General features: G+C 45.1%; 95 protein-coding genes and 2 pseudogenes. 47 read left to right on the forward strand and 50 right to left on the reverse strand.

What is annotated here, in order from left to right; all coding sequences use genetic code 11:
• Nucleotides 1–430 precede the first annotated feature (430 nt).
• The 3 genes from fsa to D1136_RS08815 all read left to right on the forward strand — a co-directional run bounded on the left by fsa (nucleotide 431) and on the right by D1136_RS08815 (nucleotide 2,504).
• Nucleotides 431–1,087 carry a fructose-6-phosphate aldolase gene (gene fsa, locus D1136_RS08805; RefSeq protein ID WP_161877269.1) on the forward strand — a complete coding sequence of 219 codons (657 nt, stop codon included), beginning with the start codon at nucleotides 431–433 and terminating at the stop codon, nucleotides 1,085–1,087.
• A gap of 8 nt (nucleotides 1,088–1,095) precedes the next feature.
• Nucleotides 1,096–1,704, forward strand: coding sequence for an L-threonylcarbamoyladenylate synthase (locus tag D1136_RS08810; RefSeq protein ID WP_161877270.1), 609 nt, complete (start codon nucleotides 1,096–1,098; stop codon nucleotides 1,702–1,704).
• A 137-nt stretch (nucleotides 1,705–1,841) separates the two neighbouring features.
• A complete protein-coding gene (locus D1136_RS08815; protein ID WP_161877271.1) occupies nucleotides 1,842–2,504 on the forward strand; it encodes an MgtC/SapB family protein in 663 nt (220 codons plus the stop codon).
• Between the two features lie 3 nt (nucleotides 2,505–2,507).
• On the opposite strand, the gene D1136_RS08820 is transcribed toward D1136_RS08815, so the two are convergent.
• The 6 genes from D1136_RS08820 to D1136_RS08845 form a co-directional block, all read right to left on the reverse strand.
• Nucleotides 2,508–3,926: a TrkH family potassium uptake protein gene (locus D1136_RS08820; protein ID WP_237567035.1), complete on the reverse strand. Its 1,419-nt coding sequence runs from the start codon at nucleotides 3,924–3,926 to the stop codon at nucleotides 2,508–2,510.
• A 70-nt stretch (nucleotides 3,927–3,996) separates the two neighbouring features.
• Complete coding sequence (gene trkA / locus D1136_RS08825; protein ID WP_161877273.1) at nucleotides 3,997–5,337, reverse strand: Trk system potassium transporter TrkA; 1,341 nt, start codon at nucleotides 5,335–5,337, stop codon at nucleotides 3,997–3,999.
• A 65-nt stretch (nucleotides 5,338–5,402) separates the two neighbouring features.
• Nucleotides 5,403–7,238, reverse strand: a complete 1,836-nt coding sequence (locus D1136_RS08830) for a ComEC/Rec2 family competence protein (protein ID WP_161877274.1) — start codon at nucleotides 7,236–7,238, stop codon at nucleotides 5,403–5,405.
• Nucleotides 7,239–7,439: 201 nt separating this feature from the next.
• Nucleotides 7,440–7,994 carry a peptide deformylase gene (gene def, locus D1136_RS08835; protein WP_161877275.1) on the reverse strand — a complete coding sequence of 185 codons (555 nt, stop codon included), beginning with the start codon at nucleotides 7,992–7,994 and terminating at the stop codon, nucleotides 7,440–7,442.
• A gap of 19 nt (nucleotides 7,995–8,013) precedes the next feature.
• A complete protein-coding gene (gene ruvX / locus D1136_RS08840) occupies nucleotides 8,014–8,439 on the reverse strand; it encodes a Holliday junction resolvase RuvX (RefSeq protein ID WP_161877276.1) in 426 nt (141 codons plus the stop codon).
• 5 nt (nucleotides 8,440–8,444) lie between these two features.
• Nucleotides 8,445–8,759 carry a septum formation initiator family protein gene (locus tag D1136_RS08845; protein ID WP_161877277.1) on the reverse strand — a complete coding sequence of 105 codons (315 nt, stop codon included), beginning with the start codon at nucleotides 8,757–8,759 and terminating at the stop codon, nucleotides 8,445–8,447.
• A 221-nt stretch (nucleotides 8,760–8,980) separates the two neighbouring features.
• On the opposite strand from D1136_RS08845, the gene D1136_RS08850 reads away from it, so the two are divergent.
• The 6 genes from D1136_RS08850 (at nucleotide 8,981) to D1136_RS08875 (ending at nucleotide 15,950) form a co-directional block, all read left to right on the forward strand.
• A complete protein-coding gene (locus D1136_RS08850; RefSeq protein ID WP_161877278.1) occupies nucleotides 8,981–9,940 on the forward strand; it encodes a carbamate kinase in 960 nt (319 codons plus the stop codon).
• Between the two features lie 62 nt (nucleotides 9,941–10,002).
• Nucleotides 10,003–11,004, forward strand: a complete 1,002-nt coding sequence (locus tag D1136_RS08855; RefSeq protein ID WP_161877279.1) for an ornithine carbamoyltransferase — start codon at nucleotides 10,003–10,005, stop codon at nucleotides 11,002–11,004.
• Between the two features lie 274 nt (nucleotides 11,005–11,278).
• Nucleotides 11,279–12,379, forward strand: a complete 1,101-nt coding sequence (gene gcvT / locus D1136_RS08860) for a glycine cleavage system aminomethyltransferase GcvT (RefSeq protein WP_161877280.1) — start codon at nucleotides 11,279–11,281, stop codon at nucleotides 12,377–12,379.
• 191 nt (nucleotides 12,380–12,570) lie between these two features.
• Nucleotides 12,571–13,650, forward strand: a complete 1,080-nt coding sequence (gene serC / locus D1136_RS08865) for a 3-phosphoserine/phosphohydroxythreonine transaminase (protein ID WP_161877281.1) — start codon at nucleotides 12,571–12,573, stop codon at nucleotides 13,648–13,650.
• A gap of 18 nt (nucleotides 13,651–13,668) precedes the next feature.
• Nucleotides 13,669–14,589, forward strand: a complete 921-nt coding sequence (locus D1136_RS08870) for a 3-phosphoglycerate dehydrogenase (RefSeq protein ID WP_161877282.1) — start codon at nucleotides 13,669–13,671, stop codon at nucleotides 14,587–14,589.
• Nucleotides 14,590–14,699: 110 nt separating this feature from the next.
• Nucleotides 14,700–15,950, forward strand: coding sequence for a DUF1015 domain-containing protein (locus D1136_RS08875; RefSeq protein ID WP_161877283.1), 1,251 nt, complete (start codon nucleotides 14,700–14,702; stop codon nucleotides 15,948–15,950).
• A gap of 60 nt (nucleotides 15,951–16,010) precedes the next feature.
• On the opposite strand, the gene D1136_RS08880 is transcribed toward D1136_RS08875, so the two are convergent.
• From D1136_RS08880 to araJ, 11 genes are all read right to left on the reverse strand, one after another.
• Complete coding sequence (locus D1136_RS08880) at nucleotides 16,011–17,345, reverse strand: ABC transporter permease (RefSeq protein WP_161877284.1); 1,335 nt, start codon at nucleotides 17,343–17,345, stop codon at nucleotides 16,011–16,013.
• Nucleotides 17,346–17,356: 11 nt separating this feature from the next.
• On the reverse strand, nucleotides 17,357–18,274 hold the full coding sequence (locus D1136_RS08885) for an ABC transporter ATP-binding protein (RefSeq protein WP_161877285.1): 918 nt from the start codon (nucleotides 18,272–18,274) through the stop codon (nucleotides 17,357–17,359).
• Nucleotides 18,275–18,333: 59 nt separating this feature from the next.
• Nucleotides 18,334–18,660 carry an acetyl-CoA carboxylase biotin carboxyl carrier protein subunit gene (locus tag D1136_RS08890; protein ID WP_161877286.1) on the reverse strand — a complete coding sequence of 109 codons (327 nt, stop codon included), beginning with the start codon at nucleotides 18,658–18,660 and terminating at the stop codon, nucleotides 18,334–18,336.
• A gap of 31 nt (nucleotides 18,661–18,691) precedes the next feature.
• Nucleotides 18,692–20,236 carry an acyl-CoA carboxylase subunit beta gene (locus D1136_RS08895; protein WP_161877287.1) on the reverse strand — a complete coding sequence of 515 codons (1,545 nt, stop codon included), beginning with the start codon at nucleotides 20,234–20,236 and terminating at the stop codon, nucleotides 18,692–18,694.
• A gap of 240 nt (nucleotides 20,237–20,476) precedes the next feature.
• Nucleotides 20,477–21,001, reverse strand: coding sequence for a DUF4251 domain-containing protein (locus tag D1136_RS08900; protein WP_161877288.1), 525 nt, complete (start codon nucleotides 20,999–21,001; stop codon nucleotides 20,477–20,479).
• 39 nt (nucleotides 21,002–21,040) lie between these two features.
• On the reverse strand, nucleotides 21,041–21,589 hold the full coding sequence (locus D1136_RS08905; protein ID WP_161877289.1) for a DUF4251 domain-containing protein: 549 nt from the start codon (nucleotides 21,587–21,589) through the stop codon (nucleotides 21,041–21,043).
• A gap of 21 nt (nucleotides 21,590–21,610) precedes the next feature.
• Nucleotides 21,611–22,885 carry a pitrilysin family protein gene (locus tag D1136_RS08910; RefSeq protein ID WP_161877290.1) on the reverse strand — a complete coding sequence of 425 codons (1,275 nt, stop codon included), beginning with the start codon at nucleotides 22,883–22,885 and terminating at the stop codon, nucleotides 21,611–21,613.
• 5 nt (nucleotides 22,886–22,890) lie between these two features.
• Nucleotides 22,891–24,135, reverse strand: a complete 1,245-nt coding sequence (locus tag D1136_RS08915; protein ID WP_161877291.1) for a pitrilysin family protein — start codon at nucleotides 24,133–24,135, stop codon at nucleotides 22,891–22,893.
• Between the two features lie 15 nt (nucleotides 24,136–24,150).
• Nucleotides 24,151–25,107: a nitronate monooxygenase family protein gene (locus tag D1136_RS08920; protein ID WP_161877292.1), complete on the reverse strand. Its 957-nt coding sequence runs from the start codon at nucleotides 25,105–25,107 to the stop codon at nucleotides 24,151–24,153.
• 150 nt (nucleotides 25,108–25,257) lie between these two features.
• Nucleotides 25,258–26,613: an MFS transporter gene (locus tag D1136_RS08925; protein ID WP_161877293.1), complete on the reverse strand. Its 1,356-nt coding sequence runs from the start codon at nucleotides 26,611–26,613 to the stop codon at nucleotides 25,258–25,260.
• A 44-nt stretch (nucleotides 26,614–26,657) separates the two neighbouring features.
• Nucleotides 26,658–27,809, reverse strand: a complete 1,152-nt coding sequence (gene araJ, locus D1136_RS08930) for an MFS transporter AraJ (RefSeq protein WP_161877294.1) — start codon at nucleotides 27,807–27,809, stop codon at nucleotides 26,658–26,660.
• 137 nt (nucleotides 27,810–27,946) lie between these two features.
• Here araJ and D1136_RS08935 point away from each other — a divergent pair, with 137 nt between their 5' ends.
• Nucleotides 27,947–28,351, forward strand: coding sequence for an HsmA family protein (locus D1136_RS08935; RefSeq protein WP_161877295.1), 405 nt, complete (start codon nucleotides 27,947–27,949; stop codon nucleotides 28,349–28,351).
• A 68-nt stretch (nucleotides 28,352–28,419) separates the two neighbouring features.
• On the opposite strand, the gene D1136_RS08940 is transcribed toward D1136_RS08935, so the two are convergent.
• Entirely contained in the window at nucleotides 28,420–28,797 is a 378-nt protein-coding gene (locus D1136_RS08940) for a RidA family protein (RefSeq protein ID WP_161877296.1), read from the reverse strand.
• 144 nt (nucleotides 28,798–28,941) lie between these two features.
• Here D1136_RS08940 and D1136_RS08945 point away from each other — a divergent pair, with 144 nt between their 5' ends.
• Together D1136_RS08945 and D1136_RS08950 are read left to right on the forward strand one after the other, a co-directional pair.
• The gene (locus tag D1136_RS08945) at nucleotides 28,942–29,532 is read left to right on the forward strand and encodes a TetR/AcrR family transcriptional regulator (protein WP_161877297.1); all 591 of its coding nucleotides are present in this window, start codon (nucleotides 28,942–28,944) and stop codon (nucleotides 29,530–29,532) included.
• 9 nt (nucleotides 29,533–29,541) lie between these two features.
• Nucleotides 29,542–31,329, forward strand: a complete 1,788-nt coding sequence (locus D1136_RS08950; RefSeq protein ID WP_161877298.1) for a DUF255 domain-containing protein — start codon at nucleotides 29,542–29,544, stop codon at nucleotides 31,327–31,329.
• Nucleotides 31,330–31,332: 3 nt separating this feature from the next.
• Here the strand turns inward: D1136_RS08950 and uvrB are convergent, their stop codons facing one another.
• The 3 genes from uvrB to D1136_RS08965 form a co-directional block, all read right to left on the reverse strand.
• On the reverse strand, nucleotides 31,333–33,345 hold the full coding sequence (gene uvrB, locus D1136_RS08955) for an excinuclease ABC subunit UvrB (protein WP_161877299.1): 2,013 nt from the start codon (nucleotides 33,343–33,345) through the stop codon (nucleotides 31,333–31,335).
• Nucleotides 33,346–33,406: 61 nt separating this feature from the next.
• Nucleotides 33,407–33,781, reverse strand: a complete 375-nt coding sequence (locus tag D1136_RS08960; protein ID WP_161877300.1) for a thioesterase family protein — start codon at nucleotides 33,779–33,781, stop codon at nucleotides 33,407–33,409.
• Between the two features lie 24 nt (nucleotides 33,782–33,805).
• The gene (locus D1136_RS08965; RefSeq protein WP_161877301.1) at nucleotides 33,806–35,383 is read right to left on the reverse strand and encodes a peptide chain release factor 3; all 1,578 of its coding nucleotides are present in this window, start codon (nucleotides 35,381–35,383) and stop codon (nucleotides 33,806–33,808) included.
• Nucleotides 35,384–35,635: 252 nt separating this feature from the next.
• On the opposite strand from D1136_RS08965, the gene D1136_RS08970 reads away from it, so the two are divergent.
• The 4 genes from D1136_RS08970 (at nucleotide 35,636) to D1136_RS08985 (ending at nucleotide 37,755) form a co-directional block, all read left to right on the forward strand.
• Entirely contained in the window at nucleotides 35,636–36,250 is a 615-nt protein-coding gene (locus D1136_RS08970; RefSeq protein ID WP_161877302.1) for an HdeD family acid-resistance protein, read from the forward strand.
• Nucleotides 36,251–36,848: 598 nt separating this feature from the next.
• Complete coding sequence (locus tag D1136_RS11050; protein WP_161877303.1) at nucleotides 36,849–37,070, forward strand: DUF3791 domain-containing protein; 222 nt, start codon at nucleotides 36,849–36,851, stop codon at nucleotides 37,068–37,070.
• Nucleotides 37,067–37,534, forward strand: coding sequence for a DUF3990 domain-containing protein (locus D1136_RS08980; protein ID WP_161877304.1), 468 nt, complete (start codon nucleotides 37,067–37,069; stop codon nucleotides 37,532–37,534). The genes D1136_RS11050 and D1136_RS08980 overlap by 4 nt, the downstream gene beginning before the upstream one ends.
• Nucleotides 37,531–37,755: a hypothetical protein gene (locus tag D1136_RS08985; RefSeq protein WP_161877305.1), complete on the forward strand. Its 225-nt coding sequence runs from the start codon at nucleotides 37,531–37,533 to the stop codon at nucleotides 37,753–37,755. The genes D1136_RS08980 and D1136_RS08985 overlap by 4 nt, the downstream gene beginning before the upstream one ends.
• Nucleotides 37,756–38,196: 441 nt before the next feature.
• Here D1136_RS08985 and D1136_RS08990 read toward each other — a convergent pair whose 3' ends face one another.
• The 4 genes from D1136_RS08990 to D1136_RS09005 form a co-directional block, all read right to left on the reverse strand.
• Nucleotides 38,197–38,478: a hypothetical protein gene (locus tag D1136_RS08990; RefSeq protein WP_161877306.1), complete on the reverse strand. Its 282-nt coding sequence runs from the start codon at nucleotides 38,476–38,478 to the stop codon at nucleotides 38,197–38,199.
• A gap of 10 nt (nucleotides 38,479–38,488) precedes the next feature.
• On the reverse strand, nucleotides 38,489–39,130 hold the full coding sequence (locus D1136_RS08995; RefSeq protein WP_161877307.1) for a carbohydrate-binding family 9-like protein: 642 nt from the start codon (nucleotides 39,128–39,130) through the stop codon (nucleotides 38,489–38,491).
• 83 nt (nucleotides 39,131–39,213) lie between these two features.
• The gene (locus D1136_RS09000) at nucleotides 39,214–40,425 is read right to left on the reverse strand and encodes an MFS transporter (protein ID WP_161877308.1); all 1,212 of its coding nucleotides are present in this window, start codon (nucleotides 40,423–40,425) and stop codon (nucleotides 39,214–39,216) included.
• A gap of 203 nt (nucleotides 40,426–40,628) precedes the next feature.
• Entirely contained in the window at nucleotides 40,629–43,439 is a 2,811-nt protein-coding gene (locus D1136_RS09005; protein ID WP_161877309.1) for a pitrilysin family protein, read from the reverse strand.
• A gap of 99 nt (nucleotides 43,440–43,538) precedes the next feature.
• Between D1136_RS09005 and D1136_RS09010 the strand changes: the two genes are divergently transcribed.
• The 12 genes from D1136_RS09010 to nspC all read left to right on the forward strand — a co-directional run bounded on the left by D1136_RS09010 (nucleotide 43,539) and on the right by nspC (nucleotide 58,838).
• Nucleotides 43,539–44,816, forward strand: a complete 1,278-nt coding sequence (locus D1136_RS09010) for a mechanosensitive ion channel family protein (protein ID WP_237567037.1) — start codon at nucleotides 43,539–43,541, stop codon at nucleotides 44,814–44,816.
• A 59-nt stretch (nucleotides 44,817–44,875) separates the two neighbouring features.
• Nucleotides 44,876–45,736 (forward strand): M23 family metallopeptidase, encoded by an 861-nt coding sequence (locus tag D1136_RS09015; protein ID WP_161877310.1) that lies wholly within the window; start codon nucleotides 44,876–44,878, stop codon nucleotides 45,734–45,736.
• Nucleotides 45,733–46,896: a 1-deoxy-D-xylulose-5-phosphate reductoisomerase gene (locus tag D1136_RS09020; protein WP_161877311.1), complete on the forward strand. Its 1,164-nt coding sequence runs from the start codon at nucleotides 45,733–45,735 to the stop codon at nucleotides 46,894–46,896. Before D1136_RS09015 ends, D1136_RS09020 begins: the two co-directional genes overlap by 4 nt.
• A 2-nt stretch (nucleotides 46,897–46,898) precedes the next feature.
• The gene (gene rseP / locus D1136_RS09025; RefSeq protein ID WP_161877312.1) at nucleotides 46,899–48,245 is read left to right on the forward strand and encodes an RIP metalloprotease RseP; all 1,347 of its coding nucleotides are present in this window, start codon (nucleotides 46,899–46,901) and stop codon (nucleotides 48,243–48,245) included.
• An 11-nt stretch (nucleotides 48,246–48,256) separates the two neighbouring features.
• Nucleotides 48,257–48,628 (forward strand): carboxymuconolactone decarboxylase family protein, encoded by a 372-nt coding sequence (locus tag D1136_RS09030; RefSeq protein ID WP_161877313.1) that lies wholly within the window; start codon nucleotides 48,257–48,259, stop codon nucleotides 48,626–48,628.
• Nucleotides 48,629–48,640: 12 nt separating this feature from the next.
• A complete protein-coding gene (locus tag D1136_RS09035; RefSeq protein ID WP_161877314.1) occupies nucleotides 48,641–49,651 on the forward strand; it encodes a thioredoxin family protein in 1,011 nt (336 codons plus the stop codon).
• A gap of 11 nt (nucleotides 49,652–49,662) precedes the next feature.
• Complete coding sequence (locus D1136_RS09040; RefSeq protein ID WP_161877315.1) at nucleotides 49,663–50,676, forward strand: endonuclease; 1,014 nt, start codon at nucleotides 49,663–49,665, stop codon at nucleotides 50,674–50,676.
• A 163-nt stretch (nucleotides 50,677–50,839) separates the two neighbouring features.
• Entirely contained in the window at nucleotides 50,840–51,916 is a 1,077-nt protein-coding gene (locus D1136_RS09045) for an efflux RND transporter periplasmic adaptor subunit (protein WP_161877316.1), read from the forward strand.
• Nucleotides 51,917–51,961: 45 nt separating this feature from the next.
• Entirely contained in the window at nucleotides 51,962–55,015 is a 3,054-nt protein-coding gene (locus D1136_RS09050) for an efflux RND transporter permease subunit (protein WP_161877317.1), read from the forward strand.
• Nucleotides 55,016–55,082: 67 nt separating this feature from the next.
• A complete protein-coding gene (locus D1136_RS09055) occupies nucleotides 55,083–56,387 on the forward strand; it encodes a TolC family protein (RefSeq protein WP_161877318.1) in 1,305 nt (434 codons plus the stop codon).
• Between the two features lie 100 nt (nucleotides 56,388–56,487).
• Nucleotides 56,488–57,678 (forward strand): saccharopine dehydrogenase family protein, encoded by a 1,191-nt coding sequence (locus D1136_RS09060; protein ID WP_161877319.1) that lies wholly within the window; start codon nucleotides 56,488–56,490, stop codon nucleotides 57,676–57,678.
• Complete coding sequence (nspC, locus tag D1136_RS09065) at nucleotides 57,675–58,838, forward strand: carboxynorspermidine decarboxylase (protein WP_161877320.1); 1,164 nt, start codon at nucleotides 57,675–57,677, stop codon at nucleotides 58,836–58,838. The genes D1136_RS09060 and nspC overlap by 4 nt, the downstream gene beginning before the upstream one ends.
• Before the next feature lie 10 nt (nucleotides 58,839–58,848).
• Here nspC and D1136_RS09070 read toward each other — a convergent pair whose 3' ends face one another.
• Complete coding sequence (locus tag D1136_RS09070) at nucleotides 58,849–59,916, reverse strand: RluA family pseudouridine synthase (protein ID WP_161877321.1); 1,068 nt, start codon at nucleotides 59,914–59,916, stop codon at nucleotides 58,849–58,851.
• Nucleotides 59,917–59,933: 17 nt separating this feature from the next.
• Nucleotides 59,934–60,722 carry a PASTA domain-containing protein gene (locus D1136_RS09075; protein WP_161877322.1) on the reverse strand — a complete coding sequence of 263 codons (789 nt, stop codon included), beginning with the start codon at nucleotides 60,720–60,722 and terminating at the stop codon, nucleotides 59,934–59,936.
• A gap of 211 nt (nucleotides 60,723–60,933) precedes the next feature.
• Between D1136_RS09075 and D1136_RS09080 the strand changes: the two genes are divergently transcribed.
• A complete protein-coding gene (locus D1136_RS09080; RefSeq protein WP_161877323.1) occupies nucleotides 60,934–62,709 on the forward strand; it encodes a LysM peptidoglycan-binding domain-containing protein in 1,776 nt (591 codons plus the stop codon).
• Between the two features lie 90 nt (nucleotides 62,710–62,799).
• Nucleotides 62,800–63,102 (forward strand): thioredoxin, encoded by a 303-nt coding sequence (gene trxA, locus D1136_RS09085; RefSeq protein WP_161877324.1) that lies wholly within the window; start codon nucleotides 62,800–62,802, stop codon nucleotides 63,100–63,102.
• A gap of 29 nt (nucleotides 63,103–63,131) precedes the next feature.
• Here the strand turns inward: trxA and D1136_RS09090 are convergent, their stop codons facing one another.
• The 4 genes from D1136_RS09090 to D1136_RS09105 all read right to left on the reverse strand — a co-directional run bounded on the left by D1136_RS09090 (nucleotide 63,132) and on the right by D1136_RS09105 (nucleotide 67,551).
• On the reverse strand, nucleotides 63,132–63,638 hold the full coding sequence (locus tag D1136_RS09090; protein WP_161877325.1) for a C40 family peptidase: 507 nt from the start codon (nucleotides 63,636–63,638) through the stop codon (nucleotides 63,132–63,134).
• Nucleotides 63,635–65,146, reverse strand: a complete 1,512-nt coding sequence (locus D1136_RS09095; protein ID WP_161877326.1) for a potassium/proton antiporter — start codon at nucleotides 65,144–65,146, stop codon at nucleotides 63,635–63,637. Before D1136_RS09095 ends, D1136_RS09090 begins: the two co-directional genes overlap by 4 nt.
• A 21-nt stretch (nucleotides 65,147–65,167) precedes the next feature.
• Nucleotides 65,168–65,563, reverse strand: coding sequence for a hypothetical protein (locus tag D1136_RS09100; RefSeq protein ID WP_161877327.1), 396 nt, complete (start codon nucleotides 65,561–65,563; stop codon nucleotides 65,168–65,170).
• A gap of 140 nt (nucleotides 65,564–65,703) precedes the next feature.
• The gene (locus tag D1136_RS09105) at nucleotides 65,704–67,551 is read right to left on the reverse strand and encodes a biotin/lipoyl-containing protein (RefSeq protein WP_161877328.1); all 1,848 of its coding nucleotides are present in this window, start codon (nucleotides 67,549–67,551) and stop codon (nucleotides 65,704–65,706) included.
• 56 nt (nucleotides 67,552–67,607) lie between these two features.
• Between D1136_RS09105 and D1136_RS09110 the strand changes: the two genes are divergently transcribed.
• The 4 genes from D1136_RS09110 to D1136_RS09125 all read left to right on the forward strand — a co-directional run bounded on the left by D1136_RS09110 (nucleotide 67,608) and on the right by D1136_RS09125 (nucleotide 71,527).
• Nucleotides 67,608–67,838, forward strand: a complete 231-nt coding sequence (locus D1136_RS09110) for a hypothetical protein (RefSeq protein WP_161877329.1) — start codon at nucleotides 67,608–67,610, stop codon at nucleotides 67,836–67,838.
• A 2-nt stretch (nucleotides 67,839–67,840) separates the two neighbouring features.
• Nucleotides 67,841–68,329, forward strand: a complete 489-nt coding sequence (gene coaD / locus D1136_RS09115; RefSeq protein ID WP_161877330.1) for a pantetheine-phosphate adenylyltransferase — start codon at nucleotides 67,841–67,843, stop codon at nucleotides 68,327–68,329.
• Nucleotides 68,330–68,349: 20 nt separating this feature from the next.
• Complete coding sequence (locus D1136_RS09120) at nucleotides 68,350–69,546, forward strand: serine hydrolase domain-containing protein (protein ID WP_370461328.1); 1,197 nt, start codon at nucleotides 68,350–68,352, stop codon at nucleotides 69,544–69,546.
• A 97-nt stretch (nucleotides 69,547–69,643) separates the two neighbouring features.
• Entirely contained in the window at nucleotides 69,644–71,527 is a 1,884-nt protein-coding gene (locus tag D1136_RS09125) for an AAA domain-containing protein (protein WP_161877332.1), read from the forward strand.
• 66 nt (nucleotides 71,528–71,593) lie between these two features.
• On the opposite strand, the gene crcB is transcribed toward D1136_RS09125, so the two are convergent.
• The 10 genes and pseudogenes from crcB to D1136_RS09175 form a co-directional block, all read right to left on the reverse strand.
• A complete protein-coding gene (gene crcB, locus D1136_RS09130) occupies nucleotides 71,594–71,971 on the reverse strand; it encodes a fluoride efflux transporter CrcB (RefSeq protein WP_161877333.1) in 378 nt (125 codons plus the stop codon).
• Nucleotides 71,972–71,999: 28 nt separating this feature from the next.
• Nucleotides 72,000–73,367, reverse strand: coding sequence for an MFS transporter (locus D1136_RS09135; protein ID WP_161877334.1), 1,368 nt, complete (start codon nucleotides 73,365–73,367; stop codon nucleotides 72,000–72,002).
• A gap of 2 nt (nucleotides 73,368–73,369) precedes the next feature.
• A complete protein-coding gene (gene yut, locus D1136_RS09140; protein WP_161877335.1) occupies nucleotides 73,370–74,347 on the reverse strand; it encodes an urea transporter in 978 nt (325 codons plus the stop codon).
• A 19-nt stretch (nucleotides 74,348–74,366) separates the two neighbouring features.
• The gene (locus tag D1136_RS09145; RefSeq protein WP_161877336.1) at nucleotides 74,367–75,284 is read right to left on the reverse strand and encodes an urease accessory protein UreD; all 918 of its coding nucleotides are present in this window, start codon (nucleotides 75,282–75,284) and stop codon (nucleotides 74,367–74,369) included.
• Nucleotides 75,281–75,931, reverse strand: a complete 651-nt coding sequence (gene ureG, locus D1136_RS09150) for an urease accessory protein UreG (RefSeq protein WP_161877337.1) — start codon at nucleotides 75,929–75,931, stop codon at nucleotides 75,281–75,283. The genes D1136_RS09145 and ureG overlap by 4 nt, the downstream gene beginning before the upstream one ends.
• A gap of 26 nt (nucleotides 75,932–75,957) precedes the next feature.
• Nucleotides 75,958–76,650, reverse strand: a complete 693-nt coding sequence (locus D1136_RS09155; protein WP_161877338.1) for an urease accessory protein UreF — start codon at nucleotides 76,648–76,650, stop codon at nucleotides 75,958–75,960.
• Nucleotides 76,651–76,662: 12 nt separating this feature from the next.
• Complete coding sequence (gene ureE, locus D1136_RS09160; protein WP_161877339.1) at nucleotides 76,663–77,355, reverse strand: urease accessory protein UreE; 693 nt, start codon at nucleotides 77,353–77,355, stop codon at nucleotides 76,663–76,665.
• Nucleotides 77,356–77,449: 94 nt separating this feature from the next.
• A complete protein-coding gene (locus D1136_RS09165; RefSeq protein ID WP_161877340.1) occupies nucleotides 77,450–79,168 on the reverse strand; it encodes an urease subunit alpha in 1,719 nt (572 codons plus the stop codon).
• Nucleotides 79,169–79,311: 143 nt separating this feature from the next.
• A pseudogene (locus D1136_RS09170) lies at nucleotides 79,312–79,680 on the reverse strand (urease subunit beta); the annotation flags it as partial.
• 7 nt (nucleotides 79,681–79,687) lie between these two features.
• Nucleotides 79,688–79,990, reverse strand: a complete 303-nt coding sequence (locus D1136_RS09175) for an urease subunit gamma (RefSeq protein ID WP_161877342.1) — start codon at nucleotides 79,988–79,990, stop codon at nucleotides 79,688–79,690.
• 258 nt (nucleotides 79,991–80,248) lie between these two features.
• Between D1136_RS09175 and D1136_RS09180 the strand changes: the two genes are divergently transcribed.
• The 5 genes from D1136_RS09180 (at nucleotide 80,249) to tsaA (ending at nucleotide 86,226) form a co-directional block, all read left to right on the forward strand.
• The gene (locus tag D1136_RS09180) at nucleotides 80,249–82,312 is read left to right on the forward strand and encodes a TonB-dependent receptor (RefSeq protein ID WP_161877343.1); all 2,064 of its coding nucleotides are present in this window, start codon (nucleotides 80,249–80,251) and stop codon (nucleotides 82,310–82,312) included.
• A gap of 37 nt (nucleotides 82,313–82,349) precedes the next feature.
• Entirely contained in the window at nucleotides 82,350–83,441 is a 1,092-nt protein-coding gene (locus tag D1136_RS09185; RefSeq protein WP_161877344.1) for an ABC transporter substrate-binding protein, read from the forward strand.
• Between the two features lie 23 nt (nucleotides 83,442–83,464).
• Complete coding sequence (locus tag D1136_RS09190; RefSeq protein WP_161877345.1) at nucleotides 83,465–84,520, forward strand: iron ABC transporter permease; 1,056 nt, start codon at nucleotides 83,465–83,467, stop codon at nucleotides 84,518–84,520.
• Nucleotides 84,521–84,539: 19 nt separating this feature from the next.
• The gene (locus D1136_RS09195) at nucleotides 84,540–85,292 is read left to right on the forward strand and encodes an ABC transporter ATP-binding protein (protein WP_161877346.1); all 753 of its coding nucleotides are present in this window, start codon (nucleotides 84,540–84,542) and stop codon (nucleotides 85,290–85,292) included.
• A gap of 64 nt (nucleotides 85,293–85,356) precedes the next feature.
• On the forward strand, nucleotides 85,357–86,226 hold the full coding sequence (gene tsaA, locus D1136_RS09200) for a tRNA (N6-threonylcarbamoyladenosine(37)-N6)-methyltransferase TrmO (protein WP_237567038.1): 870 nt from the start codon (nucleotides 85,357–85,359) through the stop codon (nucleotides 86,224–86,226).
• Between the two features lie 37 nt (nucleotides 86,227–86,263).
• Here tsaA and nqrF read toward each other — a convergent pair whose 3' ends face one another.
• The 6 genes and pseudogenes from nqrF to D1136_RS09230 form a co-directional block, all read right to left on the reverse strand.
• Nucleotides 86,264–87,532, reverse strand: a complete 1,269-nt coding sequence (gene nqrF / locus D1136_RS09205; protein WP_161877348.1) for an NADH:ubiquinone reductase (Na(+)-transporting) subunit F — start codon at nucleotides 87,530–87,532, stop codon at nucleotides 86,264–86,266.
• A gap of 336 nt (nucleotides 87,533–87,868) precedes the next feature.
• Nucleotides 87,869–88,486, reverse strand: a pseudogene (gene nqrE, locus D1136_RS09210) (NADH:ubiquinone reductase (Na(+)-transporting) subunit E); the annotation flags it as partial.
• Between the two features lie 14 nt (nucleotides 88,487–88,500).
• Nucleotides 88,501–89,145 (reverse strand): NADH:ubiquinone reductase (Na(+)-transporting) subunit D, encoded by a 645-nt coding sequence (locus D1136_RS09215; RefSeq protein ID WP_161877349.1) that lies wholly within the window; start codon nucleotides 89,143–89,145, stop codon nucleotides 88,501–88,503.
• A gap of 1 nt (nucleotide 89,146) precedes the next feature.
• Nucleotides 89,147–89,833, reverse strand: a complete 687-nt coding sequence (gene nqrC / locus D1136_RS09220) for an NADH:ubiquinone reductase (Na(+)-transporting) subunit C (protein WP_161877350.1) — start codon at nucleotides 89,831–89,833, stop codon at nucleotides 89,147–89,149.
• A gap of 35 nt (nucleotides 89,834–89,868) precedes the next feature.
• Entirely contained in the window at nucleotides 89,869–91,002 is a 1,134-nt protein-coding gene (locus tag D1136_RS09225) for an NADH:ubiquinone reductase (Na(+)-transporting) subunit B (protein ID WP_161877351.1), read from the reverse strand.
• A gap of 14 nt (nucleotides 91,003–91,016) precedes the next feature.
• On the reverse strand, nucleotides 91,017–92,372 hold the full coding sequence (locus D1136_RS09230; RefSeq protein WP_161877352.1) for a Na(+)-translocating NADH-quinone reductase subunit A: 1,356 nt from the start codon (nucleotides 92,370–92,372) through the stop codon (nucleotides 91,017–91,019).
• Nucleotides 92,373–92,476: 104 nt separating this feature from the next.
• Between D1136_RS09230 and D1136_RS09235 the strand changes: the two genes are divergently transcribed.
• A complete protein-coding gene (locus tag D1136_RS09235; RefSeq protein ID WP_161877353.1) occupies nucleotides 92,477–93,706 on the forward strand; it encodes a DUF5103 domain-containing protein in 1,230 nt (409 codons plus the stop codon).
• An 82-nt stretch (nucleotides 93,707–93,788) separates the two neighbouring features.
• The gene (locus D1136_RS09240) at nucleotides 93,789–94,220 is read left to right on the forward strand and encodes an META domain-containing protein (RefSeq protein WP_161877354.1); all 432 of its coding nucleotides are present in this window, start codon (nucleotides 93,789–93,791) and stop codon (nucleotides 94,218–94,220) included.
• 177 nt (nucleotides 94,221–94,397) lie between these two features.
• On the opposite strand, the gene D1136_RS09245 is transcribed toward D1136_RS09240, so the two are convergent.
• Nucleotides 94,398–94,661, reverse strand: coding sequence for a hypothetical protein (locus D1136_RS09245; RefSeq protein WP_161877355.1), 264 nt, complete (start codon nucleotides 94,659–94,661; stop codon nucleotides 94,398–94,400).
• Nucleotides 94,662–94,884: 223 nt separating this feature from the next.
• On the opposite strand from D1136_RS09245, the gene D1136_RS09250 reads away from it, so the two are divergent.
• The 6 genes from D1136_RS09250 (at nucleotide 94,885) to D1136_RS09275 (ending at nucleotide 103,061) form a co-directional block, all read left to right on the forward strand.
• Complete coding sequence (locus tag D1136_RS09250; protein ID WP_161877356.1) at nucleotides 94,885–96,336, forward strand: Do family serine endopeptidase; 1,452 nt, start codon at nucleotides 94,885–94,887, stop codon at nucleotides 96,334–96,336.
• 99 nt (nucleotides 96,337–96,435) lie between these two features.
• Nucleotides 96,436–97,296, forward strand: coding sequence for an RNA polymerase sigma factor RpoD/SigA (locus D1136_RS09255; RefSeq protein ID WP_161877357.1), 861 nt, complete (start codon nucleotides 96,436–96,438; stop codon nucleotides 97,294–97,296).
• Nucleotides 97,297–97,442: 146 nt separating this feature from the next.
• Entirely contained in the window at nucleotides 97,443–98,573 is a 1,131-nt protein-coding gene (locus D1136_RS09260) for a Rid family hydrolase (RefSeq protein ID WP_161877358.1), read from the forward strand.
• 46 nt (nucleotides 98,574–98,619) lie between these two features.
• On the forward strand, nucleotides 98,620–99,477 hold the full coding sequence (locus D1136_RS09265) for a family 16 glycosylhydrolase (protein WP_370461329.1): 858 nt from the start codon (nucleotides 98,620–98,622) through the stop codon (nucleotides 99,475–99,477).
• A gap of 67 nt (nucleotides 99,478–99,544) precedes the next feature.
• The gene (locus tag D1136_RS09270) at nucleotides 99,545–101,122 is read left to right on the forward strand and encodes a sulfatase (RefSeq protein WP_161877359.1); all 1,578 of its coding nucleotides are present in this window, start codon (nucleotides 99,545–99,547) and stop codon (nucleotides 101,120–101,122) included.
• 37 nt (nucleotides 101,123–101,159) lie between these two features.
• Entirely contained in the window at nucleotides 101,160–103,061 is a 1,902-nt protein-coding gene (locus tag D1136_RS09275; protein WP_161877360.1) for an alpha-L-fucosidase, read from the forward strand.
• 18 nt (nucleotides 103,062–103,079) lie between these two features.
• Here D1136_RS09275 and dgt read toward each other — a convergent pair whose 3' ends face one another.
• A complete protein-coding gene (gene dgt, locus D1136_RS09280) occupies nucleotides 103,080–104,435 on the reverse strand; it encodes a dGTP triphosphohydrolase (protein WP_161877361.1) in 1,356 nt (451 codons plus the stop codon).
• A gap of 66 nt (nucleotides 104,436–104,501) precedes the next feature.
• Nucleotides 104,502–105,809 (reverse strand): acetyl-CoA hydrolase/transferase family protein, encoded by a 1,308-nt coding sequence (locus tag D1136_RS09285; protein WP_161877362.1) that lies wholly within the window; start codon nucleotides 105,807–105,809, stop codon nucleotides 104,502–104,504.
• Nucleotides 105,810–106,027 lie beyond the last annotated feature (218 nt).

Consider the following 106,027-nt stretch of genomic DNA (forward strand, 5'->3'; position numbering starts at 1 on the left):
ACGTAAGTGGAATGTATTTGTGTTGGCGTACCGTTAGTACGGATGCATGGAGGGGGCAGTGGAGGGGGATATTGCCGGAGAGCCGGTTTCAAGGGTGAGGTCATGGAAAAACAAAGAGTGAAAGGGAGTAGATAGGTGGGATTCATGATATGCATAGAGGCATAGCAGAATGAGCAGTAGGATCATTTGAAGGTAGTCCTTTTTTTTCTTATTTAATATTTTTGTTTGCATAGGTTTCATGTTCTGGATGGGTATACGGGTGAAAGTGTATAAATGATGTGGATATTCCGGAATAATTTGAAGAATATTTTTTGCCTCAAAGAATAGGGAAAATAATGGTGATTAAAAAAATTCGACTGGATAGATAGTTTATTGGTAAGAATATTCTAATTTTGTTTTACTCACATTTATAACTTAATAGAATAGAATTATGAAATTTTTTATTGATACGGCAAATTTAGCTCAAATTAAGGAAGCCAGTGAACTGGGAGTGTTGGATGGTGTGACTACGAATCCTTCCTTGATGGCGAAAGAAGGTATAAAAGGGGTGGAGAATTGTAAAAAGCATTACGTTGAAATTTGTAATATGGTGGACGGGGATGTCAGTGCGGAAGTGATTGCTACTGATTATGCCGGTATGCTTAAAGAAGGTGAGGAATTGGCTGCTTTGCATCCGAATATTGTGGTAAAGGTGCCTTGTATAGCAGATGGCATCCGGGCGATTAAATATTTTTCGGGGAAAGGAATCCGTACCAATTGCACTTTGGTGTTTTCGCCGGGACAGGCGCTGTTGGCAGCCAAGGCCGGAGCTACATATGTTTCTCCTTTTGTCGGACGTTTGGACGATATTTCAAGTGATGGGATTGAATTGGTAAGTAAGATTGTGGATATGTATACTTATTACGGTTATTCCACTCAAGTTCTGGCAGCTTCAATCCGGACAACTCAACATATTATCCAATGTATAGAGGTAGGTGCTGATGTTGCCACCTGTCCTTTGGCAGCTATTAAAGGTTTGCTGAACCATCCGTTGACTAATAGTGGTTTGGCAAAGTTTCTGGAGGACTATAAAAAGGTGAATGATTGATATAATTTATGTTTATCAGGTTGTTTGAAGAGCATCCGAATATGCAGGATGTTCTGAAAGTGGTTGAGGTGCTGAAGAATGGTGGGGTAATTATTTATCCTACGGATACTGTTTACGCGATTGGCTGTGATATCAATCATGTGAAGGCGGTGCAACGGGTTTGTCAGTTGAAAGGAGTAAAACCGGAGAAAGCTAATTTTTCTATGATTTGCCGTGATCTTTCAAATATTGCCGCCTATGCCAAAGTGAGTAACGATATTTTTAAAGTGATGAAGCGTTATTTGCCAGGCCCTTTTACATTTATTTTGCCGGCAACCAATAAATTGCCTCATGTGATGATGAACAGGCGCAAGACAATCGGTATTCGTGTGCCGGATAATGCCATTATTTTGTCTATTGTAGAAGAATTGGGAAATCCTTTGTTGACAACTTCGGTGAAAGCAGAGGATGATGTGGCTGAGTATATGACAGACCCGGAATTGATTTTTGAGAAATACGGGAAGTTGGTGGATTTGGTGATAGATGGGGGATATGGTCAGAATGTGGCTTCGACGGTTGTAGATTGTTCTAAGGGAACGATAGAGATCGTCCGTCAGGGGATAGGGGAACTGGAATAGAAAGGAGTTTTACGGATATATGGGGCTGTCTGAATAAGACAGCCTTTTGTTTGGCATTATTTTTGCCGGAAAATAAAGAAACGTTTGGGATGTTTGGGACGTATGGAAGGATATGGATAAAAGAAAGGAGGAAAAAAATGTACGGGGACTATATTTTACGTTTAATTGTAGCGGGAGTGTTGGGAGGTATTATCGGATGGGACCGGGAATACAGGGCTAAAGAAGCTGGACTGCGAACTCATTTTCTGGTAGCTATCGGGAGTGCTTTGCTTATGATAGTATCCCAGCATGGATTTACAGATGTCTTGGGTAAGCCGGGTATCGGTCTGGACCCCAGCCGGGTGGCGGCACAGGTGGTCAGTGGCATCGGTTTTATCGGGGCTGGTACTATTTTGATACAGAAGCAATTTGTCCGGGGGTTGACTACGGCTGCGGGATTATGGGCGACTTCCGGAATAGGTCTGGCAGTAGGAGGCGGGATGTATTGGATTGGTGTTTCTGCGATGGTGTTTACTTTGATTGGATTAGAGTTTTTGACTATTGTTTTTAAGAATGTCGGGGAACATAGTTCTTTATTGGTATTTTCTACTACAGACAAAGAAAATTTAAAAAGGGTAATCAGTGAATTGCATTTGAGAAATTACCGGGTTACCAGTTATGATGTTCAGCATGAGCCTTTGCAGCATATGGAAGTTTACCGGGTGACTATGGTGATTAAGACGAAGCGTTATTTGGATGAAAGCGAGTTGTTGCAATTCATGCATAATTTGCCTGAGCTGACAATTGAGCGTATTTCTTAGGGGCTATTTTTTCCAGAATGCTCTGGTAAAAAGTACCATTACAGTCAGGATTTCCAAACGTCCGATAAGCATTAGGAAAGCCAGGAAAATTTTAGCAAATTCATTCAGGTGGGCGAATGAATACATTGGACCGATACTTCCGAATCCCGGTCCTACGTTGCTCATGCAGGTAATGACTGCACTGCAGGCTGTGCTCAGGTCTTCGGTAAAGGGGGTCATGATGATGCTGCCAATGGTAAAAACAATCATATAAAGTATGGCAAATCCCATCATGCCGGTCATGATGTTGGGATGGACAGTTTTGTTGTTGTATTTGACATTGATGATTCCGTTGGGATGGATGATTCTTTTAAATTCAATGAATGAATTTTTAAAAAGCAGGTAAACGCGAATGATTTTCATACCTCCGGAAGTGGAACCGGCCGAGGCTCCGATAAAGAAGAGAAGGAATAAAATCAGTCCCAGGAAGGGAGGCCATTGCAGGTAGTCGACGGTAGCGAATCCGGTAGTGGTAATTAGAGTGACTACCTGAAAAGTCGCATCACGCATGCTTTTTTCGAGATTGGCCCAATCTTCTGCATATAAGATGAATCCGATGGTTATGCTTACAAGTAAAACTAAAATCAGATAAATCCGAAATTCATTATCTTTCAATAATTTGTTCCAGTTTCCCCGGATAGCGCAGTGGATTAATCCCATGTTTGTTCCTGCGATGAACATGAAAACGATGAGTATATACTGGATATAGGCAGAATCCCAGTAGGCGACACTAGTTTGTTTGGTGGAAAAACCTCCGGTGGCCATGGTGGTAAAAGCGTGACATATTCCGTCAAAGAAGTCCATACCTCCCAGCATGAGCAAAAGAGTTTGTAAAAAGGTTAGTGAGGTGTAGATTATCCACATTTGGCGGGCTGAGGAGGTAAAGGTAAAGGAGGTTTTACTATGGGTGGGACCGGGTACTTCCGCTACATAGAGGTCCCGGCCTTCAATTCCCAGGCTGGGAAGGATGGCAATAAACAGGGTGATGATACCTAATCCTCCCATCCATTGGGTCAGGGAGCGCCAGAAAAGGGTGGCGTGGGGTAGTGCTTCGATGTTGTTCAGGACAGAAGAACCAGTGGTTGTGAAGCCCGACATCGTTTCAAAAAAGGCATCCGGAAAAGAGGAAATGGAATCTGCTATCAGGTATGGCAGACAGCCGAACAGGGAGAAGACAATCCATACCATGGTGACCATGAAATAACCGTCTTTTTTGGCGAGTGTGCGGTCTTTGATTTTTATGAAATTAATCATTAGAAAACCTGCAATTCCGGTGATTAGCGTGGTGTAAAAAAAGGCCATAATATCCGTTTCCTGATAGACCAGAGCAACGATTACACATATCAGCAGGAAAGCACTCTCAACTATCAGTAACCGTCCCATGAGGTTAGATATAAAACGGAAATTTATCATTTTAGTAAGCTGAAGATTTGTTTATTGACTGGCAAATTGATTACTGAAAGTATTTGATTACCTTTTTGACGGCATTGGGTAGTGCGAAAATGACAACATTATCTCCGGCCTGTATTTGTACATCTCCTTTGGCAATGATGGTTTCATCTCCCCGGAAAACGCCCCCGACGGTCGCATCCGTGGGGAAATGCATATTCTGGAGCAGATTGCGGGTGATTTTGGAACCCGGTTTTGCTTCCAGTTCGAAAACTTCTGCCTCAGAAAAAGTCAGGAATTTCAAATGTTTCACATCTACATTCATTGTATAGCGGTAGATGTGGGAGGCAGCAATAAGTTTTGTATTGATAAGGGTTCCGATACCTATATTTTCAGCCAGGTCGATGTAGTCGATATTTTCTACCTCTGCAACACTTTTTTTGACTCCCATTTTTTTGGCCAGAAGACAGGAGAGAATATTGGTTTCGGATGAGCCGGTGAGGCTGATGAAAGCATCAATGTTTTTTATTCCTTCTTCCCTCAGCAGGGTGAGGTCTCGTCCGTCACCGTTAATGACTAATGTAGATTGCAGTTTATCTGCCAACTGGATGCATTTTTCCCGGTCTTTTTCGATGATTTTTACATTATAGTGTTTTTCCAGCAAAGAGGCGGTTTTGATGCCGATTCGGGATGCTCCGACAATTACAATATTTTTTATTTCAAATTGCTCTTTGCCGCAAAGGGTGAACACATTGGGGATAAAAGAAGGACGGGTGACCACGAATATGAGGTCTCCGTATTTCAGTTCGTCATTTCCCCGGGGAATAATGGTGTGGTTGTGCCGTTTTATGGCTACGATGCGGAATTGATCTGCTCCGTATATTTCGGCCATTTTGATCAGGGTATGGTTGAGAATGGGAGCATTTTCCCATAGTTTTATCCCCAGTAATTGGAGGCGTCCGTCGGAAAATTCATGCATCTGGCGTGAGCCGGCTTGTTTGAGGGAGGCCACAATTTCCTCTGCTGCAAGTCTTTCCGGATAGATGAGCGAATCAATTCCGATAGAACGCAGGTATTCGGCATTTTCTGTTTCCAGGTATTCGCTGTTGTTGACACGGGCAATGGTTTGCTTGGCTCCTAATTTTTTGGCCAGTATGGCGGAATTGATGTTTTGTTCTTCCAATGGGTTGACGGCTATGTAGAGATCGCATTTCCCGACTTCCGCATCTTTTAATGCACCGATGGAGGTACAGGAACCGACGATGTACAGGACGTCTATTTGGCTTTCCAGTTCCTCCAACTTTTCCTGATTGGTATCAATCAGCATAATGTTGTGTTCCTGGCGGCTTAACATACGGGCGAGGTGTGTCCCGACGGATCCTACTCCTGCGATAACAATATTCATGGTTTTTAACAAACTAATTGGGGACAAATTTACTAAAATAATGAGATTTAAAGTGGAATAAAGGTTTATTTTAAACTGAGACGGATATATCCTTCTGTGGAAGTGGTACGGAAAACAATATTGTGTTCCTGGCAAAAGACATTCCATTTCAGACGGGTGGATTTGTTGTTGGAGCCATCAAGGATAATCCGGGAAGGCAAAGAGATGGGCATGGTATCCGGAAATACCTGTTTCGGATGCAGATTTCCTGTGATGATTAAAGATTGGCAGGGGGCATAGATTTTATTTTGAGGGGTCAGAATCCCGATGGTGTCTTGTGATGTTTGCAAATGAGATTGATATAGCCAGAGGGATTCACCCAGATAATTGTTTTGGGGTGGCAGGGGCTTAAGCTTGCGGGAGAGGAGGTAAGGTTGCAATTTATTTTTAACCGAGGGAGTTTCGGTCAGGATTGTATAGAATCCTTTGTAATTCAGCAGGATTCCGGTTTTTTGATGGAGGTGGAAAATGACTACTTCTTTTTGTGAAGATAACCGGAGGTTCAGGATTGTCAGATAGGCGATGAAGATTGTCAGAGAGAGGATGTTGTATATCAGCCTTATTTTTTTCCTTTGCGACAAATAATAAAGTAGACAACATAGGCAAACGTATCCTAATAAGACACATACGGGGGTGGGGTACAGTTGGTGAAGGTTTATGCTGAACGGATGGAAGAGCCTGAGGGTGTAAAGCAATAGCCGGCAAAGGTTTTCCGGAATAATAATAAGATATTGGGCGACAGCCACCGGAAGGACCAGGCAAATGGCTGAACTGTACAGGAAAAGTGTTGCGAGAGGTATGGCGATGATGTTAATAAGAAAACTATTCAGGGGGATGGTGTGAAAGTAATATGCTGCTATGGGGAGGGTGGGAATTTGAGCAGCGATGGAAACACAGCAGCTGTTGTATAAGTGGGAAAGAACGGGAGGTAATTTCCCTGGTAACCGGTGTAATAAAGGGTAAATGGTCAGGATGCCGGTGTAGGCACTGTATGAGAGAAGAAAACTGAGGGATTGCAGCAAGTGGGGATGCAGGAGTAAGGTGAAGAAAGCCGATGCGGCCAATGCATTCAGGGGAATATAATTTTTGTTGAAGGCTTTCCCGATGCTGATAAAGGACAGGATGGTTGCTGCCCGTACAACAGATGGGGAAAGACCGGTCAGGCAGGCATACATCCAAAGCAGGGGAAGTATACAGAGTTCTTTTTTAGGACCGTAGAGTCCTATGTATCTGAAGAGGTAGAGCAGAAACAGATAGATTGCACCGGTATGCAAACCGGAAACAGCCAATAGATGGATGGTACCTGTTTCGATAAAAAGGTGTTTGGTGTCGGCATCTAAATCGTTTTTGTAGCCGAGGCACAAGGCTTGTATGAGCATATGGCAGACAGAGTCCTGGGTAAGGATTTGGCTTTTCCGGATGAGAGATTTTCTGAATTGCTTAAAACTGAAGGACGGGAGGTGTGTGGAATGCCATTGAGTAATTTCGGTGAGAGGGAATAGTCGGTGGTATACTTTTTTTTGTTTCAGATAATGGGCTGTATTGAATTCTCCCGGATTTGAAATATCCGGTATGGTTGATATGCTTGTGTAGAAAGCAAGTGAGTCGCCCGGATGGTAAGTTATTTCCGGAGTATACAGATTCAGATAGAATCTGGTGTTACCTGTCGAGAGAATATATTGGTTATAGGGAAGTTGTTCTTCGCAACGGCCTTGGAAGAAGTAGATATTTTCTTCCGGATAAAGCTTGTGTGGATGTGAAGATACGGAAATGCCGATACTGAAAATAGCCAGCAGGAGAAAAATATCGCAGTATTTCCGGACAGATCTCGGAAAATAAAAAAGCAACGCTATGGCAAACAAAAGATAGACTACTCTTCCGGGCAGTGGAAATGCGTCCTGGCAGAGAATACCTGTTATAAGGCTGGCTGTCAGGTACAGGAACGGATATTTGGGATTGAAGTTTACACCAACATATGAAATTGAAAACTTTTTGTAGAAGTTACAAAAATATTCTCAATTTCACATTTATCAGAAGTGCTTTTCTCAGGTTTCCCGGTCGTTTTATTTTGGAAGAATGACCCGGTAGGCGGCCTTGAATTTGCCAAGACTGATATTGTTGAGTTTATTTTTTAGAAGCCTTTTTTTCAAGGCGGAAAGATGGTCGGTAAAAAGAATGCCGTCCAGGTGGTCGTATTCATGCTGGATGATCCAGGCTTTTATGCCTGAGTATTCTTCTTCCAATTGTTCTCCTTTTTCGTTCATGTAGGCAATCCGGATGTGTTCTTTTCTTCTTACATCTTCATGGATGCCGGGGATGCTGAGACATCCTTCATTCCGGTTGGTTTCATCGCCCCAGCGTTCGAGGATATGTGCATTGATGAATGCTTTGCGGAAGCCTTTGCAATCGGGATCTATTTCTTCAAAGGCGTTGGCATCGACGGTGAATATGCGGATGTTGCGTCCTACTTGGGGGGCTGCCAGTCCTACACCGTCTGCTTCATCCATGGTGTAAAACATATCCTGGATAAATTTGTTTAATTCCGGATAATCCATTGTAATGTCTTCTGACACTTTGCGTAAAGTAGGATGACCGTAGACTACGATAGGTAAAAACATATGATGTCAATTTATGTGGTCAGTTTTTCAGATTCCTTTGTTGTTCCATATAGGAAGTCAGGATAATAGTAGCACTCATGGTGTCTATCAGGGATTTATCCTGTCGGGTTTTCTTTTTGGCACCTCCTTCGAGCAGGGCTTTGTGTGCTAAGACGGAAGTAAATCTCTCGTCATACATCACGATGGGGACGGCCGGAAATTTGTGTTTCAAACCTGCTAAAAAAGGTTTGATGTAGTTCATGCTTTCAGAGTCGCTGTTGTCCATTTGTTTGGGGTGGCCTACAACGAACAGGTCTACTTTTTCCTGGTTCAGATAGTGCTGGAGATATTGAAATATTTCATGAGGTCCGACAGTTCCCAGTCCTGTTGCAATAATTCCACAGGGGTCACTCACTGCGAGTCCTATTCTTTTTTTGCCGTAATCAATGGCTATGATGCGTCCCACTTCCTTTATTCCTTAACGATGACAAAAATATCCTCATTTTTATTTTTCATGAGATATTGCTCTCTGGCAAATTTTTCAAGGTTGTCTTTATTACTCAATAATTCCTGCATTTTCCGATTATCTTCCTCGATTTTATGATGGTAATATGCTTTTTCTTTCTGCAGTGTTGTGATTTTATTTTTCAACTGCATTTTATTAATGAAGTTGTTTCGGTCGAAAAAAGTAAGCCATACCAGGAATACAAGCAAAGTCATCGTGTATTTGTTCATTAATTTGCTGAACAGGGAATGCTTTTGAGTATTGTTGTCCTTTTCTTCCATGATAGGACAAAGGTAGTAAAATTGGATAAAAAGAAAAAGAGATTCCTATGGTTGGCCGTTTTTATGCCGCATAATTATAAAAACGGACAGCATAATTATACCTTTTGTTGATAATCAAACGTTTGCGGACAGTAAAAAAGAGTAAAATGCTATTTTTTGAATGTGTCGATTTTTTAAATTTGTCAAGAAAAAATAAGAAGTTTAATTTTATAGGAAGATATATGGAGGAAAAAAAATTAGCAGTGGTTGCTCTGGGGGGAAATGCTATTTTGCGAGGGAACCAAAAGGGTACGGTGGAGGAGCAGAATCAGAACATCCGGGAGACTCTGGAAAATTTGATTTATTTGGTACGGGATGGTTATAATTTAGTTATCACTCATGGAAACGGACCTCAGGTGGGGAATATTTTGATGAGCGATGATGCGGGGGTGAGGATGTACGGTTTACCTCCGATGACTTTAGATATGTGTGTGGCTTATTCGCAGGGACAGATAGGGTATATGATAGAGCGGAATTTAAGGAATGTCCTGAAGGAACAGGGGTTGAGCCGTCATGTGGTTTCTATGATTTCACAGGTCGTTGTGGATCAGCATGATCCGGCCTTGCAAAATCCGACCAAAAGGGTAGGTAAGATTTACACCCGGGAGGAAGCAGACCGTCTGGCACAGGAACACGGCTGGGTGTTTAAGGAAGAGGTGAAAGTGGAAGGAGGATGGAGGCGTGTTGTCCCTTCTCCCTGTCCCGTTGATTTCAAAAATGCTGCACTGGTGGAGCGGATGGCCCGTGCCGGCAGTATTGTGATTACCGGTGGCGGAGGTGGGATTCCGGTATATATAGATGGGGACGGAATGTTGCAGGCGATAGAAGGGGTGATAGACAAGGACCTTGCTTCGGCTATGATAGCCAGCCGGATAAAGGCGGATGAACTGTATATTTTGACGGATGTGCCTTATATTTACAAAGATTACCGGAAACCGACACAGGAAGTTCTGGAATTCCTGGATTATGCGGATACGATGAAATATCTGGAAGCCGGGATGTTTGGAGAGGGTAGTATGGCTCCCAAAATACGTGCATGTCTGTCGTTTGTGGAGAAGGGGGGACAGAAAGCGGTGATTACGGAGGCTACCAAGTTGGAAGACCGGCATTATGGGTCGAAGATTACCATGTATTATGAGTAAGATTTTTTATAAATTTGTCATTTATAGTTAAAATTAAGGTTTCATTTAAAAATAGGATTGATATGGCTTTAAACTTAAGAAACAGAAATTTTCTGAAATTACTGGACTTTACTCCGGAAGAAATTAAATATTTGTTGAATCTGGCTGCAGATTTGAAAAAAGCGAAATACGCCGGTACGGAACAACCCCGTCTGAAAGGGAAAAATATTGCTTTGATTTTTGAAAAGACTTCTACCCGTACGCGTTGTTCTTTTGAAGTGGCTGCATATGACCAGGGGGCTCACACGACTTATCTGGGACCGACCGGTTCACAGATTGGGGTAAAAGAATCCATGAAAGATACGGCCAGGGTATTGGGGCGGATGTATGATGGAATAGAGTACCGGGGATTTTCTCAGGAGATTGTAGAGGAACTGGCTCGTTATGCGGGTGTGCCGGTGTGGAACGGGTTGACAAATGAATTCCATCCGACTCAGATTCTGGCTGATTTCCTGACGATGTCTGAGCATGTGGATAAGCCTTTGCATCAGATTACTTTTGCTTATTTGGGAGATGCCCGCTATAATATGGGCAATTCTTTGATGGTAGGAGGTGCTAAGATGGGTATGGATGTCCGGATTGTTGCTCCGAAGGGGTTGCAGCCTGATGCTGCTTTGGTGGCGACCTGTCAGGAAATAGCCAGGGAAACGGGTGCTACAGTAACTGTAACGGATGACGTGGAAGCTGGCGTGAAAGGATGTGATTTTCTTTATACCGATGTCTGGGTATCTATGGGTGAGCCTGCGGAAGTATGGGAAGAGCGGATAAAGATGCTGAAGCCTTATCAGGTAAATGCCAAGGTGATGGAGATGACCGCTAATCCTAAATGTAAGTTTATGCATTGTCTTCCGGCATATCATAATCTGGAAACTCAGGTCGGCCGGGATGTACACCGCCAGTTCGGACTGGATGGTGTTGAAGTGACAGAAGAGGTTTTTGAATCGCCGAATTCTATCGTATTTGATGAGGCAGAGAACCGTATGCATACCATTAAGGCTGTGATGGTGGCTACTTTGGGATGTTAAGGATATAAACCGATAAAAGAAAGAGGGCCTGCATGGGGAAGATTTTTTCCTTGCAGGTCTTTTTTATGATTTGGTATTGGAAAGTACAAAAAGTGAGATTTACTGTAAAGTGGTATATAAATACTAAGAAAAATTAACCAAAAGAGAGAAGGTGAATGGAGATAAATTATATCTTTGTGAAGTTTTCCATTGCTAACGTTTGCAATAATAGGAGTATTTCCCGGGAATACAGAATGAAGTAAAGCTCTTTAATGTAACTTAATATAAATAAAGAATGAAAACAACTCCTTTTACTCATTTTCATGAGGCTTTGGGAGCCCGGATGGCTCCTTTTGCCGGTTATAATATGCCTATTGAATACAGTACGGGTATAAAAGAAGAACATTTAACGGTTCGGAAAAAATTAGGTGTGTTTGATGTTTCTCACATGGGTGAGTTTTGGATAAAGGGGCCGAAGGCTTTTGAGCTGGTACAGAAATTAACGACGAATGATGTAGCGGCTTTGGTGGACGGTAAGGTTCAGTACAGTTGTTTTCCGAATGAAAGGGGGGGGATTGTGGATGACCTGTTAGTTTATCGTTTCAGTCCGGAAAAATATCTTTTGGTGGTGAATGCTGCTAATATTGAAAAGGACTGGAATTGGGTTGTGAAGTATGGTGCAGAATTGGGGATGAAGCCCGGGATTGAACTGGAAAATGCTTCCGACCGTATTTGTCAGTTGGCGATACAGGGGCCTTTGGCTTTAAAGGCGATGCAAAAGCTGACTTCGGAGAATGTGACTGATATGGAGTATTATACTTTTAAGGAGATTCCTTTTGCTGGTATTGATAAAGTGATTTTTTCCACTACGGGGTATACTGGTGCCGGCGGATGTGAAGTTTATGCGTATAATGAAGATGCTGAGCGTTTGTGGAATGCTGTTTTCGAGGCAGGAAAAGAGTTTGGCATTCAGCCTATCGGTTTAGGAGCCCGGGATACCCTTCGCCTGGAAGCTGGTTTTTGTTTATACGGGCATGAGATTGACGATGAGCATGGTCCGATAGAGGCTGGTCTGGGATGGATCACTAAGTTTGTGCCGGGAAATGACTTTATTATGCGGGAATACCATGAGAAGATGAAGGCTGATAAACCAGCCCGCTACATGAAGCCGTTTGAGATTGTAGACCGGGGTATTGCCCGTCAGGGATATCCGATAGAAGATGCAGAGGGAAATGAAATCGGAGTGGTTTGTTCCGGAACGGTATCGCCGTTGACGGGAAAATCTATCGGTACGGGATATGTGAAAAGCGGATTCCATAAACTGGATTCGGAAATTTTTATCCGGGTTCGGAATAAAGCTTTGAAAGCTAAGATTGTAAAAACTCCGTTTTTTTGATGAGTGCTGTAGCGGGACTATTCAGTCCCGCTTTTTACGGGGAATTTCGGGTTTATTGAAATGGTTTTTGTAAAGAGGAATTAAATTCGAATATTTTTATTTAAATGGCAAGTATTTTGAAGGAAAATTTGCATATTTGTAACGTTTCCGAAAGGAAAAGCTAAATAGAACACTTTAAATTATTATACAAGATGAGAAAACATATTTTTAATGCTGGTCCGTGTAAATTACCGGATATGACTTTGGAAAATACGGCAAAAGCTGTTAATGAACTGGGAAATTGTGGTCAGTCCATCCTTGAAGTATCTCACCGTTCTGCTGATTTTCAGGCAGTTTATGATGAGACTGTTGCTTTGTTTAAAGAAGTTTTAAATATTCCGGATAATTATTCCGTTATTTTTCTCGGTGGTGGGGCCAGTATGCAATTTTGCATGATTCCTTACAATTTCTTGGGTAAGAAGGCTGCTTATGTGAATACAGGTGTTTGGTCGAAGAAAGCCATTGCTGAGGCTAAATTGTGGGGAGAAGTGGAAGTGATTGCTTCTTCTGAAGACCGGAATTTTACTTATTATCCGAAAGGTTTCAAGATTCCTTCTGATGTGGATTATCTGCATATTACTTCGAATAATACGATTCGCGGTACGGAAATTTTTGAAGATTTGGATAGCCCTGTGCCTGTGATTGCTGATATGTCTTCTGATATTTGCAGCCGCCCGGTGGATGTGACGAAATATATGATGATTTATGGCGGATGTCAGAAGAATTTAGGACCTGCAGGTGCTACTTTTGTTATTATCCGTAATGATTATCTGGATAAAGTGGTTGCTGACCGGAAAATTCCGACTATGTTGAAATATCAGACTCATGTGGAGAATGGTTCTATGTTCAATACGCCTCCGTGTATCAATATTTTTGCTGTAGGTCAGACTTTAAAATGGATTAAACAGATGGGTGGTGTGGAAGCAATGGAGAGAATGGCTATTGAGAGATGTGACGCGCTGTATGCTGAATTTGACCGGAATACGGTTTTCCGTGCAGTGGTGGAAGAAGGTTCCCGTTCCCGTATGAATATTCCTTTTGTTATGGCTGAAGGATATGAGGAACTGGAAAAAGAATTCCTGGATTTCTGCAAATCCAAAAATATTGTGGGCGTAAAGGGACATCGTTTGGTTGGTGGTTTCCGTGCTTCTACTTATAATGCATGTACGATGGATGATGTACGTGCGCTTATTGCTGCTATGCAGGAATTTGAAAAAAATCATAAAAAATAACTCTTTAATTCTGAATTTATGACAAAAGTTCTGATTGCGACTGATAAGCCTTTTGCTCCTGTGGCAGTAAAAGGAATCCGGGAGATTGTGGAAGCTCAGGGATACGAACTTGTATTGTTGGAAAAATATACTTCTCCGGAAGAGTTGATTGCGGCTGTGGCTGATGTGGAAGCTATGATTATCCGTTCCGATAAGGCAACGAAAGAGGTGATTGATGCTGCTAAGAAGCTGAAAGTGATCGTACGGGCAGGTGCCGGTTATGATAACATTGATTTACAGGCGTGTACGGCTCATGGTGTTGTCGCAATGAATACACCGGGACAAAATTCCAATGCTGTTGCAGAATTGGTTTTTGGTATGGCAGTTTATTTGGCCCGTAATTTTTATAACGGTAAATCCGGTCATGAATTGAAAGGTAAGAAAATCGGAATCCATGCTTATGGAAATGTAGGGCAGAATGTCGGACGTATTGCCAAAGGTTTCGGTATGGAAGTATTTGCTTTTGACCCGTTCATGACAGACGAGCAGATTCAGGCTGCTGGTGCTATTCCTTTGCACTCTGCAGAAGAGATGTACGGCATGTGTGATTATGTATCGCTGCATATTCCGGCTACAGACAAGACCAAAAAATCCATCAATTATGAATTGGTGAACCGGATGCCTAAAGGCGGGGTATTGATTAATACAGCCCGTAAGGAGGTCATTGATGAGGAAGGTTTGCTGAAGTTAATGTCAGACCGTCCGGATTTGAAGTATATTTCCGATATCGCACCGGATAATGCTGCTGATTTTGCTCCGTTTGAAGGACGTTATTTCTTTACTCCGAAAAAAATGGGAGCTCAGACTGAGGAGGCAAATATTAACGCAGGTCTTGCTGCAGCCCGTCAGATTGTAGCCTATCTGGAGCATGGAGATGCTAAATTCAAAGTAAATAAATAATAGGTTACCGGCTTATTTCTTGCCAATGTACCAATAACAGGTTGGGCACATTGGCAAGTTTTATAATAGGGTAACCGTGAAGTTTAAACTTACGATTAAAATTATAATTTATGGCAATAGTAAAACCATTTAAAGGCTTGCGTACTCCAGACCAGAAGGTATGTGAGGAATTGGCTTGTCTGCCTTATGATGTGATGAATTCGGAAGAAGCTGCACAGATGGCTTCCGGCAAACCGAAGTCTTTGTTGCATGTGACCCGTGCTGAGATTGACTGTCCGGCAGGAACGGATATTCATTCTGAGACGGTTTATCATAAGAGTGTCGAGAATTTTAAAATGTTTCAGGAAAAGGGATGGCTTGTGCAGGATGAGGAACCGAAGTTCTATATTTATGCTCAGACGATGGACGGACGCACTCAGTATGGAATTGTGGGGTGTGCGGCTTGTGAGGATTATATGAACGGGGTTATAAAAAAACATGAATTGACCCGTCCGGATAAGGAGGAAGACCGGATGGTACTGACCCGTTATGTAAATGCTAACCTGGAGCCGGTTTTCTTTGCTTACCGTGCTGTGCCTGAGATTGATGCTATTGTTGAAAATATTGTAAAGAATCAGAAAGCTGATTATGATTTTGTGGCAGAGGATGGCTTCGGACATCATTTCTGGGCAATTCATTGTCCGGAGACGAACAAGCGTCTGGAGGAATTGTTTGCGACCAAAGTACCGTATACTTATGTGGCTGACGGTCATCACCGGACGGCTGCTGCTGCCCGTATCGGTGCTGAATATAAAGCAAAGAATCCGCATCATACTGGTAATGAAGAATATAATTTCTTCATGGCAGTGCATTTCCCCGATCATCAGTTAAAGATTATTGATTATAACCGTGTGGTAAAAGACCTGAACGGTCTGACGGAAGCTCAGTTGTTGGAGAAGCTGAAAGCTCATTTTGAGGTGCAAGAGATGGGAACTGAGGTGTATCATCCTGCCAAATTACATGAATTCAGTATGTATCTGGCCGGAAAATGGTACCGTCTTACCGCTAAACCCGGCTCATACAATGATGCAGACCCTATCGGGGTTTTGGACGTGACTATTCTTTCTAAGCACGTATTGGCTGATATTCTGGATATACAGGATTTGCGTACTTCGAAACGGATTGATTTCGTCGGAGGTATCCGAGGATTAGGAGAATTGAAAAAGCGGGTTGATAGCGGTGAAATGAAAGTGGCTTTTGCTCTCTATCCGGTGTCTATGGAACAGTTGCTGAATATTGCCGATACAGGTAATATCATGCCTCCGAAGACAACATGGTTTGAACCGAAGCTCCGGTCAGGATTGGTTATCCATAAGATTTGACGGATTGCTTATTAATAAAAAAATACCATCTCTTTGATGGTATTTTTTTATGTCCGTAACTTAGTATTTTAACCATTTATAAAGTTCTTTCCAACTGGGTTTCTTGCCGTACATAAGGATACCGACACGGTATATTTTGGCGGAGAGCCAGGTGAAAAAGATGAATGCGGCAATGAGCAGGGCGGCTGATACCAGAAGTTCCCACGTAGGGACGCCGAAGGCCATGCGGACGAGCATGACTACGGGTGAGGTGAACGGTACAAATGATGCCCAGTAGACAATAGACGTTTCGGGGTTTCGCATGGCAGCAATACCGATATAGAGGGCTGCAACCAGGACAATGGTTAAAGGTGTCATGAATTGCTGGGAGTCGGTTTCGTTGTCGACAGCGGCACCGATAGCGGCGAAGATGGAAGCATATAACAGATAGCCTGCCAGGAAAAAGAAGATAAATGCCGCAAAGAAACTGATGATGTATGATGGGGCAATGGTTTGTGCAATGTTTTTTACCATTTCAAGTTGTTCGACGTCTAAGTTGTTGGTCTGTGCCATGGCAACAAGGTCTGTTGTGTTCCGCAGGCTTTCCATGTCGATATTGGGCATAAAAGCGCTTAGCAGAGCCATAACGGAGATGAGGCCGATAAAAATCCAGATGAGAAATTGTACCAATCCCACGGAGGCTACTCCGATGATTTTTCCCATGAGGAATTGAAAAGGTTTTACGGACGACACCAATACTTCAATGATGCGGTTGGTTTTTTCTTCGATGACGCCACGCATAACGACCGACGCATACAGGAAGATAAACATGTAAATGGCCATGCCTGCAATTAAGCCGATGATGGAAGCAATGGCTGACGAGCTCTCTTTGGCTTCGCCTGTGTCCGATTGTTTTAAAGTGCGGATTTTTACCGGGGTTTTTGTGGCGTTCAGTTTTTTTTCCAGGTCAGGTAAGTTTGTTTCGGTAATTACCGCAGCTTTTTTTATATTTTCGATTTTATTCTGCAGTTGGGTGTGAATGTTACTTTCCAGTTCCGGAGGAATCTGGGAGAAGGAGTTTATGGTGATGTCCGCTTCTTCCATGACATTGGCAGGAATCCATAGTATGGCGTAATATCCGTTTTTCTGGAGATAGTCTGCCGATTCTTCCTGTGTAATATTTTCATCGGTGTATATGAAATTGGTGTTGTTGATTTTTTCCAACGGGGTTTTGATGGATGAAGCGTTGATAACAGCGATTTGTCTTTCTTGTGTATCTTTTTTCAGCATCATCCACATCAGAAAGGCGTAGAATGCAACGAAGAGCAAAGGTACGGCTATGGTGGTGATCAGGAACGATTTTTTCTTTACCCGGGTAGTAAATTCACGACCAATAATGATAAATATTTTATTCATGGTATTGATTTTTATTGCTCTTTCACAAGTTTGATAAAGATGTCATGCATGCTGGGAATGATTTTGTCGTAGGACAGGATATCCGTGTGGCCGATGAAGCGGGAGAGCAGAGTATTTGTCGGGCAGTCGGTCAGTTTTTGTAGTACGATGTCCTGGCGTATGCCTTCCGTACGGTTGGAAAGTACCTCAAATTCTTTACCTGCCAGCTCTTCTACGTCGATTTCGTCGTTAGGGCGGATGCTCAGTTGATAGGAGTTGTTGGCATATTTTTCACGGATTTCATTGATGGGGCCTTCGACGATTTTATGCGATTTGTTGATGAGGGCGATGTGGCTGCATATTTCTTCTACGGAACTCATGTTGTGGGTAGAGAAAATGATTGTAGTTCCTTTTTGCCGCAGTTCCAGGATTTCTTTTTTTAATAACTCTACGTTAATCGGGTCAAATCCGCTGAACGGTTCATCAAAAATCAGCATTTCGGGTTGATGGAGGACGGTGGTAATGAATTGAACTTTCTGTGCCATACCTTTGGAAAGTTCCTCCACTTTTTTGTCCCACCATGCAGCGATTCCGAATTTTTCAAACCAGGCTTTCAGTTGACGGATAGCTTCACTCCTGCTAATTCCTTTCAGACGGGCTAAATAGACTGCTTGTTCGCCGACTTTCATTTTTTTATACAATCCCCGTTCTTCCGGCAGATAGCCGATACGGCTCATGTCAGAGATAGCCAGTGGTTTCCCTTTAAAAAAGAGTTGTCCTGAATCCGGTCCGGTGATTTGGGTAATGATGCGGATTAAAGATGTTTTTCCGGCTCCGTTGGGACCTAACAAACCGTAAATAGCCCCTTCCGGAATTTCTATCGAAACATCATCCAGAGCCCGGTGACTGGCGTAATTTTTGGTAATGTGTTCTGCAACAAAAAAACTCATGATAGTAAGTGTAGATAATAAATGTGCTGGCGTGTTTACGCCAGCACATAGAATCATATTCAGACGGCTTCGTTTTCTTCCATTTCGATCATTAACGCTCCTTTGGGAATTTTATCCCCGACATTGACGCAGATCTTTTTTATTTTGCCGGAAAAAGGGGCAGTCAATTGGTTATTCATTTTCATGGCTTGCAGGATCAATAGAGATTCTCCTTCTTCAACTGCCTGGCCTTCTTTTACCTCAATATGCATGATCGTACCTGGAATGTGGGAGGTCAACAAATAGGGATTGGGTTCCTCCCATTTTTTCCGGTTTATCCATTTCTGGGTAAGCTGGGTTTTGTATTCCACGCCGTTCAGCATAAATTTTTCAAGTTTAACACTCATTTTTCCTCCTTTTATGAAGTTATCAATTTATTTAGAACGGGGGTATACCGTGTTTTTTATCCGGTGTTACAACCGTTTTGTTTCCGGAAACTTCGATAGAATGTTTCAGTAATAAACGGGTTTCTGACGGTTCTATTACCGAATCGATATATCCCTTGGAAGCTGCAACATAGGGATTTGCAAATTTTTCCCGGTATTCAGCCACTTTCTGTTTGCGGGTTTCTTCCGGGTTAGCCGATTCTTTAATTTCCTTACGGAAAATAATGTTGGCGGCTCCTTCCGGTCCCATTACAGCAATTTCTGCGGTGGGCCATGCAAACATAAAGTCTGCTTTCAGGTGGCGGGAGTTCATGGCAATGTAACCTCCGCCGTATGCTTTACGCAGGATGACCGTCACTTTAGGCACAGTTGCTTCGCTGTAAGCATATAGTACTTTGGCTCCGTGGCGGATTACTCCCATGTATTCCTGTTCTACGCCCGGCAGATATCCCGGCATATCTTCGAATGTCACCAATGGAATATTGAAGGCATCGCAGAAGCGGATAAAGCGTCCGGCTTTGTCGGCAGAATCACAATCCAGTACTCCGGCAAGTACCAACGGTTGGTTGGCAACGAAACCGATGGTTTCTCCATCGATGCGTCCGAAACCGACTACAATATTTTGTGCAAAGTTTTCCTGGACTTCAAAGAAATCGGAATCGTCGGCAACTGCTTTGATGATGTCCCGGACATCATACGGCTGTGTCGGATCGGCTGGAAGGATTTTTTCGATATTGTATTCTGCTTTCGGTGCTTTGGCAGGGAAAGAACGGGCTTTACGCTGATTGTTCCAGGGAATGAAAGTCAGCAGTTTTTTGATTTGTTCGAAGCATTCCTGTTCCGTGGAAGCAAAGAAATGGGCATTTCCGCTCACACAGGCGTGTACGCGGGCTCCTCCTAAATCCTCCATCGTGACTTCTTCACCGAGTACGGTTTTTACTACTTCAGGACCTGTAATGAACATTTTGGAAATGTTGTCTACTACAAACACGAAGTCAGTTAATGCCGGGGAATAAACGGCACCTCCGGCACAAGGGCCCAGAATGACGGACAATTGTGGGATCACGCCGGAAGCCTGGGTGTTTCGGAAGAAAATTTCTCCATATCCTGCCAACGAATCTACCCCTTCCTGGATACGGGCACCACCGGAATCGTTGATTCCGATAATCGGCATGCGCATTTTGATGGCATGGTCCATGATTTTGGTGATTTTCCGGGCATGCATTAATCCCAGTGAGCCTCCGGCAACTGTAAAGTCTTGTGCATAAATAGCAACAGGTTCTCCGTATACCGTGCCGGTACCGATTACGACACCGTCTCCGTGGAGAACCTTTTTATCCATATCAAAATCTTTAGATTGATGCTCTACGAACATATCGTACTCATGGAAAGAACCTTTGTCCAAAATCCCCTCAATGCGCTCACGAGCCGTGAGTTTCCCCATAGCAGCCTGCTTTTTAATAGCATCTTCGCCACCACCTTGAAGTACGATCTCTTTCCTTTTTCTTAAGTCAAGAATATTCCTTTTAAGTGACATAGTAATTTATTTTGTTAATAAATTGTGTGCTTTTGATTTAGAAACTTACACACCATTCAATTTGCAAGATTACGGAAAAAAAATGATTTATGAAATAGTTTTTGGGACAGTATTCTGTATGTATAAGTGGTAGAAGAAGTTCCGGCTGATTTTTTTTTACGATTTATTTTGTTTTTTTTACAAAGGTGGAACCGGAAGGTCAGGTACTGAGAATGATTTCCGGGAAATCCGTTTTTAGGTTCAGAATACTTTTTCCACTATTTGACCGATGTAGGAAATAGGACTGCGTCTCAGGCTGTTGATGTAGAGATAGCATTGGCCGTTATACCTGATGTCGATATTGATTTTATAGGTGTCGTTTTTCCCGGCAACAGAAAATTGATAAGAAATGGACGGGTGGCGCCCTTTTCCTTTGATGCTTTTATTCAGGTCTGTCATGGTGTTGCTGAAAACAATGCCTTTGGGCCCGGTTTGAGGCATGGCATAACCGCTTCCGTAATAGGGCAGATATCCTGCAGCCCTGTTGTCCCGGATGACGATAAAGGCACTGTCTTGGGAAATCCTGATATTCTGGTCTGTATAGGGCGTCATGGGTTGAAGATAAAAAGTATGGTGGGTGGTGGCAATCGTATACTGCATCTCAAACCGGTTGCTGTCCACCAATGTCCTGATGGTTTGAAAGTCCGTAATGGGGACCGGAGTCTGGCCCTTGCTGTGGAAAAGGATGAGAGCCATTCCTACGCTGCATATGAGAAATCTGAACATGCTTCTTTTTTCAGAATGTACGTAGGATGGCTTTTTCGGTTACAAAACCGGTTGCTCGACTCGCTTTCCGGTCTGTTTTAACTCCTCTCCGGAGAGGGGGTGGATGGTGCCTGAATAGGAAATATGTGCCCGGTTGTGGCTTGTCAGGCTGACGGAACAATTTCGGTTTGCAGCTATATCTATACTGAATTGGAAAAAATCATTCTGACCCGGTACGGAGAAACGGTAAGTAATCCGTTTTTTCTTCTTTTTACCGGTTGTTTTCATGCTTTGATTTTGTATGGGGGCTTTGAATTCGATACTCCCGTTTCCATTGTAGGGCAGGGAATAGGCCCGTCCGAAAAAGGGGAGCTTGCCTTCTGCCATACTGTCGCAGAGGATAATTTCGCCTTTCGGATTGAATGGAGTAACGTCCATCCCGTTTTGCGGATAAACCCGGTCAATTTGGATCTGAAAATGCCTGCTTTCTACTAATTCCCGGGTACGTTGAAATTGTTCCTCCGGGTTTTCTGCTTTTGTCCGTTGCGATTGGGCATGCGTTGTCACGGCAGACAAAGCCAGTAAAAAAAGAAGATAAATTGCTTTCATGATTTGAGATATTAGGTGATTTTATTCTCCGGCTGTGATGACATACATCTCTTCCGGTTGCCAGTATTTTTGGGCCAGTTGTTTTAATTCTGCGGGAGTACAGGCTTTGATCTGTTCAATCATGGTTGTGTAGAACCGGTTGTCCAGCCCGTAATTCAGTTTATGTTTTAAAGCGTCTGCCTGGGCGAAAACACCGTCTATCTCCCTGAGTATATCGCCATGCAGGAAATTTTTTACCAGTTGCAGTTCTTCGCTGGGTACCGGTTCTGTCTGCAATCTACGGATTTCCTTTTCAACTTCCTGTAAAGTGGCCTGGGTGTATTCTTTGTTGACTTCCGTGGTGATACACCAGTAGCTGCTTTGTGGCATGCATACGTTGAAAGACTGGATGCCGTAGGTATAGCCTTTGTTTTCCCGGATATTAGACATCAGCCTTGAACCGAAGTATCCTCCCAGGATAGTATTCAGTAACATGAATCCCGCGTAGTCCGGGTCGGTAAGGCTTACACCGGTTTTACCGATTCTGATACTGGTCTGGACGGCCGGAGCTTTGTAAACCGGGTAATGCCCCGCTTTTTCCGGTTGGAAAATGGGGGTGTGAAAATCCTCTTCCGGTGCGGGTGCCAGGGTGTAAGAAAAGGCATTGTTTACCAATTTCAGGAGAGAATCGTTTATATTGCCGCAGAGGACGAGCCGGCATTTCCGGGTATGAATATATTTTTGGTAGAAACTCCGGATTTGTTGCAATGTGGTGGCGGTGTAATCCTGTTCCCGGATTTGATTGGCGTACGGATGGTTTGCTCCGAATAAAACAGCTGCAAACTTTTTGCGTGCGAGGTAAGAGGTTTTTTCCTGGTTTACCAGAAATTCCTGCCGTTTATTGGTCAGGAATATTTTCAGCTCTTTTTCCGGGATGGTGCTTTCTGTCAGCAATTCGGCCAGCATGCGGACGGTGGGTTCCGCATATTTATTCAGGGAAAGCAGGCTGACTTCCGATTTGTTCAATCCGCAGCAGAAATCAATGTATGCTCCGTAATAGTCGAAAATGCCGGCAATTTCTTCCGCATTATGGTGCAGGGTGCCTTCTCCGAGCATATTGATTGTGGTTGCAGCAATCAGGGGAGATGGTTGGTAATATATCCCGGCTTCGAAGATGACATCTATTTTAAAGACTTCCTGGTTTGGGTCGTGCAGGTATATGGCTTCTGTCCCGTTATCCAGTGTAAAATGCTCCGGGGTTAACAGTTTCGGAGCGGATAAAGGAACGATGGAAGGGGCTGTGTTTCGGTTGGGCATATACTTTAATTTTTCTTTTTCAGATACCACAAGGTGGAACAATTTTCTTTACGGAAGGTTCCGATGGCTGTTGTTTTGATTTTTTCCGGTGTGACAGCCAGGTAATGTGACGCTTCCGTATTGATAAGTTCCGGATTGTTCAGGAATTCAAAGAAAGCCAGGTTGGTGGCTTTGGTTTGGTAGTTGATTTCGCTGAAAGAAATACGGGATTCGGTTTTGTGGATTACTTTTTGCAGTTCCCGTTCGGATATGGTGTCCCGGATAAATTTTTCAATCTCTTCTTCTATAGCCTGGTCGGCCTGTCCGATGGTAGTTCCTTCCGACAGTTTGCCGCTGAAAATAAATAGCCCGGGGTCCTTGTCTCCGGAGACATAAGCATCTATGGCGGAGAAAAGCCGGCTGTTTCTGAGCAAGTTCACATACAAGCGGGAAGACTGGCCATTGGAAAGTATGTCTGAAATAATGTCACAGGTGTAAAAGTTTTCGCTGGTCCGGCCTCCCATGTGGTATACTTTGTAAATTGCATCGGCCGGTACATCGTTGTCCGGAATAACCAACCGCCTTTCCCGGGTTTGAAGAGGTTCGCCGGGGATTTCCGGGAGAGGGAGGTGGTGGGCTGGTATATCTCCGAACCATTTCTCTACGAGTGAGAAGGCTTTATCGGTTTCTATGTTTCCGCTTAGGCTGATAATGGCGTTGTTCGGTGCGTAATAGTGATGGAAAAAGTTTTTAACGTCCGTTAGTGTGGCTTTTTCGATGTGTTCCGGTGACATGCCGATGGTAGGCCAGCGGTAGGGATGTACCTGATAAGCCAGGGGCCGCAGTTTTAACCATACATCGCCGTAGGGATTATTCAGGTATCTTTGTTTGAATTCTTCAATCACGACCTGTTTTTGTACATCCAGGGCATGTTGGGAAAAGTTCAGGGCTGCCATCCGGTCGGATTCCAGCCATAAAGCTGTTTCTATATTATCTGCTGGGATAGTGATGTAATAGTTGGTCAGGTCGTTGGTGGTGTAAGCGTTGCTGTCCCCTCCTGCCAACTGTACATGGCGGTCATAGTCTTCCACGTGTGCGGAGCCGCCGAACATCAGATGTTCAAACAGATGGGCAAAGCCGGTCCGGGTGTCCTGCTCATTGCGTGAGCCTACTTTATATAAAATATTGACAGACACAAAAGGAGTGTTCCTGTCCGTGTTGCAGAGGACTGTCAGGCCGTTTCTCAGTAGGGTACGGTTAAAATGGATCATAGGGATGTATTGTCATCAAAAATGAGAAATATAGTCAAGGCTGCTCAATTCGTTTAATCTGTCCCGGTAGTCTCTTATCAGGTCTCGGATGATTTCCGCAACATCCTCTTCTCTGGTGAGCATAGAAGCAATCTGTCCGATTTCCAGCTCGCCTTCCGTCAGATTGCCTTCAAAGATGCCTTGTTTTGCCCTGCCTTTTCCCAGTAATTCTTTTAGGGTTTCGGCTTTGGCTCCTTCTTCTTCCAGTTTTTTTACTTTTTCGTAAAATTCGTTTTTTATCAGCCGGGTAGGAGCCAGCTTTTTAAGGGAGAGTATCGTGTCTCCTTCCCCTGTTTCAAATACGCGTTGTTTAAAATCCGGATGGGCGGAAGATTCGGAGGCAACGGCAAAACGGGTGCCGATTTGTACTCCTTCCGCCCCTAATGCGAAGGCGGCCAGCATGGCTTTTCCCGAAGCAATGCCTCCTGCTGCTATGAGAGGAAGCTGACAGTGGGCTGCCACACTGGGGATCAGGGTCAGGGTCGTGGTTTCTTCCCGTCCGTTATGTCCTCCGGCTTCAAATCCTTCGGCCACGATAGCATCGCATCCTGCTTCTTCGCATTTTTGAGCGAAAGAGGTACTGCTTATGACATGCACTACTGTTATGCCATGTGATTTCAGAAAGGAAGTCCATTTTTTCGGACTCCCGGCAGAAGTAAAAACGATTTTTACTTTCTCTTCAATTAAGAGTTCCATCACCCGTTCAATTTCGGGATACAAAAGCGGTACATTCACTCCCCAGGGATTGTTTGTTGCAGTTTGCATCTTCCGGATATGGAACAGCAAAGTATCCGGGTGCATGGAGCCTGCTCCGAGCAGCCCCAGACCTCCGTTGTTACTGACGGCTGATGCGAGGCGCCAGCCGCTGCACCAGACCATGCCTCCCTGAATGATGGGATATTTTATACCAAACAATGCTGTGATTCTGTTCATTTTTCAGTTTTCGGTTTGATTTCACAAAAATAACGTAAACGGGAGTTGCCGGGTTGATATATCTTATTACAAATGTAGGAAATTTATATAAGAAAAGAGGTTTCCCCGAAAAATTTCAGGAAAACCTCCGTATTGAAAATTAAAGTTGAATTATGCTTTTTGGATATTGGGTAACTCAAGGCCATATCCTTTTTTCTTGTCTTCGGCTTTGAGCATCAGAGCAATGATTAATGCCAGAATACCAAAGCAGGCAAAAATAGCCATCGGAATGGTATAGTCATAGGCGGGCTGGCCTTCTCCTCCCAATTTGCAATAGCGGTCCAATACCCAGCCGATCAGGGCAGGTACTCCCATCAGTCCCCAGTTTTGTACCCAGAAGATGAGGGCATAGGCCGTTCCCAGTTGTTTTTCCGGGATGATTTTGGGTACTGAGGGCCACATGGCAGACGGTACGAGGGAGAAAGCGACTCCCAGTACGATCATGATAATTGTAGCAAACCACCAGTAGTTTAGGAGAGGAAGGGCAAAAAGCACATGAACGCCAATCAGCATAAGGGCGCCAATCAGCATGATGGTGGCACCTTTCCCCTTGTGGTCGTAGAGATTGCCGAAGAAAGGAGTCAGGAACAAAGTGCCCAAAGGCAACAGACTGGGAATGATACCTGCCAGTTCCGGGTCTACGGCATATTTGTTGACCATGAGGTCAGTTGCGTATTTCAGGAAAGGGAATACGGCGGAGTAAAACAAAACGCATAATAGGGCGATTAACCAGAATCCTTTATTGGCAATGATTAACCAGATGTCTTTTACGCGGAAAGACTCCTCTTCTTCCTGCTCGTCACCGATGGAAGCTTCCAGTTTTTTGTCCATAATGGTATAGACGATAAAGGCAATTAAGCCGATGCAGAGCATAATCAGGCAAAGCAGGATAGGGGCAGAAATGCTATGGCATGCATGGGCAAAAGGTACGGTGACACTCATGGCTAACATGGTTCCTAACCGGGCTGTTGCCATTTCGAGTCCCATGGCCAAGGCCATTTCGTAGCCTTTGAACCATTTTACAATGATTTTGGAGACGGTGATTCCTGCAATTTCAACGCCAACGCCAAAAATGGCATACCCCAAGGCTGCAATGGCAACCTGGGCTTTCATTCCGAGTATTGTCCCTTCTAAGGGCAGGAATCCGGAAACGGCCCCGTATTTGATGGCACAACCGATAAGCATCAGGGAACAAGCTCCCAGGCCTGTGAGGCGTACGCCGATTTTATCCAGGATGATACCCCCGAAAATCAGCATAAGCAGGAAAACATTAAACCATCCGTAGGCACTGGTAAAAATACCGTAATCGGTGCTGGACCAGAGCAGTTGTTCTTCCAGCATGGGTTTTAGCGGTGCCATCACATCGGTCAGGAAATAACCGCATAACATCGTGAATGCAACGACTGCTAAGGCTGTCCAGCGGGCTGCCTTTGAATCGCGTAAAGTTTGACGAATTTTTTCAACCATGATTTTTTATTTAGATGAATATATTTTACACACAACCGTCAAAGTTAAAAGAAATATTCTTTGTGTTCGTACTTTTTGCAAAAAATGATTTGCAGGATGAAACCTGAAAGGACCAAGGGGAGTCCGAATAATGCCGGATATGAGTAACCGTGGTACAATACAATACCTCCGATATAGGCTCCCAGTGCATTTCCCAGGTTAAAGGCTATCTGTACTCCGCCGGCACCGAGCATTTCCCCTCCCTGGGAATAACGGATGATGGATACTTGCTGGGGGCTGGAGATAGCAAACAGACAGGCTGTACACAGGCACATCAGCAGAACCGACAACCAGGAAATATGAGCGAAGAAGAAAATGGCCGGTAGGGCGAAGCAGGTGATTCCTTGCGCCCAGGCTGCTACTTTTCCCGGTGTGTAACGGTCGGAGAGCCGGCCTCCTGCCAGGTTGCCGACCACCATACCCAAGCCTGCCAATACCATAAATCCTGTGATGCTTTCCGGTTGAAATCCGGAAACGTGAGTCAACAGGGGATTGATATAGCTGTACCAACAAAAGATACCGCCGTTTCCGAGCATAGTAGCTGCAAGGATTAGCCAGGGAGCCGGTGATTTTAAAAAACGGAATTGTCCCCGGAGACCTGTGTCTGGCAGGCTTGCTACCGGAGGAACCCAATACCGGATAGCGGAGAAAGTGACGATGCCCCATAAACAGACCAGGAAAAAAGTGGCTCTCCAGGAGAGTGTTGTACTTAGTGCCGTGCCTAAAGGGACGCCGAAGAGGTTAGCGATGGTCATGCCGGCTACCATGATGGCAACTGCTTCCGACCCTTTGCCTTTGTCGGCCAGTTTTCCGGCAGTGATGGAAGCTACTCCGAAATAGGCTCCGTGGGGTAAGCCTGAAAGAAACCGTCCTGCCAGCATAAGCAGATAATTCGGCGCAAGGGCTGTGCATAAATTACCGGCCATAATGAGGCTAACCAAGAGAAGCAATATTTTTTTCAGGGAGTATTTCCGGACAGATATCAGGGCAGGTGCACCTACGCATACACCTAAGGCATAGGCAGAAATGAAATGACCTGCCCGGGGCAGGCTGATTTTCAATTCGGAAGCGACGTCCGGTAAAATCCCCATCATTACGAACTCGGCAATCCCAAGTCCGAGGGTGCCGAAAGCCAAAGCAATGAGACTCTTTTTCATTGTTTTTTAATAATATGACTTAATTATTAAGTGCGAATATACGAAAAAGCCGGAAATTGCAGGCTGATACATGGTGCCGGAAATAAAACCAAGTTGAAAAGAATGCGTAAAAAAAGCAGAACCAAAAATTGACAGTTATGTATCTTACTGCTTATGATGACCAGTTTTTATTGGCTGCCCTTGTTATCATTTCAATGGCGTTGATTTTTTATTCGGTGGGTGTATGGAGTGAACGTATCCAGGGACGCTTGAAAGGCTGGCATGTGGTTGCTTTCGGATTGGGGGTGACTTGCAATTTTGTGGGAACAGCTTTTATGGCAGAATCAGAGCGATTGACCGGCCATGACAACCATTTGCGTGCCGTTATTGGGAGTATTGCCATTTTTGTCATGGCTGCTCATGCGGTGTGGGCTTTCCGGGTTTTTCGTAAAGGAACGACACAGGCGAAGCATCGTTTCAGTCGTTTGGGGGTTGTGGTTTGGTGTATTTGGTTAATCCTTTACTTTGTGGGGATGTATTTAGGGATGTCGGCATCATTTTGACGGTAGTGCCTATTGTTTTTTGATTTACGATTTCGTCGGGAAATCGTAAATCAAAAAAAGGTATCAGGTCATTTTGCTGCCACGACTTCGATTTCAACGAGGGCACCCAAAGGTAAATCTTTTACTGCAAAGGCAGCCCGGGCAGGACATTCCTCCGTGAAGTATCTGGCATATACTTCGTTCATCGGGGCAAAGTTGGCAATATCACTCAACAGGCAGGTCGTTTTTACTACATTGGCGTAGCTGCAACCGGCAGCTTCCAGAATATAACCAATGTTTTTCAGTGATTGTTCGGTTTGTTCCCGTATGCCTCCTTCTACGAATTTACCGGTATTAACGTCTACGGGCAACTGGCCACTAATGTAAATCATGCCGTTCACTTCGATAGCCTGACTGTACGGACCGATTGCTTTCGGGGCTTTCGGAGAGTTGATTACTTTCTTCATTTCTTTCTGTTTTTAATCGTTATTTTAGATTTGATGCAGGCAAAATTATAAAATAAAGGTGTGGTCTGTCGGGAAAAATTAATTTTAACAATAAAAAAAGGAATCAGATTAATTTTTGTATTTTTGATGAACAAATGTTCAAGGATGAAAACAAAGGATTTTATATTACAGAAAACTTTTGGATTGTTGTTGAAAAGAGGGTATAACGGGATTTCAGTCTCGGATATTCAGGAGGCGACAGGTATGGCAAGGGGGTTGTTATATCATTATTTCAGGGGCCAGGATGAATTGGTGCATGTTGCAGTTGAGACTTTTTTTGAAAGTTGGTATGTGTGGGATAAGGCGGAAACGAAGGAGCAAACTGTTTCGGGTCTGATTGTTTTTATGGCGGAACGGTATAACCGGGTGGTCCGGGAGATGAGTGATTACGGATGGAATGTGGATTTTACGGCTACACAGGTTTTATTTGGAGAAGCGGCCCGCCAGGATGCGGTTTTTGCTGAATCTTATCTGGAGGTTGCTATGCGGCGGCTGGCCATGTGGAAAACGGCTTTGCTGAACAGTTTTGGCTGTGAAGAGCTTCGTTCGGGCTTGAACCTTGAATCTGTAGCCAAACACTTTATGTATATACAAGAAGGTATTTTAACGAATAATTTGCCTCGTATGCCGCTTAACGAACTTCCTTATACTTTGCAGAAAGGTTTGGAGGATTTTTGGGAAGTCATACGGCGCTGACTGAGATTTATGAGAAGATATTTTTTTATATGGTTGATGGGCTTCTGGGGGATGATGGGCAGCTTTTCTTTTCCGGCCCGGCAATCTTTTCCTTTGTTTACGTCTTTCACCTGGGAGCAGGCCAGCCAGCTGGCCGGACGGGAGAATAAACTGGTTTTGGTAATGGCCGGAGAGATAGGGGAAGATGTGGAAAAGCAAATCCTGGAACAACCGGAGCTGGTCCGTGAACTGAACCGGCATACGGTAGCCATAAAAATGGATATGGAGTCTGTCCGGGGGAAGGCTTTTCAACATCGTTTGCTGATGTATCCCTGGCCGGCTGTTGTTTTTTTTATGCCTTATGCCGATTTGTTGGTTTCGGTTCCGGCGGAAGAAATCCGGAAGGACCCCCGGGGGCTGCAGGATGCTTTGCGGACGGCACTTGAACGGGCTGAAGTAAAGAGAAAGAACAGCCGGACTATTTTTTTCAGGGACGGAACTTTGAAAGAAGGGCTTGCAGAAGCTGAACAACAGGGCAGATTAGTATTTCTGGAAATATACCGCGATTCGTGTCAGGCTTGTCTTTTGATGGAGAAAAATGTGTTTAATCTGGATGCTGTGGCCGATTTTTATAATCATCATTTTATCAGTTTAAAAGAATCGGCGACCCATGCTATTGGTGGGTCGGAGCAACCGGCCTGGAAGGATTTTCCTGTTTATCTTTTTTTGAATGCTGCCGGTAAGGTATTGTTCCGGGCTGAGGGTTTGGCGGAGGCGGAACAATTTATGCAGTATGGAAAGAGTGCTGTGAAAAAAGCCGAAGGAATTGTTTTTGAGAAGATTTCTTTGGATGAGGGATTGGCGGAAGCCCGACGCAGGGGGAAGTTTTTGTTTGCAGATTATTATGTTGCCGGAACAGCTCACAGGAGGTTAGCGGATTCGGTTTTTACCGCTCCGGAGGTGACTGATTTTTTTACGACTCATTTTGTAAGTGTGGCTATCGGAGCGTCCCGGCCGGTTTTGGTGTTTCTGGATGCTTCCGGCCGTGAGTTGCACAGGGTGACCGGTATTGCGGATGCAGCTTCTTTGTTGCGTGAGGGACAACGTGTTTTACGGGGGGAGGGATTTGTTGGTATGGAGGAAGAATACCGGGCGGGGCGTTGTGACAGTGCTTTTCTGACGGATTACATAGAAGTTGCTTACCGGGCAGGGTATCCGGAGGAAGCTTCCGGGGGAGCCTTGAAGTATCTTTCTGCTTTTTCTCCGGATAAACTGGAAGAGGCAGAGTGCTGGAAATGGTTCAAACAATATGTACTTACACCTGATTCGGTTTGTTTTGAATATGTGCTGGCGCATAAAGAGCGGTTTTACCGCTTGTTCGGTGAAGAGGAAGTAAAAACAAAAATGGCAGAGTTGTGGTTGGCCGGAGCAGAGTGTTTTGTTGTCGGTGGTTTGTTTGATGAGCAGGGATTTAAGGTGTATACCAAACGGTTGAAAAAGGAAAAAGTGGAAGAGTGGCAGCGTATAGTGAGGGATGCCCGTATGCATGCAGCTGAAAAAACGGGGGATTGGAAAACTTTTGTTATACTGGCAGAAGAGAAATGGAATGAGGAACAGGTGCCGGATGCAGAATTGTATCAATGGGGATTGAAAATAGAACGGGAATGCAGGGATGAAGCTATCCGTTACAGAACGGCCCGATGGTTTGCCCTGGCTGCCATGGAAATAGATAAAAAAGAACGGACCAGCGGAAAGGTGAAGCTGAATTCTTATAAAGGTTTTTTCGAGAAGTTAGCAAATGACTTGCTGGAGGATTAGGGTCTATTTGCTGAATGCTTTTAGTTTTTCTTCGAGTTGGAACATCTCGTCCCGCAGGCGTGCCGCTTCCAGGAAATCCAGTTCTTTGGCTGCTTTCTGCATAGCTGTTTTGGTTTTCTGGAGCATTTTTTCAATTTCAGGTTTGCTGAGGTAGGCAATCACGGGGTCTGCGACCATGTGGAGATGTTCGTCTTCTACATAGGCTTTTGCTGTATCCTGTGTCAGGGCAGACTGGGTGGATTTGCGGATTTGCTGCGGAATAATGTGATGTTCTTCGTTGTATTTCAGTTGTTTTTCCCTTCGGTAGTTGGTCTCATCTATGGTTTCCTGCATGGAGCGGGTAATTTGGTCGGCATACATGATGACTTTGCCGTCTACGTTCCGGGCGGCACGGCCTGCCGTTTGGGTCAGGGAGCGGGTGGAGCGCAGGAATCCTTCCTTGTCTGCATCCAGTATGGCAACTAAGGAGACTTCGGGTAAATCCAGTCCCTCCCGCAGCAGGTTTACTCCTACAAGGACGTCAATAAGGCCTTTACGCAGATTTTCCAGTGTTTTTACCCTTTCGATGGTGTCTACATCGGAATGGATGTACTGGCATTTGATGCCGATCCGGTCAAGGTATTTACTTAATTCTTCCGCCATCTTTTTGGTGAGGGTGGTGACTAAAGTCCGCTCCTGTAATTGAATCCTTTTCTGGATTTCATTCACTAAATGGTCAATCTGATGGAGGCTTGGCACGATTTCAATTTCAGGGTCGGGAATGCCTGTCGGGCGGATGATTTGTTCCACGATAACCCCTTCGCTTTTTTCCAGTTCATAGTTTGCAGGGGTGGCGCTGATGTAGATGGTTTGCCCTGTTTTAGCTTCGAATTCGTTGAAAGTCAGGGGACGGTTGTCGAAAGCGGCAGGCAGACGGAAACCATATTCTACCAGGGTGGATTTCCGGGCATGGTCGCCTCCGTACATGGCACGGATTTGGGGAAGGGTGACATGCGATTCGTCAATGACCATGAGAAAATCGTCCGGAAAATAATCCAACAGGCAAAAGGGGCGTACTCCTGCTTTGCGTCCGTCGAAGTAACGGGAATAATTTTCGATACCGGGGCAGTATCCCAATTCGCGGATCATTTCCATGTCATATTTTACTCTTTCTTCCAGACGTTTGGCTTCCAGGAATTTGCCGGTTTCTTTCAGGAAAGCGAGTTGGTCCTGAAGGTCTCCCGCAATGTCAACTAAAGCCTGGGAGATGGTTGCTTTGTCGGTGACGAAGAGGTTGGCAGGATAGATATCCAGTTCATCCTGGGTTCCCAATTGTTCTCCCGTGACGGGGTTGAAGGAGGAGATACGGTCAATGACATCGTCCCAGAATTCGATGCGATAGGCGACACCGTCATAAGTCTCGATAGCCGGGAAAATATCCACTGTTTCTCCTTTTGCCCGGAAGCATCCTCTTTTGAATTCGATTTCATTGTTTGCATACAGGGCATCCACCAGGCGGCGGAGCAATACGTTGCGGCTGATGGTCATTCCTTGCCTGAGGTGGGTCACGTTCGACCCGAAAGCCCGCGGATCTGCCATACCGTACAGGCAAGATACGGAAGAAACAACAATGACGTCCCTGCGGCCGGACAACAAAGAGGCTGTAGTCCTTAAACGCAGTTTATCAATTTCGTCATTGATGGCCAAATCTTTTTCGATGTAAGTATCTGTAGTCGGAAGGTAGGCTTCCGGTTGATAATAATCGTAGTAGGATACAAAATATTCTACGGCATTTTCAGGAAAGAAAGCTTTGAATTCACCATATAGCTGGGCTGCCAGTGTTTTATTGTGGCTCAGGACCAGGACCGGACGGTCGAAGTTGTTAATGACGTTGGCTACGGTAAAGGTTTTCCCGGAACCTGTCACGCCCAGCAGTACCTGTGCCGGCCGGCCGGCCGAGATACCTTTGCTCAGTTGTGTTATCGCTTCGGGCTGGTCACCTGTTGGTTTGAATTCGGATGTCAGTTTAAACTTCATTTTGATGAAAACCCTTTGATGTTGTTACGATATGGGGGCGACAGAGTTTAAAAAGACGGCATTATTTCAGTTTGCTCATAAATTTTTCGGGGCAAATGATGAAACGGTCATGGGTGGCCTGTCCGATTTTTCCTTTTTCGTCCCAGGCTTCTGCATTAAAACGGATTCGTCTTCCGTCAATGTCTGTAATTGTTACCTTACATCCGACTTTTTGACCGATAGCAGTGGCTTTGATGTGTTGAACATTTATTTCAATCCCGACGGTATCGGTGTTTGTTTCCAGTAGTCCTTCCAGACATTTAACGGCTGTGTTTTCAATCAGAGCGACGAGGGCTGGTGTGGCAAATACTTCCAGGTTCCCGGAACCATAAGAGAGGGCTGTATCTTCAGCAGTAACCGTTATTTCTTGTGTATAGTTTTTTCCCGTTTCCAGCATAGTTTCAGAGATGTATTCTTTTGTTTAGAATTCCGATGTAAAATGGAAAATCAGTTTTTTATAGTTTTCTTGCGCCATTTGCAGCATATAGGAAGAATCTGCCAGAAAAACATCTCTTCCTTCCTTGTCTTTGGCCATGTATTGTGCTTTGTGCTTTTTGAAGTCCTCCAGTTCGGTTTGGTCCAGGGCTTCTATCCAGCAGGCTTTGTAAAGATTTATGGGTTCCCAGCGGCAGGCGGCCCCGTATTCATGTAACAGGCGGTATTCTATCACTTCGAATTGCAGTGCCCCGACTGTTCCGATGATTTTACGATTGTTAAACTGGTTAACAAAGAGTTGCGCTACGCCTTCGTCCATCAATTGGTCGATTCCTTTGGCCAGTTGTTTGGCTTTCATGGGATCTGCGTTTTCGATGTATTTGAATAACTCGGGGGAGAAACTGGGAATCCCTTTGAAATGAAGTTTTTCACCTTCTGTCAGGGTATCTCCGATTTTAAAGGTTCCCGTGTCGTGCAGGCCAATAATGTCTCCCGGATAAGCTTCGTCAATGACTGATTTTTTAGAAGCCATGAAAGCTGTAGGAGTGGAGAATTTTAGCATTTTCCCGTTTCTGACGTGCAGATAGTTCGTGTTTCGTTTGAAGATGCCGGAGCAAATCTTAATGAAGGCAATGCGGTCCCGGTGATTAGGGTCCATATTGGCATGGATTTTAAATACAAAGCCGGTGAATTTCTCTTCTTCAGGGGAAATACTCCTTTCTTCTGTTTCCCGGGGAAGCGGGGATGGTGCTATTTCTATAAAGCAATCCAACAGTTCCCGGATACCGAAATTGTTCAGGGCTGAGCCGAAGAACACAGGAGCAACCTGGGCTTCCAGGTATTCTTCCCGGTTCAGGCCCGGATAAACTTCCCGGATTAATTCAAGGTCTTCCCTTAGTTTATTGGCTGCCCGTTCCCCGATATGCTGGTCCAGTTCCCGGGAATCTGTATCGGTAATTTCGATACCGTCGGGGATGTTCTGGATATTGGGTGTGTAGAGGCAAAGATTTTGACGATGAATATTATATATTCCTTTGAAAGTATCTCCGCTGCCGATTGGCCAGCTCAGGGGATTCACCTTGATTTGCAATTCTTTTTCGACATCATCCAGTACGTCAAATGGATCGTGTGCCGGACGGTCCAGTTTGTTGATAAATACGATTACCGGTGTTTTGCGCATCCGGCATACCTGCATGAGTTTGCGGGTTTGGGATTCCACTCCTTTAGCTGCATCAATGACAATAATTACGCTGTCGCAGGCGGTCAGTGTCCGGAAGGTATCTTCTGCAAAATCCTGGTGGCCGGGAGTGTCCAGGATGTTGATTTTAGTTCCTTTGTATTCAAAGCCCATGACGGAAGTTGCAACAGATATTCCGCGCTGACGTTCGATTTCCATAAAGTCGGAAGTAGCCGTTTTCTTTATTTTGTTGGATTTTACAGCTCCGGCGACATGGATGGCTCCTCCGAAAAGTAACAATTTTTCTGTCAATGTTGTCTTTCCGGCATCAGGGTGACTGATGATTCCGAAAGTCCTGCGCCGTAAAATTTCTTCTTTATATCCCATAGTGATTTTTTTGGAGATGCAAAGGTAGGTAATTATTTATTTTTTTTGCCACTTTATTGCAGGTTTCTTTTCCTTTGCCGCCTGCGGTTTCGGGACTGTCTGGCGCGGTTGTTTGCTGTAAAACGGAGTATAATCACCGGGTAAATTTATCAGGATGGTTTCTTTAATTTTGGGAAAGTCGTGCTTGTAATAACAAAAAATACCTTACCTTCGTTAAATTAAAATTGGCTCTGTTTTTTAAAAGATTGTAATATGCAAATTGTTTACACGTCGACGAATTATAAAAGTGTTGTTTACCGGGCAGTGCTTTCCATTATCCTGGGGGTTGTCCTGGTTAGTTGGCCGGGGGCGGCCCTGAAGTATATTATTATGCTGATCGGTTTGATATTTTTGCTGACCGGTTTGATTTCCTATGTGACGACTAACCGGGAGCGGGAGGTGCGTTCGCGGTATTTTGCCCCTTTTAGCGGAATAGGAAGTCTTATTTTAGGCTTGTTATTGCTTTGCCTGCCTTCTTCTTTCCTTTCGATTTTTATGTTCGTGTTCGGTTTCATCCTGGTTGTAGCGGCTATCGGCCAGTTTGTGACGTTGGCAGCAGCCCGGCAGTTCGGACCTGTTTCTTTTGTCAGTTATCTGTTCCCTGTGCTTATTTTTGTAGCCGGAATCGTTATTTTATTTGATCCGTTCCGGTCGGCGGAGGGTGTGGTTATTCTTTTTGGAGTCACTTCGATTTTTTACGGAGTTACTGATTTTATAAATCAATATGCGATCCGGAAGTTGAGGAAAAAGAACGAAGACAAAGAGAAAATCGTAGATGTTGCTTCTCGTCCGGATATTGAAGATGCCGAATATGAGGAAGTGAAGTAGTATCCGTTGACGGACGGCCTTCAATTTTAGTGACAGGGAATATCGGCTTATTGTGATATTGCGATGTTTTACTGACATCAGTTTACTGTTTGGAAAGTCAACTTATTTAGGATAATACAACCTGCCGGACGTATGGTTGCGCCGGGGATTGGCCCCTATAGGTCCGGTACTCCTCCGGTATTGGTGCGGTACTCCTGCGGTATACCTTCGGTACTCCTCCGGTCGCCACCGCAGGAGTACCGTACCAATACCGCACCGTATCCGCAGCGATGTAAGACAAACCCCGAAGAGGACGTCCTGTATTATCCTGGAAAAACTCCTTAATAATATAATTGCGATTGATTAATTTCTTGATTAACCTTCTTTTCTATAAGAAGCAAATATTGCCAAAAGTTAAATTAGGAACTTAACATTTACATCAAATTTAAAAATGTAATATATCAAAATTATCGTCGAATATGTGACTAAAACGCAGAATTTTTCCGTAGGAAATGTCTATATAAGAATATTCTTTGTCAGGCATATGAAGATTTTCACTGCGAATTACTTATACTTCAAGAAAATGTAGTATCTTTGTAATAATAGCAGGTATAATGTTATGACATACAACACCCGTGACATAATCGAATACATCATCGCTTTGGTAAATGAGTTTGCCAAGAAATTTGGTCTGTCTGACAAGCAGGCTTACCGTTATATCCGCATCCACAAAGGTGTTGCCTTCATAGAGCAGAATTATGGAATAATTCATACGCTTGACTTTAATGAGGTGGTAGAAAGTATAGCACTTTATTGTCGAAGAGCAGGGGGTAAATTATGATACTTTATCACGGCTCAAATATGATTGTTGAGCATATAGACCTCGACAAATCAAAACCTAACAAGGATTTTGGAAAAGGATTCTATTTGTCCGAGAGTGAGAGGCAAGCAACGGAAATGGCAACATTCAAATCATTGCTATTGGGAGGAAAGCCGGTTGTAACCAAGTTTGAGTTTGATGATGCAGTAATGCACGACTCTGTACTGCGTATCAAAGTATTTGATAATTATTCAGAGGAGTGGGCTGATTTCGTGTTTGCCAATCGTGAGGGAAACGATGCAGGACAGTACGATATTGTCTATGGTCCGATTGCCAATGATAAAATAGGTCTGCAAATTCGCAAACTCAAAGACGGCAGCATTGACAAAGCTGAGTTTCTGAACAGGCTGAAATATATGAAAGGAATTACCTTTCAGTATTTCTTTGGAACAGAAACTGCTGTTAAATATCTTACAAAGCTATGACGGACAGCGATTTTAATTATATGAAGGAGGCCATTGCGACCGATTTGGCTGAATTGCTGGCAAAGGATTTTGGTATGGGCATCGCTGAATCTCTCGACACATTGTATAATTCTGAAACCTATGCCAAGTTAAGCGACCCGAATACAGGACTGTATTTCCAAAGCGCACAATATGTCTATTCGTTCCTCAAAAACGAGTTAAACACGGGAACAATCGCATAGAAATCACGACACTGCTAAAATATGAGGATCTGATTAGGAAGTTCCTCTACCATTCTTGTATGCCACAAAAATATTAGAACTTTGTGGTAAAATATAAAGTAATCCGCAAAATTGCCAAGGAAGAAGATAGAGTGTTCAAAATTCTCCTTCAATGTTAAATGTGGGACTGTTTTATATTATCCCTCTGATTGTTTAACATATATTAATACCGAATTATTTTAAAAGTTCCGGTATTTAGGTTTTTGGGTTGATAAGAAGAAGGATTTTTGTAAGAAAAAGATAGATCGTGTACTGTATCAGCTTCAAAAAGTAAAACATACAGATATGAAACAGAGATGTGTATAGCAGAGCAGGTAGAGAAGAGGGACAAATTTCAGTAATACGGCGAATTACAAGTAAAGTGGACCCTGAAAGTTGGACAATTTATAAAAGACGGTTGGTTTAGAAAGAAGCAATTAAAAAATAAAAGGCATAGAGCAGTACGGCTGATATAACACCTTTTGCAGCGTTATTTTTGTTATAATGCAGGAAGAAGTAGAAAAGGGCCAGGTCTGCGAAAAATACTCCTACAGCAATGATTTTAAACTGTATACGCAGGGAGATGGTCTGCTGTATGAAATCGTTCAGACTTAAATAATTGAAGCGGAAGTACCAGAATAAAAGGACTACCAACAGGGGAGTCACTAAACCCGGGAGTATTCCCCAGATGAAACGATCTTTCATTGCAGATGAGTTAGATAAAACAGACCGGGATAAAGCAGCGGGGCACGTGAAAATCCGGTTTGCCGGTGTCGATGGGTTGCCAGGAGAGATAGTGGGGTTTGGACAGGTTGTCACCGCACTTATACAGATTCATGGTTGCAGAAAGTCCTTTCCAGTTTTTCAATTGATGGCGGAAGAGGGCGGTAGCGGGGATAGCTACTGTCAGCTCCCAGGGAGTATTTAATTGGGTTTCTTCGAAATTATCCCTGCCTAAAGTAGAGTAACGCCGGATGGTTTCCATGGTTTCCTGCGGAGCATGTACGGCGTGGGGGCGTTCTTTGCGAAAACCCAGCAGGGCTTTGCCGATGCAGGAAAATTCGAAATTATAGTATCCGCTGTCATCCAGGGCGAGGAAAAATTCGACGCAGGAGTCGGTCCATACTTCTCCGTTGTCAGTGGTGATTTTGGCCAGTGTGCATTCTTCCCGGACGCTGAAACGTATAAATAATTCCTGTCCGTTGTGGGCCATTCTGAATCCTGCCTGCGGCTGATACGGAAAGTCTTCGGACCAATTGTTGAAGGCTATGGGATTGGGTTTTATCTGTTCCAACAGTCGGGAAGCCGTTTGTAAATCGTTCGGATTTAACCGGGAAATTTCGGGAATCTGATACATGATAAGTGGTAAAAATAGAGGTTGCCCTTCAAAATCCGGTTTATTGCCGGTATTTGAGAACAACCTCTGTATTGGGGAAGAAATTATTTCGTTCTGATTTTATAACCTGCTATTCCATAGTAAAGGATAAAGAGGAAGCAGGGTAAGCACAGCCAATAAGCGTGCTGCGGGGTAGCCACGTCTTTCAGCCAACCGTAAAGGGTAGGGATAACAGCACCGCCGAACATGGCCATAATCAGGAGGGATGAACCGGCTTTGGTGAACTTGCCGAGGTCTGCCATAGCCAGCGGCCATAGTGCCGGCCACATCAAAGAACATCCCAATGCCATAAAGGAGATGAAGTAGATGGAAATGGCTTCCGGTGTCAGTACGACTAATAGCGAACCGATGATTGCCAGAATGGAACAGATTTTCAGGGCTGCAGCCTGGCTGATGTATTTGGGAATAAAGATAATCCCGCAGATATAACCAATAACGATACCTATCGGGGCAATCCACGCGTAGTTGGCTGCATTCGGTAGTTGAAGGGCATTGGCGTAGTCAACCAGTGTTCCTAAGGAAACGGTTTCCACCCCTACATAGAGGAACAATGCCAGGCAACCTAACAGGAGGTGCGGGAATTGGAATACTGAGGTTTTTCCTGCAGCATACGGACAGGCTGCGGAAGTGTCTGTACTTTCATCTTCTCCGGCAGCTTTCACTTCGGGCAGCGGAGCAAAGAATGCCATTATACCCAGAATGATGAAGGCGATGATAATGATGATGAAAGGCAGGCCAAGGTCCTGGATGCCGATTAAGTGAACGTCTTTTTCCAGCAGCCAAACGATAAAGATGGAAGGAATGGGCCAAGCCAGTTTGTTGCAGATACCCATGATACTAATGCGTTTTGCAGCACTTTCAATAGGTCCTAAAATGGTGATGTAGGGATTGACCGATGCCTGCAGGAATGCGTTTGCAGCACCGCTGATAAAAGAAGCCAGCAGGAAAAGAGGAAAACTTTTTCCGTCAGCCGACAGGATGAATAAATAAAATGCCACTGCGAAGATGAAGAATGACAGGGACATGGTTCTCTTGTAACCGATTGCTTTGATGGTCAGCCCTGCGGGGTAACCGAAGATTAAAAAGGGAATAAAGGTGGCTGCGATAATCAGGTAGGAAGCAGCGTTGGAAATTCCCAATGAGCCTTGTAATACCGGAACGAGCAGGGAGTTGATTCCCAGGGCAAATCCGATGGCAAAAAACATCATTCCGACAAAAGCTAACGGAATAGCAAAATTTGTTTTGTTCTGTGACATAATATTAAGTTTAGTATTGATTTTATGCGTTTCCGGGGTGTAAATATAGTAAAAAAATGTTATGATGTAAGAGGATGGATTGTTATTTCTGTTGCCGGTAGTGAATACGGGGGGAGAGCGGGAAAGGAAACAGCCCTTTGACTGGTCTGTTCCGGAGCAATCAAAGGGCTGTATCTGTTCAGGTGTCTGTTGTATGCCTGTTTTTATGCTTTGGGTTTGAAAGTGATGTCTCTGACATCAGCTTCCTTGAACAGGGTTTTGGCAAATTTCTGAATGTCTTTGGCTGTGATTTTATTTAATATCTGCTCGTAATTTCGAGGGTCTGCAGAGTTGATGCCACTGATGTAATAGCTGTACAGGGCATTCAGCCAGAAACTGTTATGGTGTTTGGATTGTTCCCTGTTTTTGAGCAGATTGGAAATCACTTTGTTCATTTCCTCGGTAGAGGGAGCTTCCTCTGTAAGCCGTTCTGTTTCCTTGTATATCAAGGATTTCAGATATTCCGCTTTTTCCGGGTCGCACTCAAAGCTCATGGTCATGCTGTAGCAGGAATAGGGTTCCCTGGAAGAAGAAGCCTGTACGTCTACGCCGTAGGTGCCTCCTTCTTTTTCCCGGATGTTTTCGGTGTACCTTAGTTCCAGGATGCCCTCTACTATTTTGTTGCAGACGTTGTTGTGGACACTGTGTTTCAGTTCTTTTTCAAATTGAGTAATGACGGTGGCTTTGGGTGTTTCCAGTTGCAGTTCAATTTCTTTTACCGTTTTTCCTTTTGGGCCCCGGACATGATTGTCTTTCCAGTTTTCCTTCCGGTTCTCTGACCGGAGGGAGCCTATGTATTTTTCTACCAGGGGTTTTACTGTAGTTTCGTCGATGTTACCCACAATGAAGAAGGTAAAATCACTTGCATCCTTAATCCGGTCGCGATATACCTGTTCTATTTTTTCCAGGCTGAGGCGGTTCAGGTAGTCTTCGTTGAAGAGGATGACCCGCGGATTGTAGTTGCTCATGATGAGTTGTAATGAATCCTGCATGATTTTCTGAGGATTTTTTAACATATTGGGAAGCATGGCCCGGTTACGGTTGAGGATGGATTCGAATACGGTGGAATCGAAACGGGGTTTTTCAAAACGCAGGTAAGTCAGTTGCAGTAAAGTTTCAAAATCTTTCGGGGTAGAGCTGCCATTTACGCTTTCATAAAGACCGTTGATGGCTACACCGCTGGAAACCATTTTGCCGGTTAATAATTTTTTCAGGGCAATGACATCGAAATCACCGATGCCGAATGCTCCGACAAAGGAAGATGTATTTTCTGCCGAAGGAAGCATATCGGTGTCATACAAAGAAGTACCGCCTTTGCTATAAGAAGTTAAGGTAACATTGTCTTTTTCATAGTCTGCTTTCCGGAAGATGACTTTTGCTCCGTTAGCCAGCGTCCATTCTACTGCGTCGAATTCCGGAAGCTGTTTTGTGGCAGTGATTTTAGCACCGGGCAATTCTTCTGATATGAGATCCGTTGCGTTTATTTTGTCTTCAAAAGGTTCGATGTCTGCTTTGTCCACTTTTTCGCGGATAGCATTTACTTCTGCTTCCGTGAGGTGGCGGGTGTTCTCTGACGGTCCGGTAATTATTGTGGTCCAGTTGCCCGGTTGGTTCCATTCCCGGGCTTTGGCAGAGACTTCCTGTACGGTAATGGTAGGAATAACGGATTTTGCGAGATGATAGTAATCATCCATGCTAACCATCGGTTCGTTTTCCAGGAAATGGGATTTCATCTCTTCGATGTAGTTTTCATTATTTGTTTTGTCTTTTTGCTTATAAGCAGATTCGAGTCTTGCCAATGCATTGGTTTTCACTCTTTCCAGTTCGTTTTCCGTAAATCCGAATCTTTTTGCCCTTTCGTTTTCAGTAAGAATGGTTTCGAGGGCTATGTCTTCCTGGTTGGGTTTTGCCGTTGTAGAAATGTCATAGGCGTTATATCCTCTGACGAAGCCGCTGAAACCGATTTGCCCGCCCAGGAACGGCGGATTGGCCTGTTGCATGATTTCGCTGATCCGGGCGTTTAGCATCTGGTTGTAGAAAGATTGAATCAGGTTGTTTCTGATGTAGGCATGTGTATTTTTTTCTTCAGGCGAAGCATCTTTGAAAAGCCGGATGAGACTGATGGAAGATTTGGTTGCTTCTTTGTCTGTACCTAAAACGTAATAAGTTTGTTCGTGTTCCGGAATATCAAAGAAAGGGCGTGGAGTAGGATTTTCTACTGCAGGGATTTTGGAAAAAAGTTCTTTTACTTTCTGTTCCATGCGGGCTACGTTGAAATCGCCGACGATGGCAATGGCCTCGAGGTCGGTGCGGTACCATTGACGGTAAAAGTCTTTGATAGTCTGGTATTTGAAGTTTTGGATCACATCCAGGGAGCCGATGACATCCCGTACAGCGTATTTTGAATCTTTGAATAAGACCGGAAAGGTTTGTTGCTGAATGCGAGTTCCGGAAGTGCGCCGGCTTCTCCATTCTTCGGAGATGACTCCCCGTTCAGCGTCAATTTCTTCATCTTCCAGCGATACATAATATGACCAGTCGTGTAAAATCAAAAGACAGGTGTCGAGTAAAGACTCGTTGGTGGTGGGTACGGAACTGATGTTGTAAACTGTTTCGTTGTGGGTGGTATATGCATTGATATTGCGTCCGAACGCGATACCGTATTTTTCAAGTGTGGAAATAATGCCTTTGCCGGGAAAGTTTTTGGTCCCGTTGAAAGACATGTGTTCCAGGAAATGGGCTAATCCGTTCTGGTCGTCATTTTCCAACAAGGCCCCGGCATTCCGGATAATATAAAAACTGGCCCTTTCTTTGGGTTCTTCATTGTGGCGGAGATAGTAAGTGATTCCGTTGGGAAGTTTACCGACTACGGTCTGGGAATCCTGAGGCAGCGGAGCCTGCAGGTCTGTTTGTGCGGTGGCGCTTTGCCATATCACTGAACAGAGAACAACTAATAAGCTGAATACTTTTTTCATATTGGATTGTTTTATGTCATTTGTAACAAAAGTACCTTTATTTACGATTGAATAAATAAAATAGAAAAGGATTTAACTAAACTTTAATAGCGGAAAGAGATGAAAGAGTCCGTCCGGCTTCAGGAAATGATGAGGGATTCGGTATCTTTATGGCACAGGATGACGGATGTGGTCCATATTTCGGGGTTGACAGCCCCGGAAACTACCGCCGTGAAGATTGTGATAACCATTGCGGTTGCCGGGTTGTTTTATTTTATTGTACGCCGCTGGCTTTCGGTTGTCTTAAAGAAAATAGTAGGAAAGACTAAAAATACCTGGGATGATGTTTTGTTTGAACAAGGTTTTTTCCGGAAGTTGTCGGCGTTGATCCCTCCTCTGGCAGCTTATGTTGTGTTATCGTTTCTGGACTGGAAAATCAAGGGGGTTCTTCTGCGTTTGGTGGATATTTGGTTGGTTATTATTGTTTTGTTTATAGTGTTTGCTTTGCTGAATGCTGTTAATAAAATTTATGAGAGTTATCCTATATCCAGGAATCGGCCGATTACTTTTTTTATCCAGTTGATTAAAGTATTTTTATATACGGTTGTGGTGATTACGATAGTCAGTATATTGGTTAACAAATCACCGGAGCATCTGATTGTGGGCTTGAGTGCTTTTGCTGCCGTTTTGTTGTTGATTTTCAAAGATTCTATTCTCGGTTTTGTTGCCGGTATTCAGTTGACAGCCAATAAGATGATTCGAATCGGAGATTGGATTCAAATGGATAAGAATAATGCCAACGGGACTGTATTGGAGATTAATCTTTATACGGTTAAAGTGCAGAATTGGGATATGACTATATCTACTATACCGACTTATCAGTTGGTGTCGGATTCTTTTACCAATTGGCAGGGGATGCGGGATTCTGACGGCCGGCGGATTATGCGGAGTGTTAACATTGACATGCATTCGGTTCATTTCCTTTCGCATGAGGAAATCGCGAAATTTACTTCTTCGGAGTTTCTGAAAGAGTATATTGACCAGATGCTGGATAAGCTGGGAAATATCAATAAGGATAAAATGACGGTACTGGATGAACGTAAATTGACTAATATCGGTATTTTCCGTTATTATATGGATGCCTGGTTGGAAGCCAATCCGGATATTAATGTGAATATGACCCACATGGTGCGTCAGCTGCAGCCGGGACCGACGGGCATGCCCATCCAGATTTATTGTTTTTCAGCTAATAAGGAATGGGTGTCGTATGAGAAGATACAGGCTGATATTTTCGATCATATCATGGCAGTATTGCCTGAATTCGGCTTGAGTGTGTTTGAATTTGATTATACGGGTGGGGGAGAAGTGGCGGAATGGGAAAGTAAAGAAACAAAGTAATCAAGTCCCTTTGTCCCTCTGATTTTTTATTTTAATTTTGAGGGCTAAAATGGATTGACATGGCAAAAGAGAAGGTTAAACTCTGGGATAAGCTGAAATATAAATATAAGCTTTCTGTGATTAACGAGACTTCGTATGAGGGTGTGTTTAATTTCAGGTTGTCTCTGTTACATGTATTAATGGCATTGAGCGGGCTTAGTGTCATTCTGGTTACTTTGACTATTTTATTGGTGGCTTTTACCGGATTACGGGAGTTTATACCCGGTTATCCGGATGGCAATTTGCGCCAGAAGATAGCCGGAAATGCGATCCGGGTGGATTCTTTGGAAGAGGAATTAAATAAGCGTGACCGTTTTATGAAATCTTTGCAGGTAATGTTGAGTGGCGGGGATTCTACGAGTGTGGCGCGTATCAGGAAAGATTCCCTGAAAGGTGAGCATGACTCAATCCGGTTTCAGATTTCACAACAGGAGAGTGAGTTCCGGGCGGCAATGGAGGAAAAAGAACGTTTTAACCTGGGATTTGGAATCAAGGAACCCAATAAGGATTACTATCATTTTTTTCCCCCTGTGGAGGGTATTGTCACCAATAGTTTTGATGAAGAGAAGAGGCATTTTGGAACGGATATCGTTGCCAAATCCAATGCTAAAGTTGCTGCTGCTCTGGACGGTGTGGTGATTTTCACCGATTGGACGGTCAAAACGGGTTATGTTATCCTGGTGCAGCATGTCAATGACTTGGTTTCGGTTTATAAGCATAATTCCACTTTGCTGAAACAGCAGGGGGATTATGTCAGGGCAGGGGAGGTGATTGCCATTGTCGGAAATACCGGGGAAGAATCCAGTGGCCCGCATTTACATTTTGAATTGTGGCGGGCAGGCAATCCTCTGAATCTGGAAAATTTTATGAAGTTTAAATGATGAAGAATCTGGCTGTATTAGGTTCTACCGGCTCCATTGGGACCCAGACTTTACAGGTCGTGGAGGCTCATCCCGAACGTTTCCGGGTGGAAGTGCTCACGGCTAATCAGAATGTGGATTTGTTGGCTGAACAGGCGCTGAAATTTAGGCCGGACAGTGTGGTGATTGCCAATGAAGAAAAATATCCGCAGTTGAAAGAAGCTTTGGCTGCAGAAGACATTAAAGTTTATGCCGGAGCTGAGGCAATAGCCCAGGTGGTCACTCTGGCGAATGTGGATTTAGTGGTAACGGCTATGGTGGGATACAGCGGGTTGGTGCCGACGATAAATGCCATCCGGGCAGGAAAAAATATAGCTTTGGCTAATAAAGAAACTTTAGTAGTGGCGGGAGAGCTGATTAGCCGTTTGGTGGAAGAGCATAAGGTGGCTATATTGCCTGTAGATTCTGAACATTCGGCTATTTTTCAGTGTCTGGCGGGGGAGCATCGGAGCCGGGTGGAGAAATTGATCCTGACTGCTTCCGGAGGACCTTTCCGGGGAAAGGATTCCGGTTTTTTAGCGGGAGTGACTCCGGCGGATGCCTTGAAACATCCCAACTGGACGATGGGTGCAAAGGTGACAATAGATTCGGCTTCTATGATGAACAAGGGCTTTGAGGTAATTGAAGCCAAATGGCTGTTTGGAATTTCGCCGGACCGGATAGATGTGGTGGTACACCCTCAGTCCATTGTCCATTCGATGGTACAGTTTTCCGACGGTTGCATCAAGGCTCAGTTGGGAGTGCCGGATATGCGGCTTCCGATTCAATATGCCCTGACTTTTCCTGATCGGGTGGATGCGGATTTCGGGAGGTTGGATTTTTGCAAATATCCCGACCTTACTTTTGAGAAGCCTGATGTCGGGACTTTCCGGAATTTAGGGTTGGCTTATGAGGCTATGCACCGGGGAGGAAATATGCCGTGTATTCTGAATGCAGCCAATGAAGTGGCTGTGGACGCTTTTTTGCATGGGAAATGCTCTTTTACAGCGATGCCGGATTTGATTGGGGCGACGATGGCAAAAGCGGAATTTATAGGTAAACCAGATCTGGAAGATTACATGGAGACGGACCGGAGCAGTCGTCAGATTGCCCGGGAATATCTTAAAAGTTTAAATTTTTAAGTATGGATATTTTAATTAAGATTACGCAATTTATATTGAGTCTTTCTATTTTAGTGCTTTTTCATGAATTCGGGCATTTTTTGTTTGCCAAATTATTTAAAACAAGGGTAGAGAAGTTTTATATGTTCTTTAATCCCTGGTTTTCTTTGTTTAAGTTTAAAAAAGGAGAGACCGAATACGGTATTGGTTGGTTGCCGTTGGGTGGCTATGTAAAAATTGCCGGAATGATAGACGAGTCTATGGATACCGCACAAATGAAGCAGCCGGTTCAACCCTGGGAGTTCCGGGCTAAACCGGCCTGGCAGCGGTTGTTGATTATGCTGGGCGGAGTCTTGGTGAATGTGTTGTTGGCATTTGCTATTTATATCGGTATATTGTTTACCTGGGGAGAGACTTACCTGCCGGCTAAGAATGTGACTTATGGGGTGGTATGTGATAGTGTGTTCCGGGAGATGGGCATGCAAAAAGGCGACCGTATTGTCAGTCTTGACTACCGGGAAGTGGAACGTTTCAGCGATATTATTCCTGATATTTTACTGAATTATCCGAAAACCATTCAGGTTGTCCGCGACGGGGAAGAGATTAGCCTGGATATTCCGGACACTTTTGTAAAAAGCTTGCTGGAGTTGTCTTCCAAAAGCTATAAGCTGAGTCCGCTGTTGACTCCCCGTCTTCCGGTCAGCCGGGTGAAGATTAATGCTTTTGCCGACTATTCTGTTGCTTATGATGCCGGGATGAGAGAAGGCGATGAAATTCTCTCCGTGAACGGGAAAGAATTTCAGTTTTATGATGAGTTTACGGACATACTGGCTGAAAATAAAGGGAAATCAGTGGAAGCCAAGGTGCTGCGAAATGGGGATACCCTGAGTTTTCATTTTACGTTGGGAAATGACGGTATGTTCGGCATTAATCCGCTTTTGCCGGCAAATATGTTTGAGTTGGCCACCCGCAAGTATGGCTTTATGGAGGCTATCCCTGCCGGCATCCGGATGGGCATCAGCCAATTGGGAGTTTATGTGAAGCAGTTGAAGCTGTTGTTTGCCCAAGGTGGTGTTGCCTATAAATCTGTGGGAGGAATGGTTTCTATTGCCAATATATTTCCGGGGGTATGGAGTTGGGAAAGTTTCTGGAATCTGACCGCCCTGATTTCCATTATGCTGGCGGTTGTCAATGTATTGCCTGTTCCGGCTTTGGACGGAGGGCATGTGTTGTTCCTGTTGTATGAGGTGATTACCCGCCGGAAGCCCGGAGAGAAGTTTATGGAACATGCACAGATAGTTGGTATGTGTCTGATTTTCGGTTTGTTTATTCTGGCTACTGTGAATGATGTAATGAAGTTTTTCGGATAGGATATTTTTAAATGGAAGATAAAGTAAAGGCTTTCCGGGACTACCGTGCCCGGATGAATGAGAAGATTTTAGGGTCTGGTAATAAAGTGATTAAGCGTATCTATAATATTGATACGAATACTTACATGGATGGGGCGCTTCCGGCTAAGGTGAAAGAGATGCTGGGGCTGGCCACTTCAATAGTATTGAGGTGTGATGATTGTATAAAATATCACTTGGAGAAGTGTTTTGAACAGGGAGTCACCACGGAGGAGTTGTTTGAGGTTTTTGCTGTGGCGGATGTGGTTGGAGGGACTATCGTTATCCCTCATTTGAGAAGGGCGGTGGAATATTGGGAATTGCTTCAGGGGCATTTGCCGGCAGATGAAGATGTTCATGAATAGAGATTTTTTCCGATGAAATTTTTTTTGTTGATGGTGTGTTTGCTTGGGTGCTTCAAGGGATGGGCCCAGGAAGAAGAAATTCACTGGCTGACTATTCCGGAGGCTGAGGAGCAATATCGGAAACAGCCGAAGCCTTATGTTTTTGATTTTTATACCGACTGGTGCGGTTGGTGTAAGCATATGGATAAAACCACCTATTCTGATCCGGTTGTTGTTTCGTTTATTAACCGTAATTTTTACCCTGTACGCATCAATGCGGAGTCTGCAGATACTGTGCGGTTCCGCAATAAGGTTTATCTTCCGGTGAGGAATGGGCATAAATGGTACAGTGGTCTGGCTTTGGAGATGTTAAAGGGAAAATTGTCGTATCCGACGACTGTTTTTTGGTATGAACCGGCGAAGTTGGATTTGGTCATTCCCGGATATATAGAAGTCCGGAAAATGCAGGGGCTTTTGGTTTACTTTACGGAAAATGTGTGGCAGGTTGCGGAACTGGACCGTTTTTTGACTGATTTTGACCGTGTTTTCGGGGCCGGGGCGGTAAAGGACGGACCTGCTCCGGATTCGGTTTCCTGGATGGATTTCAAGGATTTTGAGGCGGAACGGCAAGCACAGAGGAAGAAAACTTTGCTTTTTCTGAAAGCTTCCTGGAGTAATTCGAGTAAGATGATGGAGCGGGTGATATTTACCGATTCTTTGGTTGCTGCTGAAGTCCGGAAGTATTTTCATTGTCTTCAATTGGATGTGCAGGCCCGGGATACCTTGACTTTTATGACCCATACTTTTGCGAATGCCGGACCTGCAAATGGCCATTTACATCAGTTGGCCATTGCTCTGAGTGAGAAAACTCTGAAAGTTCCGGGTATTTATTTTTTCGATGAAGACGGGAAGCTGTTGGAACGGCTTTATTATTATTTGGATGAGAAGCGGGGCCGCCTGGTGTTGGATTACATCGGGAGTGATGCCTTTAAGACGATGTCCTGGGAAGATTATTTGAAACTGAAGGCTTTGGAAACTTTATAATGCGGGGTGTTATGCTGAAGTGTTTTGTGTTTTGGTTTATACTGGCAGCTTTGTGCGGGATAGGAAAGGCCCAGCAGTTCCACCGGATTATGTTTTATAATGTCGAAAATCTTTTTGATACCTTTGATGATACGGTTACCCGGGATGATGAATTTACTCCGCAGGGGATGAAGCATTGGACAAAGCTCCGTTATATCAGTAAGTTGAGGAATATAGCCCGGGTGGTGGACAGTGTAGGCGGAGGAAACTGGCCCCTGGCGGTTGGATTGGCGGAAGTGGAGAACCGGAAAGTATTGGAGGAGCTGACAGGTAAAACGGCATTGGCGGAGGCAGGTTACGGCATTATTCACCGGGATTCGCCTGATGAGCGCGGAATAGACGTGGCTTTGCTTTATCGCCGAAGTGAGATGCAGGTGCTGGAGGAGAATTTTTTGCAGGTACCTTTCCCTGAAAATAAAGCTATTTTTACCCGGGATGTGCTTTATGCCCAAATGCTTTTCCGGACGGATACCCTGCATTTTTTTGTTTGTCATTTCCCTTCTATGCTTGGGGGAGAAAAGCAAACGGAATGGAAAAGGGAAAGGGCTGCTTCGGTAGTTCGTCGGAAAGTGGATTCTCTTTTCCGCATCAATCCTGAAGCCTCTGTCATCATTATGGGGGATTTGAACGGAAAGGCCGATACACCTGCGCAAAAAGTGTTAGGTACTAAAAATCCGGATAAAAAAATACAGAGCGGTCAGTTATATAATACAGGATATTATCTTTTGAAAAAGAATTACGGCAGTTACCGTTACAAAGGCTGCTGGCAGACGATAGACCATATCATCGTTTCCGGCGGATTGCTCGATGAGGGACACACTTGTTTTGCAAGCCGACGTATGGAGGTCTATTCTGCTTCTTTTTTGCTGGAAGAGGACAAAGCTTATTTCGGTTACAGACCGTTTCCCACTTACCGGGGACCCCGTTATATCGGCGGGATCAGTGACCATCTGCCTGTATATATCCGAATAACTGTGGCGGAGTAGCATTGAAAAAACAAAGGAATATGAGAAAATCCGTTTTGACTTATCGGGCATTCAGACGGGAGTGCCGGCTTTAACAAAGTGTTAACATTTGCGGGGTAAACTTTCAGGTGTTTGGTTTGTCTAATGTAATTAAATATATTGTTTTTTTCTGGTATTTGAAGATATGAATAGAAAAGGAAAGAAATTGTTATGGATTGTACTTTTGGTGGCAGTGGTTGTATGGATTATGGTCACGAAGTCGGGGAAAGACGGAAATGAAACCAAGGCAGGGGCCAGCGGGGGAAGTGCAGGGAGAGGAAATTTACCTGTCAGTGGTATTGTCGCCCAGTATTCCAAATCGTCCAATGGAATTCCGGTGAATGGAAGTTTACTGGCGAATGAAGAAGTGGAACTGGTGACGGAGATTGTAGGTAAGGTTCGTAAAATTTATTTTCAGGAAGGTAGTTTTGTCCGGAAGGGGCAATTGTTACTGAAGGTGGATGATGCGGATTTGCAGGCTCAGTTGACTCGCTCGGAATTTCAGAAAAAGTTATTGGCTGAAAAATTGGAACGCCAGCGTATTTTGTTGAAGCGCGAGTCTATCAGTCGTGAGGCTTTTGACCAGTTGCAGACCGATTACAATATGTTGGAGGCAGACATTGAGTTGTTGAAAGTGAAGATTGGCCGGACAGAAATCCGTGCTCCTTTTGACGGGGAAATGGGATTCCGGTATGTGAGTGAGGGAAGTTATGTGCAGCCCAGTTCTAAAATAGCTACAATTGTGGATAATTCGGTGTTGAAGTATGAGTTTTATGTTCCTGAGAGATATGCGGACAACCAGCTGAAAGGATGGGAGGTATTGTTTCGGGTGACGGGGAGCGACAAACTTTATTCGGCTCAGGTGTATGCTGTGGACCCTTTGATTGATATGAAAACCCGTATGATTTTACTACGGGCCCGTTTCCGGAATGCAAACCATGAACTGATGCCGGGTATGTTTGCCAAAGGACATATTGTTTTCGGGGATAAGGACCGGTTTATAGCTGTGCCGACGGAGGCAGTAGTGCCTGAAATGGACGGGAAACGTTTGTGGGTGGTGAAGAAGGGGAAAGCGGTCAGTGTGCCGGTGGAGACCGAAAGCCGGGATGAGAAAAATGTGGAGGTGATTTCCGGTATCAGTGTCGGCGATACGGTCCTTACGGGCGGATTAATGCAGTTGCGGGAAGGGATGAGTGTTTCTGTTACCCTGAAGGAACTGTAACGGAAGTGATTTTGATACTTTTATTCTATAACTCTTTATTGTGAAATGAGCTTATCATCAACATGCATAAAACGACCGGTATTTGCCACGGTCATGAATATCATCCTTATGCTGGTCGGATGTATCGGCCTGGTATTTCTCGGTGTCCGCGACTATCCCAGTGTGGACCCACCCATTATTTCGGTGTCGACCAGTTTTCCCGGTGCAAATGCTGATGTGATAGAAACCCAGATTACCGAACCTTTGGAATCCGCCATTAACGGTATTCCGGGGATTCGTTCCCTGACAAGCCAAAGCCGGGATGGACGAAGTTTCATTACTGTGGAGTTTGAATTGGAAGTTGACCTGGAGACTGCCGCCAATGATGTGCGGGATAAGGTTTCCGGAGCCATGCGGAGGCTGCCCAAAGATATTGATGCACCTACGGTCAGCAAGGCAGATGCGGATGCACAGCCGATTTTCGGAGTCTCTCTGAGAAGTGACCAGCGTTCATTAATAGACTTGAGTATGTATGCCGACCAGTATTATAAGGAGCGCTTGCAGACGATCTCCGGTGTGAGCAGTGTCTCTATCTGGGGTGAAAAGCGTTACTCTGTCCGGTTGAGGATGGACCCCTCTTTATTGGCTGCTTACGGGATTATTCCGATGGATGTGCAGACGGCAGTGGCAAAGGAAAATGTGGAATTGCCTTCCGGACGTATCGAAGGGGAGAATACGGAACTGACTATCCGTACGTTGGGAAGGTTGATGACGATAGAGGATTTTAATAATTTGGTGCTCCGGGAAGACGGTGATAAAGTGGTCCGTTTCCGGGATATTGGCATTGCTGAGGTGGATGCTGAAGATACGCGTTCCATTATGAAGCGGAACGGCGTTCCTATGGTGGCTTGTGTGCTTATTCCCCAGCCGGGAGCCAATTATATTGATATTGTGGATCAGGCTTACCGTGTGATGGCTGACCTTCAGAAAGACTTGCCGGACGATATAGAAGCGGGTGTTGCATTTGATAATACGGTTTTTATCCGCAGTTCCATTCGGGAGGTAAAAGATACAATCGTGGAAGCTTTTGTGTTGGTGGTGCTGATTATTTTCCTTTTCTTGCGGAATTGGCGGACTACCCTGATACCGGTATTGGCTATACCGGTGTCTTTGGTCGGTGCTTTTTTTGTGATGTATCTGGCGGGTTTTACCATTAATATTCTGACTTTACTGGCTATTGTGCTGGCTATCGGTTTGGTGGTGGATGATGCTATTGTGGTGATGGAGAATATTTACACTAAGATAGAACAGGGGATGTCGCCAATGGAGGCCGGTTTCAAAGGTTCGAACGAGATATTTTTTGCCGTCATAGCGACGACGGTGGCTTTGGTGGCTGTATTCTTCCCTATTGTGTTTTTGCAGGGAACGACCGGACGGCTTTTCCGTGAGTTCAGCATTGTCATTACGGGGGCGGTGATTATTTCTTCTTTTGTGGCTTTGACTTTTACGCCGATGATTTCGACCAAATTGCTGACCCGCAATGTGACGGATAATTGGTTTTACCGGAAGACAGAACCGTTTTTTGAGTGGCTGATTAACGGGTATCGCCGGGGATTGGAGCGTTTTATGAGGGTGAGGTGGGTAGCTCCCCTGATTCTTATCGGTACGGCTGTAGCCATCTGGTTATTGTGGATGGCTATACCTTCGGAAATGGCTCCGTTGGAGGACCGCTCCAATGTCCGGATAACCTCGACGGCTCCGGAGGGTGCCACTTTTGAGTATATGAGCCGTTATGCCGATGAGTTGTCTGACTATGTGGAGGAGAATGTGCCTGAACAAGATAAGATAATCGCTATGATTGGAGGGGGGAATACCAACCGTTCCAATCTGAACCTGTGGCTGAAGAATCCTGAACAGCGCAGCCGTACCCAGCAGGAGATAGCGGATGAACTGGCCGTACAGGTCCGGCAGTTTACAGGTGCCCGGACTATGGTGTCACAACAGCAGACTTTCGGAGGAAGACGGGGGGGATTGCCGGTGGAGTATGTCATTCAGGCGAAGAATCTGGAAGACCTGAAAAGGGTGATTCCCCGTTTTATGGAAGAGGTGAATAAGAGCCCGGTGTTTTCCGTGGCCGATGTAAACCTGAAATTCACGAAACCTGAGCTGACCATCCATATTGACAGGGATAAAGCTGCGGTATTGGGAGTTTCGATGCAGAATATTGCCCAAACTTTACAGCTTACGATGAGTGAGCAAAGAGTCGGGTATTTTATTTTAAACGGAAAGCAATATCAGATATTGAGCCAGATTGACCGGGAGCACCGGAATAAACCTTCTGATTTGCAGAGTATTTATGTCCGGAATACCGCCGGAGATTTAATTGCTTTGGATAATCTGGTGACTACTGCGGAAAGTTCCATGCCTCCCCAGTTATACCGCTATGACCGTTTTGTATCGGCAACCGTATCGGCCGGTTTGGCGAAGAGGAAAACCATTTCCCAGGGTTTGGAGGAGATGGACCGGATTGCCGGAGAGGTGCTTGACGATAATTTTAAGACCACTTTGTCGGGAAGTTCCAAGGATTTTGTGGAAAGTTCGTCCAGTTTGATGTTTGCTTTTGTGTTGGCCCTGATTTTTATTTATTTGGTATTGTCCGCTCAGTTTGAGAGTTTCCGTGACCCTTTGATTATCATGTTTACAGTGCCTTTGGCTTTGATTGGTGCTATGGTTTCTTTATGGTATTTTGATCAGACCATGAATATTTTCAGTCAGATCGGAATTATCATGCTGATAGGTTTGGTATCGAAAAACGGTATTTTGATTGTGGAATTTGCCAACCAGCGGAAAGCGACGGGGGAACCTATGCTGGAAGCTGTGAAAAATGCGGCTGTGGCTCGTTTCCGCCCTATCTTAATGACCAGTCTTTCTACGGTTTTGGGAATATTGCCGATGGCTATTGCGACGGGTGCAGGAGCAGAAAGCCGTGTTGCTATGGGTATTGCTGTTGTCGGAGGGATGGTCTGCGCCACTTTTTTGTCGTTGTTTGTGATTCCTGCTATCTATTCCTATCTTTCTTCTGAAAAAATAAGATTGGTTGAAGAGGAACACCGGGAATAAATTCTGTGTTGACAATGACTGGGTTGTGTACCGGTATGCCGGTTTGACGGATTAAAATAATGGATATATGTATAAGTGTAGTTTATTATTTTTCATTCTTTGTTTTTCTTTGTTTGTGCCGGGGCAGTTTTTTGCCCAGTCCCGGATAACGCTGGATAGTTGTATTGTCCGTGCATTGGATGCCAATTATTCTATTAAGATTATCCGTCACCAGGAATCTCAGGCGGAGAATAATGTGAATTATGCCCCTTTTCTGCCCACAGTTAGTGCCAGTGCCGGACAGAAACAGACTGTTTCGGATAGTAAGGTTACGAATAACGGTGAAGACCGTTTTATGAATCATACCAGGTCGGATGCTTTGTCGGCAGGGGTGGCTCTGAACTGGCGGTTGTTTGACGGTTTGGAGATGTTTATGACCCATGCCCGTTATAAAGAGATGCTGGCTATCGGTGAGTTAAAAACGAAAATGGCTGTCGAGAATTTGATTGTGCAGGTGAGTTCTTATTATTATGATGTGATTCGCCAGCAAAGTAAAGTGGATGCAGCCCGCCATTCGTTGTCGCTTTCGGAGGCCCGTTATGCGGAAGCCCGAGACAAATATGTGTTGGGGGTATTGTCCGGTTTGGAAGCCCGGCAGGCAAAATTGGATCTGAATGCTGATAGTTCGAATTATATCAAAGAAAAGAAATTGCTCCGGAGTGCTTATATTTCTTTAAATACCATTATGAATGCCGATTTGCAGCAACAGGCTTATGTGGAAGATTCGATTGTTTTGCGGGCTCCTTTGCAGTTTAAGGGCTTGTTGGACGATATGTTGCATTGGAATACGACGTTATTGATTGGACGGCGGGACCAGAAGGTGTCGGAATTGGATATGAAAATTGCACGGGCTGCTTTGTTTCCGAAATTGGATTTTGGAACAGGTTATAATTACAGCCGGACTAAAGCACCGGAATCCACCACATCCCTGAACCGTACCAATGGCCCGTACTGGGGGTTCTCGATGAGTGTGGATATTTTCAATCGTCTGGAGAATCGCCGGAAGATAAAAAATGCCAGACTGGACATGGAGATAGCAGACCTTTCTTATCAGGAGGCGGAGTTGCAAATGAAAGCCGATTTGGCACAACTTTATAATACGTATGAGAATAACCTGCAAATGGTGTCTTTCGAGCAGGAAAGTGCTTTGGTTGCTTTCGACAATCTGGATGCCGCTTTAGAAAAGTATAAACTGGGAGAGTTGGCCGGTATTGAATTCCGGGAGTTTCAAAGAAGTTATATTGACGCTGTAGACCGGGAGGTTTCTGCTATTTATCTGACGAAAATATCCGAATTATCTCTTTTGCTGATTAGCGGGCAGATTCTGAAGTAGAGTCTGGCGGCCGTGGCAAAGACATTCTGGTTGCCCTTGGTTACTTTTCAAAAATATTTATACCTTTGTTCTCGTTGTATTAACTTTAAAAAGGATTGTAATGTCTCGAGTTTTAATTATCGGTGCCGGAGGGGTTGGTACCGTTGTAGCCCATAAAGTGGCAAAAAATAAGGTTTTTACCGATATTATGCTGGCCAGTCGTACGAAATCGAAATGCGATGATATTGCTGCAGCCATCGGGGGCAATCGGATACAAACAGCACAGGTGGACGCTGACAGTGTGCCGGACTTAGTACAATTGATGCGTTCGTTCCGGCCGGAGATTGTGATTAATGTGGCATTGCCTTACCAGGACCTGACCATTATGGAGGCCTGTCTGGAGTGTGGGGTGAATTATCTGGATACGGCCAATTATGAACCGAAGGATGAGGCACATTTTGAATATAGCTGGCAATGGGCTTACCATGACCGTTTTAAGGAAAAAGGGTTGACTGCTATTTTGGGATGCGGGTTTGACCCGGGTGTATCGGCTATTTTTACAGCTTATGCAGCCAAACATTATTTTGATGAGATTCATTATCTGGATATTGTGGATTGTAATGCCGGAAACCATGGGATGGCATTTGCCACTAATTTCAATCCGGAAATCAATATCCGCGAGATTACGCAGCATGGCCGTTACTGGGAAAACGGGCGCTGGGTGCAAACCGGTCCGTTGGAGATTCATAAAATGCTGACTTATCCCCATATTGGCGAACGGGATTCTTATTTGCTTTATCATGAGGAGTTGGAGTCGTTGGTGAAGAATTATCCGACCATTAAGCGGGCCCGTTTCTGGATGACTTTCGGACAGGAGTATCTGACTCATTTGCGGGTTATTCAGAATATCGGAATGGCGCGTATAGATGAGGTGGAATATAACGGAGTGAAGATCGTACCTCTGCAATTCCTGAAAGCTGTGTTGCCGGATCCGAAATCGTTGGGCTCCAATTATCACGGAGAGACGTCTATCGGTTGTCGTATCCGGGGAATAAAAGACGGGAAAGAGCATACTTATTATATCTATAACAACTGTGACCATGAAGCTGCTTTCAAGGAAACCGGCACCCAGGCGGTTAGCTATACTACCGGTGTTCCGGCCGCATTAGGGGCAGCCATGTTTGTCCGGGGTTTATGGAAAGGCGCCGGGGTTTATAATGTGGAGCAGTTCGATCCGGATCCTTTCCTGGCCGAATTGGGAGAACAGGGATTGCCTTGGGTGGAACAGTTTGACATTGACCTGGAGGTATGATAAATAAGGACGTTGTTCTGAATCACTGGGATTTATCTGCCGTACCTTCTCCGGCTTATGTGCTTCACCAGGATTTATTGGATGATAATCTGGCCGTGATTGACAAAGTCAGGCAGGTCAGCGGTGCGGAGATTATTGTTGCTCTCAAGGCAAATGCCATGTGGAGTATCTTTCCCGAACTCAGGAAACATTCAGACGGAGCCACTGCCAGTTCTCTGGCGGAGGCCCGTCTTGTTTTTGAAGAGTACGGAAGCCTTTCCCACACTTATGCCCCGGTATATCCGGAAGGGGAGATTGATGAGATTCTGGGGTATAGCAGCCATATTACTTTTAACTCTTTAGGACAGTACCGGCGTTTCGGTGAGCGTGCCCGCAAAGCAGGGGTGTCGTGCGGATTACGGATTAATCCGGAATTTTCTACGGTGGAAACCGATTTATATAATCCGGCAAGCCCGTCTTCGCGATTGGGAATACTGTCTTCCGATTTGACCCGGTTGCCGGAAGGGGTGGAAGGGTTGCATTTTCATTCTTTGTGTGAATCTCGTCCTGCTGATTTGCGGGGGACACTGGAAGCTGTTGAAAAACGTTTCGGGCATTTCTTTTCTCAGGTGAAATGGCTGAATATGGGAGGCGGTCATTTAATGACCCATAAAGATTATGATGAAGATGAATTAATCCGGATTTTACGGGATTTCCGTGCCCGCTACCCGCATTTGAGAGTTATTTTAGAGCCGGGGAGCGCATTTACCTGGGACACCGGTTGCCTGGTTGCCACGGTTGAGGATAAAGTCAGTAATGGCGGGGTGAATACCCTGATGCTGAATGTTTCTTTTGCCTGCCATATGCCCGATTGCCTGGAGATGCCTTATAAACCGGCAATCCTGGGTACCCACGAACCGGGTGAAGGGGAGAAACGTTGGCGGATGGGGGGAAATAGCTGCCTTGCCGGGGATTTTTACGGTGATTGGGCGTTTGACGGAGGGCGGGAACCGCAGGTTGGCGACCGCATTGTTTTCCGTGATATGATTCATTATACGATGGTGAAAACTACGATGTTCAATGGGGTAACTCATCCTTCCATTATGATTTATTCGCCCTCTTCCGGTTTTCGGCTGGTCCGGAAGTTCGGTTATGAAGATTATAAAGGCCGGATGTCCTGAAAATGATATTTTATTCTTCCCTGTCCCGGATGTAATTCCTCCATTTTTCAATCAATTGTTGCATATCTGCCGGAATTTCTGAGTCGAAAGAGAGGCGTTCTCCTGTCGTGGGATGTTCAAATCCCAGGGTTTTGGCATGGAGGGCCTGCCGGGGACAAATGCCGAAACAGTTATTGACGAATTGTTTGTATTTGGCAAAAGTAGTGCCTTTGAGGATTTCGTTTCCGCCGTACTCTTTGTCGTTGAACAGGGGGTGTTTGATGTATTTGAAATGTGCCCGGATTTGATGGGTCCGGCCGGTTTCCAGAATGCATTCCACGACGTTTACATAGCCTAATCTTTCTATAACCCGGTAATGGGTGACGGCGTGTTTGCCGTGGCTTCCGTCGGGGAAGCAGGCCATTACTTTCCGGTTGGTCAGGTTCCGGCCGATGTGACCAGTGATGGTTCCTTTGTCGTCTTCCAGGTTTCCCCAGCAGACAGCAACATACTGCCGGTCGGAGGTTTTATGGAAAAACTGGGCTGCCAGATGGGTTTTGGCTTTTTCGGTTTTGGCAATCACCAATAATCCGGAAGTATCTTTGTCAATCCGGTGGACTAATCCGGGACGTGGGTCATGGTTGTCTTTAAATAAAGGATTGTCTTTCAGGTGCCATGCCAGGGCGTTTACAAGGGTTCCCGTGTAGTGGCCGTAGGAGGGATGGACTACCATTCCGGCGGGTTTGTTTACGACCAGGAGTTGTTCGTCCTCATAAACGATATTCAGGGGAATATTTTCGGGGATAATCTCAAGTTCCCGTTTGGGGTAGGACATGACAACCGAAACGATGTCCTGGGGTTTTACCTTGTAGCTGGATTTTACAACTTTGCCGTTGACTAATATATTTCCGGTTTCTGCTGCTTCCTGGATTTTGGTCCGGGATGCATGGGGAAGCCGGGTCATCAGAAATTTATCGACACGGAGTAAATTTTGCCCGCTATCGGCTTCTATCCGATGGTGCTCGTACATTTCCGGTGTCGGTGGATTTTCTTCGTCCTCTTCTTCGAGCAGTTCCTCTTCGTCAATTTCTTCTAACATCTGACAACTTTATAAGGTTATTCTGTGACCATTAAAGAGTCTGACACAGTAAACTTTTCTTGTTTCAAGGTGGTATATAACCTGATGAAACTGCCTGCCTGGATTTGTCCGCTTGCGGGATATTGTTCGTAGATAAATGCCCTGAGGGAATCGGTGCGTGTGGTGATGCTGCCGTCCGGAATCACTTTTTCGATATTCAGGTAGGCGTTTCTGATCAGTTGGACAGCTTCTTTTAAAGTTCTTCCTCTGAGCTGGGGGATGTAAACGAAATTATTTTCATATCCGCTTCCCAATACGATATCGATAATTGCTCCTTTTCTGAGGAGTTCTCCGGCCTGGATGGCTTTCCCTTGGTGTTGGAAACGGAGTACCAGATTTTTGTATTCCGAAGGTTCATAACTGATTCTTCCGATACGGAATCCTTTTGTTTCCAGCGTTTGTATGGTCTGCCGATAGGCTGCATTTTTCAGGTTGGGGAAACTGATTTTTTCCGGATTCCTGGCATTCAGCGTCAGGTGAATCAGCCGGTTTTCTTTCACCGGCGAACCGATAGCCGGCGATTGTTCGACAACGGCCCCTGGTTTGGCGGTGGCGTCGTATAAAGAATCTATCACCAGAACCCTGAGGTGATGGCCGGAGGCCAGTTCATGGGCTTCTTCTTCCGTAAGGTTGATAAAGGAGGGGACAGCTATGGAAATATCGTGCCGGGTATAGTCCTTCAGCCAATGGAGTACATATATGCTTATGCCGGTTACCAGCAGGAGGGCGACGGCCAGGTTTAACAGAAAAAATTTTAGTTTGCTCATAAATTTATTTTTGATTTACGGTTCCGGAATCATCTTTTATCCTCCTGTAGACCAAAGATGAAAGGTACCGTAAATTCATTTAAAATTTCTCCGGATTCATGTTGTGCAAAAATAACTTAGATTTTTAAATTATCTATTACTTTATTCCTAAATTTGCCATTTAATCGGTCAAATGGCTGATGATAAACTTGGATAATTCAGGAGGAGGCTTATGCAAAGGTTGATATTTTTGTTTGTGCTGTTATGTTTTGCGCTGGCGGTTGCCGGCCAGAATGTTACTATTCAAAAATCTGCGGATGTTGTAGTAATCCGGGGAAAGAGTTATTATTTGCATACTGTGCAGCCCGGCCAGACTTTGTTTTCGTTGTGTAAGGCTTATGGGGTAAGTCTGGAGGAAGTAAAGGCGATGAATGATAAAAAGGATGATAATCTTTCTTTGTATGAAGTGTTGAAAATCCCTTTTGTGGAATCTGGTGTACAACAGGATAATAAGTATTCCTGGCATCGGGTGGAAAGGGGGGAAACCATTTATTCTATAGCCCGTCGTTTTAATTTAAAACCGAAGGAGTTGTTGAAATACAATCCGGAGTATTCGCATAATGAGCCTTTGGCTGTGGGGGCTGTTGTCAGAATTCCTTTGGGTGCTGCCGGTCAGGACGTGGCTTCCGGAGAGGGGGGGAAACAGGTGGGAACCAGGCCGGTATTGAGAAAGGAGGAAGAGAAAAAAGAGGATTGGCTCCGAATCAGCGACTCCGGTGCGGAATTTACCGGCCGGGAACAAAAGAAGGAGGAGGGATTGCCGGCTGATTCGGCAACGTGGATAGAAGTGGACCGTCGTCAGGAGGATGTGCGGAATGATTTGCCGGTGGTTGGTTTGCCCTCGGCTTCCTATGTAAAGATAGCCCTTTTGTTGCCTTTGTCTGCGGGGGAATACCCCTCCTATCCGGATAGTTTGCAGCCCGGACAATCGGTGACGATTTCGAGTCGTTCGGAGCAATTTATCAGTTTCTACGAAGGGGTATTGTTAGCCGTAGACAGTTTGAAGAACAAGGGATATAAGATTGATTTGCATGTTTTTGATACGGAGCGGAATGTGGAGAAATCTTGTCAGTTAGCCAGGAGGTTGAATGAATGGCAACCGGATTTGGTCCTGGGACCGGTGTATGGTTCGGAATATAAAGCTTTGGCCGATAATCTGGAAAATAAGAATATACCTTTGATTTATCCTTTGTCTTCCCGTGCCGAGCATTTCAACACATATCCCAATTTTGTACAGGTGAATGCTTCTTTGAATAGTTTGGCGGAGGAAATGGCTGAATGGATTTCAAGGCAGGTGCTTCATGCTAATGTTGTTCAGCTCTGTATTTATGGAGAGGATGCTTCCGACAGTCCGGAGAAGCAATTGTTTAAAGACAGACTGGGACAGGTAGAAGGTGTGGGCACTTTATATTGGGCTGCGGAAGAGATCCTTTTGGATTCTTTGCGGTACAGGTTGTTGCCGGACCGGGAGAATATCCTGATATTGCCGACTGTGAAGGAAACGGAGGTGAGCAAAGTATTGCCTTTGATTTCTACTTTAACGGACGGTTACCGTATTACTGTGGTGGGGTTGCCTGAATGGCAGACTTTTTCTTCTGTGGACCATGAGACTTTTTATAAGTTGAATACGAAGTTGTTTACCTATAGTTACGTTGATTATGCGGCGGAACCGGCACGTCGTCTGGCGGAGAAATATCGTTTATATTTCCATACGGAACCCGGTAGTTTGGTGTATAAGGCTTTTGATATGGGTATGTATTTTATCGGGTTGGCAGCGCAATACCGGGAACGCGCGTTGGAAGCTTTATCTTCTTGCCCTTGGGACGGCAGTTTTTCGAGATTCCGTTTCGGCCAGATGGAACATAGCCTGGGAAAGGAAAACCGGGGTTTTTTCGTGGTGAATTTTGCTTCGGATTATACCCTCAGGATTCATGGTTCGGACCTGTAACAGGAAGAACGTAACCGGATAAAAGGTTTTTGCGTATCTGTTTAAGGCAGGAAGAGACCGGACTGCCATGAAATGTTAATCGGGAATGGTATGGATAAGTTTGAGGATATTATTCAGGGAACTACCCCTGTTTTAGTTGATTATTTTGCTACCTGGTGCGGTCCTTGTAAAATGATGCATCCGGTGTTGGAAGAGTTGAAGAGGCAGTTGGGCGACCGTCTGAAGATTTTAAAGGTGGATATAGACCAACCGGGCAACCGCCGGAATGTCGGTTTTTATCAGGTACAATCTGTTCCCACTTTGATTTTGTTTAAAGGCGGAAGGGTAATCTGGCGTCAGAGCGGAGCATTGCCGGCACATCAATTGAGGCAAATTCTGGAACAGTATATTTAGAACAACCGGAAGTAGGTTGCAGCAGGCTGTCATTTGACCTTTCCTCCGTATTTCCAGGCTTTGCGGTAGTAGTCTTCTTGCAGGTGGCTTACAATCACTCCCCGGGAGGTGGAGGCATGAAGGAAGTGGCCTGATTTAAGGAATATACCGACGTGGTTGATTCCTCTTTTGTTTTTGGAAGTATTGAAAAATACAAGGTCGCCTGCTTTGAGGTTCCCTTTGGTGGTCCTGCGGCAGTTCTTTTCTGCCAGTCTGGCTGCGGACCTTTCCAGTGGTTTGCGGTAGACTTGTTTATAGATTTGATAAACCAGACCCGAACAGTCAACGCCTTTTTTGGTTGTGCCTCCGTAACGGTAAGGAGTGCCTATCCAGGCAGCGGCTTCGGTATAAAGGCGGAGGTTGTCTTTTTTGGTGATTTTGAATCCGAGTTGTTGGGATAACCGGGCTGTCTGACTTTGAGTGAGGTGTTTATGGCTGCTGCATGAAGTAAAAAGCAAACCTGATATGAATGCACCTAAAAGGAAGAATCTTCTCATATGTTTTTTTCAAATCTGTAGTCATGAATCCCCAATTCCTGATAGGTATGAAGTAATTCTTCGTCGTTGTCAGTAATGACCAGGAGTTTATCCCCTGTTTTTAATATGGTTTTTCCCCTTGGAATAAAGAACTTCATATCGCGTTTAACCATTACGACCAGAGTATTATCCGGAAGGGTTAAATCCATCAGATGATTCCCTTTTTGCAGCAATCCGGCGGAGACCTCGATTTCTGTCATCGCCGATTTGATTTCTTCTGGTAATTCCACTCCGAAATTATTGGCCTTGTTTTTTTCTTCTTCTGCCAGGCCCAGCAGACCAGCCATATAACTGACGGTGGTGCCTTGCAGGATGAGGGACACGATGGTAATGAAAAAGACTACATTAAAGATGAGACTGGCATATTGTATCTCGGCAATCAGGGGATAGGTGGCAAAGATAATAGGTACGGCCCCCCTTAAACCGACCCAGGAAACGTATAATTTGGCTTTTGAAGACATTGTGTGAAAAGGGGCTAAGCAAAGAAAAACACTTAACGGACGGGCCAGCAATATCATGAATATACCGATCAGTAAGCCCAGGCCGGCTATGGGCAACAGGTCACTGGGATTGACCAATAGTCCGAGGGTAAGGAACATGACGATCTGAAATAACCAGGTGAAGCCGTTGAAGAAGGTCATGGTACTTTTTTTATGTTGTATTTTATGGTTACCGACAACTAAACCGGCAATGTAGACGGCCAGATATCCGTTCCCTTTTATGGTTTCGGTGATGGAAAATATAAAGAATACGCAGGCCAGTAAAAGAATCGGGTAGAGAGATTGGTTATCTACGTTGAGGCGGTTCATCATCCATACGGCAATACGTCCCAGAACATACCCGGCTAAGGCTCCGACTCCCATCTGAATAACAAAAAGGCCGGCGGAATACCATAAATTGATATCCCCGGCAGGAGTGCGGATGATTTGTATCAGCAAAAGGGTCAGCATGTAAGCCATCGGGTCATTACTTCCGCTTTCCAGCTCTAACATTGGACGAAGCTGTTCTTTTAACCCTTGTTTTTTGCTTCTGAGGATAGAAAATACGGAAGCAGAATCGGTAGATGACATTACTGCAGCCATGAGCAATGATTCGATAAAAGTCAGGGTGGAGTAATCGGAAAGAATACCGGTAATTCCGAAAATGAAAGCTCCGGTGATTAAAGTAGTGAGTGCGACTCCCAGGGTAGCTAAAATAATTCCCTGGCCGAGCACGGGCTTGATTTCCGAATATTTGGTGTCCATCCCGCCTGAGAACAGGATGATGCTTAGGGCAATCATTCCGATGAACTGGGCACTTTGGGGATTGTTGAACTGGATTCCCAGACCGTCGCTTCCGAATAACATGCCGACTCCAAGGAAGAGGAGCAATACCGGTACGCCGAACCGGAAGCCTGCTTTTCCGGCTATGACACTAAAAAATAAGAGCACAGCTCCGATTAACAGTATATTTCCGGTATCTATAATCATAAGAAAGGAAGGATATTTAATTTAAGGTTTTGGAAACATGATTTTTTCATCGGTTTCTGCCAGGATGGTTTCCGGATTTTCTCCGTCCTGCAGGCGTAAGGTGATGTTAGTCAGCCGTGCAAATTGGTGGCTGCAGCGAAAATCTTCATACCGTTCATCCAATATATCCTGGAAGTATTTTTTTCGTTCTTCAGTGGTCATTTCTTCCCATTTTTCTTCTTTTTCCTGCAAAATGTCCAGAATAAATTCCGCGGCCCAGCTCCCTAATTCTTTTTCTTTGTTCCAGTCCGGTTCATAGCGGTCCAGTTCATTTATCAACTCTTTTAATGCCGGGGTGTCATACCAATCCCGGTAGACCTGGATTAAATCTTCGTTGCCGGGAAAGTTTACTGCTAATTCTTCTAAAATTTTTTCCATATAGTTACTTTCTGCCAACCAAAAATAATGAATATATTTATAAATTATGAATTGGGGGCAGATTTATTTTGTGTGAAGAATGGGAAGAATAAAAAAGCGGAGGTGTTTGACCTCCGCTTCTGGGTTTATACTGCTGTTGTTTAAATTTCGATTTCAATCATCGGAGCATCGGCTGCAACGTTTGCTCCTTCTTTTACCAGCAGACGTTTTACCGTACCGGCATATTCAGATGCAATGCTGTTTTCCATCTTCATGGCTTCGAGGATAACTACTGTCTGGCCTTTGGTAACCGAATCTCCCGGTTTTACCGTGAAGCGGAGCACGCATCCCGGCATAGGAGCTTTCACTGTTTTGCCGGTAATCGGTTCTGCTTTTTCCTCAACGTTTGTTTGTTGTGCTTTTGATTCTTCCTTGTGTTGGGCTTCATAAGCTTCTACCTTTTGTTTTGTAAGGAAGTTTTTGGCAACCTGGGGGAACAATTCCAGCAACAGAACTTCTTTTTCATTGGCTGCCAGTTTCACTCCGCCTGCTTCCGGCAATTCGGGATTAGGCTGCATCTGGTATTTGCTCATGTCGTAAGGAATTTCCTCGCGGGTTCCGGCAATTTTCAGGCGGAATTCCGGGTTTACAGGTACCGGTGTTTTTCCGTATTCTCCTTTTACAAGGTTGACAAACTGATTGGAAACATTGCTGTACATCGGTTTGCCGGCTTTGATGTCGAGGGCACAGTTTACAGCCTGGGCACCTACGATTTGGCTGGTCGGAGTTACTAACGGAGGCAGACCGGCAGCTAAACGTACAGTCGGAATCAGTTCCATGGCTTTTTCCAGAATATCCATAGAATTCAATTGTTTCAACTGGGCCACCATGTTGCTGTACATTCCTCCGGGTACTTCCGCTTTTTTTACCAGTTCGTTCGGTTTGGGGAAGTTGAAGTAAGCCTCGATGGCATGACAGGCATTCAGTAAGGCTTCCTCGTTGTTTGCTTTGGCTGCTTCGATGGCTTTGTCAAATTCTTTGTCGATGTCGGCGGGCAAAGTGTCTGTCAACGGATTGAAAGGATTCGGGAATTGTTTGGTTGCATCGTAGGCTTCCAGTTCTTTGCGGATATTGAATAATTCCTGGTTGATTTGGGCTACGGCTTCCATGTTGATGTCGAGTTCCACACCCAGTTTCTGGCAGAAAATGTAAACCAGCTCGATTGCAGGAGCTCCCGTACCGCCTGCAAAGTTCCAGATATTGGTATCAACGATGTCTACTCCTTTCAGGATAGCCATTAATACTGCGCCGAGGCCATAACCGGGTGTACAATGGGTATGGAAATCTACAGGGATAGAAAGGTTTTGTTTGAATAAGGGTACTAATTCCGCAATCCGTGAAGGCTGAATCAAACCGCTCATGTCTTTTATGGTTATCATATCTGCTCCCAGTGCGGCCATTTGTTTGGCTTTGTCTAAAAAGTACTCATTGGTAAAGACCGGAGCCGGGTTTTTCTTGCCTTTTAATTTATCCCAGAAACTCAGTGCCGGATATTTCGGGTCAATGGTGTAGCATACTGCACAGTCGGCTATTCCACCGTATTTCTTTACGTATTTGATGGTGGATTTTACGTTGTTGACATCGTTTAAGGCATCGAAAATACGCATAATCCCCAGTCCGGAAGCGATGGCGTTTTTGCTGAATCCTTCGATGATTTCATCTGTGTAAGGTGCATATCCGAATAAGTTCCGGCCTCTGGAAAGGGCGGTCAGTTTGGAAACATCGCCTACTGCAGCTTTGATTTTTTCCAATCTGGTCCACGGGTTTTCGTTCAGGTAGCGCATGACAGAATCGGGTACTGCGCCTCCCCAAACTTCCATGGCATAGAAATTGGCATTTTTATAGAATGGTAACACTCTGTCGATCTGGTTTTGAGTCATACGGGTGGCAAAAGAAGATTGCTGTCCGTCTCTCAAGGTAAGGTCTCTGATTAATAATTTTTGTGCCATAATTTCAGTGTTTGTTTTGGTATTTTTTTTGGTTTGTACAAAACTATTAAATTAAAATGACACCGTCTAATAAAATAACAAGAAATTGTGGAAAAAAATCATTATTTGTTTGTGGAAAAAGTAATTTGCTTTTAAATCATAATAAAAACGGAATATTTTTAGTGTTTTCTTTTAATTCTAATGTTAGTTTAGCTATGTTTGTAATCTGTTTTGTTGGAAGCAAGTGGGCGTTTTGGGGTACAAAGGAGCCGGATGGCTTTCAGCAAGGCGCTTTAGAGAATAAATAATTATGGAAAAAATAGCAGTATTCCCGGGGTCATTTGATCCTTTTACCATAGGACATGAAGAGATTGTCAGAAGAGGATTGAAGTTGTTTGACAAGATTATTATTGCAGTGGGATTGAATCCGGTAAAAAAAGAGTTTTTGAGTACCGATTGCCGTATCCGTCTGATTAAAAAAGCTTTTGAGGATACTGACCGGGTATCTGTGGAGCCCTATTCCGGATTGACGGTGGATTTTTGTGAACGGGTAAATTCGCATATCATTATCCGCGGGTTGCGTACTGCCGCCGATTTTGAATATGAACGGGCGGTGGGACAAGCCAATCGTGCCATGGATGGGCGGATTGAAACAGTTTTTATCCTGACTTCAACGATTCATACTTTTGTCAGTTCGACGATTGTGCGCAATATATACATGAATGGCGGAGATGTGACTAAATTTTTGCCGGAACGTCTGACGACCCAGGATTTAAGACGATGTGTGGAAGCACAGTGATTCAGGAAAGGAGATTTAGAGTGAAAAACAAGTGGATAAAAACCGGTTCAGCTATTCTGGCATTGATTGCCTTGTTTTTTCTATGCTTACCGGTGTATATGCGGGAGGCTTTGATTCATTGGTATCCGGATATTACGGATACTTATATTTTTGCTTCGCATGTGGTTGAAAAGGCTGATTCCTGTTGGGATTTTCCTGAAGCGAAGGGATTCAATGATTATGAAATGACTCCGGAGGAAGATGCTTTTTTGAAGCAATACGGGACGGTGGCTTTTCTGGTGATTCGCCAGGATAGTGTTTTGTATGAAGAATACCGGGACGGCTGGGAACCTGGGAAACTTTCCAATATATTTTCCGCTACCAAAAGTATTGTAGGGTTGTTGGTGGGTATTGCCTGTGACGAGGGGTATATTGAAAGCCTGGATGATAAGGTCAGTAAGTATTTGCCGGAATTTCGGGAGGGCGATAAAATAACAGTCCGGAATTTACTGACGATGAGTTCCGGTCTGAATTGGGATGAAGCTTATACGGCATTGATTTCTAAAACGACCCAGGCGTATTACGGGGATAATATCCGGGAATTGATTATGGGGCTGGAAGTGGTGGAAGAGCCGGGGAGGCGGTATTCTTATAAGAGCGGAGATACCCAGTTGCTTGCTTTTGTATTGGAGGCGGCTTTGAACCGGAGCGACCGGGGGAAGGAGCAGAGACCGGCAGGGGGATATACTCCCTTGACGATTAGTGAATATGCACAGGAGAAGTTGTGGCAACCCATCCAGGCCTGTCGGAGTGCTTTGTGGAACCTGGACAGGGAGGGGGGCGATGAGAAGACCTATTGTTGTTTCAATACGACAGCCCGTGATTTGGCCCATTTGGCCCGTCTGGTTCTGCATCATGGGAGTTGGAACGGCAGGCAGGTGATTTCTCCCGCTTATTTACAGGAAGCGATTTCTCCCGCTTCTTATTTAGAGAATGAGTTTGGGGACGGGCCTTTGGATTATTATGGCTTCCAGATTTGGATTATGCATTATGGGGGCATGCAGTTTCCTGCTTTCCGGGGATTGGGAGGCCAGTATGTTTTCATGATTCCCCAACGGCAGGCAATTGTAGTGCGTCTCGGCCATCGGCGTAGTGATGTGTATGAGCGGGAAGTGACCACGGATATAAGAGAATATCTGGATATAGCCTTTCGTATTTTAGACAGGCCTGAATATTAGGTTTGAAGGGATTTTTGTTTTCAGGAATTTTGTTGCAGGGCCGACAATGATGTTACTGTCGGGGGATATTGTTTTTGTTTCCTTAAATTGAAGAAAGATGCAAGGGAAAGGACAGGTTTCAGGAAGTGATTTACGGAAGCAGAGGGAGTTGTTGCAGAAAGAATATGAGTATGAGAAGGAATTGTACAGGCAGCAGCTTGAGCAACAGGGCATAGAGCGTCGAATCCGGCAGGGAATGTGTTGGTATCCGGTTCATGCCGGAGGGAGCCGCTATAATTCTTTGAATCAGTTTACGGCAGAAGTCTGCCGGAGCAAGGCGGATGAGACGGAACATGTGTTTGAATACGGGCGTCCGGTATGTTTTTTCCGGTTGCTTGGTGATGGGAGTGTCCGTTATTTCAATTTTCCGGCAGTGGTGAGTTATGTCCGGGACAATAAAATGGTTGTTGTCTTGCCGGGACCGCATGTTTTGGCGGAGTTGAACACAACTGTCGATTTAGGGGTACAATTGTATTTTGATGATACTTCTTACAAAGTGATGTTTTCCGCTTTGCAGGAAGTTATGGAGACGACGGAAGGCCGCCTTGCCCATTTACGGGAGGTGTTGTCCGGAAATCGTCCGGCTTTGAAAAGGGATTTGCGTCCCCTTTCTTTCCCGTGGCTTAATCCGTCCCAGCAAGATGCTGTGAATCAGGTGCTGGCTGTAAAGGAGGTGGCTGTTGTTCACGGCCCGCCGGGGACAGGAAAGACCACCACCCTGGTGGAGGCTATTTTTGAAACTTTACACAGGGAGGCACAGGTCATGGTTTGTGCCCAGAGTAATACGGCGGTGGACTGGATTTCCGAGAAACTGACGGACCGGGGAATAAATGTATTACGGATTGGGAATCCCACTCGGGTGAACGATAAAATGCTGGCTTTTACTTATGAACGTCGTTTTGAGGCTCATCCGGATTATCCTGAATTATGGACTTTGCGGAAAGCAGTCCGGGAGATGCTCGGACGATTGCGTAAAGGCGGGCGGAGTGAACGGGAAAGTATGCGTAATCATTTATCGAAATTAAACCTGAGGATTCAGGAACTGGAAATCAGGATTGATGCCGGATTGTTTGCTGAGGCGAGGGTAATTGCCTGTACTTTGGTCGGTTCTGCAAACCGGCTCTTGGAAAAAAAGCGTTTTTCTTCCCTGTTTATAGATGAAGCTGCACAAGCCCTCGAAGCTGCCTGCTGGATTCCCATAGGTAGGGCAGACCGGGTCATTCTGGCCGGCGACCATTGTCAGTTGCCTCCTACTGTGAAATGTCCTGAGGCTTTACGGGGCGGCCTGGGAAAGACATTACTCGAAAAAGTGGCAGTCTCTCAACCGGATGTGGTTTCTTTGCTGAATATTCAATACCGGATGAACGACGATATCATGCGTTTTTCTTCCCACTGGTTTTACCATGATGAATTGCAGGCTGCTGCGGAAGTGCATGGCCGGGGAATTCTGGATTTTGATACGGCTGTATGCTGGATAGATACGACTGATTTTGAATTTGATGAAAAGTGTACAGGGGAAGGGACCGGACGTTTCAATACAGGGGAGGCTGAATTGCTCATCCGGCAATTAAAGGATTATATGGAACGCATCGGGAGTGCCCGTATTCTGGATGAACAGATTGATTTCGGCCTTATTTCACCTTATCGGGCACAGGTGTATTATCTCCGTAGTTTGTTAAAAAAAGATGTATTTTTCAGGCCTTTCCGTCATTTGATTTCAGTGCATACGGTGGACGGATTTCAAGGCCAGGAAAGGGATGTTATTTTGATCAGTTTGGTCCGGGCGAATGAGCAGGGACGCATAGGTTTTCTGGGTGATGTGCGCCGGATGAATGTAGCCATGACCCGTGCGCGGATGAAATTACTGATTTTCGGGGATGTGGCTACTCTTACGCGACATCCTTTTTACAAAGCATTGTATGAATATTGTTCGGCCTTGTAAATGGAGTTTTCCGGTTGGAAAATGCCCCCGGACATCATAGCCGGAGGCTGAAAAAAACAGGAGGCATTATGCCGGTTTTACCAGGCTGCGCCCCAGCCATACCAAGACGATGCCTAACACGATACTCAGGATAAGGTAGGCGGAAAAATATCCCCAATGTTTGTTTTGCATCAGCAGAAACATGTCGTCCGCAAAGGAAGAAAAGGTGGTGAATCCGCCGCAGAATCCGGTAATCAGGAAAATGTTCATCTGGGTAGAGATGAGATGGGTTTTTTCTGCCATACCGAAGAAAATGCCAATAACAAAACTACCGATTATGTTTACGGCAAAGGTGCCCCACGGGAAAGGTGAAGCTGTCATATAATGGGCCAGTTTCCCGACCAGAAAACGAAGACAGGTTCCGATAAAGCCGCCTGCCCCGGCAATTAACATCGCTTTGAACATTGTTTTAAATTTTTGTGGTTAAAAAATATCATTCTTTTCTGTTTATTACTTTAGGTCCGGTCAGGATGGTTATTACGCCTCCTGTCAACAGGACAGCAATGGCTACGGCGAGCACCAGTGTTCCGCCTCCTGCTTTTAAGAGGAGCGGGATGATAAAGGTGGCTATAATGGCACCCAGTTTGCCTAAAGCGGAGGCTACCCCTTCTCCCCCTGCTCTTTCCTCTAAACTGTAAATACGGCTGGGAAGTTCGAAGGTGGACAGGTGGGGGCCGGCATTCAGAGCTAATTCAAATAAGAGAAAGCCGCTTAAGATGATCCCCGCAGAGGCTTGGTAAAGATAACCCAAAAGTGTGACAGTGAGACCGGCGGCACAAATAAAAAAGCCCAGAGCTTGTGTCCGGATGATGTCCAGTTTGCTGACGACTGTCAGTCCTGAAATAAAACCCAGTATGATAAACAGGTCGATATAAAAGGTGAACCGGAAAGATTCAATCGTTTGAGTCAGTGGGTTGGAGCTGTTTTGAATTAATCCCAGCGTCATCAGTAGGGTAGGTGTGAATATTCCGATCCCATATACTCCCATGCCTTCGCATCCCCAGGGAATACCGCTCAGAATGAGCCGTCTGAGGTTGCTTTTGCCGAATATATTTTTAGTATTACTCTGAGGTTGGGGAGTCAATTGTTTTTTATGGGCCAATTCCCCGATGTGTACATCCTGTCCCAGAAAATGTCTGACGTTTTTTTCTGCTTCTTGTGTTTTACCGTGCAGGGCGAGCCATCCGGGACTTTCAACAAACCAGAAACGGGCACCGAAAGTAATGGTTGCCAGAAGGGTGAGGAATAAAAAAAGCCGGTTCCAGAGTTCTGGGTCGGGATAGGTTCTCAGTACATACCAGACAATGAGAATCATGGAGGTGTTCCCCAGGGCGGAGGTTGCTTTGGATATGCCTAACATGGTCCTTTGCCATTTTTTAGGCATGATTTCCGATACATAAGAAGGATCCAGGGCGTAGGAACCGCCGATGCAAAATCCGATAATCAGCAAATTCAGGGTGAGTACGGCAATGGAATGGCTGAAGAAAATCCACAGGGAGGCTGCGGTAATCAGCAAAGGACACAGCCGGAAGAAAAGCAGATAGCCGTATTTATCGCTGAAATGGCCGATAACCAACGAGCCGGCCATGATGCCCGTCAAGCCTGAAGAGAAGATAAAGCCTTGCAGCCACGAAGATAATCCGGGATGGTGGGTTATGGCTATCAGGGGGGCGATAACACTGACTAACACTGCCAGTGCTCCGCCGAAAAATTGTCCGGCAGAAGCGATAATCAGTATTTTTATGTGCCTCCATCGGAGAGGCATGGTATCCATGTTATATTGCTGATGTGTAGCCGTCATTTTTAGCCTTGCTGCAGGATTTTTTTATCTATTTTCAGGTGTGGCCAGAGAAATAACCAGGTAGCGACACAAAACGGTCCGGTGAGGGTCGGGATGCCGATGGGGGCAAAGAAGGTGTCCATGCCGGCCTGGATGAAGACGGTAGCAAAGATGCCCAGTAGGGTCCATATAGCAGTTCGCCAGTTGACGTGATAAAAAGTGGTACCCAAGGCAATGGCCGTTAATACGGGACTGAATCCGAATAGTCCGTTGGCAATATCTTCTCCGTTGCATTGATAGAGGATGGCTATGCACAGGGCGAATGCTGAACCGGCGGCCGCCCAGAGTGCCGCCCAGCGGTTACTGATGAATAATCCGATTAAAAAAAGCAGGCCGGTTACCCATGAATTGATCAGAAAGACCTGGCTGATTCCGGATAGCCAGTAGATGAGCAGGTCTTTAAAGCTGGCGTTGAACGTAGTGGAAAAATGGCCCGGTAATTCGGGAGCACCTAAACCGGAGTCCGGAAGAGCGTGCATAAGGCGGGAGGCCATCAGGACAAGCCAGGTGATCAGGACAAAAGGAAACGTAAAAGAACTGACTTTATAAGGGGCCAGCAGGTCGTTCAGGCCCGTCATGACCCAGGTGGTCATGGATGAGAAAATGACAATAGCCAGCCACATCAGGGGCACATTTCCCAGAAAAGTAGGTAAGGCGCATCCTACCAATATGCCGTTAAATCCCCAAAGTCCGTTTAGTCCTTTTTCAGCCGGATATTTCAATAGATAACCGGTAATGGTTGACATGAAAGCTCCGGCAACAGCCCCCCAGGCAACTGCCGGCATGCGGGCTGTGTAGGCTCCGTAAAAAATTCCGGCCAGGAAGAAAATTCCAGTCCAGGCATTTCCCTGAAACATGACTTGTCCGGCTCCTTTCAGGAAGAGGTTGAGGAAACCAGATGAGAATATGGCCGGTAATTTGGTAGTAGTTGTTGTTTCCATGGTTTATGAATTTTTGAAATTATTTCCAGATAAACTCTTCCGGTAAAGGCTTGCCTTTGATTTGCATCCGGACAATGGAAGCAAATTCGCGGATTGTTTTTTTTACCGGCTGAGTTTCTTCCCCCAATACTTTGAATATTAGTCCGCATTCATTGGGCAGGTAACTGATTCCTGCAGCCAGATGGGGATGCCTGTTGATGAATACCTGGGTTTGGGCATAGATTTGTGTGGCATCCTGAGGTGGCGTGAGTACAATGACATTGCCCAGTACATCGTAATGATGCATTATGCCAATGTCCCGGACCGTTTTTTCTTTGGGTGCCGCAACCATCTTTTCGCGGAACAGGAGAGTCCCTTCCGGCCGGCGTGCCTGGGTACAGACAGACAACAGGTCGTATACGAACAGTTCCCCGTCCTGATAGTATTTTCGGCCTCCTGTATATATCTCCGAATAAAACAGGGTGGCTGACGGATGGATAACAATGTCCGTATTGGTGGCATAACGGCTGTTGCGGCAGGGGATTGTGGCTTCCGGAATGTATTCGAGGTACGCATTTTCTTCCAGGGTGAACGTTTGTTTCAAGCCTGAGAAGTTGTTTTTCATTTCGGCAATTTTTGTGGCAGCCCCTGTCGATATGAAAGCATAGGCATCCTTTCGGATGGTAAACCGGTTTTCATATCGGTCGCCGTCTACGTTCGGTCCTCCTGCCGAGAGGATATAGACACAGGGCATTTCGGGCATGCTTTCATCAAAATACAGTTCTTGCTGGACAATCAGAGGGGCCCGCCGTTCCCAATGCCGCATGATGGATTTCCGGTTTTCGTCAAGTTCGAAAACCAGGTCCAGTAAACCGAATTTGCCCGGTGCTCCCATACGCATAGCCTGGGTGGGTGCCTGGTAGGGCTTTAGTTCCTTGCAATGGATAAAATCATTCATTGTTTCATCTCCTCTACTTCTTTTTGGGATATCCGGTCGAACAGTGCCATATCGCGTATTAATCCGACCAGTTCCTGAATGCCTTCGCCGGTCATGCAATTGGTGAAAATAAAAGGTTTGCCGGGGCGCATCAGGGCCGAATCGTGGCGCATGACTTCCAGAGAAGCATGCACATAGGGCGCCAGGTCGGTTTTGTTGATGACGAGAATATCGGAATAGGAAATGCCCGGACCGTCTTTACGGGGAATCTTATCGCCTGCTGCGACGTCGATGACATAGATAAAGAAATCTACTAATGCCGGACTGAAAGTGAGGGTCAGGTTATCTCCTCCTGACTCAATCAATACGATGTCGCTATCCGGGAATTTCGCTTCCATCTCTTCGACGGCGGCAATGTTCATGGAAGGGTCTTCCCGTACGGCCGTATGGGGGCAGGCTCCTGTTTCTACGCCGATAATCCGTTCTTCTGCCAGGTAGCCTTTCAGCATTTTCCGGACGTGTTTTGCATCTTCGGTTGTGACAATATCATTTGTAATAATCAGTACTTTCAGGCCTGACTGTAAAAAATAGGGGGTGATGGCTTCAATCAAAGCGGTTTTCCCCGAGCCGACGGGGCCACCGATTCCGATTCGGCATGTGTTGCTCATGGTTTAAATTTTAAGGTGTTAAGGTTTTAGTTCATAAACATTCTCATTTTGCCTTTTTCGTGCAGGGAGGCAATAATGTCGATTTCAGGGGCAAAGGTCCTTATGTCTTCAAAATCCATTTGTCGGATAATCTCATAATCTGCTGTGGTCTCAGAACAAAGACGATAGAGGATGGCCTGGGTTTCGTAGTGGGAAACTTTTACGCAGCGCAGGGCTGCATTCAGGATCATATTGATGGTTCCGTATTCAATGGCGGCGAACAGTTCTTCTTCTTTGGAGCCGTTTTGCTGAAACCAAATGGCCTGTGCTATGGGATAAGTGCCCGGAACTACCTTTTTGCAGATGTCGTTAAGCCATTGCCGCATGAGGGCATTGTCACTGATTTGCATACAAATTTCGGCCATTTTTTTCCCCATACGGGTCAGCATCAGACGGGCTTCCGTGTTCATTTTACATAAGATGACCTGATGGTCGGCTTTCCGGATCATCCTGTAATCGTTCTGTCCGGCTGCGCGGAAGGCTTGCAGGGCAGCGATTCCGTCGCAGTAAATTGTTTGCTGAAGAACGGTCCGGGTATATTGTTCCAGCGTTTCGGCGTTGTGGACAATGCCTTCAAAAGCTGCTGTTTCCAGTCCATTGGAAAAGGAGAAAGTTCCGACCGGAAAGGCAGAATCGGAAAACTCCAGGAGATGCATCAATCGTGTAATTTCATCAGTCATGAGGTCATGATTTTATTGGTGTGTATTTCCGTTTATCACTTTTTGTTCGTCAGGCGACAAGACTTTCCCTTTATGGAAGGGGGTATGGAGGACACTTTCTGCATGGGAATATCCTGAATGAGGGGTATGGTGGGCGTGATTGTGGCCCGGTTCATGAATATGGGGCAGTTCCTGGGAGGCTCCCCCGAAAAGTTGGCGTATTTCATGAGGTGCTAAAAAGGGAATGATTTCCTGGCCTGCCTGAAACTCATAGGTAATGTTTTCGAAGTGGTGGGTGTCCATCACGCTTTTCATGACTTTCTTGTCTACAGTCAGGGGCACATATACTTTTGTTCCTTTGACAATGGCGGGCCAGTGCTGATTGCCTATGGCATGTCCCAGTTCGACACAGCACCGGATAATTTCTTCTGTTTTCTTGTCCGTCATTCTCTGTAAGTCGATAATCAATACAGGTTTTAATTCAATGCGAATGACTACGGCGTGTTGGGTTTCCGCATTGTATTCCAGGATGTCTCCGTTTTCCACCTGACTGTGTCGTTTCAGGGCTATTCCGTATTCCGTTCCTGTATTGCTTTGAGCGATAAAACGGCTTTTCTGTGCAGTCCATTGGTCGAGGTGAAGGTATTCGATTGCGGTATTTTTGAGTTTCTCGCTCCACGCAGCGTCGGAATACATATTTCCGAGTACTTGGGTGTACATTTTCATAGGTAGAAGATTGATTGGGAAATCCGGATATCCGGCCTTCAGTAATTGAGGTAACTGCCGGCCGGATTCGGATTTCTGATTTGATTTTTATTGTTTAGCTGAACCAATACAGTTGTCCCAATGCGAACTTGGGAGCTGGTTTGGCATAAGCTTGTTTACCGTCTATAAATACTTCAAAGGTTTCCGGATTGACGTCGATTTTCGGCATACTTCCATTCAGTACCATGTGAGGTTTGTTGATTTGCCGGCAACCATGCACGGGATAAACGATTCTCTGCAAGCCGTATTTTTCTTTAATTCCGGCATCGTGTGCGGCCCTGGAAACAAAAGAGATGCAGCTTTTGGGCTGGGCACCTCCGAAACTTCCGTACATCGGACGGTAGTAAATAGGCTGGGGTGTGGGCAGGGATGCATTCGGGTCACCCATGCTGGCCCAGTTAATCATACCTCCTTTGATGACCATTTTCGGTTTTGTTCCGAAGAAAGCAGGTTCCCACAAAACGAGGTCGGCCATTTTGCCTTTTTCAATGGAACCTAAAATATCGGAGAAACCGTAGGTGATGGCGGGATTGATGGTTAGTTTTGCGAGATAGCGCAGAATCCGGAAGTTGTCGTTGCTGTCTGAATCCTCTGCTAACTTCCCTCTCACTTGTTTCATGTAATCGGCCATCTGGAAGGCACGCGTGAAGTTTTCCCCCACTCGTCCCATTGCTTGCGAATCGGAAGAAATCATAGAGATAACTCCCAGATCATGGAGAATATTTTCTGCTGCCTGGGTTTCCGGACGGACACGGCTTTCAGCGAAGGAAACGTCGGATGGGATTTTGGGGTTGAGGTTATGGCATACCATAATCATATCGAACAATTCTGCCTGAGAGTTGATACCGAACGGCAGGGTGGGATTCGTGGATGATGGCAGGACATTGGCTAATGAGGCGACTTTCAGCAAGTCCGGGGCATGTCCTCCTCCGGCGCCTTCCGTATGGTAAGTGTGGATTGTCCGTCCGTCAATGGCAGCAATGGTGTCTTCTACATAACCGCCTTCATTGAGGGTATCGGTGTGGATGGCGACCTGCACGTCATATTCCTCAGCAACGGCCATCGTTGCACGTATGGCGGCAGGTGTGCTGCCCCAGTCTTCGTGGACTTTAAATCCGCAGGCTCCGGCCATTATCTGTTCGAACAACGGTTTGCGGACGGAGCAGTTTCCTTTGCCCAGAAGACCATAGTTTACAGGTAATCCCTCAATAGACTGGAGCATGCGTTTCATATTCCAGGTGCCTGAGGTAATGGTTGTACCATTGCTTCCGTCGGTGGGACCTATCCCTCCGCCCACCAGGGTGGTTACTCCGTTGCTTAAACAATGGTAGGCCTGTTGCGGTGCAATCATGTGGACATGACCGTCGATGGCAGCCGGCGTCAGGATGAGATGTTCGCCGGAAATAGCGTCGGTTGCCGCTCCGGTCACCAGGTCTTTGCTCACTCCGCGCATGATATTCGGGTTACCGGATTTACCGATGCCTGCGATTTTCCCGTCTTTTATGCCGACATCTGCTTTGATAACGCCCAGTATGGGGTCGATGATGGTTACATTGGTAATCACTAAATCCAGCGTTCCTCCTTCGGCGGTTGTTGTATTGGCTAAACCCATGCCGTCGCGCAGGGTTTTACCTCCGCCATAGACTACTTCGTCGCCATAAACACAACGGTCTTCCGTAATCTCTGCGTAAAGTCCGGTGTCTCCCAAACGTATTTTATCACCTACGGTGGGGCCATACAGGTCGTTGTATTGTTGTCTTGAGATTGTTGCCATAGTTATTTTTGTTTTTTATTTTTTTTCTGAAGTTCTGCTTCGGCAGTGGCTTCGTCCATCATTTTAAATCCTAAGTTTTTTGCTCTTTCGATAGCCAATATCCGTTGGGGAAAGTAGGTTGGAGCATCTTCATCTCCGGTGAATCCCTGTACCAATCCGTTAAATCCCATTACATACTGCTTGCCGGAATAAGCTACGACTTCCACTTCTTTCTCATCTCCCGGTTCGAAGCGGATAGCGGTGGTTGACGGAATGTTCAGATGACACCCGTAGGCTTTTGCCCGGTCGAATTGTAAATAACGGTTTACTTCAAAGAAATGGAAGTGAGAACCCACCTGGATGGGGCGGTCGCCGGTGTTGCGGACTACTATCTTGGCCGTATATCTGCCTTCATTGTAGGTGATAGGCTGGTCACTCAGAATTTCACCACCGACGCCTACCCGCTGTTTAGGGGTAAATCCGGGGGTTACAGATGGTTGTTTTGTTGTATTGGAGTTATTGTTTTTTGCCATGGCCTTTTTATTTTATCGGGTGATGAATACTTACCAGACGGCTACCGTCAGTGAAGACAGCTTCGACCTGAATCAGGCTGATCATATCTGCCACTCCTTCCATCACATCGTCTTTGGTTAATACTTTTGTAGAATCAGTCATCACCTGTTCCAGGGTCTTGCCTTCACGGGCCCCTTCCAGAGCTGCCGAACTGATATAGGCTACAGCTTCCGGATAGTTCAGTTTGAGCCCTTTTGCTTTGCGCCGTTCGGCAATGGCGCCTAACGACAGCAACATGAGCTTGTCAATCTCTCGTGGTGTTAAATGCATAGCTTTTATTTTTAATAGTTGTGTAAATGATTCAGGCAGATAAGTGGATTGCTCGGTCTGCTACAACACGAGAATTACGCTAAAATGTTCAAGTTGTTTCATATTCTGCGGGAATAATGAATCTGTTTAAGAAGAAAAGAAATAAACAGGCAACAGAGGCAGGTTTAAAACTTTCTAAAATATGTAACGTAGAAATGCACATGAGTTTAATATTTGTAAAATGTGGAAAACAAATATTGATGCCCTATTATAGCAAGCATGAAACTGAAATTTTTACGTGATACGATATTCCTGCTTTGGTTTGCCGTTATTTTTTGTATGGAAACCTATGCTTATACCGGTGTTGCAGATACGGTTCTGAACATGGGGGAAGTGGTGGTGACGGGTTCCCGCACTGAGCGGCCGCTTTCTCAGAGTCCGGGCAGTATTCAGGTTGTTACTCCTTTATTGTTACGGCATAGTCCCGCTCAAAATGTAGACGATATCCTGGCGATGATTTCGGGAGTTAATACAACTCGTTCGGATGGCATCAGCAATATACATAGTAACGTTAGTATCCGTGGACTTGCCGGAGATGAACAGGGAAGGACGTTAGTACTGTTTGACGGGATTCCCATCAATACTTCCGATGAAGGGGGAGTAAATTGGAATAGTATTCATGTGGATAACGTCCAGCGTATAGAGGTGTTTAAAGGGCCTGGCTCTTCACTTTACGGAAATAACGCAATGGGAGGGGTGATTAACATTATCAGTAAAAAGCCGCTTTCCCCATTGTCGGTTTATGCTTCCGGAGCGTATGGTTCTCTGAATACGTGGAAGAGTAGCTTGTCTCTTTCCAGCCGTCTTAACAAGCAATTTGCCGTGTTTCTTTCGGGGTATTATAATCAGAGCGATGGGTTTAATCATGTTCCCGATAGTTTGAGGACTGAACCGGATTACAGTGTGGCTCGTTTTATGAAAGAGGGCGGGGTGTGTACCAAACTGCTGTATACTCCACTGTCTTTTTTCAATATGGAACTGTTTTATGATTTATATCAGGATAAAAGAGGGGAGGGCGAGAAAATAAAGGCACCGGACGGAGAGTATCGTCATTTTAACCATCATCGGATACAAGGGCGTTTGTACGGTGGTGGCGGGAAATTTTCTTATCAGGTTGCTTTGTATTTTCAACGTCAGGATTATTTTAAACTGGATGAGCGGATAAAAGGTACGGCTTATCAGCGTTTTGATGTCAGATCCGACCGGGATGACTGGGGGGGGATTATGCATTTGCGATGGAGTGGCAAGTTCAATGACCTGGCTGTTGGCGGGGAGTTTAAAAACGGTAGTATTGACGGAGGAGACCATTATGTCACGTCGCCGGATGAGGTGCTTAACAGGGGTACAATCCGTATGGTTTCCGTATTTGCCCGGGATGAACTGAACCTGTTGCATGGAAAAATCTGGTTGCAGTTTGCCTTGCGGTATGATAATGCTTATTTTCATAAAGGCTGGTTTGAAGCAAACGGGGAAAATGTTGCTGATTTTAATAGCTATAACGGAAGATTAAAAAGCAACCGGTGGGAACATTTCTCTCCTCGTGCAGCCTTGCGCTATAATCCGGCCGAAACAATATCCGCTTATGTTTCTTATTCGCAGGGATTCCGGGCTTCCATTCTGGATGACCTTTGCCGTTCAGGCTGGATGTGGATTGGTCCTAAAATTGCTAATCCGGAGCTGGGACCGGAACAAATAGATAATTACGAAATCGGCGGGACTTTCCGTTTGATTCCGGGGTTGTCCCTGTCTCCTTCATTTTACTATGCCAAAGGAAAGGATTTTTTGTATTATGTAGCTACCGGAGAAAAAATGTGGGGGAAAAGGGACATTTTTCAACGGCAGAATATTTCTGAAGTGGAGGTGAAAGGAGTGGAGGCCGATTTGGATTATACGCTATCAGGCCGATGGAAAATGAATCTTAATTATTCTTATAATATTCCTGAGGTGAAGCGTTTTGAGAAAAATCCGGAACTGAATCATAAGCTTCTGACCTATACTCCGAAAAATCAGTTAAAAGGTTATATTCTCTGGACAGGAGGAATTGCGGATGTCATGTTGCGGGGACGTTACAAATCGAGACAGTATACTTCAGAAGACAATTCTTCTCACATTGAAGGGTTTACGGTTTGGGATATGCAGGTTTCCCGGTGGTTTGTTCGGCGCCGCTTGTATGTCGGAGGGGAGGTGATTAATATTTTCAACAACCGTCATATGAATACGAAAGAGTACAGGTCGGCCGGCCGGTTGATAAATGTTAAGCTGGCGGTCAGTATCAACCGGTAGGTTACTTTATGAATTTGATGTTTTATCGGAAGCTGTTATGAAAGTTTTATATTGTATTCTTATTTTAGGATGTTGCTGTGCCTGCGGAGGGCAAGGAAAGCATAAGACTTTTTCGCGGGAAATGAAAGACGCTTTGGGGCGGCAGGTTGCTTTGCCCGATACTGTACGCAATATTGTCTGCATCCGGGCCTCGGCTATACGTTTGGTTACGTATGCGGGAGGAGCGGATTTGATTTGCGGAGTGGAAGAGCAGGAATCCAGGGAGCAGGTGTTTACGCATTTGTTTGCCCATCCGGGGCTTAGGCAGAAGGCCGTCATCGGACCTTCGATGGGAGGTGACCCGGAATTGATTATGGCTGCCGCTCCCGATGTGATTTTCATGTCAACGACTACGGCCGGAGATGCGGATGCTTTGCAACAACGGACCGGCATACCGGTGTTTACTATTGAATATGGGGATATCGGGCGCAATCGTCAGACATTCTACAGTTCTTTACGTTCTATCGGCGAGGTATTGGGTACAAGACAACGGGTGGATAGCCTTATTCGGTATACCGACCGGCAGATTGGCGAATTGACACGGCGGGCAAAGACATCGGGAGAGGTTCCCCGGATTTATGTCGGAGGTATTTCGTATAAAGGACAGAAAGGCATTACCTCCACTGACCCTTATTATGCAGCTTTTGATTTTCTGAAAGCCGGAAATGTGGCTGCGGGGATAGACTCTGCTTACGTGTCTCCGATTACGGGGACTTATATTGATTGGGAACAATTGGCCGATTGGGACCCGCAGGTCATTTTTGTAGATACGGACGGTTTGCCTTTGGTGATGGAGGAATTCAAGGCTCGTCAGGGGGCTAACCGTTTGTTGACTGCTTACCGCGAGAAGCGGATTTATACTTTGTGGCCCTATAATAATCATCATACCAATTTTGAAGTAATGCTGATCAATGCCTGGATTGCGGGGAAGGTACTTTTTCCCGGACAGTTTTCGGATATTGACGCGGACGATAAAGCGAATGAGATACTTGCTGCTTTTGTCGGCAGACCGGTAGCGGACAGCCTGGTCCGGAAGTGGGGAAGATGCCGGAATGTTTTTGCAGGGGATGTTCCTCCGGCAGTGCAATGAATCAATCAGTAAATGCTGTACGAATGGATAATGAAATTCTGATTCAATATAGGAAATACAGGAGCCGGAGTGTCCGTTTTATTTTGCTTCTGTTGGTTCTGCTCGGAGTCATTTGTTGTGTCGCTCTTATTGCAGGTTCCCACCGGATCACTCCATCCGATTTCTGGGCCTTATTTACGGGGGAGGGGACGGAGATGAACCGCCAGATTGTCCTGAATATCCGTTTACCCCGGATGCTGGCTACGGTCATTACCGGTGTTATCCTTTCCGTCTCAGGAGCTGTCATGCAGATTCTGTTGCGTAATCCTCTGGCGTCCCCTTATACATTAGGAATCTCTAATGCAGCGGCTTTCGGTGCATCCTTTGGGATTGTTTTTCTGGGCGCCGGGGCAGGGTGGGTACGTTCTTCTGAGCTTTTTATGGTTACGAATCCGTATGTTGTTACCCTTTCCGCTTTTCTGGGCAGTTTGCTGGGACTGGCTATTATCTTGCTTATTGTCCGGGTAAAACAGGCTTCTGCTGAAATTATTATTCTGTCCGGTGTGATTATCAATTCGCTTTTCGGGGCGGGAATTGCTGTTATGCAATATGTGGCGGATAGTGTGCAATTGGCTTCCATTGTTTTCTGGAATTTTGGTGATTTAGGACGCGGAGACTGGCAAAAATTGTTTTTCCTGGTGGTCGTCCTAATGCCGGCTTTGATATATTTTTATTATAAGCGGTGGGATTATAAAGTCTTGGGCTTTGGTGACGATTATGCCCGGAGTATGGGAGTTTTTCCCCATCGTTTGCGGATTATCGGGTTGGTAACTACTTCCCTGATTACGGCTGCAGCTGTTTCTTTTTTCGGGGTAATCGCTTTTGTCGGTTTAGTGGTGCCGCATATCGTCCGCAAGTTTATCGGGAATAACGAAGAATTTCTGATTACCGGTTCCGCTGTGTTCGGGGGGATGTTTCTGTTGCTGTGTGATACGGTTGCCCGGACGGTCATTTCTCCCGTTATCCTTCCTGTGGGCATCCTGACTTCTTTTTTCGGGGTTCCCTTGTTTTTGTTTTTGTTGACAAGAAAAAAAATCTGACTATTTCATTTTACCGGCAATGCAAATTAAAGTAGAGGATATTTCTTTTGATTACAGTGGTTTTATGGCTTTGAACCATGTCTCTTTTGAAGTGAATTCCGGTGATATGCTGGCTATTATCGGACAAAACGGGTCGGGGAAGAGTACTTTGTTAAAATGTCTCAACCGCATACTGAGGGTGGAGAGGGGGACTATCCGGATTGGGTCTGCGCTTTTGAAAGATTATTCTTCTAGTCAACTGGCCCGCACAATTGCCTATATTCCTCAGTCCGGAGAGGTGGTGGAGGGTATGAGTGTGTTTGATACCGTTTTATTGGGAAGGAAGCCTTACATAGGTAACAAGCCGGGTGCAGCCGATATGAAGCTGGTTGTCCGGTTGCTGGAGCGTTTGGAGCTGCAAACAGTGGCTATGCGCAATCTTAATACCTTGAGCGGAGGACAACAGCAGCGTGTATATATAGCACGGGCACTGGCACAGCAACCTGCCGTTCTGTTACTGGACGAGCCTATCGCTAATTTGGATATGAACCATCAGATGAAAGTGATGAAGCTGTTGCAACAGCTTGCTTCGGAAGGATTGATTGTGGTTATTACGATTCATGATATCAATATGGCGGCCCGTTTCTGTAATAAAGCCCTGATGCTGAAGCACGGCGGAGTGTTTGCTTCCGGCTGCCGTTCCGTTTATACTCCGGAAAACGTAGAAAATCTGTATGATATGCAAGTGGATGTCATACATCACAAAAATGGAATCTGCATTATTCCGCAATGATAAATACTTGATCTAGGATTAATAATGATATAAAATGATGTTCAAAGGATTAACTGTATTGCTTATGATTGTTTTGGAACCGATTGGTTATGTTCGAAATGCTTGCCAGGAAAGTCAGGCCCCGGAGGCAATCAAAAAAGAGATCTCTGAAATAGAGATTTTACCCGGATATGCGGAAGGTTTGCGAGGTATTGAACAGTGTGAATTTTTAGATATGGTATTTGCTTTTCACCAGGAAAAGCGTACGGAGTTGCAAACCCGGCTCCGGACCGGGGAAACTACCGGAGTATTTGCTTCGCGTTCGCCTCGCCGGCCCAATCATTTGGGAGTGACTACCGTGAAATTACTCGGACGGGAGGGGAATATCCTTCGCGTCGGGGGGGCGGATGCGCTTGACGGTTCGCCGGTGGTTGATATTAAATATTGCGATACCTCTGTTTTGGAGTGGTGGAGTGTGCATGACAGCATTCGGATGAGTTCGCCGCGTGTTGACATTGTTGGAAACATTATGGCCGGTGATACGCGGGTATTATTGTTGAAAGCAGCCCAGTTGCACGGGCATGTTTGTCCGGGCCTGGCTCTTGGGGTGATGGGAGCTGTGAAGGTGATGCAGAAGGTTATAACCTCCGGGGAAGACATCCGGGATTACACGCTTTTTTCCGGAATGCAGAATTGTCCGATAGACGGAGCCTTGTTTGTCACGGGGTGTACTCCGGGAACGAATCGTTTTGTGATGGGTAGTCCGGGAAATGACTGCTTCTATGTCATGAATAAAGCCGGCAAGGGATGGAAAGTGACCCTAAAAGATACTAACCGGGAATACATCCAACGACACCTTTCCGACGGCTTGAGTCCCGTTGCCAGGGGATTGGCCGTTCTGGACATGGATTTCGATGAATTATTGATTCTGGAGCCGGTAGAGGAGAAGCAGTAATAAAAAAACCGTTCCACAATTGGAACGGTTTTTTATTTTATCCTCCGAAGTTGTCATACATGACATTTTCTTCGGGTACTCCAAGTTCATAGAGCATTTTAGTGACAGCCTGAATCATCATAGGAGGTCCGCAGAGGTAGTATTCAATGTCTTCCGGATTCTCATGATTCTTGAGGTAGTTTTCAAAGATTACCTGGTGTACGAAGCCCGGTTTGTAGCTTACACCGGCAGCATCTGCCACCGGGTCGGGCCTGTCAAGAGCCAGTGTCCAGTGGAAGTTCGGATTTTCTTCCTGTATTTTGTTGAATTCATCCACGTAAGGAGCTTCCTGTAATGCACGTGCGCCATACCAGAAAGTCACTTTACGGTTAGTGTGCATGGTGTGGAACAGGTTGAAAATGTGGGAACGCATGGGGGCCATACCGGCACCTCCACCGATAAACATCATTTCATTGTTGGTGTCTCTCAGGAAGAATTCTCCGTAAGGTCCGGAGATGTTTACTTTATCGCCCGGTTTCCGGGAGAAGATAAAGGAAGAGCAGATACCGGGATTGACCGGCATAAAACTTCCGGTTGCCCGGTCGAACGGCGGTGTGGCGATACGGATGTTTAACATGATAATATTGCCTTCTGCCGGAGAATTAGCCATAGAATAAGCCCTGTAAGTGGGTTCCGGATTGTGCATTTTCAGGTCGAACATTTTCATCTTTTCCCAGTCGGCCTTGTATTTCTCATCTATATCCATGGTTCTGAAATCTACATCCAAGGCAGGAACATCTATCTGGATATATCCTCCGGATTTGAATTTCAGGTTTTCTCCTTCCGGTAATTTTACTACAAATTCTTTGAGGAAAGTAGAAATATTGCGGTTGGAAACTACGGTACACTCCCATTTTTTGATTCCTAAGATGGATTCGGGAATGCGCATTTCAATGTTTTCTTTCACTTTCACCTGACAAGCCAGACGCCAGTTCTCGTGTTGTTGTTTATAGGTGAAAAATCCGGTTTCTGTCGGAAGAATAGAGCCGGCTCCGGAATCCACCTGACATTTACACATACCGCAGGAACCTTTTCCGCCGCAAGCCGACGGCAGGAAAATTTTCTGATTGGCCAGAGTAGAAAGCAACGAACCACCCGGTTCGGTCGTTACGACATGTTCGCCATTGTTGATACTCACTCTCACATCCCCTTTTGCCGTCAGTTTGGCTTTGGCAAACAGCAGGATGCCCACCAGAATGAGGGTGACGAGCAGGAATACCACAATTCCGGCAGTGACGATTGCTGTATTGATAGCTAATAACATCATCTTGGTTTTATTTTAGATTTTATTAAATTATTCTGCTTCGGCTGTTGTGGTTTGTTGGCACCTTTTTTCGCACTTGGTGGAATCTTTGGCGCAACATTGTTCTTTGCCTTGTCCGCAACTGCCGTTACAGTCGGTACCTTTGCAAGGTTGGCACTGGCAGGATGTTTTTTCCGTGCATTGACAATTTTCGCATCCGCATGTTTCGCATTCACATTTTGCAGCTTTGCAATTTCCGTCACAATTGCTGCAAGCGCATGCTTTACACTGGCATGCAGCAGCTGGCTGGGAAACGGTTAAGGTGGTAGCAGCTTTTGCCGGTTGGGCTTTCAGCTTGCTCAGGTCAATACCCAGGAAGCTCATAAAGGAAATGGCCATTAAACCGGTGACAATAAACGTGATACCGATGCCGCGCAGAGGGGCGGGGATATCGGAATATTTCAGCTTTTCGCGGATGGCTGCAATCGAAACGATGGCAAGCAACCAGCCGATACCGGAACCCAACCCGAAACTGGTAGCTTCCAGAACACTGGCATAGTTACGTTGCTGCATAAACAGAGAGGCTCCCATGATAGCACAGTTTACGGCAATCAATGGCAGGAAAATACCCAGTTGGTTGTATAGTGCGGGTGCGAATTTTTCCACAATCATTTCCACCAGTTGTACCATAGCGGCAATGATGGCGATAAACATGATAAAGCTCAGGAAGCTTAGGTCAATGTTTGCAGCTTCCTCACCCAATAACCACTGGAGGGCACCGCTTTTCAATACATAATTGTCGAGCAGGTAATTGACCGGTACTGTGATAAACAATACGAATATCACAGCCATACCCAATCCAAAGGAGGTTTTTACGGTCTTCGATACTGCCAGATAGGAACACATCCCGAGGAAGTAGGCGAAGATCATGTTGTCGATGAAGATTGAGCGGACGAATATATTTAATAGATTTTCCATGTGTTATAATGCTTTTAGTTTTTTTCTATTAAATCTTTGTTACGGGAACGGTGAACCCAGATAATCAGTCCGACTAAAATCAATGCCATGGCAGGCATAATCATCAGACCGTTGTTTAGGTAATATCCTCCGTTTTGCATGTACCAGGATTCCGGAATAATACGGAATCCGTAAAGTGTTCCGGAGCCCAGCAGTTCGCGGAAAAAGGCTACAATCACAAGGATCATACCGTATCCCAATCCGTTGCCGATACCATCGAGGAGGGAGGGCCAGGGTTTGTTGGCCAGCGCAAATGCTTCGATACGTCCCATGATGATACAGTTGGTAATGATCAGACCGACGTATACGGAAAGCTGTTTGCTTACATCGTAAGCAAAAGCCTTTAACAACTGGTCAACGATGATGACCAAAGCTGCTACGACCACTAATTGTACGATGATACGAATCCGGGTCGGAATAGTATTCCGCAACAGGGAAAGAATGACGTTGGAAAAAGCGGTTACGGCGGTAACTGAAAGGCCCATCACAATAGCGGGTTCCAGTTTGGCAGTAACAGCCAGGGCAGAACAGATACCCAGCACCAGAACAATGACCGGATTGCCTTTGCTCAAAGGATTGAACAACACTCCCCGGTTTTTAGCTGAAAATAATGCACTCATTTTATCTTTGTTTTAAAAACGGTTCGTAATAGGTTAAGTAGTTCTTAATCATGCTCTCAACTCCTTTTGAGGTGATGGTTCCTCCGGAGATGGCGTCTACCTGATTGCTTCCGTTAGCATTTCCGCCTTTGACTACATCAATTCCTACCAATTGGTTGCCGGAAAAAATCTGTTTCTGCTGAAATGCCTGGTTGAATTTCGGAGTGGTTATTTCCGCTCCCAATCCCGGAGTTTCTCCCTGGTGGTCGAAGAAAGTACCGTAAATACTGTCTTTGTTGTCGTCCAGTGAAATGTATCCCCAGATGGGTCCCCATAAACCTGCACCGTACATCGGCAGAATGTATTTGGTCGCTCCGTCCACTTCTGCGACAAATACGGGAAGTTCCCGTTCTTCAACCGGTAGTTTGTATTGTTTTTCAATGTTGACATTGAATGCGTTGCCTTCTACTTTTTCTCCTTTGGCATTGATGATAAACTGTTCTTTGATGTATTTGCCGAACAGTTCGGCAGAGTTAGCTGCTGTAGAAGAAACGTGTATTGCACTCAGGATGTTCTGTCTCTTTTCGTTTTCGCGGTTTTCGTTTTGGCGCGGTTGCAGAGAAAGAGATACGATGGATAGTAATGCAGCAACCACTACTACCAGAACCACTGAGTACAGGAATGTATATGTATTTCCTTGTTTATTCATACGATTAAAATTTTTGATTTCAGATTTATCGTAAATTATACCATGGCTTTGGCTCTTTTCAATCTGCGTTTGATGTTGGACTGTACGACACACCAGTCAATCAGGGGTGCGAAAGTGTTCATCAACAGGATGGCGAGCATCATTCCTTCCGGATAACCCGGGTTGATGCATCGGATGATGACAGCCATTGCTCCGATCAGGAAGCCGTAGATGTATTTACCGGTATTGGTTTGGGAAGAAGTAACCGGATCGGTAGCCATAAATACTGCTCCGAAAGCGAAACCACCCATAAGTAGCTGGTCGTATGCAGGTACGCCGGTTAATGACTGGAAAGCCCATCCCAATAATAGTCCTCCCGCAAATACGGATAGCATAATACGCCAACTGGCAACACTGGTCAGCAAAAGGATAGCTGCACCGATTAATATGCAGAATGTGGACGTTTCTCCGATAGAACCCGGAATGAATCCCCAGAACATATCCGCAGTACTGTAGCTTAATGCTTGTCCCTGGGCCATTTGAGCCAGGGGAGTTGCTTGTGAGATAGCGTCAGCCGTTTCGCTGGCAATCCATACTTTATCTCCTGAGATCATAGAAGGATAGGAGAAAAAGAAAAAGGCACGCGCCAGTAAAGCCGGATTCCAGATGTTCATACCTGTACCGCCGAAGATTTCTTTACCGATAATTACTGCAAAAGCAGTAGAAAGGGCCACCATCCATAAGGGTGCTTCCACCGGCATAATCATCGGAATCAGCAGACCGGAAACCAGAAAGCCTTCGTTTATTTCATGACCTTTCATTTGTGCCACGGCAAATTCAATACCTAATCCCACAACATAGGACACCACGATTATCGGAAGTACTTTCCACAGACCGTAAAGAAACAATTGGAAAAATGGGGTATCTGCCAATGCTCCTATAGCGTTGAAGTGTTGGTAGCCTACATTATAAATACCGAAAAGAAGTGCCGGTACGAGGGCTATCACTACCATAATCATGGTACGTTTCAAATCGACGGCATCCCGGATATGTGCTCCGCCGGCAGTCGTCTGATTGGGCACGAAAAGAAAAGACTCAAAACCAGTGAAAACGGAGTGGAATTTTTCCAGCTTTCCTCCCTTTTCAAATTTGGGTTTTTGCTTATCTAAATAATTTCGTAAAAAATTCATCTCTTAATTGTAAATTAATTGGTTTCTTTCATCATTAATTCAATACCATTGCTCAGAATTTTCTGAACCGGGGTTTTGGAAGTGCAGACAAATTCGCACAATGCCATATCTTCCGGTACAACTTCATAGATGCCGAGTTGCTCCATACGGTCGATGTCCTGTGCCAGGCAAGCTTTCAGTAAGTATACCGGATAAATATCCATCGGGAATACTTTTTCATATTGTCCGCTCACGACAAAAGCCCGGCGTTCGCCATGGTAGTTGGTATCTAACGTGTAACGTTTCCGTGGGCATAAAAAGGAAGGAAACAGCTTTGAAGCTGAGAATTTGCCGAAACCGGGTGTTGCCCAGCCTAAAAATTCGTAGTGGTTTCCTTCGGGAATCACTGTTACCTGGTTTGCATAAAAACCAAGGTAGCCATTGGCTTCTACCCGGGTTCCGGTGAGTACGTTTCCTGAGATAATGCGTTGTTCGGTTTGGTTTTTCAGTTTGCCGGCGGTGATGTCGGCAATGGAAGCTCCCAACAGACTGTGATAGTATTGGGGTTTATTGACTTCGGAACCGCATAATACAATGATTTTGCGGGCATCAAACCGTCCTTCATTGAACAATCTGCCGATGATGGCTACATCCTGAATATTTACAACCCAAACCTGTTCGCCTTTATTGAGCGGGTTCAGGTGGTGTATCTGGATTCCGGCATTTCCGGCAGGGTGGGGTCCGCTGAAATAGTGAATGTCTACATTTTTCAGTTTGGTGAATACGGAAGTAGACGGGGTATCTGCCCGAAGGTTCAGGTTAATGTTTTTATTGCAGAGTTTTTTCAGGCAGTCGAATCCTGTTTGCAGATTTTTTTCCTGTCCGTTTAAGACTACGTCATAATCGGGTGCCAAAGGAGCACTGTCGAAAGCCGAAACGAAGATGGCTTTCGGGGTTGTCATCGGATTGGCAATAATGTCATAGGGACGTTGTCTGATTACAGGCCATACTCCGCTGTCTAACAAACGGTTGATGATTTCTTCCCGATTTAGGGTGCTCACTTCGGATTTACCAAAATCACGGTATTGTATTTCGGCATCTGCTTTAATGACTACTTCCAGCAACTTGCGACGTTCACCGCGGTTGATGGCCTCAATTGTTCCGCTAACCGGTGCAGTGAACTTGATTTCGGGATGCATTTTATCCGTAAATAAGACATCTCCCGCTTTCACTTCATCGCCAACCTTGACAGCTAATCTCGGAGTCAGTGCCCGGAAATCGGTCGGTTTTAATGCACAACTGGTTATTTTACCGGCCGGCTGTACCACTTTTTCCGCTTCTCCGTTTAATTTGATATCAAGGCCTTTTTTTAATTTGATTACCTTGGACATGTTTTTTGTAATTATTAATAATTAAGTATTTTCCCAAAATTAAGCCACAAATATACAAACCAATTACGTAATTTTGTCGTTAATCAGATTTTAATTTGTTCGGAATGGAAAAAAAAATAGCAGGATTGGGAATATGGCTTTGCATGACCTTGACTCTATGGGCTCAGAGCCGGATAAAAACCGTTGAATGTTATCCCCTCGGCAAGCCTTTTGCAGAACCGGTTATAGAGTTGGGAACCCAGGACCGGTTGATGGTCAGTTTTGATGATTTGAGTCCGGAGGTAAATTCTTATTCTTATAAAATTGTGCATTGTGACCCGGACTGGAATAGTTCCAATCTGAGCCCTTTTACTTATTTGACGGGCTTTTTTAGCAATCCTGTTGAAAATTATGACTATTCTTTTAATACTCAGGTACAATATACCCATTTTTCCCTAACCCTTCCGAATGAGGAGGTCGGATTCAAGATTTCCGGCAATTATATCCTGCAAATTTATAATGATGAGAATCCGGATAGTGTTGTCCTGGCTTTGCGTTTTTCCGTTTTAGAGCAGAAGGTGGGGATTCGTGCGGAGGTCGTAAATTCCACTAATCCCCAATTGCTTTATACTTCCCAGCAATTAAATTTTTCTGTGGTTTATGAGCAATTGACTATTTATAATCCGGTTCGGGATGTGAGGGCTTATGTTACACAGAATCAGGACCCTAATACCCGCCGACAGTTTTCCCCCACTTTTGTTCGCACGAATCAATTGGTGTATGGGAACGGAACCGATAATATTTTCAATGGTTTGTCGCCTTTCCGGAATTTTCAGAGCGCGAGTTTGGTTTATTACACCCAGTATGTAAAAGATGTATTAAAAGGGCCTGACGGGCTTTATAATTTTATTTTGCAGCCGGGCCGGGTTCCTGAACGCTATGTCCCTCTACCGGACAAGGGCGGGAATTTCCGGATAGAGGCGGAAAATGTCCAGAATCCTGATCTGGAAGCGGATTATATTGTGGCTCATTTTGCTATTTTATATCCGGAACCCTTGGTGGATGCCGATGTTTATGTGTATGGCAAATTTGCCGGATGGGAGTTAGTGCCGGGGTTGAAAATGACTTATGACGATAAGAACAAGGCGTATGTCGGGGAAGCCGAACTGAAACAGGGTTATTATGATTATATGTATGCCGTTGTTCCCCGGTCCGGGAAGAAAGTGAATTTAGTGGAAATGCAGAATAATTTCTATCAGACTCCGAATGAATATAATATCCGTTTTTATTTTTATGATAATAACTTAATGTGTTTTCGTTTCGTAGGATATTATAATCTTACAGCCCAGTTGTGAAATAATCAGATTTTATAAAGTTTTCTGACAATCTGGCATAATATTTGTTAATATATAAAAGAATCATAATAATTATAGAATCATGAGGAATTTAATCGTTTTGTGTTGCATTGCATTAGGAATTGTTGCTTGTCATTCTTCCCGGAATATGGCGAAGTTAAATGATGTGAAGTGGGTATTGCAGACTTTGAACGATAAGGATATTGTATTGAGTGACCCGAACAGCGAGATTTCTATTCAGTTCAATGATGTGGACAAAAGGGTGAATGGCCGGGCCGGGTGCAACCGTTATTTTGGCAACTATGAGATGGAGCATGATAAACTGAAATTTTCTCCGATGGGTGCTACGCGCATGACTTGTCCGGATATACAGACAGAAGCTGAATTTTTCAGAATGCTGGAAGAGGTGGACGGATGTGCCATAAAAGACCATGTCCTTTCTTTTCTTTCTAAAGGGAAGGTGGTAGCTACTTTCAAAAAGAGTGAGGACAAAGAGAAAATAACCAATAACTAACAGACTTCTGTTTCTCCTTCAAAGATTTTTTCTGCGGGTCCTTCGAGCCATGTATCCGGGAATAAGTGGTCGGGGCTGTCTGAAACTGATTTTTAATATCCTTCTTTGGCTTGGATGAGGTAGATATTACAGTAGTCCTTCCGCAGAAAACTACGGAGAGAACTGTTGCTATACAGCCTATCCCGCAGGCCGGGGTTTCTGCTTCTGCGCTGCGTTTATAAGTTGCCACCCGGATGTATCTATGGTAAATGCGTCCGGTACTATTTCTGCATAATGCGGGGAACTTAAGCGGACCGAGTTGTGGTGTGATTCGGCTTCGTGTATTCCATCGGCGGCGATAAAAACGGTGTGTTTCTCAAAGATTCCCAGCTGACGGGCAAAACGGATAATGCATCCGTCCGCCGTTTCCGCACATGGTGGCTTCTTTGCTGCCGTTTGCATAATTGTTCAACTCTTGGAACCGGAAAATCGTATAAGAGTTGGCGGTTGTCAATGATAATGAAATCGTTGCCTGCTCCCCGATATTTTTGAAATTTAATAATCATGTTGGGATGTTAAGCTTTGCTAATTAAGAAATTATTAATAAATGCTTGGCAAAGATATTGTTAGTATTGTAACTGACAAGATAGTTTTAAAAAAGTAACCATTTAAATCAGGAAAAGATATGAAAATAACAAAGTTTATTGTTCCGTTGATATTCGGGCTTATGGGTGGCCTGATTGCTTTTTTTGTTGCCGGGGAATGGAAAGCGGATTCCCGGGTATCGTTTGCGAAGCATGAGTTTATAGGTCCCGGAATGCCCCGTCCGGTGGTACATCAGGTATTGGATGAAGGGGAAAGCGGGGGTGCCGGAAGCGTGGATTTGCGGATGGCTGCCAAAAAGACAGTCCCGGCTGTTGTAAATGTGAAAACCGTACAGATGGGAAAGGAATATTATGGAAGTCCGCTGGATTTTTGGTTTGGCATTCAGCCTCAGGTGAGGGAAGTCCCCCGCAATATGGGCATCGGTTCCGGAGTGATTATTACGGAGGATGGTTATATTATTACGAATAATCACGTGATAGACGGAAGTGACCATCTGATAGTCACTTTGAATGACAAGCGGGAATTTGAAGCGAAAGTAATCGGCTCCGACCCGAATACGGATATTGCTTTACTCAAGATCGATGCTGAGGGGTTGCAGCCCATCGAATACGGTAATTCTGATGATGTCGTGTTGGGAGAATGGGTTTTGGCAGTGGGAAATCCTTATAACCTGACTTCAACCGTAACGGCAGGAATTATCAGCGCTAAGGCCCGTGAGTTGGGAGGTAAAATGAACTTAGGTTCCTTTTTGCAGACTGATGCGGCAGTCAATCAGGGGAATAGCGGCGGTGCTCTCGTGAATTCCCGGGGACAATTGATAGGCATTAATACTGCTATTCAGTCTCCTACGGGAAGTTATTCCGGCTATTCCTTTGCCGTTCCGGTGAATATAGCCCGCAAAGTAGTAGGCGATTTAAAGGAATACGGAAAAGTACAACGGGCAGTAATCGGTATCCGTATGGGAGAACTGACACCTTCTGTGGCTAAGGAATTGGATGTAGATGCACAGTATGGCATTTATGTAGGAGAAGTGATAAAAGGAGGAGCGGCAGCCAAAGCCGGATTAAAGGAAGGGGATGTGATCCAGCAATTGAATGGGTATGAAGTGAAGACGGTTCCGGAGTTCCAGGAACAGCTGGCTAAGTATGCCCCCGGAGATGCTATACAGTTTGTAGTGAACCGGGCTGGGAAGAAGAAAGTCGTTGACCTTGTCCTGCAGAGTTCTTTTGGCGATATAGCTATTTCTGAAAGTGACGGCGTATTAGGAGCTAAAGTGGAGACTTTGACTCAACAAGAACGCTACCGTTACCGGTTGAGCAAGGGAGTGAAGATTAAAGAACTCCGGGACGGGAAGTTTAAATCAGCCGGATTAACGGAGGGTTATATTATTTTGAAAATCAACGATACGGTGGTTCATCATCCTGAAGATTTGGAAAGAGCGATCAAAGCTGTGGGAGATGGAGGTATTTTTGTTACGGCTGTCAATCCGAGAGGAAGAGTGGAATATTTCGCTTTTTCTTTACAGGATTAAAAAATGTTAATACAAAAATATTGATGAAATTAACTAACTGATAAATAAATAAAAATCCATACCTTTGCGGCATGTTTGCAGTGGTATATAAAAGATAGTATGAGACAACTAAAAATCACAAAATCAATTACTAACAGGGAAAGTGCATCTCTGGATAAGTACTTGCAGGAAATTGGAAAAGAGGAGTTGATTACCGTTGAAGAGGAGGTGGAATTGGCGCAGCGGATCCGGAAGGGAGATCAGAAAGCATTGGAGAAGTTGACCAGAGCAAACCTGAGATTTGTTGTTTCTGTGGCTAAACAGTATCAGAATCAGGGACTGAGTTTACCGGATTTGATTAATGAAGGCAACCTGGGATTGATCAAGGCTGCTGAGAAATTTGATGAAACCCGTGGTTTCAAATTTATCTCGTATGCAGTATGGTGGATACGTCAGTCTATTTTGCAGGCTTTGGCAGAACAATCACGTATTGTGCGTTTGCCTTTGAATCAGGTTGGGTCATTAAACAAAATCAACAAAGCGTTTTCGCGGTTTGAACAAGAGAACGAACGGCGTCCGTCTCCTGAGGAGTTGGCTGATTCTCTGGATTTACCGGCAGAAAAAGTGGCAGATACATTGCGGGTATCGGGCCGGCATATTTCAGTGGATGCTCCGTTTGTAGAGGGAGAAGATAATAGTTTGCTGGATGTTTTGGTCAATGATGATTCGCCCATAGCAGACCGGACTTTAATCAATGAATCTCTTTCTACTGAGGTGGAAAGAGCTTTGTCGACCTTGACGGAACGGGAACGTGATATCATTAAATTGTTTTTTGGGATTAATTGCCAGGAAATGACTCTGGAGGAAATCGGAGAAAAATTCGGTTTGACACGTGAGCGGGTTCGTCAGATTAAAGAAAAGGCCATTCGGCGCTTACGCCATTCTTCACGAAGTAAATTATTAAAGACATATTTGGGATAGTTAAAAAGGGCTGCGAAAGCAGCCCTTCTTTATTGGAAGCATTTATTCTTTGAAATTACAGGGAAATTTCTAACTTTGTCAACATTGCCTAAGTGTGTACTGGGGGTGTTGAGGTGTGTCTGTCTATAATGTAGAGTGTGCAAGTTATGAAATATGAAAGAGATACTTTTGTCTGTAGTGCCGGAGATAAAGCGGTAGAAGTGAAAGTTGCTTCCGCTGTTTTTGATGTAAAGGGAAAGGTTGCAGAGTATCATTTGTTTTTTACTGTCGGACCAACGGAAGGAAGTTTTACAGAGCAGTTGGCTGCGGTGAAACAAGGAGTGGGAAAGACCTTGAAGGAAAAAGGATGGGGGGAGGAGTCGGTGGTTTTCAAACGTTATTTTTTGAGTGATGTCGTCAATCAGGACGGAATTTTAAGAGCACAGGAGGAGAAAAGAAATGTATCTGTGGTTCAGCAGGCTCCGGCGAGTGGTTCAAAGCTGGCTTTGTGGGTATACGGGCAGTCGGGGCGGGGGAAAAATAACCCTTACCGGCATCTTTGGATGGCCGGCGGGGTAAATCCCCGGGGAGATGCGGAACAACAAACGCGGGAACTACTTGGGAGTTATGATACGGCACTGTTGAGTGAGCGGTGCCGTATGGCGACGGATTGCATAAGAACCTGGTTTTTTGTCCGGGATATAGATGTGAATTATGCCGGAGTGGTGAAAGGCAGGAGAGAGTTGTTCCGGGAATGGGGGTTGACTGAAAAGACGCATTATATTGCCAGTACAGGAATTGAAGGACGTGTGGCGGAGCCTCAGTGTAAGGTGTTGTTTGAAGCGTATGCTGTCAAAGGGTTGAAACCGGAGCAGATTCGTTATTTGCAGGCTTTGACCCATCTGAACCCTACCTGGGAATATGGAGTTACCTTTGAACGGGGGGTGAGTGTGTTGTATGGAGATCGCCGGCAGGCTTATATATCCGGTACGGCAAGTATTGATGCCGGAGGAAGCATTGTCGGAGAGGGGGATGTGACCGGGCAGGTGGCCCGGATGTGGGAAAATGTTGCAGCTTTGCTGGAAGAGGGCGGTTATGGGTTTGAAGATGTGGCCCATATGATTGTGTATATCCGGGATGCGGGCGATTATAGGGTGGTAAACAGGTTGTTTGAAGAACGTTTTCCTGAGGTTCCCAAAGTGATTGTTGTGGCGGCGGTATGTCGTCCAGGATGGTTGGTGGAGATGGAGTGCATCGCTTTAAAAGAGCAGGTATGTCCTGAATTTAATGATTTTTAATACCATAAATTTTATGTCAAGACAGGTGCAAGTAATGGTTAAGCAAATGAGTTTCGTTGTGTTCAGTTTGTTGGGTTTGGTCCAGTGTCGTCAGGCAGAACAACCGGTTAAGCAATATCCGGGCTGGAAATTGGTGTGGCATGATGAGTTTGACCGGGATGGCCATCTGAATGAGGATTGGTGGATGTATGAAAACGGCTTTGTCAGAAATAAAGAACTCCAGTGGTATCAGCCTGAAAATGCCTTTTGTGAGGATGGTTTGCTGGTGATAGAAGCGAGAAAGGAAAGAAAAACGAATACAGCCTATGACGAACATAGTGAAAATTGGCGTTTCAACCGGCCGTTTGCTGAATATACTTCGTCTTGTGTCAAGACGCGCATGAAAAAGGAATTTTTATATGGGCGGTTTGAAATCAGGGCAAAAATCCCGACCCGGAGTGGAGCATGGCCTGCCATCTGGACCTTGGGTGCTGATTTGGAGTGGCCTTCTTGCGGGGAAATTGATTTGATGGAATATTACCGGATTGGCGGGGTGCCCCATATTTTGGCCAATGTTGCCTGGGGGAAAGACCGGCGCTGGGATTCGGAATGGAGGACCGGCAAAACTCCTTATGATTATTTTTTACAGAAAGATCCTCAGTGGGGAGAAAAGTTTCATGTCTGGCGGATGGATTGGGATGAGGAGGCTGTTCGGCTTTACCTGGACGATGAATTGCTGAATGAGGTATTTTTAAGTGAAACGGTAAACGGGGATTTCGGTCAGCATCGCAACCCTTTCCGTCAACCTCATTATTTATTGCTGAATCTTGCTATTGGAGTAAGTGGCGGGATTCCTGACGAGCAGGCATTTCCTATGAGGTATGAAATTGATTATGTCAGGGTGTATCAGAAAACCGGAGAATAGTCAAAGACAGGAAAGCAGTTGTATAAAACTGCAGGAATTGGAGAAACCAAGTAATATCTATATAACTATGATGAAGACAGTAAATTATTTTTTGCCTTTGGCCGGTTTGGCTGTTTTGAACGGGTGTGGAGGAAATGGAAAGAAAGCGGAGCAAAAAAAGCCGCTGAACATTGTATATATCATGACAGACGACCATGCTCAGCAAATGATGAGTTGTTATGAGCAGCGACATATGCAAACTCCCCATCTTGACCGTATTGCTGCTGAAGGAGTGAGATTTACCAATAGTTTTGTTTGTAATTCGCTCTCCGGTCCGAGCCGTGCTGTTCTGTTGACGGGGAAGCACAGCCATAAGAACGGTTATACCGATAATTCCAGCGGGGCGATGTTTAACGGGGAACAACAGACTGTCCAGCAGTTGTTGCAGGCAGGCGGTTACCAGACGGCTATGATTGGAAAATGGCATTTGGGGAGCACACCTACCTGTTTTGATTATTGGACTATTTTGCCCGGACAGGGGGATTATTATAATCCGGATTTTATCACGCCGGAAGGTACTGTCCGGAAGGAAGGGTATGTGACGAATATCATTACTGACCTGAGTATAGACTGGCTGCGGCAGAAGCGGGATACAACCAAACCTTTTTGTTTGTTTGTACATCATAAGGCTATCCATCGGAATTGGATGGCTGATACTTGTGACCTGGCATTGTATGAAGATAAGACGTTTGAGTTGCCTGCCAATTTCTGGGATGATTATCAGGGACGTATAGCTGCCGGGAAGCAGGAAATGAGTATTGATAAGGATATGACTTTGATTTATGACCTGAAAATGTTGGATGAACGGGTGGAAGATCATTATAAGTCCTTGTATATCCGTCAGCAGGATACGTTAGGAACTTACGGGCGGATGAATGCGGCCCAGAAGGCAGCCTGGAACCGCCATTATCATCCGATTATAGAACAATTTAAAAATGCGAAACTGAGGGGAAAGGATTTGGCAAAATGGAAATATCAGCGCTATATGCGGGATTATGCAAAAGTGGTGAAGTCGCTGGATGATAATGTCGGTCGTCTTTTGGAAGAATTGGAAAAGGAAGGTTTGCTGGAAAATACATTGGTGGTTTATGCTTCTGACCAGGGCTTTTATATGGGAGAACACGGGTGGTTTGACAAACGGTTTATGTATGAAGAATCTATGCGTACTCCTTTGATTATGCGTTTACCGGAAGGATTTGACCGGCGGGGGGATATTGCGCAGTTGGTACAGAATATTGATTATACGCCTACTTTTCTGGATTTGGCCGGGCTTCCTATTCCCGAAGATATTCAGGGAGTGTCTTTGTTACCCTTGTTAAAAGGTGAAAATCCGTCCGATTGGCGGAAATCGCTTTATTATCATTATTATGAATATCCGGCAGAGCATGCCGTTCGCCGTCATTACGGAGTTCGTACCGAACGTTATAAGTTAATGCATTTTTATCAGGATATTGATGCTTGGGAATTGTATGATTTACAGGAAGACCCGACAGAAATGCATAATCTTTACGGTCAGCCGGGAACCGAAGAGCTGACGAAGGAATTGAAGGCGGAATTGGAGAGTCTGCAAGTGCAGTATGATGATCCTGTCAGAAATCTGAATTAAAATGTTGTTTGACGGTTTTTGAAGGAAGATTTAAGATATGAAGAAATTTTTCATTTCAGGTGTGGTGCTGTTTTTATTTCTCGGAGGATGTAAGGAGAAAGAGACGTACCATGTGAAAGAAGTTACTTTTCCGGAAGGAGCTACTCCGGAACAGAAAATAGATATGGCTGCCCATGTAGTTCCGACAGAAGGACAGTATCGTTGGCAGCAATTGGAGCTGACTGCATTTTTACATTTCGGGATAAACACTTTTACGGAACGGGAATGGGGAGACGGAACAGAAGATCCGGTTTGGTTTAATCCGGTTGATTTGGATTGTGAACAATGGGTAAGGGCACTTCAGGCCGGCGGATTTAAGATGGTTATCCTTACGGCTAAGCATCATGACGGTTTCTGTTTATGGCCGACGAAGACGACGAAGCATTCGGTTGCATCTTCGGGTTGGAAGGACGGAAAGGGGGATGTCGTGAGGGAGTTAAGAGAAGCTTGTGACAAATACGGAATGAAGTTCGGGGTGTATTTGTCTCCCTGGGATAGAAATGCATCCTGTTACGGAGATTCTCCGGCATACAACAGGATGTTTATGGAACAGTTGCGGGAGTTGCTGGGAAATTATGGCCGGGTGGATGAAGTGTGGTTTGACGGAGCAAATGCAGAAGGACCGAACGGTAAATTGCAAATTTATGACTGGAAAGCTTTTAATGCCGTGATAGACAGCCTGCAACCCCAGGCTGTCAAGGCTATTATGGGGAATGACATCCGGTGGGTTGGTAATGAAAGGGGTTTGGGACGCGAAACGGAGTGGAGTGTTACCCCGTATGCAGCGGATAGTTATGAGAATGCGCAGGAGGAGAATGAACGTCTTGGACTGAAACCTACGGCGAAAGACCTGGGAAGCCGGGAAAAGGTGGTGGAGGCAAACCGGGTATTCTGGTATCCCTCCGAGGTGGATGTGTCTATCCGGCCGGGGTGGTTTTATCATGCAGAGCAGGATGCCCGGGTGAAATCTTTGGCTCATCTTGTAGATATTTATTTTCAATCGGTCGGTTATAATTCGGTGTTGTTGCTGAATGTTCCTCCTGACAAACGGGGGCTGTTGAGTGAAAGTGATGTAACACGTTTGAAAGAGTTTGGGGATTATATTTCTGCTACTTTTGCAGACAACCGCTTGCAGGGCGGGGAGGTGGAACGGAAACTGAAGGTGGGGGAAATGGTGGAATATGCCCTGAAACCCGGAGAGGTTGTGAATGTGTTTATGGTGGGGGAAGACATCCGCAAGGGGCAACGGGTGGAAGAATTTGTGGTGGAGGGATGGTTAGACGGCGATTGGAAGGAATTGGCCCGGGGGACTACTGTGGGGTATAAGCGCTTGGTGCGTTTTGAGGAATGTTCTCCCGAAAAGATACGTTTTATCTATAAACGGGGACGTGCCGGTATGAACCTAAGTTATGCAGGAGCCTACCGGGCGGAACGTTTAGACGTTCAAAGGGAGGAAAATACGGTAATCCGGAACGAAAAGAAAGGATGGAAAGTGCTGGGAGTGGATTCAGAAATTCCTGCTCATCCGGCTGTGGCTGCTATTGATTGTAATCCGGCAACTTATTGGCAATCGGATAGTTCAGATGGCCTTCATTATCTGGAGGTGGATATGGGAAAGGAATATAAATTGTCCGGTTTTACTTATCAGCCGGTTGCGGAAAATGATTTTGCCGGGACGGTGTATTTATATCGTTTTTATGTAAGCCGGGATGGGAAGAAATGGAGCCTTTGTGAGGGCAACGGGGAATTCAGTAATATTAAAAATAATCCGATTTCCCAGACTATCCGGTTTAAAAATAACTATCCGGCTCGTTATTTCCGTTTTGAGGTGGTGCGGGAGATAGAGCATAGACCGTTTGTTACGGTAGGAGAGATTGGGGTACTTTACGCTTTTGACTGATTCGGTCGAAAGCGTAAATTACTTGATTTCAGGTAAGTCTATCCCTTTGATTTTGCGGTAGAGACTTAAAGCATAGGAATCGGTCATGCCTGAAACATAGTCGACTACGGTTTGGATTTTGGTGTACATAGAATCCTCTTTGCTGACTTTGTATTGTTCGGGCATGATGGAAAGCAAGTTTCGGGCGTAATAAGTTTCCGGTTTTAGTACAGCATCCGTATATTCTTTTAAAATGGTTCCTAAGATTTTAAAACCGGCAATCTGAATCTGGGTTACCATATTGGTGTGGTAGATACGTCCGTAGGCCAGGGATGTACAAGCATCGTAGGCTTCTTTGTTGGTGCCCTGTACTTCTTTAATGAGGGTGCTGTTGAATTCCCCCTTCATGATGGCCTCATAATTCCGGCAAAATGCGTCGGAACAGGCATTGATGAGTTTGTTGATGATGCCGGCGCGCAGAAAGGCTATTCTTTCATTTTTGTCGGTGACCACCTTGAAAGTACGATTGATGATTTTCAGATCTTCTTTGTCTGTGTTTTTATCGTAAAAACTTTCTAATATGCTAACGGTTTCATCATAGGACAATATCCGGAGTTTGTGGGAGTCTTCGATGTCCATGATTTGGTAGCAGATATCATCGGCTGCTTCGACAAGGTACACCAGAGGATGGCGGACATATTGCAGGGGACTGTCACCCAGTTTGCGAATATTCAGCTCTTCTGCCACTTGCTGGTAAATTTCTTTTTCACTCTGAAAAAAACCGTATTTGAAGCCGTGCGGATTGGCTTTTGTGGATTCAAACGGATATTTGACAATGGAAGCAAGAGTCGTATAGGTCATGGTATAACCTCCCGGCCGTCGTCCGTTGAAACTGTGGGTTAACAATCGGAAAGTATTGGCATTTCCTTCGAAGTGGCAGAGGTCGTTCCATTCCTCGTCCGAAAGAAGCTTCTTGAAATAAAGTCCCTCGCCTTCACTGAAAAAATAGGAAATAGCTTCTTCTCCGGAATGACCGAATGGAGGGTTCCCGAGGTCATGGGCCAGACAGCCGGTGCTGACGATGGTACCGATTTCTTCCAGAACATCCGGATTTTCAATGGATAGAGGCTGCTGTTTCAGGAACTGGCAGATTTTATTTCCCAGGGAACGTCCGACACTGGCTACTTCCAGGCTATGGGTTAATCGATTGTGTACAAAGATATTGCCGGGTAATGGAAATACCTGGGTCTTGTTTTGTAAGCGACGGAAAGGAGACGAAAATATCAGTCGGTCGTAATCGCGTTGGAATTGCGAACGGTCATGGGAATGAAACAGGGAAGTTGTATTTCCCGGATGGTAACGGTGTGCTGATATAAGTTTATTCCAGTCCATCATACAAGTGTGGGTATTAAAAGAGAATGCTAATGCAATAATAGTTATTGCATTAGCATATTGTTGCCGTTATTTTGTAACAAAATGGTAGTGGCTGCCGAAGCGTTCGAAAGCAGCTTTATCCAATTCCTCCTGGCATTGGGGGGCTGCTATGCCGATTAAAGCTTTTGCCCGGTCCTGCATCGTTTTGCCATAAAGATCGGCCACACCGAATTCCGTTACTACATAATGCACATCAAAGCGGGTAGTGACTACTCCTGCACCGTTTAATAGGGTAGGACAGATTTTGCTGACTCCTTTGGCGGTGACTGCCGGCATAGCGATAATGGGTTTACCTCCTTTGCTGGCTGCTGCCCCGCGGATGAAATCCAGCTGACCGCCGCAGCCGCTGTAAAATTTACAACCTAAAGAATCGGCATTTACCTGTCCTGTGAGGTCAATGGAAAGGGCAGAGTTGATGGCTGTCATTTTGGGCTGTTCGGCAATGATAAACGGGTCATTGGTGTAACCTACATCCATCATGGCTACTGCCGGATTATCGTCAATAAAATCGTAGACTTCTTTGGAACCCATCAGGAAAGTAGATACGATTTTTCCTTTGTCATATTTTTTGTTCAGGTTATTGATGACTCCTTTGTAGTAGAGAGGTAATACCCCGTCGGCAAACATTTCGGTGTGAATACCCAGGTTTTTATGGTTGCCGAGCTGGGAAAGCACGGCATTCGGTATGGCTCCGATACCCATCTGCAGGCAGGCTCCGTCTTCAATGAGGGCTGCACAATTCTTTCCGATTTGTATGTCCTGTTCGGACGGTTGGGCCGGTTTCGCTTCAATCAGCGGAGTATTGTCTTCGCAGAAGATGTCAATATCCGATAATTTGATGATGGCATCCCCGAAAGCACGGGGAACGTTGGGGTTGATAACCGCGATAACTGTTTTGGCGTGCTGAACGGCAGCCAGGGTGGCATCTACGGAAGTTCCCATAGATACATAACCGTGCTTGTCCGGAGGGCATACCTGAATCATGGCCACATCTACCGGAGTAATTCCCATACGGATCAGTTTCTGGGTTTCGCTCAGGTGGACGGGGATATAATCCGCCCAGCCTTCCTGTGTCGGTTTACGTACGTTCTTACCGACGAAGAAGGATTCCAACTGGAATATGCCTTCAAATTCCTGTTCCGCATACGGAGCACAGCCTTCTGTGTGAAGATGTTGTAATTTGATGTTTTTCAGTTCTCCGGCACGTCCCCGGGCACAAAGTGCCTGGATTAGTCCTTGAGGTGCACAGGCTACACTGTGGAGATGAATCCGGTCGCCCGATTTCACCACTTTCACTGCTTCTTCAAATGAGACTATTTTTATACCTTGATACATGATGTTGTTATTTAGATTAAAATTGTATTATTCAAACGAATGCGAAGGTAGGGAATAAAAAGTAAAAAGTGCAAAAGAATTGACTTAAAAAAGGTCGGAGGAATACAAATTACCGAAGCCCGTATCGAAATTTCTTTGGTAAGTGAATGATTGGGGGGAGGTGCGATAAAATTGAAATTTGGTTGCAAATAGCAGAAATAAACGTTCGTTTTTATTGG

This window comes from Odoribacter sp. Z80, from assembly GCF_009935865.1.
Taxonomy (GTDB): domain Bacteria; phylum Bacteroidota; class Bacteroidia; order Bacteroidales; family Marinifilaceae; genus Odoribacter.

Excerpts from the sequence above, each read along its gene's own strand:
- D1136_RS09195 (WP_161877346.1), top strand. The coding sequence starts at position 84,540 with ATGCAAATTAAAGTAGAGGATATTTCTTTTGATTACAGTGGTTTTATG.
- tsaA (WP_237567038.1), top strand. The coding sequence starts at position 85,357 with ATGATTGTTTTGGAACCGATTGGTTATGTTCGAAATGCTTGCCAGGAA.
- D1136_RS09030 (WP_161877313.1), top strand. The coding sequence starts at position 48,257 with ATGGAAGATAAAGTAAAGGCTTTCCGGGACTACCGTGCCCGGATGAAT.
- D1136_RS09125 (WP_161877332.1), top strand. The coding sequence starts at position 69,644 with ATGCAAGGGAAAGGACAGGTTTCAGGAAGTGATTTACGGAAGCAGAGG.
- D1136_RS09190 (WP_161877345.1), top strand. The coding sequence starts at position 83,465 with ATGGATAATGAAATTCTGATTCAATATAGGAAATACAGGAGCCGGAGT.
- D1136_RS09020 (WP_161877311.1), top strand. The coding sequence starts at position 45,733 with ATGATGAAGAATCTGGCTGTATTAGGTTCTACCGGCTCCATTGGGACC.
- D1136_RS08910 (WP_161877290.1), bottom strand. The coding sequence starts at position 22,885 with ATGCCCAACCGAAACACAGCCCCTTCCATCGTTCCTTTATCCGCTCCG.
- dgt (WP_161877361.1), bottom strand. The coding sequence starts at position 104,435 with ATGATGGACTGGAATAAACTTATATCAGCACACCGTTACCATCCGGGA.
- D1136_RS09155 (WP_161877338.1), bottom strand. The coding sequence starts at position 76,650 with ATGACTGATGAAATTACACGATTGATGCATCTCCTGGAGTTTTCCGAT.
- D1136_RS09185 (WP_161877344.1), top strand. The coding sequence starts at position 82,350 with ATGAAAGTTTTATATTGTATTCTTATTTTAGGATGTTGCTGTGCCTGC.
- D1136_RS08890 (WP_161877286.1), bottom strand. The coding sequence starts at position 18,660 with ATGAGTGTTAAACTTGAAAAATTTATGCTGAACGGCGTGGAATACAAA.
- D1136_RS09060 (WP_161877319.1), top strand. The coding sequence starts at position 56,488 with ATGTCTCGAGTTTTAATTATCGGTGCCGGAGGGGTTGGTACCGTTGTA.
- D1136_RS09135 (WP_161877334.1), bottom strand. The coding sequence starts at position 73,367 with ATGACGGCTACACATCAGCAATATAACATGGATACCATGCCTCTCCGA.
- D1136_RS09215 (WP_161877349.1), bottom strand. The coding sequence starts at position 89,145 with ATGAGTGCATTATTTTCAGCTAAAAACCGGGGAGTGTTGTTCAATCCT.
- gcvT (WP_161877280.1), top strand. The coding sequence starts at position 11,279 with ATGAAAACAACTCCTTTTACTCATTTTCATGAGGCTTTGGGAGCCCGG.
- D1136_RS09000 (WP_161877308.1), bottom strand. The coding sequence starts at position 40,425 with ATGTCACAGAACAAAACAAATTTTGCTATTCCGTTAGCTTTTGTCGGA.
- D1136_RS08905 (WP_161877289.1), bottom strand. The coding sequence starts at position 21,589 with ATGAAAGCAATTTATCTTCTTTTTTTACTGGCTTTGTCTGCCGTGACA.
- D1136_RS09050 (WP_161877317.1), top strand. The coding sequence starts at position 51,962 with ATGAGCTTATCATCAACATGCATAAAACGACCGGTATTTGCCACGGTC.
- D1136_RS08895 (WP_161877287.1), bottom strand. The coding sequence starts at position 20,236 with ATGTCACTTAAAAGGAATATTCTTGACTTAAGAAAAAGGAAAGAGATC.
- D1136_RS08810 (WP_161877270.1), top strand. The coding sequence starts at position 1,096 with ATGTTTATCAGGTTGTTTGAAGAGCATCCGAATATGCAGGATGTTCTG.
- D1136_RS08940 (WP_161877296.1), bottom strand. The coding sequence starts at position 28,797 with ATGAAGAAAGTAATCAACTCTCCGAAAGCCCCGAAAGCAATCGGTCCG.
- D1136_RS09080 (WP_161877323.1), top strand. The coding sequence starts at position 60,934 with ATGCAAAGGTTGATATTTTTGTTTGTGCTGTTATGTTTTGCGCTGGCG.
- D1136_RS08985 (WP_161877305.1), top strand. The coding sequence starts at position 37,531 with ATGACGGACAGCGATTTTAATTATATGAAGGAGGCCATTGCGACCGAT.
- D1136_RS09275 (WP_161877360.1), top strand. The coding sequence starts at position 101,160 with ATGAAGAAATTTTTCATTTCAGGTGTGGTGCTGTTTTTATTTCTCGGA.
- D1136_RS08845 (WP_161877277.1), bottom strand. The coding sequence starts at position 8,759 with ATGGAAGAAAAGGACAACAATACTCAAAAGCATTCCCTGTTCAGCAAA.
- D1136_RS08935 (WP_161877295.1), top strand. The coding sequence starts at position 27,947 with ATGTATCTTACTGCTTATGATGACCAGTTTTTATTGGCTGCCCTTGTT.
- D1136_RS09240 (WP_161877354.1), top strand. The coding sequence starts at position 93,789 with ATGAGGAATTTAATCGTTTTGTGTTGCATTGCATTAGGAATTGTTGCT.
- D1136_RS08885 (WP_161877285.1), bottom strand. The coding sequence starts at position 18,274 with ATGAGTTTTTTTGTTGCAGAACACATTACCAAAAATTACGCCAGTCAC.
- crcB (WP_161877333.1), bottom strand. The coding sequence starts at position 71,971 with ATGTTCAAAGCGATGTTAATTGCCGGGGCAGGCGGCTTTATCGGAACC.
- D1136_RS08870 (WP_161877282.1), top strand. The coding sequence starts at position 13,669 with ATGACAAAAGTTCTGATTGCGACTGATAAGCCTTTTGCTCCTGTGGCA.
- D1136_RS09165 (WP_161877340.1), bottom strand. The coding sequence starts at position 79,168 with ATGGCAACAATCTCAAGACAACAATACAACGACCTGTATGGCCCCACC.
- araJ (WP_161877294.1), bottom strand. The coding sequence starts at position 27,809 with ATGAAAAAGAGTCTCATTGCTTTGGCTTTCGGCACCCTCGGACTTGGG.
- D1136_RS09045 (WP_161877316.1), top strand. The coding sequence starts at position 50,840 with ATGAATAGAAAAGGAAAGAAATTGTTATGGATTGTACTTTTGGTGGCA.
- D1136_RS09225 (WP_161877351.1), bottom strand. The coding sequence starts at position 91,002 with ATGAATTTTTTACGAAATTATTTAGATAAGCAAAAACCCAAATTTGAA.
- D1136_RS09075 (WP_161877322.1), bottom strand. The coding sequence starts at position 60,722 with ATGAGCAAACTAAAATTTTTTCTGTTAAACCTGGCCGTCGCCCTCCTG.
- D1136_RS08850 (WP_161877278.1), top strand. The coding sequence starts at position 8,981 with ATGGAGGAAAAAAAATTAGCAGTGGTTGCTCTGGGGGGAAATGCTATT.
- D1136_RS09110 (WP_161877329.1), top strand. The coding sequence starts at position 67,608 with ATGACACCGTCTAATAAAATAACAAGAAATTGTGGAAAAAAATCATTA.
- D1136_RS09285 (WP_161877362.1), bottom strand. The coding sequence starts at position 105,809 with ATGTATCAAGGTATAAAAATAGTCTCATTTGAAGAAGCAGTGAAAGTG.
- D1136_RS09265 (WP_370461329.1), top strand. The coding sequence starts at position 98,620 with ATGAGTTTCGTTGTGTTCAGTTTGTTGGGTTTGGTCCAGTGTCGTCAG.
- nqrF (WP_161877348.1), bottom strand. The coding sequence starts at position 87,532 with ATGATGTTATTAGCTATCAATACAGCAATCGTCACTGCCGGAATTGTG.
- trkA (WP_161877273.1), bottom strand. The coding sequence starts at position 5,337 with ATGAATATTGTTATCGCAGGAGTAGGATCCGTCGGGACACACCTCGCC.
- D1136_RS08820 (WP_237567035.1), bottom strand. The coding sequence starts at position 3,926 with ATGGGACGGTTACTGATAGTTGAGAGTGCTTTCCTGCTGATATGTGTA.
- D1136_RS09180 (WP_161877343.1), top strand. The coding sequence starts at position 80,249 with ATGAAACTGAAATTTTTACGTGATACGATATTCCTGCTTTGGTTTGCC.
- D1136_RS09010 (WP_237567037.1), top strand. The coding sequence starts at position 43,539 with ATGAAAGAGTCCGTCCGGCTTCAGGAAATGATGAGGGATTCGGTATCT.
- ureG (WP_161877337.1), bottom strand. The coding sequence starts at position 75,931 with ATGAGCAACACATGCCGAATCGGAATCGGTGGCCCCGTCGGCTCGGGG.
- D1136_RS09035 (WP_161877314.1), top strand. The coding sequence starts at position 48,641 with ATGAAATTTTTTTTGTTGATGGTGTGTTTGCTTGGGTGCTTCAAGGGA.
- D1136_RS09040 (WP_161877315.1), top strand. The coding sequence starts at position 49,663 with ATGCTGAAGTGTTTTGTGTTTTGGTTTATACTGGCAGCTTTGTGCGGG.
- rseP (WP_161877312.1), top strand. The coding sequence starts at position 46,899 with ATGGATATTTTAATTAAGATTACGCAATTTATATTGAGTCTTTCTATT.
- D1136_RS09175 (WP_161877342.1), bottom strand. The coding sequence starts at position 79,990 with ATGCATTTAACACCACGAGAGATTGACAAGCTCATGTTGCTGTCGTTA.
- D1136_RS09070 (WP_161877321.1), bottom strand. The coding sequence starts at position 59,916 with ATGTTAGAAGAAATTGACGAAGAGGAACTGCTCGAAGAAGAGGACGAA.
- D1136_RS08900 (WP_161877288.1), bottom strand. The coding sequence starts at position 21,001 with ATGTTCAGATTTCTCATATGCAGCGTAGGAATGGCTCTCATCCTTTTC.
- D1136_RS09100 (WP_161877327.1), bottom strand. The coding sequence starts at position 65,563 with ATGGAAAAAATTTTAGAAGAATTAGCAGTAAACTTTCCCGGCAACGAA.
- nqrC (WP_161877350.1), bottom strand. The coding sequence starts at position 89,833 with ATGAATAAACAAGGAAATACATATACATTCCTGTACTCAGTGGTTCTG.
- D1136_RS09250 (WP_161877356.1), top strand. The coding sequence starts at position 94,885 with ATGAAAATAACAAAGTTTATTGTTCCGTTGATATTCGGGCTTATGGGT.
- D1136_RS09015 (WP_161877310.1), top strand. The coding sequence starts at position 44,876 with ATGGCAAAAGAGAAGGTTAAACTCTGGGATAAGCTGAAATATAAATAT.
- ureE (WP_161877339.1), bottom strand. The coding sequence starts at position 77,355 with ATGAAAATGTACACCCAAGTACTCGGAAATATGTATTCCGACGCTGCG.
- D1136_RS08980 (WP_161877304.1), top strand. The coding sequence starts at position 37,067 with ATGATACTTTATCACGGCTCAAATATGATTGTTGAGCATATAGACCTC.
- D1136_RS09095 (WP_161877326.1), bottom strand. The coding sequence starts at position 65,146 with ATGATTATAGATACCGGAAATATACTGTTAATCGGAGCTGTGCTCTTA.
- D1136_RS09255 (WP_161877357.1), top strand. The coding sequence starts at position 96,436 with ATGAGACAACTAAAAATCACAAAATCAATTACTAACAGGGAAAGTGCA.
- D1136_RS09145 (WP_161877336.1), bottom strand. The coding sequence starts at position 75,284 with ATGAATGATTTTATCCATTGCAAGGAACTAAAGCCCTACCAGGCACCC.
- D1136_RS08960 (WP_161877300.1), bottom strand. The coding sequence starts at position 33,781 with ATGCTGGAAACGGGAAAAAACTATACACAAGAAATAACGGTTACTGCT.
- D1136_RS08815 (WP_161877271.1), top strand. The coding sequence starts at position 1,842 with ATGTACGGGGACTATATTTTACGTTTAATTGTAGCGGGAGTGTTGGGA.
- D1136_RS08970 (WP_161877302.1), top strand. The coding sequence starts at position 35,636 with ATGCAAATTGTTTACACGTCGACGAATTATAAAAGTGTTGTTTACCGG.
- D1136_RS08880 (WP_161877284.1), bottom strand. The coding sequence starts at position 17,345 with ATGAATAAAATATTTATCATTATTGGTCGTGAATTTACTACCCGGGTA.
- D1136_RS09090 (WP_161877325.1), bottom strand. The coding sequence starts at position 63,638 with ATGAGAAGATTCTTCCTTTTAGGTGCATTCATATCAGGTTTGCTTTTT.
- D1136_RS09105 (WP_161877328.1), bottom strand. The coding sequence starts at position 67,551 with ATGGCACAAAAATTATTAATCAGAGACCTTACCTTGAGAGACGGACAG.
- D1136_RS09005 (WP_161877309.1), bottom strand. The coding sequence starts at position 43,439 with ATGAAAAAAGTATTCAGCTTATTAGTTGTTCTCTGTTCAGTGATATGG.
- D1136_RS08965 (WP_161877301.1), bottom strand. The coding sequence starts at position 35,383 with ATGGGATATAAAGAAGAAATTTTACGGCGCAGGACTTTCGGAATCATC.
- D1136_RS08875 (WP_161877283.1), top strand. The coding sequence starts at position 14,700 with ATGGCAATAGTAAAACCATTTAAAGGCTTGCGTACTCCAGACCAGAAG.
- D1136_RS08915 (WP_161877291.1), bottom strand. The coding sequence starts at position 24,135 with ATGATCCATTTTAACCGTACCCTACTGAGAAACGGCCTGACAGTCCTC.
- trxA (WP_161877324.1), top strand. The coding sequence starts at position 62,800 with ATGGATAAGTTTGAGGATATTATTCAGGGAACTACCCCTGTTTTAGTT.
- def (WP_161877275.1), bottom strand. The coding sequence starts at position 7,994 with ATGTTTTTACCTATCGTAGTCTACGGTCATCCTACTTTACGCAAAGTG.
- yut (WP_161877335.1), bottom strand. The coding sequence starts at position 74,347 with ATGGAAACAACAACTACTACCAAATTACCGGCCATATTCTCATCTGGT.
- serC (WP_161877281.1), top strand. The coding sequence starts at position 12,571 with ATGAGAAAACATATTTTTAATGCTGGTCCGTGTAAATTACCGGATATG.
- D1136_RS09235 (WP_161877353.1), top strand. The coding sequence starts at position 92,477 with ATGGAAAAAAAAATAGCAGGATTGGGAATATGGCTTTGCATGACCTTG.
- D1136_RS09260 (WP_161877358.1), top strand. The coding sequence starts at position 97,443 with ATGAAATATGAAAGAGATACTTTTGTCTGTAGTGCCGGAGATAAAGCG.
- D1136_RS09270 (WP_161877359.1), top strand. The coding sequence starts at position 99,545 with ATGATGAAGACAGTAAATTATTTTTTGCCTTTGGCCGGTTTGGCTGTT.
- D1136_RS08995 (WP_161877307.1), bottom strand. The coding sequence starts at position 39,130 with ATGTATCAGATTCCCGAAATTTCCCGGTTAAATCCGAACGATTTACAA.
- D1136_RS09230 (WP_161877352.1), bottom strand. The coding sequence starts at position 92,372 with ATGTCCAAGGTAATCAAATTAAAAAAAGGCCTTGATATCAAATTAAAC.
- D1136_RS09055 (WP_161877318.1), top strand. The coding sequence starts at position 55,083 with ATGTATAAGTGTAGTTTATTATTTTTCATTCTTTGTTTTTCTTTGTTT.
- coaD (WP_161877330.1), top strand. The coding sequence starts at position 67,841 with ATGGAAAAAATAGCAGTATTCCCGGGGTCATTTGATCCTTTTACCATA.
- D1136_RS08920 (WP_161877292.1), bottom strand. The coding sequence starts at position 25,107 with ATGAACAGAATCACAGCATTGTTTGGTATAAAATATCCCATCATTCAG.
- D1136_RS09245 (WP_161877355.1), bottom strand. The coding sequence starts at position 94,661 with ATGCAAACGGCAGCAAAGAAGCCACCATGTGCGGAAACGGCGGACGGA.
- D1136_RS11050 (WP_161877303.1), top strand. The coding sequence starts at position 36,849 with ATGACATACAACACCCGTGACATAATCGAATACATCATCGCTTTGGTA.
- D1136_RS08950 (WP_161877298.1), top strand. The coding sequence starts at position 29,542 with ATGAGAAGATATTTTTTTATATGGTTGATGGGCTTCTGGGGGATGATG.
- D1136_RS08990 (WP_161877306.1), bottom strand. The coding sequence starts at position 38,478 with ATGAAAGATCGTTTCATCTGGGGAATACTCCCGGGTTTAGTGACTCCC.
- D1136_RS08855 (WP_161877279.1), top strand. The coding sequence starts at position 10,003 with ATGGCTTTAAACTTAAGAAACAGAAATTTTCTGAAATTACTGGACTTT.
- D1136_RS08925 (WP_161877293.1), bottom strand. The coding sequence starts at position 26,613 with ATGGTTGAAAAAATTCGTCAAACTTTACGCGATTCAAAGGCAGCCCGC.
- uvrB (WP_161877299.1), bottom strand. The coding sequence starts at position 33,345 with ATGAAGTTTAAACTGACATCCGAATTCAAACCAACAGGTGACCAGCCC.
- fsa (WP_161877269.1), top strand. The coding sequence starts at position 431 with ATGAAATTTTTTATTGATACGGCAAATTTAGCTCAAATTAAGGAAGCC.
- nspC (WP_161877320.1), top strand. The coding sequence starts at position 57,675 with ATGATAAATAAGGACGTTGTTCTGAATCACTGGGATTTATCTGCCGTA.
- D1136_RS08945 (WP_161877297.1), top strand. The coding sequence starts at position 28,942 with ATGAAAACAAAGGATTTTATATTACAGAAAACTTTTGGATTGTTGTTG.